Source organism: Nocardioides sp. CFH 31398 (assembly GCF_022436705.1).
Taxonomy (GTDB): domain Bacteria; phylum Actinomycetota; class Actinomycetes; order Propionibacteriales; family Nocardioidaceae; genus Nocardioides.
Genome location: NZ_JAKUHT010000020.1, coordinates 1 through 111,466, shown reverse-complemented (window position 1 = coordinate 111,466; position 111,466 = coordinate 1). Strand labels below are relative to the sequence as shown.

The following is a 111,466-nucleotide window of genomic DNA, read 5'->3' as shown; positions in this document are numbered from 1 at the left end:
CCCTCGACGAGTCCGAGCGGACCCTGTTCGAGCGGCACCTGGCGGCCTGCCCGGACTGCCAGGCCGAGGTCGCCACCCTCCAGGAGGCGGCGGGCGTGCTCGCCTCGACCTCCCTGACCACGCCCCCGCCGGGCCTGCGCCGCGACGTGCTGGCGCAGATCGGCACCATCCGCCCGCTGCCGCCGCTGCCCGTGCAGCCGACCCTCGCCGAGCGGCGCGACGAGCTCGCCGCGCGCCGCGGCCGTCGCCGCCGCTGGACCTCGACGGTCGCCGGCGTCGCCGCGGCCGCCGTCCTCGCCGTCGGCCTGGGCGTCACCCAGCCGTGGGTCGACCAGCCCGACGAGCTCAGCCCGGCGCAGCAGGTGCTGCAGGCCGACGACGCCCGCTCGACCTCGGTCGAGCTCGGCAAGGACGTCCGCGCCACCGTCGTCCACTCCGACACGGCGAACTCCTCGGTCATCCGGACCGAGAACATGCCGCCGCCGCCCACGGACCGCGTCTACCAGCTCTGGTACGAGCGCGACGGGGTCTTCGAGCCGGCGGGGCTGATGCCGGTCGCCGAGGACCAGACGGTCCAGCTGAACGGCGAGGCGCGCGGCGCCGACGGCGTCGGCATCACCGTCGAGCCGGAGGGGGGCTCGGAGGAGCCGACCTCGGAGCCGATCGCCGAGTTCGACTTCGGACCGGCCGCGTGAGCGCTGGGGGTCATGGGGAGCAGCACACGGACCGTCGTCGGGTCGCCGTCGTCGGGAGCGGTGTCGCCGGCCTGACCGCGGCCTACGTCCTCTCGCGGACCTGCCACGTCACCCTGCTGGAGGCCGACAGCCGCCTCGGCGGCCACGCCGACACCCACCCCGTCGACGTCCGACGCCCCGACGGCACCACCGTGACGGTCCCGGTCGACACCGGGTTCATCGTCCACAACGAGCGCACCTACCCCCACCTGCTGCGGCTGTTCGGCGAGCTCGGCGTCACGACGCGGCTCTCCGAGATGTCGATGTCGATCCGCGACGAGCAGCGGCGGGTCGAGTGGGCCGGCGCGCTCGGCCTCACCGGGGTGTTCGCCACCTGGCGCAACGCCGTCGACCCCGCGTTCCTGCGGATGCTCGTCCAGGTCCCCCGCTTCCACCGCCGCGCCCGCGCGCTGCTGCGCTCGACGTCCGACGCCGACGCCGACCTGCGCACCCTCGCCGAGTTCCTCGACGACGGCGGCTTCGACCAGCACTTCCGTGCCCTGTTCATGGAGCCCCTCGTCGCCGCGGTGTGGTCCACGGACGACGCCCGTGCGCTGGAGTACCCCGCGCGCTACCTGTTCCGCTTCCTGTCCCACCACGGGATGCTGCAGGTCTTCGGCTCCCCGCCGTGGCGGACGGTCGTCGGCGGGTCCGCGACGTACGTCGCCGCCGTGGCCGAGCACCTCGACGAGGTCCGCACCGGCGTCAAGGTCACCGGCCTGCTCGAGACCGCCGACGGCGTGCAGCTCACCGACGGCAACGGCGAGCGGACGACGTTCGACGCGGTGGTCGTCGCCACCCACCCGCACCAGGCGCTGGCGATGCTGGACGCGCCGACCGACGCGCAGCGCGAGGTCCTCGGCGCCATCACGTACTCCACCAACACCGCGCAGCTGCACACGGACACCTCGCTGCTGCCGCGCCTGCCGCGCGCCCGCGCGTCGTGGAACTACCTGCGCCGGCCCGCCCACCACCACGGCGACACCGGGGCCGTCACGGTCACCTACGACCTCACCCGGCTGATGCGCCTCGACGAGGCGTACGGCGTCACCGACCGCCGCTTCCTCGTCACCCTCGGCGGAGCCGACCTCGTCGACGAGGCCACGGTGATCGACACGATGGAGTACGAGCACCCGCTCTACACCCCCGAGTCCGTCGCCGCGCAGGGCCGGCTCGACGAGTGCGACTCCGACCGGCTCGCCTTCGCCGGCGCCTACCACGGCTGGGGCTTCCACGAGGACGGCGCGCGCTCGGGCGTCGAGGCCGCGGCCCGGTTGGGTGTGGACTGGGAGCGCACCGCGCCGGGCCGCCGCCCGGCCACGGCGTCCACCTCGCCCCGCACCTACGCGACCACGATCAGCCACACCCGCCGCACGCCGCTGCGGCGGACGTTCTCGCACCGCTCGCACACCCAGGTCGTCGACCTCGACCACCTGCCGCGACCCGGCGTCCTCGGCCCCGTGCTCGGGACCTTCGAGGCCCGGGACCACGTCAACGACCCGGCCCACCCGGAGCGCAGCCTCCGCGAGAACGTCGAGGCCTTCTGCGCCCAGCAGGGCGTCGACGTGTCGGGTGGCCGCATCCTCATGGCCGCCAACCCCCGCGCCTTCGGCTACTGCTTCAACCCGATCTCGGTGTTCTGGTGCTTCGGGCCGGACGGCGAGCAGCGCTGCGTGGTCGTCGAGGTCCACAACACCTACGGCGAGCGGCACGCCTACCTCGTCCACCCGGACGCCCAGGGCCGCGCCAGCACCGACAAGGCGCTGTACGTCTCCCCGTTCCACGGGACGGGCGGCCGATACGAGATCGCCGTCCCCACCCCGACCGAGACCGACCTGCACGTCGCCGTGTCCCTGACCTCCGACGAGGGCGAGGACTTCTCGGCCTCGCTGCGCGGCACCGCGACCGCCCGCCACGCCCCGTGGCGCGCCGCGCCGGTCGCCTTGCGACACTCCGTGCTGATCAGGCTCCACGGCATCACGCTCTGGCTGCGCCGCCTGCCGGTCCGCCCCCGACCCGACCACCCCCGCCAGGAGGGCGTCTCGTGACCACCGAGATGACACCGCACGAAGACCTGGGCGCCACCGCGTACGCGGTACCCCGTCCCGACCCGCACACGTGGCCGGGTCTGGACCGCGTCCCCTCCGGCCCCCGCACCCGGGTGTCCGCGCTGGTCGCGAAGCGGCTCTTCGCCGCCGCGATCTCGCGGCTGCCGGTCACCGTCCACGGTGCCGACGGGCCCGGCTCGACGCTCGGGCTCGGCGGCCCGGAGATGACGATCCACCGTCCCGACGAGTTCTTCGCCCGGTTCGGCCGCGACGCCCTCATCGGCTTCGGCGAGGCCTACCTGACCGGCGCCTGGGACGAGGGGCCCTCCGGTGACCTGGGCGGCTTCCTCGCCGTGCTGTCCGCGGAGATGCCGCGCCTGGTGCCCGAGCCGCTGCAGAAGCTGCGCGCCGCCGTCGTCCGCCGACCGCCGGCGCTGCACCGCAACACCGAGAAGCAGACCCGCGGCAACATCGCGCACCACTACGACCTCTCGAACGACCTGTTCGCCACGTTCCTCGACCCGACGCTGAGCTACTCCTCCGCACTGTTCGAGGCGCGGCTCGACGCCGTCCGCGACACGGTCGGCCCGTTCCTGCAGGCCGCGCCGCCGGTGCCCGGGGCCGACCTCGAGGCGGCCCAGGCCCGCAAGATCGAGCGGCTGCTCGACCAGACCGGCGTGGGCCGGGGCACCCGGGTGCTCGAGATCGGCACCGGCTGGGGCGAGCTCGCGATCCGCGCCGCCGCCCGCGGGGCGACGGTCCACTCCGTGACCCTGTCCAGCGAGCAGCAGGCGCTGGCGCAGCGACGGATCGACGAGGCCGGTCACACCGAGGCCGTCACCGTCGAGCTGTGCGACTACCGCGCCGTGCAGGGCACCTACGACGCCGTCGTCTCCGTCGAGATGATCGAGGCCGTCGGCCACGAGTACTGGTCGACGTACTTCCGCACCATCGACCGGGTGCTGGCGCCCGGTGGTCGGGTCGGCATCCAGGCGATCACGATGCCGCACGACCGGATGCTCGCCACGAGGCGGACCTACACCTGGATCAACAAGTACATCTTCCCCGGCGGCTTCCTGCCGTCGGTGCAGGTCCTGGACGAGATCACCCGGGCCGACACCGCGCTCCGGATGACCGGGCGGCTCTCGATGGGCCAGCACTACGCCGAGACCCTGCGGCAGTGGGACGTCACGGCGACCGCCGCCGCCGCACGGATCGGCGCGCTCGGCTTCGACGAGACGTTCCGCCGGATGTGGCACTTCTACCTCGAGTACTCCCGGGCGGGCTTCGCCTCGGCGTACCTCGACGTCAACCAGCTGCTCTTCACCCGGGAGGACGCCCGATGACCGTCGCCGACCGTCTCGCCGAGGCGCTCGCCCCGTTCGTGGGCGGCGAGCTGCCCGTGCGGCTGCGTGCCTGGGACGGCAGCGAGACCGGCCCCGTCGGCGCACCGCTGGTGGAGATCCGCACGCCGGACGCCCTCCGTCGGCTGCTCTGGCACCCGGGGGAGCTGGGCGCGGCGCAGGCCTACGTCACCGGCGAGATCGAGGTGCACCACGACCTGGACGACGCCCTGACCCACGTGTGGTCGGTCGCCGCGGAGCGGGGCCTGTCGGGGGTACGCCCGACACCGTCGACGCTGCTGCAGGCCGCGCGGACGGCCCGCGACCTCGGCGTCCTCGGCCGCCCGCCCGTCGCCCCGGCCTCGCAGGCGCGGATCACGGGCCGGCTGCACTCCCGGCTCCGCGACCGCCGAGCGATCAGCCACCACTACGACCTGTCGAACGAGTTCTACTCGTTGATCCTCGAGCCGCAGATGGCGTACTCGTCGGCGTACTTCACCAAGCCGCTCGACGACCCGTCGTACACGCTCACCGACGCGCAGCGCGACAAGCTGGACCTCGTCTGCCGCAAGATCGGCCTCGAGCCGGGCATGCGGTTCCTGGACGTCGGGTGCGGCTGGGGCTCGCTGTCGCTGCACGCCGCGGAGCACTACGGCGCGCAGGTGACCGGCGTGACGATCGCGGCGGAGCAGAAGAAGTTCATCGACGCCCGCATCGCCGAGCGCGGCCTGGGCGACCGCGTCGAGATCCGCTTGCAGGACTACCGCGAGATCCCGGAGGTCCAGGGGGGCGCCGGCCACTTCGACGCCGCCGCGAGCATCGAGATGGGTGAGCACGTCGGGCAGGGCAACTACCCGACGTACGCCCGGGTGCTGCGCGACGCGGTCAAGCCCGGCGGCCGCGTGCTCGTGCAGCAGATGTCGCGGGCCGGCGGCCGCAAGGGCCACCCCGGTGGCGGCCCCTTCATCGAGTCGTTCATCGCTCCCGACATGCACATGCGCCCGGTCGGCGAGACCGTCGCGCTGCTGGAGGAAGGCGGCCTCGAGGTCCGCGACGTCCACGCGATGCGTGAGCACTACGTGTGGACCGTCGACGGGTGGCTCGAGACGTTCGAGAAGAACGCGGCCCGGCTCACCGAGCTCGTCGGCGAGGAGGTCGTCCGCGTGTGGCGGCTCTACCTGGTGGGCGGCCGGATGGCCTTCCGCGACGGTCGCATGGGCGTGGACCAGATCCTCATGGTCCGCCCCGGCGCCGACCACACCCTGCCGCGGGTGCGGGACTTCTGAGCCATCCGGCCGCCGCGTCTCAGCGGCTGCTCACCGGAGCGTGGTGAGCGCCAGGCGGGTGAGGCGCTGCGACGCGCCCTGGTCGGGCAGCGAGCCCCGCTTCGAGGTCACGACGTGCACCAGGGTGTCGCCGCGCAGCACCAGGTAGTGCAGGTCGAACACCTTCCCGCCGCCCGAGTACGTCGTCCGCAGGCTCCATCCGAGCCGGTCCTGGCCGTACAGCGGGACCGAACGCTGGAACCACGAGTAGGTCTCCGTCCTCGTCCGCGCCGTCTGCCCGCGACACTCCCGCACCGCGGCCCGCAGCACGCCGAGTGCCGCCCGTGCCGCCTCCGGCGAGGCGAAGGTGCGCTCCTGGACGACCGGCGTCACCGGCCGCGCCTCGGCCTCCGGGCCGGGACGGTAGAGAGCCGCGCGACCGGACTCGCCACGGGCTCGGACCTCCTCGCCGAGACAGGGCTCGTCGTACACGGTCGCGGTGCCGCTGTTCGGACCTCGGATGCCGGTACCGGGCTGCGCCGCCCGGGTGCCGCCCGCGGCGTCCGGGAGGACCTGCGCGACCTCGCGCTGGTAGGGCAGGCGGCTCGTGGCCGCCGGGTCGGTGGGTTCGTCGGCGGAGGCCGGGGCGGCGAGAGTCGCCGCTCCGGTCATGGTCAGGCCGGCGACGAGGCCGGCGAGCAGACGTCTGGTCATGGTGGACCCCCGTGGTGACGGTGCCGAGGTCTGGTGACCCCGGTCACACTCACCCCTTCCGTCCCGGTCACCCCACCAAACCCGTCCGGCACAGGTTTCCCTCGGCGACAGCGGCGACAGCGGCGACAGCGGCGGCAGGGGGGCGCCGGGCGACGACCCGAGGACGCCTCGGGGACGGCCTCGGCCGACCCGTGACAACGGGGCTCGTCGGGAGCATGCTCGGCGGCGACAACCGGGCGTCTCGGGCGCGTCCGTCCCCCGCGAGGAGACCGCCCGTGGCCACTCCGCCCCACCGCCTGCCCGCCGCCGTGGCCTGCGCCGCCGCGCTCGTCGTCCCGCTCGTCGTCGCCGGCCCCGCCGCGGCCGACGTCGAGGTGAGGCGCGACCCGCGCGGTGACGTGTCCGAGATCCAGGGGCGGCAGCAGGAACCCCGCCCCTCCGCGGGCGTGCTGCAGCTGACCAGCCGGCACGCCGACGGCCGGGTGTCGATGCAGGTCGTCGTCGCGGACCTCGACACCACGTCGGCCGTCGGTGCGAACTTCGCCGTGGGCACCTCCGACGAGCGTCTCCTGGTCGCCGTCGTGCAGCGCACGGCGGACGGCGAGAAGGTCGTCGGTCTGTACGACACCGACCTCGGCCAGGAGGTCGACTGCCCGGGCCTTCAGGGGAACCTCCTGCCGGCCGCGGACCGCGTCACCGCCTCCGTCCCGCGCTCGTGCCTCGGACGGCCCCGGTGGGTGCGCACCGGCGCCGCGGCGTTCGCCGTGTACGAGGAGTTCGTCCTGTCCTACGCCGACGACGCCCTACGGGACAGCCGGACCCGGTCGCCGGTGCCGTTCGTCGGCACGAGGCGGCTCCTCCTGGACTGAGGTCCCGGCCGCCGGCTCTGCGAGACTCGGCGCATGAGCACCGCCACCGAGGAGCTGCCCGGCCGCGTCGCGGTGTATGTCGACTTCGAGAACCTGGTCATCAGCCTGTACGACGCCACCCATGGGGAGGGGGCCTGGCGCAAGGACGACGCCCGCAAGCGCGCGACCCCCGCGATCGCCGACAAGCTGGAGTCGGCCCGCCTCGACCTCGACGCGATCATCGACTACGCCGCGTCCCTCGGCATCGTGACGATCTGCCGTGCGTACTGCGACTGGACCGTGCCCGCCTTCGCGGCGTACGGCCGGGCCCTGACCCGCCGGTCGGTCGACCTGGTGCAGATGTTCCCGATGTCGGGGTCGAAGAACGGCGCGGACATCCGCCTCGCCGTCGACGCGCTCGAGGACCTCGAGCGGTTCCCGTACCTGACCCACCTGCTCGTCGCCGCCGGTGACTCCGACTACGTGCCGCTCGCCCAGAAGGCCCGCCGCCTGGACCGCCGCATCATCGGGGTCGGCGTGGCCGGTTCCGTCGGGCGCTACTGGGAGCTCGCGTGCGACGAGTTCCGCCAGTACGACGCCCTCGTGACGCTGGATGACGACGACGAGGACGACGAGGTCGCCGCCGAGACCGAGCCGGCTGCCGAGACCGAGCCGGCCGCCGAGCAGCCGGAGGAGCCCGCGAAGCCGGAGGTGACGCGGCGACGCCGCGGGGCGAAGAAGGCCGCTGCCGTCGAGGAGCCGGCCACCGAGGACGCCCCCGCCCAGGGCTCCGCCCGCGGCCGCCGCGCCGACGACCCCGCTCGGACGGCGCGCAAGCTGCTGCTCCGCGCTCTCAAGCTCGGCCACGAGCAGCGCACCGACGACTGGGTGCCGCTGTCGATGGTCAAGACCCTGATGCTGCGCCTCGCGCCCGACTTCAGCGAGCGGGCCATCGGGTTCAGCACCTTCAGCGCGTTCGTCGAGTCGCACCGCGAGATCGTCATGTACGACACGGAGCACAACGCCGCGCGACTCGCGTCGATGGGCAAGCCGGGGAAGGGGTAGACCCGTGGCCGCCCACCCGACCGCGACCTCCCGCGCCCGCGGCACGATCCGCGGCTGCCTGACCTGGGGCGTCGTCCTGGTGGTCGTCGGGTACGCCCTGCAGACGTTCCTGCAGACCCAGCTGGTGGACCTCCTGCCCATCGGTGCGGAGATCGCGGTCGCCGCCGTCCTCGGACTGATCAGGGTGGCCGGGCCGATCGTGCTCGCCGTCGGGGTCGTGGGCATCGGCGTGCAGCTTGGGCTCGCGGCGTACGGCGTCCGGCCGACGCTGCCGGGCGACGAGCGCCACGACCGGCTCCGCGACTGAGGCAACCGATCCGGCGCCCGGTCCGTCCTAGGGACGTGCGCGCCCGACCCGTCACCCGCGCCCGCGAGGGCCTCGGCCACGAGGTTCCGGAGGGCACCTACCGCGGCTTCTCCTCCGCCGACAGCGTGGTCGAGCCGGCCGGCTGACCGCAGTCCCACCCCGAGAGGACCCCGACCATGGCGACGACGATCATGCCCGACGAGGCGACCCGCTGGATCCGGTGGTGCCTCGTCGGGGGGTGCGGCGGCGTCGTGCTGCTCTGGGTCGTCCTCGCCGTCGCCGACGGTCCGATGGTCGTCGTCGCCTCGCTCCTCATGCTGCCCGCGACCGCGGCGGCCCTCGTGGGGCTCGTCGCGGTCGGCGTCCGGCTCGGCCTCGCCGCCTACGGAGAGCGGTAGTCGACCCGGGTCCGACGTGCGCGCCCGCCTCACATGACGACTCCGGCAGGCCCGGGAGTGCCCGGGCGGGACCGCGCTCAGTACGACTTCGGCAGCCCCAGCGAGTGCATGGCGACGTAGTTGAGGACCATCTCGCGGGTGACCGGGGCGATCCGGGAGGCGCGGGTGGCGACGAGCAGGCCCGCGATGCCGTGCTCGGAGGAGATGCCGGCGCCGCCGTGGGTCTGCACGGCGCGGTCGACGGCGCGGCAGGCGGCCTCGGCGGCGCAGTACTTCGCGATGTTGGCGGCCTCCCCGGCCTTCTCGTCCTGGCCCGCGTCGCACAGCGCGGCCGCCTTCTGGTTCATCAGCCGGGCGGACTCGATCTCCATGTACGACTCGGCGAGCGGGTGAGCGATGGCCTGGTGGGTGCCGATCGGGACGCCGAACACCGAGCGGTCCCTCGCGTAGGCCACCGCGCGGTCGAGGGCGTGGCGGGCGAGGCCGAGGGAGTACGCCGCCGCCATGATCCGCTCCGGGTTGAGGCCGGCGAAGAGCTGGAGCAGGCCGCCGTCCTCGCTGCCGACGACGGCGTCGGGGCCGAGGCGGACGTCGTCCAGGAAGACGCTGAACTGCTTCTCGGGGCTGACGATCTCCATCGGGATGACCTGCGCCTCGAAGCCGGGCGCGTCGGTGGGGACGACGAACAGCACCGGCTTGAGGCGGCCGGTGGCGGAGTCCTTCATGCGGGCGACGACGAGCACGTTCTCGGCCTCGTCGACGCCGGAGATCCAGACCTTGCGGCCGTTCAGGACGTAGTCGTCCCCGTCCTTCGTGGCCGAGGTGGTGATGGCGTGGGTGTTGGTGCCGGCGTCGGGCTCGGTGATCGCGAACGCCATCGTGCCGGTGCCGTCGGCGATGCCGGGCAGCCAGCGCTGCTTCTGCTCCGAGGTGCCGAACCGCTCGATGACCGTGCCGCAGATCGCGGGCGAGACCACCATCAGCAGCAGCGGGCAGCCCGCCGCGGCGAGCTCCTCGCAGACGGCGGCGATGTCGCCGATCCCGCCGCCGCCCCCGCCGTACTCCTCCCCGACGTTGACGCCGAGGTAGCCGTGCTTGGCGACGTCCAGCCACAGGTCGGTGGTCTTCTCGCCGCTGCGGGCCTTCGCGGTGAACCAGTCGCGTCCGTAGCGCGACGCCAGCCCCGCGACGGCCTTGCGCAGCTCGCGACGCTCCTCGGACTCCTCGAACAGCATTCCCTCGACCGTGCTCATGCCTGCTCCTCAGCTCCTGCGACAGTTCCCACGACCGCCAGGACCTCCCCGGCGGCGACCTGCTGACCGGCCGCGACCGCGACCTCGGTGACGACGCCGTCGGCCGGCGCGGTCACGGTGTGCTGCATCTTCATGGCCTCGAGCACGAGGATCGTCTCCCCCGCCGACACCGACGCCCCCTGCTCGGCCACCAGCCTCACCACGGTGCCGGGCATCGGCGCCGTCAGCGACCCGGCCGCCTGCGCGAGCGCGGGGTCGCTGAACCGCGGCGTCCGCACGAGGTGCACGTGCCCGGAGGCCGGCCCCGACCAGTCGACGTCCACCGTCTCGGCGCCGGGCAGGCCCCGCACCGCCGTCGCGTACGTCGTCCGCACGCCCGCCGACTCGAGGGTGACCGAGGCCGGCGAGCACGTCACGACGTCGACGTCGTCGAGGACCGGTCCGTCGCGGGTTCCCCACCAAGAGACGGGCTCGTGGTCATCGAACGCCACCGTCTGCGGGCCGCTCGTCACGCTGCGCCAGCCGGCGGGTACGCCGACCTGCACGGTGGCCCGCTCCCGCGCGGCGGCGACGACCGCGACCGCGGCGGCGAGGACGGCGTGCCGGGCGTCCGCCGACGTGACCGGCGGGTGCTCGCCCAGGAACGACGTGCTGACGCCACCGGCGAGGAAGTCGGGATCGCGCAGCAGCCCGACGAGCCGGTCGCGGTTGGTGACGAGCCCGTGGACCCGCGCCCGCGCGAGCGCGCCGGCCAGCTTGCGCGCGGCCTGCTCGCGGGTCGCGGCGTGGGCGACGACCTTGGCGAGCATGCCGTCGTAGTACGGCGTGACCTCGTCGCCCGCGGCGTACGTGCTCTCGAGGCGGACGCCGTCCGGTACCGCGAAGGCCGTCAACGTCCCGGCCGTGGGGCGGTGCTGGTCGTCCTCGGCGTACAGCCGCACCTCGATGGCGTGGCCGCGCTCGCCGACGCGGATCTCGAGGGGCCCGTCCTGCTCGCAGGCGTCGAGCTGGAGGCCGACGAGGTCGAGGCCGGTGACCTCCTCGGTGACCGGGTGCTCGACCTGGAGGCGGGTGTTCATCTCGAGGAACCAGAACCGCTGGGTGGTGGCGTCCATCAGCAGCTCGACGGTGCCGGCGCCGCGGTAGCCGAGCGGCTCGACCAACGCGCGGGCGGCGGCGTGCATCGCCTCCCGGGTCTCGGGGAGCAGGCCGGGCGCGGGCGCCTCCTCGACGACCTTCTGGTGGCGGCGCTGCAACGAGCAGTCGCGGTCGCCCAGGACCGACACGCCGCCCTGCGCGTCGGCCCACACCTGGACCTCGACGTGGCGCCCGTGCTCGACGTACGGCTCGACGAAGACGGTCCCGTCGCCGAACGCGGACGCCGCCTCCTCGCGCGCCGCGGCGACCTCGGCGTCGAGGGCGGCGAGGTCGCGGACGACCCGCATCCCGCGCCCGCCGCCGCCGGCGCTGGCCTTGACCAGCAGCGGGAGGTCGTCCTCGGTCGGCTCGTCGACGCTCAGCACGGGGACGCCGACCGCGACCGCGTGCTCCTTGGCCGCGACCTTGGAGCCCATGAGCTCGATCGCCCCCGGCGGCGGGCCGACCCACGTGAGCCCGGCGGCCTCGACGGCGCGGGCGAAGCCGGCGTTCTCGGCGAGGAAGCCGTAACCGGGGTGGACGGCGTCAGCGCCGGTGCTCAGGGCCGCGTCGACCAGCGCCTCCGCACGCAGGTACGTCTCGGCCGGGGTCGTCCCCGGCAGGCGGACGGCGGCGTCGGCCTCCGCGACGTACGGCAGCGAGGCGTCGGCGTCGGAGAACACCGCGACCGTGCCGATGCCGCGCTCGCGGCAGGTGCGGAAGACCCGCGAGGCGATCTCCCCGCGGTTGGCGACGAGCAGACGGGTGATCACGGGTCGAGTCACGGCCGGAACACCCCGTAGGTCGTGGCGCCGGTCCAGGCGCGGTTCTCGACGACGGACAGCGCGATGCCGAGCACCGTGCGGGTGTCGCGCGGGTCGATCACCCCGTCGTCGTACAGCAGGCCGCTCAGCACGAACGGCAGCGACTGCTCCTCCACCATCTGCTCCACCATCGCGCGCATCCCGGCGTCGCCCTCCTCGTCGTACGGCGCGCCCTTGGCCTCCGCGGCGGCGCGGGACACGATCGACAGCACCCCCGCGAGCTGCTTCGGGCCCATCACCGCGGACTTGGCGTTGGGCCACGCGAACAGGAAGCGCGGGTCGTAGGCGCGGCCGTTCATGGCGTAGTTGCCCGCGCCGTACGACGCGCCCATGAGGACGGTGAAGTGCGGCACGGTCGAGTTGGAGATGGCGTTGATCATCATCGCGCCGTGCTTGACGATGCCGCCCTGCTCGTAGTCGGTGCCGACCATGAAGCCGGTGGTGTGGTGCCAGAAAATCAGCGGCGTGCCGGACGCGTTGGCGAGCTGCACGAACTGCGTCGCCTTCTGCGCCTCCTCACTGAACAGCACGCCCTGGGCGTTGGCGAGGATGCCGACCGGCCGGCCGTGCAGCCGCGCCCACCCGCAGACGAGCGAGGCGCCGTACAGCGGCTTGAACTCGTCGAAGGCCAGCGGGTTCTCGGCGCTGACGCCGTCGCAGACGCGGGCGACGACGTCGCGGGGGTCGAACGGCTCGGTGAGGTCGGTGGGCGCGAGGTCGAGCAGCTCCTCGGGGTCCGCGTCCGGCTCCGCCCAGGCGTACGACGGGGGCGCGACGGGCTTGCGGCGTCCCCAGCGGGCGACGATCCGTCGGGCGATCCGCAGCGCGTCGTGCTCGTCGGCGGCGAGGTGGTCGGCGAGCCCGGAGGTCCGGGCGTGCATCTCGGCGCCGCCGAGCGACTCCTCCTCGGCCTCCTCGCCGGTGGCCATCCTCACCAGTGGCGGGCCGCCGAGGAACACCTGCGCGGCGCCTTTCACCATCACCGTGTGGTCGCTCATGCCGGGCACGTAGGCGCCGCCGGCGGTGGCGTTGCCGAACACCACGGCGACGGTCGGCTCACGGCGGGCGCTGGCGCGGGTGAGGTCGCGGAAGATCTGGCCGCCGGGCACGAAGATGTCCTTCTGCGTGGGGAGGTCGGCCCCGGCGGACTCCACGAGCGAGATGGTCGGCAGCCCGTTGCGCTCGGCGACCTGGTGGGCGCGCAGGAGCTTCTTCAGGGTGAACGGGTTGGTGGCGCCGCCCTTGACCGTCGGGTCGTTGGCGACGACCAGCACCTCGGTGCCCTCGACGACCCCGACGCCGGTGACGACGCTGGCGCCGACCGTGTAGTCGCTCCCCCAGCCGGCCAGCGGGGACAGCTCGAGGAACGCCGAGCCCTCGTCGACGAGCAGCTCGATGCGCTCGCGGGCGGTGAGCTTGCCGCGGGCGCGGTGGCGGGCGACGTACTTCTCCCCGCCGCCGGCGACCGCCTTCGCGTGCTCGGCGGCGAGGGCCTCGAGCTGGTCGGCCATGGTCGTGCTCGTGGTCATCGCGCTCCTCCGTAGCCGAGCAGGGCCGCCGCGAGGTCGGTGAGGACCTCGGTGGACCCGCCGCCGATCCCGAGCAGACGGGCGTCGCGGTAGTGCCGCTCCACCTCGCCCCGGACGTAGCCGGCACCGCCGTGCAGCTGGACGGCGGCGTCGGTCACGTACGCCGCGCACTCGACCGCCGTCTGCTTCGCCAGGCAGGCCTCGGCGACGACGTCCTGGCCGGCCAGGTGGCGGTCGACGACGTGGTGGACGTACGTGCGGGCGACCTCGACCTGCCGGTGCATCTCGACGAGCCGGTGGCGGACGACCTGGCGGCCGCTCAGCGGGCGCCCGAACGTCTCGCGGTCGCGGCACCAGGCCGCGGTCAGGGCGAGCGCGCGGGCGGCGAGGCCGTAGCCGTGGACGGCGAGCACGATCCGCTCGGTCACGAACTGCTCCGCGATCTGGCCGAAGCCGCTGCCCTCCGCCCCGACGAGGTGGTCGACGGGCACCCTCACGCCCTCGAAGGCGATCTCGCCGGTGTCCGAGCAGTGCCACCCCAGCTTGGGCAGCGGGCCGGTCACCGTGACGCCGGGGCGGTCGGTCTCGACGACCAGCAGCGACACCCCGGCGGCCCCGGGGCCGTCGGTGCGGACGGCGACGGTGAGGAAGTCCGCGCGGACGGCGCTGGTGATGTAGGTCTTCGCCCCGTCGACGACGTAGTGGTCGCCGTCTCGGACCGCCCGGGTGCGGAGGTGCGCGACGTCGGAGCCGCCGTCCGGCTCGGTGATCGCCAGGGACCCGATCACCTCGCCGGCGAGGGTGGGCCGGACGAAGCGGTCCACGAGGTCCGGGGAGCCGTGCGCCGCGAGGTGCGGCAGCGCGATGCCGCCGGTGAACAGCGCCGCGAGGAGGCCGCTGGAGGCGCCCTCGGCGAGCATCCCCTCGGTCGCCGCGACGACGTCGGCGAGGTCGCCGCCCTGACCGCCCACCTCCTCGGCGAACGAGATGCCGAGCAGGCCCTGCTTCGCCGCGGCGGCGTGCAGCTCGCGCGGGACGAGGCCGGCGGCTTCCCAGTCGTCGAGGTGGGGCGCCACCTCGCGCCGGGTGAACTCCGCGGCCATCGCGTGCAGGTCTGTGCTCACAGGAGTCCCTCCGGGATCTCGACGGTGCGGCCGCGGGCGTACTCGCCCAGGCCCTTCGCCTGCGGGTCGAACCGGGCCGACGCGGCGACGCCGTCCCCGAGCAGGCCACCCAGCAGCACGTTGACCCCGCCCAGGTTCGGCAGCGGGTGGACGACGACGTCCAGACCCTCGGCCTCGGGCACGAGCATGGCGACCCACGCCGGGGTGACGGTGTCGAGCAGCCAGGCCACGCGGTCGTCGTACGCCGGGTGGTCGTCGTGACGCACCCACAGGCCGAGGTTCGCGTCGCCACCCTTGTCGCCGGAGCGGGCGTGCACGAACGTCCCCAGGGGTGCCCGCACCGTGGACCCACCCCCAGGTGGTCGAGCAGCACGCGAGCGCTCGCGAGCGCTGGTCGAGGCCCCCGCGAGTGCGGCGCCGACGTCAGCCACCACCTCGGAGCGCCCGTCGGAGAAGGTCACCACCGCCTCGACCTCACCCCGGCCGACGTACGCCGCCCGGTGCACGCCGTACGGCGTGGCGGGCGCGGGCGGGGCGACGGGGGCGAAGCCGGGGTAGGAGCCGAGCGCCAGGTCGACCACCGCAGCGCTGAACGCCCGGTCGACGGGGGCCTTGTCGGCGTCCCGCACGGTGCAGCGCAGGACCATCGAGGCGCCCTGCTCGGTGTCCGCGTCGGGGTCGGGGGCCGCGGACCGGGTCCAGGTCACCGAGGCGGCGGTCAGCCGCGGCTCGAGCTGGGCGCGCACCCAGGCCTCCTTCTCGGCCAGGTCGAGGCCGGTGAGCACGAGGTCGACGTGGTTGCGCATCCCGCCGAGCAGGTTCACCGACACCTTGAGCCGCTCCGGCGGTGCCTCGCCGACGGTGCCGGACACACGGACCCGGTCCGGGCCGTCGGCGGCCACCTCGACGGTGTCCAGGCGGACGGTGACGTCGGGGGTGACGTAGCGCTCCGACTGCACCTCGTAGAGCAGCTGGGCCGTGACGGTGTCGACGGTGACCGCGCCACCGGTGCCGGCCTGCTTCGTGACCACCGCCGAGCCGTCGGCGTGGACCTCGGCGAGCGGGAAGCCGAGCAGCGCCGCGTCGCGGGGCAGGTCGAGGAACCCCGAGAAGTTGCCGCCCGTGGCGTGGGTGCCGCACTCGAGGACGTGCCCGGCGACGGTCGCGCCGGCGAGCGCGTCGAGGGCCGTCGGGTCGTCGTACGCCCAGCCGTGGTGCCACGCGGCCGGGCCGACCACGAGCGAGGCGTCGGTGCAGCGGCCGGTGACGACGACCTGGGCACCTCCCGCGAGGGCGGCGGTGATCGGGGCGGCGCCGAGGTAGGCGTTCGCCGTGAGGGCGTTCTCGGGCCAGGGGTGCCCGGAGATGCCGAGCTGCCGGACGTCGTCGCCGGTCACGTGGGCGACCGTGACGTCGAGCCCCAGGCCCCGCGCGGCCTCGGAGACCCTCGCCGCGAGGCCGGCGGGGTTGAGCCCGCCGGCGTTGGCGACGAGCCGGGCGCCCCCCTCCAGGAGCAGGCCGAGGCAGTCCTCGGCCTGGCGCAGGAACGTGCGGGCGTAGCCGAGACCGGCGTCGCGCAGCTGGTCGCGGCCGAGGATCAGCATGGTCAGCTCGGCGAGGTAGTCGCCGGTGACGACGGCCGGGACGGGGTCGCCGGTGAGGACCTCCCGCATCGCGCCGAGGCGGTCGCCGTAGAAGCCGGAGCAGTTGGCGACGAGCAGGGGCCCGCTCATCGACGGGCCTCGCTGCCGGGGCCGGGAGGGCCGGCGAAGCACTGGGCGACGTCCAGCCAGGCCTCGGCGTCGGGGCCCTCCGCGACGAGCGCGAGCGCGGACCGGGGGCGGCGCTGGGTGACCCGCAGGCAGAAGTCGTACGCCGGGCCGGTGACCCGCTGCGCGGCGTCCTCGGGCCCCCAGGTCCAGACCTCGCCGGACGGGGCGACGAGCTCGACGCGGACCTCGGCCTCCGGCGCCTCGAGACCGTGGGCGGCGTAGGAGAACCGGCGGGTGCGGACGCCGAGGTGGGCAACGTGACGGATCCGGTCGGTGGGCTCGGGGGTCTCCCCGAGGCCCTCGAGGACGTCGTGGGCGTGGGTCCAGGTCTCCATGAACCGCGCGGTCGCCATCGAGGTCGGGGCCATCGGCGGGCCGAACCACGGCATCCGGGTGCCGTCGGGCAGCGCCCGCAGCGCCGTCGCGAGGCGCTCGCGGGCCGTGAGCCAGCGCGACCGGAGCTCGGCGGCGGGCACCGCGGCGCCGTCCGCGGCGGCGGCGTCGACGAACCCCTCGGGGTCGCCCATCGCACCCAGCACGACGTCGTCCCAGGGCTGCTTCTCGCCCGTCGCGGCCCGCGCGGCGAGGGTGGCGACCTCGTCGGTCCAGGCGAGGTGGGCCACCTGGTGGGCGACGCTCCACCCGGCGGCGGGGGTCGGACGCCGCCAGCCGGCGTCGTCGTCGGGTCGCCCCCGCAGCACGGCGTCGAGCGCGTCGGACTCGGCGGCCAGGTCGGCCAGGACGTCGTCCAGGGGCGTCGCGGGGCTGCTCACGGGGTCCTCCCGGCTCGGGCGAGCTCGTCGTCGAGCACGCGGGCCCAGCGGTCGAGCACCCGCTCGCGCCGCGCGCGGTCGTCGGTGATCGTGGTCGCGAGGCCGAGGCCCCGGGCGAGGTCGAGGGTGGCCTGGACGAGCTCGCGCTGGGCCGGGTCGGTGTCGTCGGTGCCGAGCAGCTCGACCGTCGTCCGGTGCAGCTGGCGTCCCATCCGCTGCTCCAGGGGGGCCACGGCGTCCAGGAGGGTCGGGTCGGTCCGGGCCGCCACCCACAGCTCGAGCGCGGCGGTGAACACCGGCCCGGTCACGTGGTCGGCGAGCATGGCCAGCACGGCCCGCGTGCGGTCCGGGCCGTCCGGCATGGACGCCGCGGCCTCGGCGAGCTCGGCGCCCCTCAGGCTCGCGACGTGCTCGACGGCCGCGGTGACCAGGGCACCCTTCGACGGGAAGTGGTGCAGCTGGGCGCCCCGGCTCACCCCGGCGCGCTGCGAGACCAGGGTCGTCGAGGTGCCGGACCAGCCCCGCTCGACCAGGCACTCCACGGTCGCCTCCAGCAGGCGCAGCCGCATCGCGCGGGTGCGCTCGGCCTGGGGGGTGCGGCTGGCGGTCGTCACGCGGTCATCCTGCGTGCGCGCGAACAAACAGTCAACCCTGTCTTTAAGTGGTGGCCGGGGGTGGGTTTGGACCGCGCGGCACCGGGGAGAAGGCGGTCCGGGGCTGACAGACTCGGCCCGCCCCGACCCCCACCCCGACAACGAGGTCCGATGTCTCAGTACGGCGCCCCTCCCCCGTCCGGCGAGCCCGGCGACGACCGCACCCGGGTGCCGGGCGGCGGCTCGCGCGGCGCCGGCCAGACCCCCGCGTGGGAGCGGCCCACGCGCGGACCGTCCGAGCCCGACCCCTGGGACGCCCCGGTCACGCCGCCCGGCGCCACACCCACCCAGCAGACCCAGCAGATGCCCCCCGCGGCCCCGTCGGCCCCGTCGGCCCCGTCGGCCCCGTCGCCGGCGTACCCGCAGGGCCCGCAGCAGGGTTACGCCCAGCACCCGCCGCAGCAGGGCTACGCCCAGCCGGGCCAGCCGTCGTACGACGCGGGCCAGCAGGCCGGCCCGTGGAGCACGGGCTCGGGCCCCGGCGCGGCCCCGGGCGGCGGGTCGACGAGTGCCGCGGCCGCCGAGGCGAAGGGGCTCGTGGGCGCGCTCTTCGACTTCTCGTTCTCGACGTTCGTCACCGGCCGGATCGTCAAGGTCGTCTACGTGCTGGCCCTCGTCGTCCTCGGTCTCGCGACGCTGGCCTGGATCGTGACCGCGTTCTCGACCGGCTCCGTGGCGTTCGGCCTGTTCGCGCTGGTGCTGGGACCGCTCGGGTTCCTCGTCTACCTGTGCTTCATCCGCATGACCCTCGAAGTGTTCCTCGCGATCACCCGCCTCAGCGACGACGTGCACAAGAGGATGCCCGACCCGAACGATCGCCCCTAGTCTTCGTCCACCGCACCACCTCCCGAGAGGACCCACCGCATGTCGCAGTACGGCAACGAGCCCCAGGACCCCTACGCCAAGCCCGGTGACTCCGGCCAGTCGGGCCAGTACGGCCAGCAGCCCGGCTACGGCCAGCAGCCGGGCCAGTACGGCCAGCAGCCGGGGTACGGCCAGCAGCCCGGCCAGTACGGCCAGCAGGGCGGGTACGGCGGCCAGCAGCCCGACCCGTACGGCGGCTACGGCCAGCAGGGCTACGGCCAGCAGGGCTACGGCCAGCAGCAGTACGGCCAGCAGCAGTACGGCGGCTACGGCCAGGGGTACGGCGCGCCGCAGGGGCAGTACGCCCACTGGGGCAAGCGCGTCGGCGCCTACCTGATCGACGCCCTCCTCGGCGCCGCGGCGAGCATCCCGTTCCAGATCATCGGCGGCATCTTCAACGCGACGTCCGACACCGGCGTCAGCGCGCTCGGCACGATCTTCAGCCTGCTCGGCTCCGTCGCCGCGATCGCCGTGTTCGTCTGGAACACCTGCCTCAAGGGCGGCGGCACCGGCTGGTCGATCGGCAAGGGCGTCATGGGCATCCGTCTGCTCTCCGAGCAGACCGGTCAGCCCATCGGCGGCGGCATGGCGTTCGTCCGCGCGCTGGCGCACATCCTCGACGCGCTGCCCTGCTACATCGGCTTCCTCTGGCCGCTGTGGGACGCGAAGCGTCAGACCTTCGCCGACAAGATCCTCAGCACCGTCGTGGTGGAGCAGCCCAAGCCCTGACCCGGTGGGGGTGCTGACACCCTGGGCCCCGTGCCCACCACCCTGATCACCGGCGCCAGCTCCGGGCTCGGCGCCGAGACCGCCCGACAGCTGGCCGCACGCGGCCACGACCTGGCGCTGTGCGCACGGCGACTCGACCGGCTCGAGGCGCTGCGCGAGGAGATCCTCGCGCGGCACCCCGACCGGCGGGTCGCCGTTCGTGCGTTGGACGTCACCGACGACGAGCAGGTCTTCGCCGTCGTCCGGGACCTCCGCGACGAGCTCGGGACCCTCGACCGCGTCGTCGTCAACGCCGGCCTCGGCAAGGGCGCCCCGCTCGGCACGGGCCGGTACGACGCCAACCGCGAGACCGCCGTCACCAACTTCGTCGCCGGGCTCGCGCAGGTCGAGGCCGCGATGGAGGTCTTCCGCGACCAGGACGCCGGCCACCTCGTCGTGATCTCGTCGATGTCGGCGCTGCGGGGCCTGCCGCGCACGATGACGACGTACGCCGCCACCAAGGCCGGCATCGCGCACCTCGCCGAGGGTCTCCGCCTCGAGCTGCTCGACTCCCCCATCGACGTGACCGTCCTCTACCCCGGCTACATCGCCTCGGAGATGAACGACCGCGCCCACGGGCGGGGCAAGGGCCCGATGATGGCCTCCACCCGCCGCGGCGTCGCCTCGATGGTCAGGGCGATGGAGGCGCGTCGCGCGTCGGCGTACGTGCCCGGCCTGCCGTGGGCCCCGCTCTCCGTCGTGATGCGCCGCGCACCCCTGCGCCTGCTGCGCCGCATGGTCTGACCGCCGAGTGCTCAGGTGGGGGCGGTCAGCGACGTCCGCTCGAGGTGCGAGTGGTCGTTGAAGGACACCAGGCTGAGGCCGCGGGGGGCGAGGGCGACCTTGGTGACGGAGGAGTCGACGACGACGGCGCTCAGCCGGCTCCACGAGGCGGCGAGCGGGGTGCAGAGCTGCTCGGGTCCCCAGCCGGCCCAGAGGGCGGTGGCGATCCAGGCGATGGGTCCGCCGCTGGTGACGACGACGGCGCTGGCGTCGGGCCCCATGCGGGCGACGAGGCCCAGCTTGGCCCGGGCGACCCGCCGGGTGAAGTCACGGAACGGCTCGTCGTAGTCGCTGTCGTGCTCGCCGGAGGCCCAGCGCAGGAACGCCTGCTCCGTCCAGGCCTGGAACTCCTCGCGCGTGGGCTCGGCGTCCCCGAAGGACGGCTCGAGACGGGACAGCACGTGGAGGGTGTCGACGCCGTTCCAGCCCTCGTCCTCGAGGGTGTCGACGGCGCCGGCGGTCATGGCGTCGACGGTCTCGCGGTGTCGCGGGAGCGTGCCGGTCGCGACGATGTCGGGGTCGACGCCGTTGGCCGACATCGCACCGCCCAGTCGTCGTGCCTGCTGGCGTCCGAGGGCGGTCAGACCGCCCTCGGCGTGCCCCTCGTGCGACGCCTGGGCGTGCTTCACGAGGAGGATCACGCCCATGGCCGCCATCATCGGCGGCCGGGGTACCCCACCGTCGGGGAACGGGTGATTCTTTGCCTCCACCCCACGCCCGGAGGGCCTCCGCCTTCTGGGACCCTGTCAGCCACCCGCCACGAGCCCCGCCCCCGAGGCTCGTCGTAGCCCCCAGGAGCGTGCCGTGACCCCCTCCGTCAGGCGTCGTGCCGCCCCCGCGGTCGCCGTGGTCCTCGCCTGCCTGCTGCTGGCCGGCTGCGGCCTGGACGAGCAGGAGCAGCAGGTCGCCGACGGCGTCACGACGGCGCTCTCGGACGGCGACGACGCCACCGACGCGCAGGACCTCGCCCAGTGCACGGCGGAGCGCTGGGTCGGCGAGGCCGGCCTCGAGCCGCTGCGCCAGGACGGCCTCGTCTCGGGCGAGGACGCGGACGCCGACGCCGTGCGCGCCGCCGCGGACGGCCAGCGGCCGGTGTCCGAGCCGGTGGCCCGGGCCTACGCGAGGGCGCTGGTGTCGTGCCTCGACTACGACGCCGCGTCGTCCGACGTCCGCGACGCGCTCCCGGACGCCTCCAGCGAGGTCCGCGACGACTACGCCGACTGCCTGCGGGAGATCTCCGACGACCTGCGGGAGGACGCCGTCACCCGGCGCCTGCAGGGGCAGGGCGGCGCCGAGCCGGTCGCGCGGCTGCGCGAGCAGGAGGACCGCTGCCTGCAGCGCGCCCGGCGCTGACGCCGGCGGGCCTCACGCCGAGACCGTCGTGACGACGACCGCGCGGCGCGCCGGGTCGACCCACACGTCGCGGGCACGGAGCAGCCGCACCGCGGACCAGGCCAGGAACAGCGCGGCCACCAGCAGCGGCAGCCGCCAGTCGGGGGCGTGGGCGGTGATCGCGAGCACCAGCCCGGTCAGCGTCGTCGTCAGCGCCAGCTTCGTCGAGTAGACGACCATGACCGCCGGCGGCGCCGGGGTGGCCCGGGCGCTGCGCAGGTCCACCGCGTACGGCGCGCGCGCCGACCACGTCATCGACGCGGCGACGGCCTGGGCGACGACCACGACCCACGCGGCGAGGACGGCGGCCAGCTCCGACGGCGTCGGCGCACCTGCGCGCAGCGCGGCCATGACCAGGGTCCCGCCGGAGGCGAGCAGGAGCGCCTCGGCCAGCACCAGGGCCCGGGACCCGAAGACCAGCCCCGGCCGGACCGGCAGCGACTCGCGCCACAGCCCGCCGCGCCCGTCGAGGCACCAGGCGTTGACGCCGAACAGCAGCGCGCCGCCCGACGCGACGAGCCCCGGCAGGATGATCGCGCTCTCCCACGGCAGCGCGCCGAGGACGGCGACGAGGCCCGGCATGACGGCGAGGACGACGAGCCCCCGGCGCATGGGCACCGCCCGCCACACCGACGCCCGGTCGAGACGCAGGAGCGCGCCGAGGTCGCCGCGGGGCGCACGGCGGGGCGTCCGGACGCCGGTCTCCGCGCGGACCTCCTCCCGCGGGGGCCGCCGGGACGCGACACCCGCGGCCCACGCACCCGCGACCACGGCGAGCGCCGTCGCGGCGAGCAGCCCGGCGACGGTGGCCGCCCAGACCCCGCCGAACCCGGTGTCGCCGAGGATCCCCGCGCGGACCAGCACGTCGGTCGGCAGCCCGTCGAGGGCGTCCTCGGTGCGCCCGGTCGCCTGCAGCGCGGCGACGGCGCCGACGAGGGCCAGCCCCAGGCCCCGCAGCACCCACACCCCGTGGGGGCGGCGCCGCAGGGCCTCGATCAGCCAGGCCAGGACCTGCACGACAGCCGTCGCGGCGAGGAGCCACAGCACCACGACGGTCTGCGCGGCGGCCAGGCGCGCCGGGCCGACGGCGTACGACGTGCCGCCCAGCAGCAGCCACGCCTGGAGGATCCACGCGATGTTCAGCGGCGCCAGCAGCAGGGCGCCGAGGTGGTCGGTCGCCGCGCTGACGGGGTACGGCGTCGCCTGGTCGCGCGGCAGCAGCTCGCGGCCGCCGCCCGAGGCCACCGCCGACGCGAGGGCGAGACCGGCGAACGCGGCGTACCCGCTGGGCAGCAGGAGCAGCACCTCGAGGGCCCTGCCCTCGCCGAGGCCGGGGCCGACGAGGGCGGGCACGACGGCCACGGCGAGGGTGACGACCACCAGCACCGGCCCGAGCCGGCGCGCCGCCCGCCCCCGTGCGACGCCGCCGCGCATCGCGAGCAGCAGGCCCACGTCGACGACGTGGGAGCCGCCGGGCAGCCGGTCGAGCCGCCTAGGTGTCGAGGAGACCGCGGTAGACACGGGCGCCCTCCTCGCCGGACATCGCGGCGGCGTCCATCCGCGCGACCTGCGAGCCGCCCCGCAGGACGACGGCCTCGGCGCACGCCTGCACGGCGAGCTCGCGCAGGTGGGTCGACAGCAGGACGGCGGCCCCGCGGGCCCGCGCGTCGGCGACGACGTCCATCGTCGCCTCGACCCCGACCGGGTCGACACCGTCGAAGGGCTCGTCGAGCAGCAGCACCTCGGGGTCGTGGAAGGCCGCCAGCAGCACCGACAACCGTCGGCTCATGCCGTGCGAGAAGCCGGCGGTGACGCGGTGGGCCTCCGCGCCGAGCTCGAACCGCTCGAGCAGCTCCCGCGCGCGGGGCTCCCAGTCGCGCAGCCGGCGGAGCCGGGCGGCGAGCTGCAGGTGCTCCCAGGGCGTCGCCCGCGGCACCAGTCCGCCGACGTCGGGGCAGTAGCCGATCGCGCGCTTGACGGCGAGCGGGTCGGCGACGACGTCGATCCCGGCGACGCGCACGCTCCCGGAGGTCGGCGGGACCACCCCGGCCAGCACCCGCATCGTCGTCGACTTGCCGGCCCCGTTGCGCCCCAGCAGGGCCGTCGAGGCCCCGGCGCCGGCGACGAGGTGGACCCCGTCGACGGCGAGCACGGGCCCGAAGCGGACGACGAGGTCGTGGACGTCCACGGCGGGTGGGGAGGCAGACGGGGCGCTCACCGGACCAGTAGACCGGTCCGGGGAGCGCCCCGTCCTGCGAACGCGTCAGGCCCGTGCCCGGGCCCGGCTCAGCGCGGGAAGCCCTCCCCCGACGCCGCCATCTCGCGCAGGCGGTCGGTGGGGCGGAACCTCTCGCCGTACGCGTCGGCCAGCTCGTCGGCCCGCGCGACGAACGCCGCGAGGCCCCGCTCGCCGGACGCCGACTCGTAGCCCGTCATGAACTGCGCGGCGCCGCCGGTGTTGGCGGGGAAGCCGATGCCCATGATCGAGCCGATGTTGGCGGCCGCCGCGGAGGTGATGACGCCCTCCTCGAAGCACTTCGCGGTCTCGATCGCCTCGGCGAAGAGCATCCGCTCCTTGACGTCGGCGAACGGCACGGCGTCCAGCCTCGAGCCGAACGCGTCGGCCAGGCCGGGCCAGAGGTTGGTCCGCCTGCCGTCGGCGTACTCGTAGAAACCGGCGCCCTTGAGCCGCGACGGCCGGTCGAGCTCGAGCATGCGGTCGACGACCGCGTCGCCCGCGTGGGCGGCGTACGGCGTCCCGTCGCGCTCGGCCGCGGCGGCGGTGGCCGCGCGGATCTTCTTCATCAGCTCCATGTTGAGCTCGTCGGAGAGCTGCAGCGGCCCGACCGGGTAGCCCGCCTGGGTCGCCGCACGCTCGACCGACATCGGCATGACGCCCTCGGCGAGCATCGCGAGGCCCTCGTTGACCATCGTCCCGATCACGCGGCTGGTGTAGAAGCCGCGGGAGTCGTTGACCACGATCGGGGTCTTCTTGATGGCCTGGACGACGTCGTACGCGGCGGCGAGGGCGGCGTCCGACGTCTCCTTGCCGCGGATGATCTCGACCAGCGGCATCTTGTCGACGGGTGAGAAGAAGTGCAGGCCGATGAAGTCCGCCGGACGCGAGACGCCGGTCGCGAGCTCGGTGATCGGCAGCGTCGAGGTGTTGGAGCAGAGCACCGCGCCGTCGGCGAGGTGCGGCTCGACCTCGGCGAAGACCTTCGCCTTGAGCGCCGGGTCCTCGAAGACGGCCTCGATGACGAGGTCGCAGCCGGCGAGGTCGGAGGCGTCCGCGGTGGGGGTGATGAGGTCGAGCAGCGCCGACTTCTTCTCCTCCGTCGAGCGGCCGCGCGCGATGGCCTTGTCGAGGATCCCCTCGGAGTAGGCCTTGCCGCGCTCCGCGTTGGCCTGCTCGACGTCCTTGAGGACGACGGGCATGCCGGCCTTCGCGCAGACGTAGGCGATGCCGGCGCCCATCATCCCGGCGCCCAGCACGCCCACCTTGGTCGGGCGGAACCGCTCGTGGCCGTCGGGGCGCAGCGAGCCGGCGTTGATGGCCTGCAGGTCGAAGAAGAACGCCTGGATCATGTTCTTCGACTGCTGACCCGTGATCAGCGAGGTGAGGTAGCGCGACTCGATCCGGCTCGCGGTGTCGACGTCGACCTGCGCGCCCTCGACCGCGGCGGACAGGATCGCCCGCTGCGCGCGGTAGACCGCGCCCTTGGTCTGCTGGCGCAGCAGCGCCGGGAAGGCGGGGAGGAACTGCGCGAGCTTCGGCGTGGACGGCGTCCCGCCGGGCATCCGGTAGCCGCTGCGGTCCCAGGGCTTGCTCGACGCCTCCGGGTCGTCGCGGTGGTCCAGCACCCAGGCCCTGGCGGCGGTGAGCAGGTCGGCCTTGTCGGCGACGAGCTCGTCGACGAGGCCCTTCTCCTGCGCCTGGGCCGGACGGAAGCGGGTGCCGGGCATCAGCACGTCCATCAGCGCGGACTGCAGGCCGAGCATCCGCACCACACGGGTGACGCCGCCGCCACCCGGCAGCAGGCCGAGGGTGGCCTCCGGCAGGCCGAGCTGGACGCTCGGGTCGTCCCACGCGATGCGGTGGTGCGCGGCCAGCGCGATCTCCAGGCCGCCGCCCAGGGCCGCGCCGTTGATGGCGGCGACGACCGGCTTGCCGAGGGTCTCCAGGCCGCGGAGCGCGGCCTTGGTCTCCTCGACGGCCGCGAAGAGCTGCGGCGCGTCCTCGGGGGTCGTCGCCTGCATCATGCCGAGGTTGCCGCCGGCGAAGAAGGTCTTCTTGGCGCTCGCGATCACCACCCCGGTGATGTCGTCCTTCTCGGCCTGCAGCCGCTGCACCGCGGCCGTCATCGAGCTGCGGTACAGGTCGTTCATCGTGTTCGCGCTAGCGTGCGGGTCGTCCAGCGTGAGGGTCACGACGCCCTCGGAGTCCCGGTCGTAGCGGACCGCGGTCTCCTGCTCGGTCTGGGTGGTCATGGCTTCTCCTCGTACGGCGTCACGGGGTACGGCGCCCACCGGTGGTCGACCTTGTCGAGACCGTGGTCACCGTGCTGCTTCCTCTTGCTTCTCGTCTCACCGGGTCTCGACACGCTCATCGCGGCTTCGTTCCTCAGCCGCGGTCGCTGCTCGACCACCGATGACAGAGCCTGATCTCGTCCCTCGGTCAGACTCTTTCGACGACGGTGGCGATGCCCATCCCGCCGCCCACGCAGAGCGTGGCGAGGCCGCGCCGCAGGTCGCGGCGCTCGAGCTCGTCGACGAGGGTGCCGAGGATCATCGCGCCGGTGGCGCCGAGCGGGTGGCCCATGGCGATGGCGCCGCCGTTGACGTTGGTGATCTCGTGGCTGATGCCCATGTCGGCCATGAAGCGCATGGCGACGGCGGCGAACGCCTCGTTGATCTCCCACAGGTCGATGTCGCTCGCCTCGAGGCCCGCGCGGGACAGCGCCTTGCGGGCCGCCGGGGCGGGGCCGGTGAGCATGATCGTCGGGTCCGCGCCGGACACCGCGGTGGCGAGCACCCGGGCGCGCGGGGTGAGGCCGGCCTGCTGGCCGGCGTACTCGGAGCCGATGAGCATCAGCGCGGCGCCGTCCACGATGCCGGAGGAGTTGCCGGCGTGGTGGACGTGGTCGATGCGCTCGACCCAGTGGTACTTCTCGAGCGCGACGTCGTCGAAGCCCGCCTCGGCACCGATCTTGGCGAAGCTCGGGCGCAGGCCGGCCAGCGTCTCCGGGGTGGTGTCGGGGCGGACGAGCTCGTCGTGGTCGAGCACGACCAGGCCGTTGCGGTCGGTGACGGGGACGACGGAGCGCGCAAAGCGGCCGTCGGCCCACGCCTTCGCGGCGCGGGAGTGGGACTCGGTGGCGTAGGCGTCGACGTCCGCCCGGGTCCAGCCGCCGAGGGTGGCGATGAGGTCGGCGCCGATGCCCTGCGGCACGAAACCGGTCGTCAGCGCGGTGGCGGGGTCCATCGCCCAGGCGCCGCCGTCCGAGGCCATCGGCACGCGGCTCATGGACTCGACGCCGCCGGCGACGATGAGGTCCTCGAAGCCGCTGCGGATCCGCTGCGCGGCCTGGTTGACGGCCTCCAGGCCGGAGGCGCAGAAGCGGTTGAGCTGGACGCCGGCGACGGTCTCGGGCCAGCCCGCGGCGAGCGCGGCGGTCTTGGCGATGTCCGCGCCCTGGTCGCCGACCGGGGTGACGACCCCGAGGACGACGTCGTCCACGAGGGCCGGGTCGAGGCCGGGGTTGCGGCTGCGGGTCTCGTCGAGCAGGCCGACGACGAGGTCGATCGGCTTCACCTCGTGCAGCGCGCCGGAGGCCTTGCCCTTGCCGCGCGGCGTGCGGAGGTGGTCGTAGACGAAGGCGTCGGGCACGCCCGAGCCGGGAGTGGGACGGGTCATGTCGCGATCATGACACCAGTGCTGTCACGATTGAAAGGTGACCAGCACCACGCCGCTCGACCACGGGGCGGCCCTCCTGACCCTCGCCGACCTCACGAGCCGGGTCGGCCTGAGCGTGCGCACCGTCCGGTTCTGGACGACGCGCGGGCTCGTGCCGCCGCCGGTGCGCCGAGGCCGCTCGGGCTTCTACACCCCGGAGCACGTCGCCCGGCTGGGCCTGATCGCCGACCTCCAGGAGTACGGCTTCACGCTCGCCGCCATCGAGGACTACCTCGCCCGCGTGCCCGACGACGCCTCCGTCGAGGAGCTCGCCCTCCAGCGGACGATGCTGGCTCCCTGGGTCTCCCCCGGGCCCGGCGTCCTGACCCGGTCGGAGATCGCCGAGCGGGCCGGACGGGAGCTGTCCGACGAGGACGTCGAGGTGCTCGTGTCGCTGGGCATCCTGGACCCGGTCGCCCCCTCCGGCGAGACCGACGAACACGACGTCCCGGGCGGCTACCGCGTCGCGCTGCCCCAGCTCGCGATCGGCGTCGACCTGCTGGAGCTCGGCTTCCCGCCCGAGGCCGCCCGCGCCGCCGCCGACGTGTACGCCGCGCACGGCCGTGCGATCGCCGCGGAGCTGCACGAGGTGTTCCGGCGACAGGTGTGGCCGGCGTACCGGCACTCGGGCGCGCCGCCGGAGACCCTGCGGCGGGTCGTGGAGCGGCTGCGGCCGCTGTCGGTGGCGGCCCTCGGCCAGGCCTACCAGGTGGCGATGGACGACCAGCAGCGCGGATCCGTCGAGCGCCGCGCCGCTGGGTACCGCCCGGACATGGCTGAGAAGAAGGCGTCGAAGGAGAACCGCGACAACCCGTCGCTCAAGGACCCGGAGCTCTACGAGGAGCTCCGCGAGGCGGGCAACAGCAAGGAGAAGGCCGCCCGCATCTCCAACGCGAAGGCCCGCTCGGACGCCGGCGACGGCCCCGACCCGAGCGAGCGCGGCGGCAAGCACCCGTCGTACGAGGAGTGGACGGTCGACGAGCTCCGCGAGCGCGCCGCCGAGCTCGACATCGAGGGCCGCTCGTCGATGAACAAGGACGACCTCGTGGACGCGCTGCGCAACCACTGACAGCCTGGGGGCCGTGAAGGTCCTGCTGCTGTTCTGGACGGAGCCCGTGCCCGAGGGCGAGCGGTACGCCGAGGGCCGGGGCACCGAGGCCGACTACCAGGCCTGGGTCGACTTCGAGACCCGGCTGAAGGGCGACGGCACGTACGTCGACTCCGGCGACCTCGAGCCGGGACCGAGCGACCGGTTCGTCCGGCCCGACCTCGCCGCCGGGCGCGACGTCCCGGCGCCGCCCTCGGGCGGGGCGGTCGTCAGCGGCTACTACGTCGTCGACGTCGCGGACCTCGCCGCGGCCCGGGCGGTCGCCGCCGCCGCGCCGCTCCACGGCTCCGTCGAGGTGCGCCCGGTCGTCGACCACACCGCCTGGTCCTGACCCCGGCGGGAGGCGGGCCTCCCCCTGCGGGCACAGCGCAGGTTCTCCCTCCAGGGGGAGGCGCCGGTGCCGGGTCCCGGGCGAGGCTGGAGCCATGACCTCCCACCCACCGCTCGACGGCACCGGCACCGGCGGTGCTGCCGCCGTGACCGTGCGCGGCCTCCGCAAGTCCTACGGCGGCCGCGTGGTCGTCGACGACCTCGACCTCGACGTCCCCGCGGGCGGCGTCGTCGGGCTCATCGGCGCCAACGGCGCCGGCAAGACCACGACGGTGGAGTGCCTCCAGGGCCTCCGCCGCCCCGACGCGGGCGAGATCCGTGTGCTGGGGCTCGACCCCCGGCGCGACGCCCAGCGGCTCCGGCGCCTGGTCGGCAGCCAGCTGCAGTCGTCAGCCCTGCCCGACCGGCTCCGCGTCGGGGAGGCGGTGCGGCTCTTCGCCGAGCCGGGCGCGCGCAGCGCCGACGAGCTGCTCGAGCGCTTCGGCCTGGCCGGCAAGCGGCGCTCGCCGTTCGCCGGGATGAGCGGCGGCGAGCAGCAGCGGCTGTTCCTCGTGCTCGCCCTGCTGAACCGGCCCCGGCTGGTGATCCTGGACGAGCTCACCCAGGGCCTCGACCCCGCCGCCCGCCGCGAGGTCTGGGCGTCGGTCGCCCAGCTGCGCGACGAGGGCACCACCGTCCTGCTCGTGACCCACGAGCTGGCCGAGGCCGAGGCCCTCTGCGACCACGTCGTCGCGATGCGCGACGGCCGGGTGCTGGACGCCGGCTCGCCCGCCGAGCTCGTCGCCCGCCACGCCGCCCGCGCCACGACCACCTTCTCCGGGCCGGCGAGCGCCGTCGACGACCTCGGGGGCCTGCCCGGCGTCCGGCGGGCCACCGCGGAGCGCGGCCTGCTCCGGGTCGAGGGCGACCGCGCCAGCATCGCCCACGTCGGCGCCTGGCTGGTCGCCCGCGCGCCCGAGCTGGGCGGCGTCCCCGCCGACCTCGCCGTCGACGTCCCCGACCTCGAGGCGGCGCTCCTGCGCCTGCTCGACTCGCCCGCCCCCGACCGCGCCGCCGACGACCGGCCCGCCCTGATCGGAGCCCCCTGATGGCCACCACCGCGCCCGCCACGGGCACCCGCGCCCCGCGCACCCGCGTCCCGTCGGTCACCCGGCGGCTGATCAGCACCGAGCTCCGCCTGCTGCTGCGGGAGCCGATGACGCTGACCTTCGTCTTCGTCTTCCCCGTCGTGACGATGCTCATCATCGGCGGCGCCTTCGGCACCGAGCCCGACGAGGCGTTCCCGGTGAACCCGAGCCACTGGTACGTCGCGGCCTACCTCGCGACCGTCATCGGCAGCACCGGCCTGGTGATGGTGCCCGTGCACCTCGCGGCCTACCGCGAGCGCGGCGTCCTGCGCCGCTTCGCCGCCGCCGGCTTCCCCCGCTGGTCCTTCGCGCTGTCGCAGCTGGTCGTCGGCGCCGTCACCACGCTGCTGGGGATCACCACGCTGCTGCTCGTCGCCGAGCCCGTGTACGGCGTCCCCACCGTCGAGGACCTCCCGCGCACGCTCGCCGGGATCGCCGCGGGGATGCTGCTGTTCCTCGCCCTGGGCACCCTGCTGGGCTCGCTGCTGCCCTCCGCCCGGGCGGCGCAGGCGGTCGGCCTCATGCTCTTCGTGCCGTCGTTCCTGCTGGGTGGTGGCGGTCCTCCGCCGGCCGCGATGACCGACGTCCTGTCGAGCATCGCGGAGTGGACGCCGCTGTCGCTGGTCACCGACTCGATCCGCGACCCCTGGCTCGGCCTCGGGGACGGCACCTCCGACCTCCTCACGGTGTGCGCGATGGCCGTGGTCGCCCTGGCGCTCTCGGCCCGCCGCACGTCGCTGTGAGCCGTGCCGTGACCACCCTCGGTCGCGACGAGCGCCGCCTGCGCGGCCTCGTCGCGGCCGTCGTCCTCGTCCTCGTCGCCGGGGCCGCCGCCTTCAGCGACCGGCCCCTGCCGGTGGTGCTGGTGTGCGTGGCGGTGGCCGTCGTCGCCGTCCTCGCCCTGTGGACGGCGTCGGGCACCCGGTTGGCCGTCGGGCTGCCCGTGGTGTCCGCCGCCCTGGTGGTGCTCTGTGCCGGCGGCGCCACCACCGCGGGGTGGTTCACCTCCTGCCTGCTCGTCGTCGTGGCGTTCACCGGCCTGGGGGCGCGGCCGGGGCTGCTGGCCGCCGGCGGGTGGGTCGTCGTGTTCGCCGTGCAGGCGGTGGTGCACCCCGACCCGGGGTGGATCGCCTGGACGGGTGGCATCGTGCTGACCGTGGTGGCCTGCGTCGCGATCGAGCGTCAGCGGAGCCTCGTCCTCCGGCTGGAGGAGGCCCAGGCCGGGCTCGCGGCCCGGTCGGCGGCCGAGGAGCGCACCCGGATCGCCCGCGAGATGCACGACGTCATGGGTCACGCGCTCACCGTCTCGCTGCTGCACATCACCTCCGCCCGGCTCGCGCTGGACGAGGACCCCCGGGCCGCCGCGGAGGCGCTCGCCGAGGCGGAGCGGCTGTCGCGGCGCAGCCTGGAGGAGGTGCGCGCCGCGGTCGGCGTCCTGCGGGACGGGTCGCAGCCGTCCGCCCCCCTCCCGGGCGCGTCGTCGCTGCCGGACCTCGTCACCTCCGTCCGCCGCACCGGCACCGACGTCGACCTCCGGGTCACCGGTGACCTCTCCGCGCTGTCCGAGGTCGCCGGCCTCGCGGTCTACCGGGTCGTGCAGGAGGCGCTGACGAACGTCGTCCGCCACGCGCCGGACGCCCGGACCCGGGTGAGCGTGGTAGTGACCGACGCGGTGCGCGTCCGGGTCGACTCCGCCGCTCCCCCGCGCGCCGGCGCGCGCCACGGAGCCGGGACCGCCGGGATGGCCGAGCGGGTCTCGGCGCTGGGCGGGACCCTGACCGCGGGCCCGGGAGGTCCCGGCTGGAGGGTCGAGGCGACCTGGCCGCTGGCCGCGTCGGAGGTCGGCGCGTGAGCACGCGGGTGCTGCTGGTGGACGACCAGGAGCTCGTCCGGACCGGCCTGCGCGGTATCCTGCGGCCACGGTTCGGCTTCGAGATCGTCGGCGAGCTCGAGTCGGGCGCGGGCGTCGTCGACGCCGTCGCGTCGCTGGTCCCGGACGTCGTCGTCATGGACGTGCGGATGCCCGGTGTCGACGGGGTGCAGGCGACCACGGCGCTGGTCGCCTCCGGCTCGACGGTGCCGGTGCTCGTCCTCACCACCTTCGAGGACGACGAGGTGCTCGCCGGCGCCCTGCGCGCCGGCGCGGCCGGCTTCCTGCTGAAGGGGGTGCCCGCCGAGGACCTGCAGCGGGCGGTGCACGCCGTCGCCGGCGGTGGCTCCTGGCTGGACCCCGCGGTCACCGGCCGGGTGCTCGCGACCTACCGCTCCGGTGACGCGCCGACGCTGTCGTCGTCCGGTCTCGACGTGCTGACGGGACGGGAGCGGCAGGTGCTCGGCCTGATGGGCGAGGGCCTGTCGAACGCCGAGATCGCGGCCCGCCTCGTCGTGGGCGAGGGCACCGTCAAGACCCACGTCGGCAACGTGTTCGCCAAACTCGGCCTCCGCGACCGCGCCGCGGCCGTCGTCTGCGCCTTCGACCACGGCCTCGTCCGCCCCGGCCCCCGGTAGGTCCGCGCGCTACGCCGGACACCGGTTCCGCGACGTCTGCCGCGGGGCTGTGGTGCTTCAGACCCCCGCCGGGGCCGTGTGATCAAGCCACAACACCGCGTTACATGGGCCGGGGACCCGCCGCGGGGGCGGGTCAGCGGCGACCGGAGGAGAACGACGCGGCGCTGTGGCCGCCCGACGAGGTCGTGTAGACGCTCGCGCTGCCGGACCCGCCGGCCCGGCGGCGCGAACCACCGGAGCGCGAACGCCCGCCGCCCTGCCCACCCGAGGTCGAGCCGGAGCCCGAGCCCTGGCGGGCCTGCCCGCCGGACTTCTGGCCGCCCCCCGAGCCGGAGCCCGAGCCGGAGCCGCGGCGACGGTTGCGACCGCCGCCGGAGCGACCGCCACCACCGGAGCCGGAGCCGCGCTGCGGCTGGGCCGGGGCCTCGACGACGAGCCCGCCCTCGACCAGGGTGCGCTCGCCGGGGGCGAGCTCGGCGAGGACGGGGTGGTCGGTCCCGGAGACCTTGGTGGTCACCGGCGAGATGCCCGCGGCGCGGGTGAGCGCCCGGACGTCGCGGACCTGCTCGTCGAGCATCAGCGTGACGACGGTCCCGGCGGCGCCGGCGCGCGCCGTACGACCGGAGCGGTGCAGGTACGCCTTGTGCTCGACCGGCGGGTCGGCGTGGACGACGAGCGCGACGTCGTCCACGTGGATGCCGCGGGCGGCGATGTCGGTGGCGACGAGGGTCTGGGCGCGGCCGGAGTGGAACGCGTCGAGGTTGCGCGTGCGGGCGCCCTGGGAGAGGTTGCCGTGCAGCTCGACCGCCGGGACGCCGCGCCGGTTGAGCTGCTTGGCCAGCCCCTTCGCGCCGTGCTTGGTGCGCGTGAAGACCACGGTGCGGCCGGGGGCGGCGGCGAGGTCGGCCAGCACGGGCACGCGCTGCTCGCGGCTCGTGAGGTGCAGGACGTGGTGGCTCATCGCCGTGACCGGCGCCTGGACCGAGTCCGCCTCGTGGGTGACCGGCTTGCGCAGGAACTTCTGCACGAGCACGTCGATCGCGTTGTCGAGCGTCGCGGAGAACAGCAGCCGCTGGCCGTCCTTCGCCGTCGCGGTGAGGATCCGCCGGACGCCGGGCAGGAACCCGAGGTCGGCCATGTGGTCGGCCTCGTCGAGCACGGTGATGGACACGTCGCCGAGGGAGACGTGGCCCTGGCCCATGAGGTCCTCGAGACGACCGGGGCAGGCGAGGACGACGTCCGCGCCGCGCTTCAGGCCGGTGACCTGCGGGCCCTGGCCGACGCCGCCGAAGACGGTCTGCACGGTGAGTCCGGCGGTCGCGGCCAGCGGCTTGAGGGACTCGTGGATCTGGCCGACGAGCTCGCGGGTCGGGGCCAGCACGAGCGCGCGGGGGCGACCCGGCCGGGTGCGACGCCCCTCGGCGACGAGGCGCGCGACGAGCGGGAGGAGGAACGCGTAGGTCTTGCCGGAGCCGGTGCGGCCGCGGCCGAGGACGTCGCGTCCGGCCAGCGAGTCCGGCAGCGTCGCGGCCTGGATCGGGGTGGGGGTGGTGATGCCGCGCTCGGAGAGCACGGCGGCCAGCGACTCGGGCACGCCGAGCGCAGGGAAGGACAGGGGTGAGTCAGAGGACACGGGTTTCGCTTCCGTCGGGGGTGTGCCCGCGTCGGGGACCAGGGCTCGACGGACCGGCAGGGTGCCTCGTGGTGTCCGGAGCCCGGGGGCGGGCCGTGCTCCCAGCCTACGGTCCCGCCGGTGGCGCACCGCAATCGACACGGCCCCGGTACGGCGCCGCCGCCGGGCCCCTGGCCTGCTGAAACTCGGTGGACCGCGCGGCGGCGGGGCGTCAGCGTGGTCGTCATGACCAGGCTCACGTTCACCGGCGTCCGGCTGTTCGACGGCGTCCGACGGCACCCGGGCCTCGACGGGCGCGTCGACGTGCACGTCGACGGCGACCGGGTGCTCGACGTGACCGTCCCGGGCGCGCGTCCGGTGGCGGGCGAGGTCGTCTCCGGCGAGGGACGCACGCTCCTCCCCGGGCTCGTCGACTGCCACGTCCACCTGGTTCCGGGGTCGCTGCACATGACCGCGGCGTACGGCGTGACGACGGTGCTGGACATGTTCAGCCGACCGAGCGACCTCGCCGGCGCCGACACCGGGCCCGGCCGGGCGGCGCTGCGGACCTCGTCCGTCGGCGCCACCGCCCCGGGCGGGCACCCGACGCTGGCCTACGGGCCCTTCCCCACCGTCACGGGTCCGGGTGACGCCGAGGCGTTCGTCGACGCGCGGGTCGCCGAGGGTGCCCACCACCTCAAGGTGCTGCTCGAGGGGCGCCACGGCCTGCCCACGCTCGACGACGCGACCGTGCACGCACTCTGCGCGGTCGCGCACGACCGCGGGCTGCTGGTCGCGGCGCACGTGTCGTCGGCGGCGGACGCCGTGCGGGCGGCGCGCGGTGGGGCCGACGTGCTCGCGCACGCGCCGTACGACGCGCTGAGCGGCGAGCAGGTCTCCGAGCTGGCCGGGCGGCTGAGGGGCGTGGTCGCCACGCTCACGCTGTTCGACGCCTGGCCGACCCCGGCCGGGGTGCTGCCGCTGGCGGCGGACCCCGTCCTGGGTCCGCGGCTGACACCGGCGTGGCGGGCGCTGCTCGAGGCGCAGGCGACGCGCTGGATGCCGCCGGGCCCTCCGGACGACACCGTCCGCACCGGCAACGTGCTGGCGCTGCACCGCGCCGGCCTCCCGGTGCTGGCGGGCACCGACAGCCCGAACCCCGGGCTCGTGCCGGGCCTCAGCCTGCACCGCGAGCTCGCCCGGCTGGTGGACGCCGGGCTCACGCCGTCGGCGGCCCTGGCGGGGTCGACCTCGGCCGCCGCCGACGCCTTCGGGCTGAGCGACCGCGGCCGGGTCGCGGCGGGGCTCCGCGCCGACCTGGTGCTCGTCGAGGGCGACCCCACCGTCGACGTCGCCGACTCGGGTCGCGTCGTGGCGACGTGGGTGGCCGGCGAGCGTGTCGACGCGGCCGGGCTCGCGGGCTCCGAGGAGGAGACCCGGGGGCTCGACTGGCTCGCAGTCATGACGACCCGCGTCGTGGCCGGCCTGCGGGCGCGGGGCGAGGTGGTGGACCCGGGCGAGGCGCCCGGACCCCGCGACGTCGTCCGCGACGAGGACGGCGAGCTGCTCGGCCGCGTCGTGCCGACGCCCCAGGGGTGGGTCCCGCAGACGGTGTTCGGCGCCGCCCTGGCGGGGCCCGGCGACGACGAGGCGGCGGAGGCCGTCGTCCGCGAGCGCGGCATGTCGGTGCTGGCGGACCCGTGGCTGCTGACCCGGGACGGCGCCGACGAGCCGGAGGACGTCGTCCTGCTGGAGGTCCACCCCGACCGGGTGCGCCTGCGGCCGGTGTGGCCGAGCGAGGACGGTGCCGCCGGCGACCCGGCCGGGGAGTGGGTCGACGTCGACCGGGTGCGGCTCAGGCCAGCACGGCGGTGACCTTGAGCTCCACGAGCATCTCGGGGGTGAAGAGGCTGGCGACGCCGATCAGCGTGGCCGGCGGGGTGTGGGTGGTGCCCACCCTCGCCGCGCCGCGCGCCATGCCCTCCATCAGGGCCGGGACCTTGTCCGCCGACCAGTCCACGACGTACGCCGTGAGGTCGACGACGTCGTCGATCGAGCCGCCGGCCCCGGCGAGCGCGGTGGCCACGTTGGCGTAGCACTGCTCGATCTGCGCCGCCAGGTCACCGAGGCCGACGGGGGTGCCGTCGGCGTCCTGGGAGACCTGGCCCGCCAGCGAGACGAGGCGGGAGCCGGTCGCGACCGACACCTGGTGGTAGAGGCCCGTGGAGACGAGGCCGGGGACGTCGAACGTACTTATTTCACTCATGAAGTGAACGCTAGCGGCAATCTGTTCATCTGTGAAGTAACCTGGCCGCATGAGCGACGAGCCGTGGCTGAGCGAGGCCCAGAAGGACGGGTGGTCGGCCCTCGGGTCGCTCGCGATGCTCCTGCCGCCGCGGGTCGAGGCGGCCCAGCGGGGGAGCGGGTTGTCGCTGTTCGAGTACCTCGTGCTCAGCGCGATCTCGGAGGCGCCCGACGCCACGCTGCGGATGGGCGAGCTCGCCCACCTCTCGGGGGGTGCGCCGTCCCGGTTGTCCAACGCGGCCAAGCGCTTCGAGGAGCGCGGCTGGCTGACGCGGCGCCCCGACCCCGCCGACGGGCGCGCCACCCTCGCGACGCTCACCGACGCGGGACTGGACGTCGTGAGGGCGGCGGCGCCGCTGCACGCCCGCGCCGTCCGCGAGGTCGTCGTCGACCGACTGGACGACGACGACCTCGCGGCGCTCGTGCGCATCGCGGGCCGGCTCGGCACCTGGACCCCCGCCGCCCGCGAGCGGCCGGGCGGTCAGCAGGCGGGCTGACGCGCCGAGGCGTGGGCGTCAGGGCAGACGCACGAGCGCCTGGACGGGGGTGTGGTCGCTGGGCCAGCGGTCGTCGCCGGCGCCGGTGTCGTACGTCGTGGCGTTGATCGCCGCGCTCAGCACCCGGACGTCCGGGGTCGCGAGGACCCAGTCGATGCGGCGTTCGCCCTCGACCGGGGGGGCGTAGTTCGGGAACGTGCCCCAGGCCGGGGTGAGCCGCCGGCGCGCCGTGTCCCAGGTGTCCACGGTCGTGCCGTCGCCGGTCAGGGTGGTCCACGGCGTGCTCGAGCCCGCGGGCGCGTTGAAGTCACCGGTCAGCAGGGCGGGCACGTCGAGGCCCGCGACCTGGTCGCGCAGCACCGCCGCCGAGCGGGCACGCGCGTTCTCCGACTGGTGGTCGAAGTGGGTGTTGAGGTGGACCAGCTCGCGTCCGGTCCGGCGGTCGGCGAAGCGGGCCCACGTGACGATCCGGGTGACGGTGTTGCCCCAGGTGGCGGAGCCGATGACGTCCGGGGTGTCGGAGAGCCAGTACTGGTCCCACTCCAGCGCGACGAAGCGCTCCGCGTCGTAGAAGATCGCCGAGTACTCCCCGGCGCTGCCGCCCGACCGGCCGAAGCCGAGCATCCGGTGCGTGCGCCCCACGCCGCGCTCGACCTCGTCGAGCTGGCCGTACGTCGCCTCCTGCACCCCGAGCAGGGTGGGCCGCTCCGAGGCGAGCAGCCGGGTCACGAGCGGGGCGCGGTCGCCCCAGTGGTCGGGCTGGCCGGGCTGGGTCGCCGTCCCCCGGTCCAGCCGGATGTTGAACGTCATCACGTGCACGTCGTCGCCGCGGGCCGGGCCGACCAGGGGCCTGTCCTTCGGTCGCCGGGCGGGCGCCGCGGCGGCGTGGCCCGCCGGTCCCGTCCCGGCGGCCGCCCCGAGGGCGGCCGCGACGCCGAGTGAGGTCCCGAGTGTCCTGCGCCGAGTCAGCATGCGAGCAGTCCAGCGGACGCCGGTGACGCGCCCGTGAACGGAGGGCGGCCGCCGGGCGCCGGGTGCTGGACCCGACGCCCGGCCTCCCCCCAGGAGACCCCCCGGCTGATCGGCTCGCGCCGGCCCCATGGCGGCGCGGCCGGCGATTCGGCGCAGCACGACTGTACCGAATTCGACGACCCGCGCACCACAGTCGGCGCTGACCGTGGCCGCCGGGCCGGGCCGCGGGCCTCAGGGGCGCAGCGCCGGGATCGTCCGCCGCAGCCAGGCGCGGTACTGCTCGTCGGTGTAGCCGTGGTCGTGGACCAGCTGCACGTAGGTCTCCGCGCCCATGGCGACGGCGACCAGGCTCGCGAACCGGTCGAGCTGCTCGTCGTCCACCGCGGCGGCCGGGACGACGCCGCAGCGCAGCAGCCACTCCGCGGTCTCGCGGAAGGTCACGGTCTTGAGCCTCAGGTGCTCGGCGTACGCCGCGTCGAGCTGCGGGTCGAAGCGGGCCGTGGCCCGCAGCGTGAACCACAGGTCGGCGGAGCGGGCGTGGGCGGTGGCCAGCCAGTCGACGGCCACGGCGAGCGCCTCCCGGGGGTCGGTGATCTCGAGGAGGGCCGCCGTCTCGGGGTCGTCGGTGATGGCGGCCCAGCCGCCGCGGCCGACGTAGCGGACCCTGAAGGCCTCGAGCAGCAGGAACGCCTTGGTGCCCGTGTCGTGGACCGTCTTCGTCGACACCCCCGCCTCGCGGGCGATCGCGGTCATCGTCGTCCCCGCCCAGCCGTGCTCGACGAAGCAGCGGGCCGCGGCCTCCAGGACCCGCCCGCGGGTCTCGGCGGCCCGCTGCTCGCGGACGGCGGACCGGTAGGGCCGCGAGTCGTCGGCCACGGCCGGTCCTCAGCAGGGCCGGATGGTCGGGATGGCGGCGCGCACCCACGCAAGGTACTGCTCGTGCGTGAAGCCCGAGTCCCAGACCAGCTGCACGTAGGTCTCGGCCGACATCACGAGGTTGAGCAGGGCGACGAAGCGGTCCATCAGGTGCTCGGGGACCTCCTCGGCCGGGACGACCCCGAGGTCGAGCAGCTTCCGGGCGAGCAGGCCGTACGACTCCTGCTTGTAGCGCATCAGGTCGTCCTGCTGCCTGCGCACCGTCGGCTCCACCAGGGCGGTGGTGCGCAGCACGTACCAGAGCCGACCCGACGCCCGGTGGGCGTTCCCGATCCAGGCGGTCATCGTGGCCACGGCCTCGACCGGGTCGGTCACCGCGAGCAGCGCGGCGCCCTCGCTCTCCTCCGTGATGGACACCCACCCGCCCCCGCCGACGTAGCGGACGCGGAACGCCTCCACGAGCAGGTCCGCCTTGGAGCCGACGGCGTGCACGGTCTTCACCGACACCCCCGCCGTCCTCGCGATCCCGGACATGGTGGTGCCGGACCAGCCGACCTCCTCGAAGCAGCGGCCCGCCGCGTCGACCACCTCCTCACGCGTCTCCGCGGCGCGCTGCTCGCGCACCACGGACCGGTACGGCCGTCGGGCGGTGCTCACGGCGCCCCCGGCGGACGCTCGGGCAGGACGCGGCGCAGGAACCGGCGCGTCGCCTCCTCCTGCGGGTCACCGAGCACCTGGGCGGGGGGCCCGACCTCGTGGACCCGGCCCGCGTGCAGGTAGGCGACCCGGGAGGCGACCTCCCGGGCGAACGCCATCTCGTGCGTGGCGATCAGCATCGTCATGCCGGCCTCGGCCTCGGCGCGCACGAGCTCCAGCACGTCACCGACCAGCTCGGGGTCCAGCGCCGCGGTGATCTCGTCGAGCAGCAGCAGGCGCGGCTGGGTGCACAGCGCCCGGACGAGCGCCACCCGCTGCTGCTGACCGCCGGACAGGCGGTCGGGGTGGACGTCGGCCTGCGCGCCCAGCCCGAAGCGCTCCAGCAGGCCCCGGGCGCGCTCGACAGCCTCGGCCCGAGGGACGCCGTGGACCCGCACGGGGGCCAGTGTGCAGTTGTCCAGCGCCGTGAGGTGGGGAAACAGGTTGTAGGCCTGGAAGACGACGCCGACGTCCCTGCGGACCTCCCGGGGGTCGACCTCGGGGTCGGTGACCTCGCGGCCGTCGAGCAGGACCTCCCCGTCGTCCACGGACTCCAGCAGGTTCACGCAGCGCAGCAGCGTCGACTTGCCCGACCCGGACGCCCCGATCAGGCAGACGACCTCGTGGGCGTCGAGGGCGAGGTCGAGGCCGTCGAGGACCACCCGGTCGCCGTACGTCTTGCGCAGGCCCCGCACCTCGAGGAGGGGAGCGCTCACCGTCCGCCACGCTCCCGCTCGGCGACCCGCCGGCCGAGCCAGTCGGTCAGGCGCGCCAGCGGGATGGTCAGCGCCACGAAGAACAACCCCGCCACGAGCAGCGGGGTGTAGTTGAAGTTGTAGTTGCCGTAGTCCTGCGCGGCGAACAGCGCCTCGAACACGCCGACGGAGGCGACCAGGGCGGTGTCCTTCTGCAGGGAGACGAAGTCGTTCATCAGCGGCGGCACGACGCGGCGGCCCGCCTGCGGCAGGACGACGAACCGCATGACCTGCGACTGGCTGAGCGCCAGCGAGCGGGCGCTGGCGACCTGGGAGGGGTGCACCGAGTCGATGCCCGCGCGGATCACCTCGGCGACGTACGCGCCGTAGCAGAGCACCAGGGCGGCGGTCGCGAGCCAGAACAGGCTGGTCGTCACGCCCTGCAGCTGCAGCGCGGGGATGCCGAAGGCGAAGAGGAAGACGACCAGCAGCGTCGGCAGGCCGCGTAACAGGTCGACGTACGCCACCGCGAGCAGGCGGAGAGGGGTCAGCCACGGCGAGGTCGTCCCGCGGACGACGGCGACCGCCGTCCCGAGCAGGAGGATCAGCGGCTCCGCGACCATGAACATGGCCACGTTGAGCAGGAAGCCCTCGGCGATCGCGGGCAGCGCCTGCCGTGCGTGGTACGGCGACAGGAAGGTCTCCTGCACGCGCGGCCAGCCCGGGGAGAGCACGACGACCGTCACGAGCAGGCCGAGGCCGACGACCGTGGCGACGCCGGCGACGAGCGTGCCGCGGCGCCGCAGGCGTCGGCGGACGGCCCGGCGCTCGACCTCGTGCGCCGACGGCGTCCAGCCCCTCGCGGCCGGGGTCACCGGGGAGGTCACTGCAGCACGGGCACGTCGACCGACTCGGAGAGCCACTCCTGCTCGAGGTCGCCGAGGGTCCCGTCCTCACGGAGGGTGGCCACGGCCTCGTCGACGCACGGCGTCAGCGGGCTGTCCTTCTCCAGCAGCAGGCCGAACTCCTCCGGCTCGCCGCCGGAGTACTCGAACTGGCCGGCCACCGCGCCGCCGTCCAGCTGGGCCGCGGTGATGAAGAGCGCCGTGGGCAGGTCCGCCACGATCGCCTCCACCTGGCCGTTCTGCAGCGCCTGCGTCGCCGCGTTGGTGTTGCGGAACACCAGCGGGTCGGCGTCGGGCTGGATGGCCTCGCGGATCGCGGTCAGGCTGGTCGTGCCGGACTGGGCCCCCAGCTCGAGGCCCTTCAGGTCGTCGAGCGACGCGATCTCCGGGGCGTCGTCCTCCAGCACGACGACGGCCTGGTTCGCGGTGTAGTAGCCCTCCGAGAAGTCGACGGCACGCTCGCGCTCGGGCGTGATCGAGATCTGGTTGATGTCGAAGTCGAAGCGCTTCGGACCCGGCGCGTAGGAGTTGTCGAACGGGACCTCGACCCAGGTGACGTCGTCCGGGGCGTAGCCGAGCTGCTCGGCGACGGCGTACGCGACGGCCGACTCGAAGCCGTCCCCGTTGGTCGGGTCGTCGTCGACGAAGTACGGCGGGTAGGCGGGCGTGTCCGTCGCGATCGTGAGGGTGCCGGCCTCCAGCGTGGGCAGGTCGCCGGGCTCGCAGGAGGCCGCCTCGCCGCCGCCGTCGGAGCCGGCGCCGGTCGACTCGTCGACCGGGGCGCAGCCCGCGAGGGCGGCGGTGACGACGAGACCGGCGAGGGTGCCCGCGAGCGCGGCGGGACGGGGCGTGCGCATGGCGGGATCGTAGGCCAGGCGGGCGATGTGGTCTGCGTCTCCTCCGGCTCAGACGAGCCGGACGAGCGCCTGGACGGGGGTGTGGTCGCTGGGCCAGCGCTCGCCGGTGGCCGCGGAGTAGCGGGTGGCGTTGATCGCCGACCTCGCGACGGTGACCTCCTCGGTCGCGAGGAGCCAGTCGATGCGCCGCTCGCCGCGGACCGGTGGCCCGTAGCTCGGGAAGGTGCCCCACGCGGGGGTGATCCGGGTGTCGGCCGACGTCCAGGTGTCGCGGAGCACGCCGTCCCCGGTGAGCACGGCGTACGGCAGGCTCGCGCCGGCGGCGGCGTTGAAGTCGCCGAGCACCAGCGTCGGGCAGTCGAGGTCGTCGACCCGGTCGCGGACGAGCCGGGCGCCCAGGACCCGGGCGAGCTCCGACTCGTGGTCGAGGTGGGTGACGACGAGGCCGAGCACGCGGCCGGTCGTCGTGTCGCGCGCCCGCGCCCAGACCAGGCTCCGGGCGAAGCGGTTGCCCCAGCCGCGGGAGTCCACCGCCGTCGGCGTCGCCGACAGCGTCGAGCGACCCCAGGTGAGCACCTCGAGCCGGTCGGCGTCGTACGACAGCACGGGGTAGCCGGCGAGGGTCTCCTCGCCGTACCCGAAGCCGAGCAGGCGGTGCGACGGCAGCGCCTCCGCGAGGGCGTCCAGGTGCGCCCCCGTCACCTCCTGCAGCGCCAGCACGGTCGGCTGCTCCTCGGCGAGCAGCCGGACGACGTACGGCGCGCGGTCGCCCCAGTGGTCCGACTCACCCGGCCGGGTGCCCGGTTGCGGCACCCGGACGTTCCAGGTCATGAGGTGGAGGTCCTCGCCGAGGGCGGGCCCGAGGAGCGGGCCGGGGTCGCGGGCACCGGCGCGCCCCGCGCCGAGACCGGTCCCGCCGAGGACGCCGAGGAGGGCCGCGGCCCCCGTGAGGGTGGTCCGTCGCGTGATCACGGCCCCCAGGCCATCGCGCCCCGGTGACGCGGCGCCGAACACGACACCACGCGGCGACGGCGACGTGTTCACGTCTGCGTGACGACCCCGCGGTCGAGCAGCCCGTCCAGGTCGTCGACGCCCCAGGCGGCGAGGGTGTCGCGGGTGCCGCTGCCCGGCGAGGTGGGTCCGGTGGTGAGGGTGGGCTCGGTGCGCGAGAACCTCGGCGCCGGCCCGGGCTGCAGGACGCCGTCCCGCTCGACGAGGGTGCCCCGGGCGACGTTGTGGGGGTGCTCGGCGGCCTCGGCCATCGTGAGCACCGGCGCGACGCAGGCGTCGGTGTGCTCGAAGACGGCGGTCCAGTCGGCCATCGTCCGCTGGGCGAAGCGGCCCGCGATCAGCCGGCGGAGCTCGTCGGCCCGCTGGGGGTCCCACCGGTCCGGCGCCACGTCGGCGATCCCCAGCAGCCGGCAGAACTCGTCGTAGAACTTCGGCTCCAGCGGTCCGACGCTCATGTGGCGCCCGTCGGCGGTAGCGTAGAGGTCGTAGTAGGGCTGCCCGCCGTCCAGGAAGTTCGACGCCCGCCGCTCGACGTGCCCGCCGCCGGCGAGGAACCCCAGGGTCATCGCGTTGAGGTGCGCGGTGCCGTCGGTGATGGCCGCGTCGACGACCTGGCCCCGGCCGGACACCTTCGCCTCGAGCAGCGCGGCGAGCACGCCGATGACGAGGTAGGTCGACCCGCCGCCGAAGTCGCCGAGCAGGTTCATGGGGAAGTGCGGACGGTCGGGGTCCTGCCCGAGGCCGTGGAGCGCACCGCTGAGGGCGACGTAGTTCATGTCGTGGCCGGCGTACGGCGCGAGCGGACCGTCCTGGCCCCAGCCGGTCATGCGGCCGTAGACCAGGGCCGGGTTGCGCGCCCAGCAGTCCTCGGGGCCGAGGCCGAGCCGCTCGGTGGTGCCGGGCCGCATGCCCTCGACGAGGACGTCGGCGTGCTCGACGAGGTCGAGGACGAGCCCGACGGCCTCCGGGTGCTTGAGGTCGATGCCGACGCTCGGGCGGCCGCGGGTGAGCAGGTCGGTCGGTCCGGAGCTCACCGCACCGCCCCCCGGACGCTCCAGCCGGACGACGTCCGCACCGAGGTCGGCGAGGATCGTGCAGGCGTGGGGACCGGGTCCGATCCCCGCGATCTCGACCACCCGCACGCCGCGCAACGGTCCGGTACCACTGGGTTGGGGGGCCTTGACCATAGGCGGATCTTGCCAGTACAGGCATACTGCCCGAATGGACGAGGTGTCGTACCTCCACGAGCTGGCGCGGGAGCTCCCGCGGCGGCTCCGTGCGCTGCACGACCGCGACCTGCCCTACGCGGCCGCCGAGGTCTTCGTGACCCGCCTCGCCACCGACGTCGCGGCCGACGGGATCGACGAGCTCCTCGTCGCCTGCCGCGGCACCGACGTCGACGGCACGTGCTGGGAGGCGGAGGCCCGCGTCCGCTTCGACCGGGAGTGGCGCGAGGCGCGCGTCCCGTACGTCGACTGGCTGGCCCGCATGCTCTTCACCGGCGCCGCCTTCGCGGCCGCCGACCTGAGCGACCCGGTGCACAGCGAGAACGTCACCGCGCCGCTCCCCGACCCGCAGGAGGCCTGGAACGCCATGGTGGCCCGCGTCGGCGCCCGCGTCCTCGGACCCGGCCTCGCCGAGTCCGGCGGCGTCACCATCGCGATCACGCCGGAGGACTGGATCAGCTTCGTCGCCACCGCCGGCGAGTCGGCGGAGACGGACCTCGTCCACGCCGTCACCTCCCAGCAGCTGGGCGACCGCCACTTCGTCGTCTTCTTCGAGGGCTCCCTGCACCGCTCCACCCGCCCGGACCCACCCCCCGCCTGACCGTCGCCCGCACCGCCCTCGCTGCTGTCGAGCCACGAGCGCTCCGCCGCTGGTTGAGGTGCGAACGAAGTGAGCCTCGAAACCCGGCGGGGCACGGTCGGACGTCAGGCCTCGCCGGCTTCACGCGCCTGGACCGCTCTGCGCCGACTCAACGCCGGCAGACCGGCGAAGTCGCCCCGGATCAGCGCCTCCCTCTTCGCACGGCTCCAGCCCTGGACCCGCTTCTCGAACGCGTAGGCCTCCGCGATCGACTCGTACTCCGCCGCCCACACCAGGACCACCGGGCGTCGTCGGCGGGTGTAGGCGGCACCCAGCTCGTCGTCGTGGTTGTGCTCCCACAGGCGGCGCTCCAGGTCGATGGTGCTCCCGACGTAGTAGCTGCCGTCGGCGCAGCGCAGGACGTAGGTGTGGGGCATGCCCGCAGTCTGGGGTCACCGTCGCGCGAGCGACCGGGTCCTCCACAGCCCGTGGTGACGACGAGGCCTGTGGACGTCACCGGGTTTCGAGGCTCACTCCGTTCGCACCTCAACCAGCGGCGTCGACGCCGTTCGCACCTCAAACAGCGGTCGATGCCGTTCGCACCTCAACCAGCGGTGTCTCCGCCGTTCGCACCTCAACCAGCGGTGTCGACGCCGTTCGCACCTCGACCGGCGGTGGCGAGCGTCAGACCGCGTCGGGCTCCGCGTCGGGGTCGCGGCGGACGAGGGGGCGGGGGGCGCGGGGGAGCCAGTCGCGGACGACGTGGTCGACCACGTGGACGCCGGGCGGGGCGACGACGCGGGTGAGTCCGAAGACCGACTCCGGGCGGCCCTCGCGGATCGCGCGGTCGACCTGCCACTCGCGGCGCTTGCGCGGGATGCGCACCTCGCTGAAGGCCGTGCTGCTCCAGTGGGCGAACTCGTCGGCGTCCAGCCACTTCAGCTCCACGCACATGCCGGGCGGCAGGTGGATGCGCTCGGTGTCCTCCGGGAAGACCCGGAGCTCCCACTCGAACGCCTTCTTGTGCACGTACTCCGGGCCCATCGGGTAGATCCACGGCTCGCGGAAGTCGACGCCGAGGTCGATCCAGGCCTCGGACTCCGACACCACCGTCATCGAGTGCCGCGGCACCAGCGCGACCGCGCCGGAGCCCTCCAGCTGCCAGGCGAGGTCGGCGAGCGTGCGCACGCCCTCCTCGGTGAGCACCATGTCGCCGTCCCACTTCATCGAGTACGACGTCCGCACGTGCGAGAACGACCAGTTGTAGAAGTGCGTGAGGCTGTGGACCGACGTCGCGGGGGTCGCGAGGTTCTCGGTGCCCGCCCGGCTGACGGCGAAGGGGTACTCCAGCAGCGTGACCCGGTCGGTCGCACCCTGCTCGGCGGCCACGCGCGCGGCGACGTCCAGCGTGCCGTCGCTCGAGCCGTTGTCGACGAGGACGACGGCCTGCACCGCCCGGAGGATCCCGGGCAGCACCCACGGCAGGTTGCGGGCCTCGTCCTTGACCCGGAACACGCAGGTCAGCCCCGTCTCGAGCGGGCCGTCCGACCACGCCCAGCGGACGTCGTACCCCTCGTGGCCCTCGAGGTTCGCGATGTCGACGGCACCGGGGGGCCTGACGGCGCTCACGACGCGGCCCGCCCCCCGCGCGGGCGGTCCTGGGCGGTCAGCCGGCGCAGCGACGGGTCGACGAGCGGACGCTCCGCGGCCGGCAGCCACACGTCGGTGACGTGGTCCACGACGTGGGCGTCGGAGCCCGCCGGCACCTCGATGCGGTGCAGCCCGCTCGCGGCGTGCGACTCCCAGCGACCCTCGACGAGATCCGTGAACAGCTGGTGCTCGCGGCGCTTGCGCCGCGTGCGCTGGCTGGTGGCGAACGCGTCGACGTCGGTCCAGTGGGCGAACTCGTCGGAGTCGAGGTACTTCAGCTCCAGGCAGGTGCCCTCGGGCAGCTTCACGTGGTCCACGCCCTCGGGGTGGATCCGCAGCTCCCACTCGAACGCCTTCACGTGCGGGTACGACGGCCCCATCGGGTAGCCGAACGGCTCGGCGTTGAACAGCCCCAGGTCGAGGTAGGCGACGCGGTCGGACTCGACGTACAGGCTGTGGCGCGGCACGTAGAGGACGGCGTCGCGGCCGGGCAGGCGCCACGCGAGCTCGCGCAGGAGCTCCTCGCCCTCCTGCGTGAGCACCATGTCGCCGTCCCACTTCACCGAGTACGTCGTCGACAGGTGCGCGAACGACCACGAGTAGAACCAGACGAGGGAGTGCACGGAGTCGGCCGGCGTGTGGAGGTGCTCGGGGCCGCAGCGGCTGACGCGGAACGGGTACGACGTCACCGTCAGACGGTCCGAGAGCCCGGCCTCCTCGGCGACACGGCGGGCGACGTCGGGCGTGCCGTCGGACGACTCGTTGTCGACGAGCACGACCTCGGTTGCGGTGCGCAGCAGCGGGGGCAGCACCCACGGCATGGAGCGGGCCTCGTCCTTGACCCGCAGCACGATGCCCGTGCCGGCGCGCTGCGGGCGCGACCAGGGCCAGACGATGTCGAAGTCGGCGTCGCCCTCCCGGTTGGCCGCGGAGTCGCCGGCCGTGCCGAGGACGGCGGTCATCGCTGGCGGTTCAGCGCCGCGCGGACGCGGCGGCGCGCCCCCGCCGGGACCATCGCGCGGACGGAGTGCGGCACCTTGTCGGCGAGACGTCCGCCCTCGGCGGGTGCGCCGGGGGCCGGGGCGCCCTGCCCGCCGCCGAGACGCTCGCGCTCGGTGGCCGCGCCGGCGCGCTGCGCCGCGATGGCCGTCGACTGCGACATCGCCTCGGCCTCCTCGTAGGCCTCGGTGAACCGCTGGCGCAGCTCGTCGAGCTCCGCGTGCCGCTCGGGGGTGTCGCCGCCCGGGGTGGCGAGCGCGTCCAGCGCGTTCCAGGTGCCGTCCGCGAGCTCGCGCAGGCGCGGCGGCACGGGGACGTCGTCCCAGGTCAGCTGCACGCGGCGCAGGGTCGGGTCGATGAACTGGTGGACCTTGCGGATGTCCTTCGCGGTGGCCGAGCGGACCGCGTGGAGGTCGAAGCGCTCGCCGATGTCGTGGACGGGCACGGTCCAGTCGTCGAGCATGTCGGCGTACCGGACGAACGCGCGCAGCGAGCCGCGGGTGGAGCGCTCGGTGTGCAGCATCATGTTCACCCACGCCGCGACGCGGTTCACCTCGCCGAAGCGCTTGGCGTAGTACTTCTGCTTGCTGCCGACCACCTCGGTGACCGGGCGCAGCATCGTCACGTGCGAGCAGGTCGCGCCGGCGCGGAGCGCGGCGGAGCGCCACAGGCCGAGGTACCAGGCCAGGCGCGGGTCCTTGATGACGAGCTCGTCGCCGCCCTCGGCGAACTGCTGCTCGAGCCACTCGTGGATCCGGGCGCGCAGGGCCTCGTTGGTCGACTGCTTGCCGGTCTCGAACCAGGCGGACGGGCGGGCGTCGGAGACCTGCACGTTGACCCGCGCGAGCAGGTCGTTGTGGAGGTCGACGACCCAGCGGGGCTCGCCGAACCCGCGCGGGTTGGTCTCGTCGGCGGCGACCTCGGGCTGCGGGACGTGCATCCCGAGCGTCTGCAGGGTGCCGGAGAAGGTGGAGGTGCCGCTGCGGCCGGACCCGACCACGAACACCACGCGGCGCTTGCCGCCGGGGGCCGGCTCGGGGAGGGGGGTGGAGCCGTCCTGCGCGGAGGTGGTGCCCGGCGCGGACGTCTCGGGGGTGCTGCTGGACATGGTGGACAGGGTAGACGCGACGATGGCCCGGTGACGCTTCCGCCCGCCGGCCCCGACGCCCGTGACGTCCGGCGCGGCGACGACCGTCCGTCCGAGGAGCACTCCCCGGGTGCGTGGGCCACCCACTCGTTCTCGTTCGGCGCGTACTACGACCCCGCCAACCTGGGGTTCGGGCCGATGGTCTGCCACGACGACCACCGGCTCGCGCCGGGGGCGGGGTACGCCGACCACCCCCACTCCGACCTCGAGGTCGTCACCTGGGTCCTCGACGGGGCGCTCGTGCACCGCTCCCCCTCCCTGGACGGCGCCGGGGCGCTCGGCGTCCTCGGCCCCGGCCAGGCGCAGGTGCTGTCGGCCGGGTCGGGGGTCGTGCACAGCGAGACCGGGGACGCCGGCGCCGGGCCGACCCGGTTCGTGCAGACGTGGCTGCGGCCGGACGAGGCGGGGGCGCGGCCGTCGTACGCGCGGGTGGAGGGCGCGACCGCCCCGGCGTCGTCCGGGCTCGTGCCCGTCGCGGGGGCGGGCGGACCCGCCGGCGTCGGGGTGGCGGGGGCGACCCTGTGGGTGGCCGGGTGCGGGACCGAGCCCGCCGTCGACCTCGTCCTGCCCGAGGCGCCGCTGCTGCACGTGTACGTCGCCCGCGGGGCGGCGGGCCTCGAGGACGGTGTCGGCCTCGACGAGGGGGACGCCGTCCGGCTCCACGAGGCGGGTGGCGTCCGTGTCCGGTTGACGCGGGGCGCGGAGCTGCTGGTGTGGTCGTTCGCCGGGCGGTGAGCGGGGCGCCCGGGAGATCGCCCGGGACATCGCTGGGGAGATTCGTGACCGATCTGCGATGAGTTCGGGCATCGACCCCGGTCGGTTGGTGTGGGCAGACTGACGACCACCCAGGAACCGGAGCTGACAGGTGACCCAGACCATGACCAGCGAGCTCGACGACTTCGACACCCTCACGCAGCGCTACTCGCGCGAGCTGCACGCGCACTGCTACCGGATGAGCGGCTCGACCCACGAGGCCGAGGACCTGGTGCAGGAGACCCTGATGCGCGCCTGGAAGTCGCAGGGCACCTTCAGCGGCCGCAGCTCGGTGCGGACCTGGCTCTACCGGATCGCGACGAACGTGTGCCTGACGAACCTCGAGGGGCGCCCCAAGCGGCCGCTGCCGACCGGGCTCGGGACGGCGGACTCGCTGGCCTCCGACGAGCTCGTGTCCGACGAGGAGGTGCCGTGGCTGCAGCCCGTGCCGGACACCGCCGTGGTCGTCGGCGAGCGTGACTCGATCCGCCTCGCGTTCGTCGCCGCCCTGCAGCACCTCCCCGCGCGCCAGCGCGCCGTCCTGATCCTGCGCGACGTGCTGCGCTGGAGCGCGGCCGAGGTCGCCGACGCCCTGGAGACGACGGTGGCCGCCGTGAACTCCGCCCTCCAGCGCGCCCACGCGCAGATGAAGGAGCGAGCGCTCACCGAGGACACCGTCGGCGACGAGCTCACCGCCGACCAGCGGCGGATGCTCGACGCCTACGTCGAGGCGTTCTGGAAGAAGGACGTCGACGCGATCGTCGGGCTGCTGAAGGCGGACGCGGTCTGGGAGATGCCGCCGTTCGTGGGCTGGTACGTCGGCGCGCAGACCATCGGCGAGCTCATCGCGACCGCCTGCCCGGGCGGCGTCCACGACATGGTCATGCTGCCGATCAGCGCCAACGGCCAGCCGGCGTTCGCGCTGTACATGCGCACCCCCGACGGCGACTTCACGCCGTTCCACCTCCAGGTCCTCGACCTGGACGGCGACCGGGTGCGCCACGTCGGGGCGTTCTTCGAGACCGAGCTGTTCGCCACCTTCGGCCTGCCCGAGCGGCTGCCCGCCGACTGGCGCGGCGACGACGGCGGCCCTCGCGCCGCGCTGGCCCCGGAGGGCGCCGAGCGGATCGCCGCCGTCCACGGGTCGTGACCGCCGACCCGCGCCTGTCGCGGGCGGTCGAGCTGCTGGAGCGGTCGCTCGGGCACACCCGCACGGCGCTGGCCGCCGTCCGGCCGGCGCACCTGCACCGGCCGACGCCGTGCGCCCGGTGGGACCTCGACGACCTGCTGTGGCACATGGACGACGCCCTCGACGCCTTCACGGAGGCGTCGGCGGGGCTGGTCGCGACGACGCCGGTCCGCACCCCGGGCTCCGTCGCCGAGCCGGGCGTGGAGGCCCGGCTCGGGCGGCTGCAGCGCAAGGCGTGCCACCTGCTCGGGCTGTGGGCCGCGCTGCCCCGGACCACCCCGGTGCTGGTCGGGGACCTGCCGATGGACGCCCCGCTGCTCGTGGGCACCGCCGCGCTGGAGATCACGGTCCACGGCTGGGACGTCGGCCAGGCCACCGGCGAGGGCGGGGCCGTGCCCGCCGACCTGGCGGCGGCGCTGCTGCCGGTCGCCGCCCTCACCGTGCGGCCCACCGACCGGGGCCGGCGGTTCGCCGCTCCCCTGCTGCTGCCCGGGGGCGTCCCGGCCGACCTCCGTCTGCTCGCCCTGCTCGGCCGCACCCCCCGCTCGCTCACGGACGCGGCCTGAGCCTGCCTGTCTAGGCTCCAGCGGTGCAGGTCCACGCCGACGTCGCGGAGCAGTACGCCGACTTCGCGGCGTACGCCGACGGTGACTCCCCGTGCTTCGCCGCCTGGGCCCGCGGGGCCGCGGAGGACCGCGAGGTCCTCGCCTGGCTCGCCGACCTCCCGGTGCCGAAGCGGCAGCCGAACCTCGTGTTCGCCGCGGCGCGCTGGCACGGACTGGCCGCGCCCGCGCCGTACGCCGCCCTGCGCGACGCGCTGCTGGGCGACGACGGCACCGTCGCCGAGACGGTCCGCGCCCGCTCGACGCAGACGAACGAGGTGGGCCGGGTGGCGACGCTGCTCCCGGCGCTCGGCCTCGTCGCGGCCGCGACGCCCGGGCCGCTGGCGCTCGTCGAGGTCGGCGCCAGCGCCGGGCTCTGCCTCTACCCCGACCGGGTGCGGGTGCGCTGGCAGCCGACCGCCGACGGCGTGGACGTCGGCGAGCCCGTCGAGCTCGGCGCCGAGGGCCCGCGGCTGGACTGCCGCGTCGCCGGGACGCCGCCGTACCCGGCCTCGGCGCCGAGGCTCGCCTGGCGCGGGGGCATCGACCTCAACCCGCTCGACGTGACCGACGACGACGCGATGGCCTGGCTCGCGACCCTGGTGTGGCCCGAGCAGGAGGACCGCCGGGTCCGCCTCGCCGAGGCGGTCGCCGTCGCGCGCGCCGACCCGCCCGTGCTGGTCCGCGGCGACCTGCTCGCCGAGCTGCCGGCGCTCGTGGCGATGGCCCGCGCCCACGGCCGGGTCGTCGTCCAGCACAGCGCGGTCGCGGCCTACCTCACCGCCGAGGAGCGGGAGGCGTTCGTCTCGATGATGACCGACCTCGTCGCCGACGGCGCCTGCCACTGGCTGAGCAACGAGGGCAAGGACGTGCTGCCGACCCTGACCGCCACCGGTCCCGCCGTCCCCGCCGACCTCGCGACGTTCGTCCTCGCGCTCGACGGCCGAGCCGTGGCCTGGACCCACGGCCACGGCCGGTCGATGACCTGGTTGTAGAGCCGCACGTCGTCCCGGGGTCGCGGCCTGGGACGGGCGGGGCCGGCAGCGCCCGCCCCGACCTCAGTCCTGGTCGGCCTTCTTCTTCTCCCGCCACTTGCGCTCGAACGGCAGGCGCCAGGCGCGGGGGGCGACGAGCTGGTGGATCTGGTTCGGACCCCAGGAGCCGGGCTCGTAGGGACGCACGGGCGGGGGGTCCTCCACGAGGGCCTCGGAGATCTCCCACAGCCGCTCGACACCCTCGGCGGAGTTGAAGAGCGTCCGATTGCCCTTCGAGGCGTCGAGGATGAGGCGCTCGTAGGCCTCGAGCACCGAGCCCTGCCACGAGGTCTCGTCCATGCTGAACTGCATCGAGACCTTGTCGAGGCGGAAGCCGGGGCCCGGGCGCTTGCCGTAGAACGACAGGCTCATCCGGGGGCGGTCCGACAGGTCGAAGGTCAGGTGGTCGGGGCCGTGCTGCCCGACGCCGGAGCCGTCGGGGAACATCGACTGCGGGGGCTCCTTGAACGCCACCGAGATGATCCGCTGGCCCTCGGCGAGCTTCTTGCCGGTGCGCAGGTAGAACGGGACGCCGGCCCAGCGCCAGTTGTCCACGTAGCACTTCAGCGCGATGAAGGTCTCCGTCTCCGACTCGGGGTCGACGCCCTCCTCGTCGCGGTAGCCGGCGTACTGGCCGCGGACGACGTCCTCGGCCTGGATCGGCAGCATCGACCGGAAGACCTTGTACTTCTCCTCGGTGATCGACTGCGGGTCGAGGGCGGTCGGGGCCTCCATCGCCGTGAACGCGAGCACCTGGAACAGGTGGGTGACGACCATGTCCCGGTAGGCGCCGGTCGCCTCGTAGAACGACGCCCGCTGCTCCAGCCCGAGCGTCTCGGGGACGTCGATCTGGATGTGGTCGATCATCGTGCGGTTCCAGATCGGCTCGAACAGACCGTTGGCGAAGCGGAAGGCGAGGATGTTGAGCGCCGCCTCCTTGCCGAGGAAGTGGTCGATGCGGAAGACCCGCTCCTCGTCGAAGACCTCGTGGACGGCGGAGTTCAGCAGCTTGGCCGACTCGAGGTTCGTCCCGAACGGCTTCTCCATCACGACCCGTCCACGCTCGGTGAGCCCGGCGTCGCGCAGGCGGTGCAGGACGGCGAGCGCCGCGTTCGGCGGCACCGACAGGTAGTGCAGGCGCTGCTGCGGCTCGCTGCAGTCGGCCTCGGCCTCCGCCACCGCGTCGCGCAGGGCGTCGGTCGTCGCGCCCGGCGCCCAGTAGAGGCGCTTGGCGAAGTCGGCCCACTGGTCCTCGGTCACGCCCGGCTCGAACTCCTCGATCGCCTCCCGGGCGAAGGCGATGAACGAGTCACGGGTGAAGTCGTCCAGGGAGGTCCCGACGATCTGCACGTTCGGCATCAGGCCCGACGAGATCAGGTGGAGCAGGCCGGGCAGGAGCTTGCGGCGCGACAGGTCGCCGGTCGCGCCGAACAGCACGACGGTGGTCGGCGGGGCGGGGCGACCGCGCTCGCGGTCGGTGGCGTTGACCATGCGCCCACGATCCCACGCCTTCGTGACGGCGGCGTGAATCGCTGCTGCGCCCGGGACAGCCCGTCCACAGGTTTGGGACGGCGACGACTACGGTAGGAACCCGTCGCCGCAGCCGACGGAGGACGGGGGTCCGCCAGCCATGACGACGTTCCTGGTCATCGGCGCGTGCGGTCTCGTCGTGCTCCTGCTCTCGCTGCTCGTGGGCGAGCTGCTCGAGGGCGTCCTCGACGGCGTGGCCGGCGACTGGTTCTCCACCGAGGTCGTCGGCGCGTTCGTCGCCGCCCTCGGCTTCGGCGGCGCGATCGCCGAGGCCCAGGGCCTCGCCACCCCGGTCGCGACCGCCGCCGGCGTCGGAGCCGGCGTCGTCTTCGGAGCCTTCGCCGCCTGGCTGACGCGCCTCGTGCGGTCCGGCGGCACCGAGGACACCCCCTCGACCGAGGACGTCCTGGGCTGGGACGCCCGGGTCGTCTCCCCCATCCCCGCCGACGGCCTCGGGGTCGTCACCGTCCGCCGGGGCGGTCATCTGCTCCGGTTCAACGCCCGCGCCGAGCAGGCGCTGCCCACCGGGGCGGAGGTCCACGTCACCGGCGTCCTGTCGCCGACCGCCGTCACCGTCGCCCCACTGTGGCCCGACACCCTCGAGCAGCAGCTCGGGACACCTGAGGAGACCTGATGCTCTCACCCACCCTGATCGCGATCCTGGGCTTCGTCGCCCTGGTGGTGCTGGTCGTCCTGCTGGTCACCAGCCGCTACAAGGTCGCGGGGCCCAACCAGGCGTTCATCGTCACCGGTCGCAAGGGCAAGGCCGTGCTGAACCCGGAGACGGGCCAGCTGTCGACCGACCTGTCGGGCCAGAAGGTGGTGCTCGGGGGCGGGGTGTTCGTCATCCCGTTCGTGCAGAAGCTCGCCACCATGGACCTCTCGAGCCGCAGGATCTCGGTGCAGATCCGTGGCGCCGTGTCCGGTCAGGGCATCAAGCTGAACGTCGAGGGCGTCGCCATCGTGAAGGTCGGCGGCAACGCCGACCAGATCCGCCTGGCAGCCCAGCGCTTCCTCTCGCAGCAGCAGGACGTCGAGCCGTTCACCCAGGAGGTCCTCGCGGGTGCGCTGCGCTCCATCGTCGGCGGCCTCACCGTCGAGCAGATCATCCGCGACCGCGCCGCGTTCGCCCAGCGTGTGGCCGACGAGTCCGAGAACTCGCTGACCGGCCAGGGGCTCATCCTCGACACCTTCCAGATCCAGGACGTCACCGACGACGGCTCCTACCTCGCCGACCTCGGTCGTCCCGAGGCCGCCCGCATCGGGCAGGCGGCGTCCATCGCCGAGGCGAACGCCCGCCAGGCCGCCGAGCAGGCGCGCATCAAGGCGGAGGAGGAGATCGCCGTCTCGCAGCGCGCGCTCGCGCTGAAGCAGGCCGAGATCAAGGCCGAGACGGACGCCGCCTCCGCGCGCGCCGCGGCCTCCGGTCCGCTGGCGCAGGCCGACCGCGACCAGGCGATCCTCACCGAGCAGGAGAAGGTCGCCGTGCGGCAGGCGTCGCTGACGGAGCGCAACCTGGAGACCGAGGTCCGCAAGCCCGCGGACGCCCAGCGCTACCGGGTGGAGCAGGAGGCGGAGGCGAAGCGCACCGCCGAGATCGCCGCGGCCGAGGCGCGCAAGGCGTCGTCCATCGCCGCCGCCCAGGCGAAGGCCGAGGAGGCCCGCCTGACCGGTGAGTCCGAGAAGGCCCGGCGCTCGGCGCTGGCCGAGGCGGAGGCGATCGAGGGCGAGCGCCGCGGTGCCGCCGAGAAGGCGCGCAGGACGGCCGAGGCCGAGGCGCTCCGGGCCGAGGGCGAGGCGCAGGCCGCGGCGACCCTGGCCGTCGGCTCGGCGGAGGCCGAGGCGATGGACAAGCGGGCCGAGGCGTTCGCGTCGTACAACGACGCCGCCGTCCTGCAGATGCTCATCGAGGTGCTGCCGCAGATCGCGAAGGAGGTCGCGGCCCCGATCGGCGCCATCGACAAGCTCACCGTCGTCTCGACCGACGGCGCCGGCGCCCTGCCCAAGCAGGTGAACGAGAACGTCGTGCAGACGCTGGAGATGCTGCGCAACTCCACCGGGCTCGACCTCGGCGAGCTCATCGGTCGCTCGGTGAAGGGCGCCACCGCAGGTCTCGAGCGCGACCGCCCCGACGGGGCGACGCCGGCGGGTCAGTCGACGGGGATCACCACGTAGGTGGTCTCGAGGTACTCCTCGATCCCCTCGAAGCCGCCCTCCCGGCCGTAGCCGCTCTCCTTCAGACCACCGAACGGTGCGGCCGGGTTGGAGACCAGGCCCGCGTTGGCGCCGAGCATCCCGTACTCCAGGCGCTCGGCGAGTCGGATCGTCCGGGCGACGTCGTTGGTGAACGCGTACGACGACAGCCCGTACTCGGTGTCGTTGGCGCGCTCGACGGCCTCGTCCTCGGTCTCGAAGGTGGTGATCGCCGCGACCGGGCCGAAGACCTCCTCGCGGGTGATGCGCGCCTCGACGGGGACGCCCCGCAGCACGGTCGGCGGGTAGAAGTAGCCGGGGCCGTCGGGCCGGTCGCCACCGACGAGCACCTCGGCGCCCGCCGAGACCGCGTCGGCGACGAGGTCGGCGACCTTGTCGACGGCGGCGCGGTTCACCAGCGGACCGATGTCGACGCCGTCGTCCTGGCCCCGGCCCACCGTCAGGGCGCCCATCCTCTCGGCCACCCTGCGCGAGAACTCCTCGGCGATCGAGGAGTGCACCATGATGCGGTTGGCCGCGGTGCACGCCTGGCCCATGTTGCGCATCTTGGCGGCCATCAGGCCGTCGACGGCGGCGTCGAGGTCCGCGTCCTCGAAGACGAGGAACGGCGCGTTGCCGCCGAGCTCCATCGAGACCCGCTGCAGGTGGTCGGCGGACTGCCGGACGAGGGTGCGTCCCACCGCGGTGGAGCCGGTGAAGGAGACCTTCCGCAGGCGCGGGTCGTCCTGCAGCCGGACGCTCATGTCCTTGTCGGACGTCGTCGGGACGACGTTGAGCACGCCGGGCGGCAGGCCGCACTCTCCGAGGACCTCGGCCAGGGCGAGCATCGTCAGCGGCGTCGCGGGCGCCGGCTTGACGACCATGGTGCAGCCGGCGGCGATCGCGGGCCCGATCTTGCGGGTCCCCATCGCGAGGGGGAAGTTCCACGGCGTGATGAGCAGGCAGGGCCCCACGGGCTTGGGGACCGTGAGCAGCCGGGTGCCGCCGGCGGGGGCCGTCATCCAACGGCCGCTGATGCGCACCGCCTCCTCCGCGAACCAGCGGACGAACTCCATGCCGTAGGCGACCTCGCCGCGCGCCTCGCCGAGCGGCTTGCCCATCTCCAGGCTCATCAGCTCCGCGAACCGGTCGGTCTGCGCGGTGACCGCGTCGAAGGTCGCGCGGAGGATCTCGCTGCGCTCGCGCGGAGGCGTGCGGGCCCAGTCGGCCTGGGCGGCGACGGCGGCGTCGAGGGCGGCGACGCTGTCGTCGACGGTCGCGTCGGCGACCGTCGCGAGCAACGACTCGTCGGCCGGGTCGAGGACCTCGAAGGTCCCGCCGCCGCTCGCGTCGCGCCACTCACCCCCGACCAGCAGACGGCGGTGGTCTCCGGACAGCAGCGCGTCGTCGAGCATGCGCTCACTGTGACACGCGACTCCATGACCGAGCGGGGGCGTCCGTGACCGACCGGTTGTCCGGGCCACCTAAAGATGCATTTGTCAAATGTTTGGGGACCCCTGCTGACAACACCTGGTGTGGAGGGGGTAATGTCTTCCCTACCGGACCCCTTGCCGACCCCATGCGGCGAGGGGTCCGGCTTTTTCCGGGTCCGAACCGGGTGCACGGTTCCCCGTCCGTCCAGGCGTTCGGGGCCGATCGGCGTCCGGACCGGTCGGCAGGGTGTCCGGGAACGTCCGGGAAGCGGCCGCGGCGCCGCACCCGCCGTCCCGCGGGACGGGTCAGACGTGCTCGCGCAGCAGCGCCGCCAGCTCGGTGCGCGACCGCACGCCGAGCTTGCGGTACACCCGGGTCAGGGCGGCCTCGACGGTCTTCACGCTGAGCCACAGCCGCTCGGCGGTCTCCCGGTTCGTCGCCCCGGAGGCGACGGCGAGGGCCACCCCCCGCTCGGCGTCGGTGAGGGCGGACAGCGCGCCGTCCCCGCCCGGCGCGGGGCCGGCTCCGGCCGAGCCCTGCTGCTCCGCCTCGATCTGCGCGACCCACGGACGGGCCCGGAGACCGGTGAAGTGGGCGTGGGCCGCCACCAGCGCCTCCCGCGAGGCCGCGGCGCGACGGCGACGACGCTCGAGGTGGGCGCGCGTCAGCATCGCGCGGCCGATGTCGATGCCGAGCCCGAGGTCGCGGCACACCTTCTCGGAGCGGTCGAGCAGCACGGAGGCCTCCTGGGTCTCGCCGCGGGCCGTCAGGACCTCCGCCTCGACCCGGTCGAGCTGGGCGGCCACGCCGTCGGTCCCCCGCCGGCCGTCCAGGGCCCGACGGGCCCGCAGGAGGACGCCGGCCGCACCCTCGGCGTCCCCGAGGGCGACCAGCGCCGAGACCAGGTCCGCCTGCCAGCGGTTCACCGTGGGGTCGCTGATGCGGTGTCCCTCCTCGATCGCCTCGACACGACGCAGCGCCTCCGCCGCCGGACCGGACTCGCCCCGGCGCAACCGCGCGTGCCCGATGAGGATCAGGTGCCGCTGCAGGTAGCGGTTGTCGCGCTCGGTCTCGGCGACCTCGGCTCCGCGGACGGCGAGCGCGAGGCCCCGGTCGAGCCCCCCGCCGGCGAGCTCGGCCAGGGCCGAGACGAACCAGACCGAGTGCGGGGGGACGTCGTGCTGCTCGGCGAGCGCGGCGGCCCGCCCGGCGTGGTGCAGCGCGGTCTCGCAGTCCCCGCGTCGCACCGCGACCTCGACGAGGCTGCGCAGCAGGTGCATCCGGTCGGCCGCCGGCCCGCGTTCGGCGCGGGCGAGCAGTGCACGGAACTGCGTCAGGGAGTCGTCGAGCCGGTCGTCGTACAGCGCGAAGCGGGCCGCCATGTACGCCGGGGAGGTGTGCACGCGGCCGGTCTCGGGCTCCACCCCGAGCGCGAGGGCCTCCTCCAGGGGCGCGTCGACCTCACCGCGGCCCGTCCACCGCCGCGCGACCGCCAGCACGGGCAGGGCCGCGGCCAGCGCGGCGGCGTCGCCCGCCCGGCGCAGCAGGCGGACGCCCTCCTCGGCGGCCAGCCCGGCCTCGACCGGCCTCGAGTCGCCCATCGACCACCGCGCCCGCTGGAGCAGGACGTCGGCCAGGAGCCGCTCGTCGGTCCCGGCGTCGGCGCGCGCCGCGGTGAGGGCCTCCTCCATCGTCGTGGAGCCGGCGCCGGCCAGCTCCAGCAGCGACAGCCGGACCCGCACCCGCTGCTCCGGGGTGGGCGCCGCGTCCCAGAAGTCCTCGAGGGCGTCGTAGACGGCCTGGGTGGCGTCACCCACGGCCCCGTGCTCCACCGTCAGCGCCAACCACTCGGCGCGCTCCGCGGCCAGCCCGGCGGTGGCGTGCCGGGCGGCCAGGAGGCAGAGGTCGGCCGCCAGGCCCCGCTCGCCGCGTGCGGCCGCCTCGTGGGCGTGCCGGGCCAGGCCCCGGGCCAGGTCCGCGTCGGGGCGCGGGTCGGCGAGGGCGACGTGGCGGGCCCGCTCGGCCTCCGACGTGGCGACCTCGGCGAGCCGGCGGTGCCACGCGGCGCGGACGTCGGCACCCGCGCGCTCCGCCAGCAGCCGACCGAGCACGGGGGGCACCAGCCGGACCGTCGGGTCGTCGCGCCGCACGAGGCCGACGCGGGAGGCGCGCCGCAGCTCCTCCTCGGCGTCGGCGCGGCCGGCGCGCTCCAGCTGGCGAACGGTCGGTCGCAGCAGCAGCGCGACGCAGACGAGCGTGCCGACCACCTCGTCGGGCAGGGCGGCGATGCGGGCGCCGAGCGCCCGCTCGAGCTCGGCGGGCACCCCGGTGGGGCGCCCGAGCAGCAGGGGACGGTCGCCGACGGCGCCGCCGAGGGCGAGCGCCAGGGCGGGCACCCCGCCGGACTCCACGTGCAGCCGCTGCGCGGCCCGCGGGCCCACGCCGTACGGCGCGAGCAGCCCGATCGTCGCGGCGCTGTCGAGCGGCGGCACCTCGACCTCCCGCAGACCTGGCAGGTCGAGCTGCTCCGGCACCGGGTGGGCCGCGTCGAGGGCGACCAGGGTCGCCACGCCGGACCTCAGCCTGCGGCACGCGTAGGCGAGGACCCCCAGCGAGGCGGTGTCGACGAGGTGCCCGTCGTCGACGAGGATCAGCACCCGCGTGCGGCCGGCGAGCGCCTGCAGCAGCTCCAGGGCGAGGCGCTGCGGGTCCTCGACCCGGTCCGGGTCGACGGGCGCCCGCAGGTCGTCGGGCAGCTGGGCGAACAGGTCGCGGACCGCGCCGTGCGCCAGGCCCTGCTCGGCGGCGACACCCCCGACGCGCAGCACCCACCCGCCGCCGGCGGCGTGGTGGGAGCCGAGCTCGTCGAGCAGCGCGCTCGTGCCGATCCCCCGCCGTCCCACGAGGGCGACGGGGGTGCCGGCACCCAGCAGCCCGCGGAGCCGCTCCAGCAGCTCCGCGCGGCCGACGAGTGCCGGCGCCACGTGACTAGCGACCGTCGGTCGGCGCGTTCTTCTCCAGGTTCGTCGGGCCCGCGCCGCCGGCGGTCCCGTCGGAGTCCTCGGAGGACGACGAGGAGCTGGAGCCCTCGGGGGTGGCGAGGCCGCTCTCCTCGCGGGCGTTGCCCTGCTTCGCCATCTCGCGACCCTTCGGGCTGGCGAGCGAGGCGATGACCGTGACGAGGAGGACGCCGCAGATCACGCTGAGCGAGAGGCCCGTGCTGACCTCCCAGTCGAGGACCGGGTCGCCGCCGTTGATCCAGGAGATGTCGTTCTCGTGCAGCGCGTGGATGAAGAGCTTCACGCCGATGAAGGCGAGGATGATCGCCAGGCCGTAGGACAGGTAGATCAGGCGGTCGAGCAGCCCGTCGATGAGGAAGAACAGCTGGCGCAGGCCCATCAGCGAGAACGCCGTGGCCGTGAAGACGATGTAGCTCTCCTGCGTGAGGCCGAAGATCGCCGGGATCGAGTCGAGCGCGAACAGCAGGTCGGTGCCGCCGATCGCGATCATCACGAGCAGCATCGGCGTCATCATCCGCTTGCCGTTCTCGTACGTGAACAGCTTGTCACCGTCGTAGTAGTCGGTGGTGTTCAGCCGCTTCGTCGCGAACCGGATGACGAAGTTGTCCGCGGCGTCGTCCTCGCTGTCGTCCTTCAGCAGCGTGAGCGCGGTGTAGAAGAGGATCAGGCCGAAGATGTAGAAGACCCACACGAACTGCGCGACCAGCGCGGCGCCGACGGCGATGAAGGCCGATCGCGCGATGAGGGCGAACACGATGCCGAACAGCAGCACCTTCTGCTGGTCGGCGCGCGGCACCTTGAAGCTGGCCATGATGACCAGGAACACGAAGAGGTTGTCGACGCTGAGCGCCTTCTCCGTGATGTAGCCGGCGAAGTACTCGCCGCCGAAGGTGCTGCCGTAGCCCTGTCCGGCCGTGATCCACCAGAAGACGGCGCCGAAGAGGACGGCGAGGCCGACGTAGATGGCGGACCAGACTGCTGCCTCGCGGAGGGTCGGCTCGTGGGCCTTGCGGACGTGGAAGATGAAGTCGAAGGCCAGCAGGCCCACGATCACGGCTACCGTGATGCCCCACACGAGGGGGGACACGGCGAGATTGGGGTCGTCCACAGGGCTTCCGATCCTCGAGGGTCTGGAGGTCCTGACTGCCCCGCAGGTGGTTCTCTACCGCTGGGTGCGCCAGGCGCGTTCTTGCTCCCAAGAGTAGCGGCGGTCCGCACGGCGCACCGATTTCGGGTCGGACAGGTCCACCCCCGCCGCACGGGCCGCTCGGCGCACGGCGGGCGAGGTCAGGTCGGGTGCCGTGAACGGCTTCGGCTCGATGCGTGCGTCCTGCTCGGCGTGGCGCCGTTGCTGCGCCGCCAGCGCGTCCTCCGACGCCCGGGCGGCGGCGACGTCGGCGCTGGTCGGCGTCACGCCGCCGACGAGCGGGGCGTAGCCGTCGCGGTGGCCGGCGACGTTCGGGTGGTAGCTCTCCGAGACCGGGTTCGAGAGACCGTTCAGCCACTCGACGTCGTCGCAGACCGCGTGCCCGGTGAACGCCGACGTCGGGTCCGCGAACGCGAAGCCGCGGGCCGAGGCGGCGGCCGAGAGCCGGTCGTTGAGCTCCTCGGCGGTCCGGTTGAGACGGGTCTGCTCGGCGGGCGAGAAGAACGTGCCGGCGTCGCAGTCCTCCCCCATGAAGACCCGCGGGTAGCCGACCACGGTCACCCGCGCGTCCGGGGCCGCGGCGCGGATGCGGCCGTAGAGGGTCGACAGCGCGCCGGGCAGCGTGCCCGCCACGTAGGCCTGGGCGCCGTCGACGGCGGCGTCGCAGTCGCTGGCCCACGCCGGCAGCGCGCACTCGGTGAGGACGTCGGCGAACCCGGCGTCGTTGCCCCCGACCGAGACGGTCACCCGGTCGGTGGCGGCACCGAGGGCGGACAGCTGGGTCGAGGTGACGTCGCCGATCGTGGCACCGGAGCAGGCCCGGAGGTTCAACGACCAGCCGCGGGCCGCGGCGAGCAGGCTCGGGTAGGCGCGGGCCGAGCGCTGGCAGTCGGTGCCGTCGGCGAGGTAGTCGCGGGTGCCGGTGCCCGACGAGTAGGAGTCGCCCAGGGCGACGTACGAGGTGGCGAGGGCGCCCGGGTCGTCCGCGGCGGCCGGGACCTGCCCCGCGCCGGCGCTGGCCAGCAGCGGGGCGGCGAGGAGGACCGCGAGCGGGAGGCGCAGGCGCATGGCGGCGACGCTAGGCAGCGCGCCGCCGTCGTCGCGACGGGGAAACCCCTCGCTCCCCCACCCGGCGCGTCAGCCGCCCAGGCGCTCGGCCAGGTCGGCGGCGCTGGCGCCGTACGCCTCGAGCAGCACGACCGTCTGCCGCTCGTGGTCGATGGCGAAGACCCCGAGGTCGGTGAAGACGCGGTCGACGCACCCGAGCCCGGTCGCCGGGTAGGTGAGGCTCGGGACGATCTTCGGGGTGCCGTCCTTCGTGAGCAGCGACATCATCACGAAGACCTGCTTCGCGCCGATGGCGAGATCCATCGCCCCCCCGACCGCGGGGATCGCGTCGGGGGCACCCGTGTGCCAGTTGGCGAGGTCGCCGGCGGCGCTGACCTGGAAGGCGCCGAGCACGCAGACGTCGAGGTGGCCGCCGCGCATCATGGCGAACGAGTCCGCGTGGTGGAAGTACGACGCCCCCGGCGGCTCCACGACGGGCACCTTGCCGGCGTTGATGAGGTCGGGGTCGACCTCGTCCTCCCGGGCGGCCCGGCCCATGCCGAGCATCCCGTTCTCGGTGTGCAGGACGACGCCGGCCCGGGGGTCGAGGTGGTCGGCGACCGTCGTGGGCTGGCCGATGCCGAGGTTGACGTAGGCGTGGTCCGGGACGTCGCGGGCGACCCGCGCGGCGAGAGCGGCACGGTCGAGGGGCTCGGGGTGCTCGACCGCCCCGGTGACGTCCAGGCGGAGCGCGCTCACGCGGTCACCACCCGGTCGACGTAGATGCCCGGCGTGACGACGGCCTCGGGGTCCATCGCGCCGAGCTCCACGGTCTCGCGGACCTCGACCACGGTGGTCGCCGCGGCGGTGGCCATGACCGGTCCGAAGTTGCGGGCGGTCTTGCGGTAGACGAGGTTGCCCATGGGGTCCGCCGCCTGTGCGGCGACCAGGGCCCAGTCGCCGCGGATCGGCATCTCGAGCACGTAGTCCCTCCCGTCGATGGTGCGCTGCTCCTTGCCCTCGGCGAGCAGCGTGCCGACCCCGGTCGGCGAGTAGAAGGCGCCGATGCCGGCGCCGGCGGCGCGCATGCGCTCCGCGAGGTTGCCCTGGGGCACGACCTCCAGCTCGATCTCGCCGGCGCGGTAGAGGCCGTCGAAGACGTAGGAGTCGGCCTGGCGGGGGAAGGAGCAGATCACCTTGGCCACCCGCCGCGCCTTGAGCAGCGCCGCGAGGCCGGTCTCGCCGTTGCCGGCGTTGTTGGACACGATCGTCAGGTCGGTGGCGCCGGTCTCGATGAGCGCGTCGACGAGGCGGACGGGCATGCCCGCCATGCCGAAGCCGCCGACGAGGACGGTGTCGCCGTCCGCGACGCCCGCCAGCGCCTCGACCGGGTCGGTGTGGAACGTGGTGCGGCCCATGTCAGGCCCCTCCCTTCCCGTGCTCCGCGAGAGCGGAGCGGACCAGCTTCAGGGCGTGGTTGGCGTCGGGGACGCCGAGGTAGATCGCGCACTGCAGCACGAGCTCGCCGATCTCGGCCTCGCTGAGCCCGTTGGTGCGGGCCGCGCGGACGTGCATCGCGAACTCCTCGTCGTGCCCACGGGCCATCAGGGCGGTGAGCGTGATGAAGGAGCGGGTGCGGCGGTCGAGGCCGGGCCGGGTCCAGATGCCACCCCAGGCGTAGGCGGTGATGAAGCGCTGGAACTCCTCGCTCGTGCCCCCGGCCTCGGCGGCCGCGGCGCTCGCGCGGTCGACGTGGGCGGCACCGAGGACGGCGCGGCGCACGGCCATCCCGGCGTCCTGGACCTCGGCGGTGGTCGCGCCCCGGGTCAGGGCGGTCACGGCGTCGCGGTCGAGGAACGTCAGCAGGGCCTCGACGACGGCGTCGGGCGCCTCCGCGGGCGGCAGGTGCGCGACGCGCTGCAGGACGACGCGGCGGCTGTCGGCGACCGCCCCGCCGTCCCCGGCGATCGGGGCCGGCCCGTCGGGCGGGCAGACGGGGTCGTCGGCGCCGAGGAGCTCGAGGACGGGCACCGTGACCTCGCCGAGGCGGTCGCGGACGTCGAAGGACCCCAGGGCCTCGCACGTCTGCGCGTAGCCCTCGGCGTCCAGGCGGGCCAGCGACTGCAGCAGGGGGACGGCGACCTCGGGGTGGGCGTCGGCGAAGCCGGGGGCGAACCAGCGCTGCCGGGAGCCGTCGACGACGGCGGCGGTGCCCTCGGCACGCACCAGGGCGGCCCGCTCGGCCCAGGCGTCCGGCCGGCCGAGGCGCGGCGCGGTGGCGACGGCGGCCAGCGCGGTGAGGCGCTCGGGCGCGTCCAGTGCCAGCTGCTGCCCGGTTGCGCCACCGACCGAGACCCCGGCGTGGGCGAACGACGCGCCGGGCGCGTGCGCGTCGACGGCCGCGAGGACGGCGGCGGCGAGGTCGGCGATCGTGAAGGGGTCCCCCACCTCGCGGTTGCCGCCGTGGCCGGGCAGGTCCCAGGCGAGCACGCGGAACCGGGCGCGCAGGCGCGGCAGGGTGGCGCTCCACAACGGGACGCAGCCCGTGCCGAGCGACGGGCCGAGCACGAGCAGCGGGGCGTCGTCCGCCTCGACGGTGGTGCCGAGGTCGGTGAGGTGGACGGGCGGGGCACTCATGCGGGCTCTCCCCTGTCATCGGGTGCGGGGTCGGGGGTCTCGTGGTGGGGCTCGAGGAAGGCGTCGACCTCGGCCAGGGCGGCCTCGACGAGGGCCCCGGCGGCACCGAGGTAGGCCCCCTCCGGCGCGTGGCCGGCGAGGCGGGCCATGGACTCCTGCTCGGAGCGGACGCCGTCCGCGGCGGCGAGCGTGGCGGCCATGCGGTCGGCGTCCACGCGGAGCCCGGCGAGCAGGTCCGTGGCCTGGCGCGCGGCGACGACGGTGCGGCGCGCGAGCAGCAGCAGCGTCTCCCACTCGGCGTGCCAGGCGCCGTCCGAGCGCTCGTCCACGGCGGTCGCGGAGGCGAGGTGCAGCGTCGAGCCCAGCGCCGGTGCCGCGAGGGCGGCGCGGCGCAGCAGGACGGCGAGGACGGGGTTCTGCTTGTGGGGCATCGTCGAGGAGCCTCCCGCGCCCGCCTCGCTGACCTCGCGCACCTCGGAGCGGGTCAGCACGAGGACGTCGGCGGCGAGGTGGCCCCAGGCGTCGGTGGCGGTGACGAGGGCGTCCCCGACCGCCGCGACGGGGGCCCGGGTGGTGTGCCAGGGCCGCGCGGCGACCAGGCCGAGGCGCCCGGCGACGTCGACGAGCAGGTCGAGCGCGGCGGACGGCGACCCGGTGAGCTCGACGGCGGCCGCCATCGTGCCGCCCGCGCCCCCGAGCTGGGCGGGCAGCGAGGTGCCGACGGCGGCGACGCCCGTCGCGGCGCCGAGGACGCCGGAGGCCCAGCCGGCGACCTTGAGCCCGAAGGTGGTGGGCACGGCGTGCTGCGTCAGGGTCCGGGCGACGGCCGGGGTGTCGCGGTGGGTGCGGGCCAGGTCGCGCAGCAGCGTGAGCTGGTCGCGCTGCGCGAGGACGACCTCGCCGAGCGCGTCGCGGACGGCGAGGAGCAGGCCGGTGTCGACGACGTCCTGGCTGGTCAGCCCGCGGTGCAGCCAGTCGGCGGTGACGCCGCCGGTGCGCTCGCGCAGCAGCGCCACCAGCCCGAGCACCGGGGTGCCGCCCGACTCGGCGCCGGCGGCGAGCGCCGGGAGGTCCTCGGGCGTGACGAGGCCGCGCAGGTCGGCCGCCGCCTCCGCGGGGGCCACCCCGTGGGCGACCAGGGCGGCGAGCCAGGCGTCCTCGACGGCGACCATGCCCCGCAGGACGGCGGCGTCGTCCGCGAGACCGTCGGCCCGGTGGTCGCCGGGCCAGAGCAGGCCGCTCACGCGTGCGTCAGGAAGACGGTCTCGTCCTCGCCCTGCAGCCGGACGTCGAACCGGAAGCCGGTGGCGTCGGGGGTGGCGACGAGCGTGCGGGCACGCTCGGGCGGCAGCGAGGCGAGCAACGGGTCGCTGCTCAGCAGCGACCCGGCCTCCGCGGCGTCCGACGGCAGGTAGGCGCGGGTGAGCAACCGGTCCAGGAGGCCGCGGGCGAACACGGTGACGGCGACGTACGGGGCCTGGTCCTCGCCGCTCGCGCCGCGCCGGCGACCGGGCAGCACGGTGGAGAACGAGAAGCTGCCGTCGTCGAGGGTGGCGCAGCGGCCCCAGCCGGTGAAGGTCCAGCCGTCGCGGCGCAGCGACCCCGGGCGGGCGGGCACGGATCCGTCGGCGTCCGCCTGCCAGATCTCGAGCAGGGCGTCGGGGACCGGGGCGCCGGCGCCGTCGGTGACGACGCCGTGGAGGCGGATCGCGTCGGCCCGGCCGGCCGGGACGAGCGCGGAGTCGCCGTCGTACGGCAGCGCGTAGCCGTAGAACGGGCCGACGGTCTGGCCGGGCGTGGGGGCCAGGTCGCCCTCGGTGCGGACGCCGCTCATGCGCCCTCCTCCTCGGTCGGGGTGCGGTGGCTGCCGGTGAGCACGATGTCCCACCGGTAGCCCGTGGCCCACTCGTGGGTGGTCACGTCGTGGTCGTAGTCGGCGACGAGCCGCTCGCGGGCGGCGGGGTCGGTGACCGACTGGATGATCGGGTCGAGGTCGACGAGCTGGTCACCGGGGAAGTACATCTGCGTGATGGTGCGCTGGGTGAACTCGGTGCCGAAGAGCGAGAAGTGGATGTGCGCCGGTCGCCACGCGTTGCGGTGGTTCTTCCACGGGTAGGGCCCGGGCTTGATGGTGGTGAAGCGGTACCAGCCGTCGTCGTCGGTGAGGCAGCGGCCCGTCCCGGTGAAGTGGGGGTCCAGCGCGGCCGGGTGCTGGTCGCGCTGGTGGACGTAGCGCCCGCCGGCGTTGGCCTGCCACACCTCGACGAGCTGGCGTCGCACGGGGCGGCCGTCGCCGTCCAGCACGCGACCCGTCACGACCATCCGCTCCCCGACGGGCTCGCCGCCGTGCTGGATGGTCAGGTCCGCCTCGAGGGCGTGCACGTCGCGCTGGCCGAAGCAGGGGGCCCAGAGCTCGATGCCCTCCGGGTCGACCTGGTGCGGCGCCTTGGTGGGGTGACGCAGCAGCGAGGAGCGGTACGGCGCGTAGTCGAGGCGCGGTCCCGGACGCGGGGCCTCGGCGCCGTCCTCGGCGGCGAGCGCGGCGATCTCGTCGCTGATCTCGGCCTGGCTGTGGGCGGGGAGTCCCGGTCCGCTCGGCGTGCCGGCTGGGCTGGCGTGAGTGGTGCTGGTCACGTCGGCGACGGTAGCGGTGGCCCCCGGCGACGGGATGCGCCATGCTTCCGCTGAGCGGAAGCAGCCGGGGGACGAGCCCCTGTGACCGGCGCCACGGTGGAGCCTGCCCGTCCGATGGAGGTCCCGATGTCGTCCCACCCGTCCGCCCCCGCACGCCCGAGCGCGAGCGCCTGGCCGGTGGTCCTCTGCTGGGTCGCCGTCGCCCTCGACGGGTTCGACCTGGTCGTGCTCGGCGCGGTCATCCCCACCCTGCTGTCGACCGGCGCTCTGGGGTTCACCGAGTCGTCGGTGACCCTGGCGGCCACGCTCGGCCTCGTCGGGGTCGGCCTCGGCGCGGTCGCCGTCGGGCCGCTCACCGACCGCTTCGGACGCCGCCGCGCCCTCATCGCCTGCATCGCGTGGTTCTCCGTGACGACGCTGCTCATCGCGGTGGCGCCGAACCCCACCGTCTTCACCACCCTGCGCTTCCTCGCCGGGCTCGGCCTCGGCGCGTGCCTGCCCACCGCGCTCGCCTACATGTCGGAGCACGCCAGGGCGGGCCGCGGCGGGTCCGCGGTGACGCGGATGATGACCGGCTACCACGTGGGCGCCGTCCTCACCGCGCTGCTGGCGCTGCTGCTGGTCGGTCGTCTCGGGTGGGAGTCGATGTTCGTGGTCGGCGGCGTCGCCGGCCTCGCCGTGGTGCCGCTGATGTGGGCGAAGCTCCCGGAGTCCGAGGCCTTCCTCGCCGCGCGCGCCGCGAGGGACGCCGGGGAGGCCGCCGCGAAGCCCGAGCCGACGAGCGCCGTCGTCAAGGGCGGCTACCTGCGGATCTCCCTCGGGCTGTGGGTCGCGTCGTTCATGGGCCTGCTGCTCGTCTACGGCCTCAACACCTGGCTGCCCACGATCATGGAGGCCGCCGACTACTCCATCTCCGCCGGTGTCGGCCTGCTCCTCGCGCTCAACGTCGGCGCGGTCCTCGGCCTGGTCGTCGCGGGCTCCGTCGCCGACGCGCGCGGGACCAAGCCCGTCGTCCTCGCCTGGTTCGGCATCGCCGCCGTCTTCCTCGCGCTGCTGTCGATCCGGATGGACTCGACCGTCCTCGTGTACGCCGCCGTCACCCTCGCCGGGGTGTTCGTCTTCAGCGCGCAGGTGCTCGTCTACGCCTTCGTCGGACACCTCTACCCGCCGGAGATCCGCGGCACCGCGCTCGGGCTCGCGGCCGGAGTGGGTCGGGTCGGCGCCATCGTCGGGCCGTCGCTGGGCGGGGCCCTGGTGGCTGCGGGCCTGGCCTACCCCTGGGGCTTCTACATCTTCGCCCTCGCCGCCGTCCTGGCCGTCGTCGCGCTCGCCGTCGTCCCCGCGCACGGCCCGGCGGCCCGGACGGGACGGCCCGCGGCGGCACGTCGGTAGGTCCGGCGGTCGTGGCGGGCGGGTCCTCGTCGGCGGACTCGGTCACGAGCCGCGCGTTCGCGCTGCTCGGCGCCTTCGACGAGGAGCACCGGCGCCTCACCCTCACCGAGCTCGCCGAGCGGGCGGGCCTGCCCCGCTCCACGGCGCACCGGCTGCTCGGGGAGCTCGTCGAGTGGGGCGCCCTGGCCCGCGCCGCCGACGGCGCGTACGTCGTCGGGCGCCGGCTGTGGGACATCGGCCTGCTCGCGCCGGTCCAGGCCGGCCTCGTCGAGCAGGCCTCGCCGTTCCTCCACGACCTGTACGGCGCGACCCGCGCCACCGTGCACCTCGCCGTCCGCGAGGGCACGGAGTGCCTCTACCTCGACCGGCTGCGCGGGCACTCGTCGGTGCCGGTGGTGAGCACCGTCGGCTCCCGCCTGCCGCTCTACCCGACCGGCGTCGGCAAGGTGCTGCTCGCCCACGCGCCGCGCGAGGTGCAGCTCGCCGTCCTGTCCGACCTGCGCCCGCTCACGCCGTACACGGTCACCCAGCCGGGGACCCTGCGGCGCCAGCTCGAGGCCGTCCGCCGCGACGACGTCGCCACGACCGCCGAGGAGATGAGCCTCGGCGCCTGCTCGATCGCCGTGCCCGTGCGCCGCGGCGAGGCCGTTGTCGCCGCGCTCGGCGTGGTCGTCGCCGACCTCCGCCGCGACCGCACCCGCCTGCTCGCCGGCCTCCAGGTCGCCGCCCGCGGGATCGGGCGGTCGTTGGGGCGTTGACCGGGCTCGTCCGCCCGGCGCGGTGGGCGACGGGACGGGGCTCGCTCGGCTGCCCACGCGACGACGCCCCGGACCTCCGTCGGGGTCCGGGGCGTCGCCCGCGCTCGGAGCGGTCAGGCCGCCACGGGCTTGCGGAGCTCCGGGCGCAGCCCGAGCTCGGAGGTCGGGACCGCGCGGGTCTCGCGGGCGGTCAGCGCCGAGACGGTGGCGATGAGGCAGATGACGCCGGTGAAGCCCGAGATGACGACCCAGCCTCCCTCCTGGACGCCGCCGAGCGCGGTGACGATGGTCGGGGCGAAGCCGGCCATGAGGAAGCCGAGCTGGGTGCCGATGGCCATGCCGGAGAAGCGCACGCGCTGGGAGAACATCTCCCCGTAGAACGACGGCCAGGTGGCGTTCGCGGCGGCGTAGCCGAAGGAGAAGGTCGCGATGCCGAGGGCGAAGACCAGGAGCTCGGAGTCGCCGGACATCGAGCGCATGTAGAAGGGCATCAGCACCGCGCTGGAGACCGCGCCCCAGACGAAGACGGGCTTGCGGCCGATGCGGTCGGACAGGCGGCCGAAGAACGGCTGGGTGACCAGGGCGACGACGTTCGCGACGACGACCAGCCACAGCGTGACGTCGTCGGCGAGGCCGACCTCGGCGCCGTAGGCGAGGGCCAGGTTGCCGAAGACCGTCGAGACCGCGGCGATGAAGGCGCAGGCCACGACGCGGGCGACGTCCCAGCCGTGGTCGCGCATCAGGTCGACGAACGGCAGCCTGGAGACGGCGCCGGCGGCCTTGGCCTCGGCGAACTCCGGGGGCTCGGTCAGGGTGCGGCGGATGAAGTAGGCGACGACCACGACGAGGGCGGAGAGCCAGAACGGCACGCGCCAGCCCCAGCTGTAGAGGATGTCGTCGGGCAGTGCCACGACGGGGATGAAGATCAGTGCGGCGAGGATCTGGCCGCCCTGGGTGCCGGTCAGGGTCCAGGACGTGAAGAAGGAGCGCCGGTCGTCGGGCGCGTGCTCCAGGGTGAGGGACGACGCCCCGGCCTGCTCGCCCGCGGCCGAGAGGCCCTGCAGCAGGCGGCAGAGGACGAGCAGCGCGGGCGCGGCCCAGCCGATCGTGTCGTAGCCGGGCAGGCAGCCGATGATGAACGTCGAGATGCCCATCAGCACCAGCGTGAACATCAGGACCTTCTGGCGGCCGACGCGGTCGCCGAAGTGGCCGAGGATGACGGCGCCGACCGGTCGGGCGACGTACGCGAAGCCGAAGGTCGCGAAGCTCATGACCAGGGCGGCGTTGTTGTCGGACGGGAAGAACACCGTCGGGAAGATCAGCGCGGCGGCCGAGCCGAAGATGAAGAAGTCGTAGTACTCGACGGCGCTGCCCATGAAGCTGGCCGCGGCGGCCTTCCTGGGCGTCTTGACCGCGACGGCCGGGTCGTCGGGGGCGCCGGCGACCGGGGTGGGTGCTGTGGTGGACATCGGTTCTCTCCTGGCGGTGCTGTACGGCGGGCTGGTGCGGGTGGGTCAGGCGCCCCGGGCGACGAGGTCGCGCAGGTGGGCGGACATGCGGTCGGCGTCCGGCTCGAGGCCGGTGATGAGGCGGAAGGCGTCGACGGCCTGGGCCACGGCCATGTGGCCGCCGTCGAGGGTGCGGCACCCGGCGGCGCGCGCCGCGGTCAGCAGCGCGGTCACCAGCGGGCGGTAGACGATGTCGGCGACCCAGAGCCCGGGGTGGAGGAGCGTCGGGTCGAGCGGGAGGCCGGGGTGGTCGGCCATGCCGGTGGGCGTGCAGTGGACGAGGCCGGTCGCGGCCGGCAGGAGCGCGGACAGCTTGTCCGGGTCCGCCGCCTCGACGCGCAGGCCCGCGTGGGTCGCGGCGACGTCGGCGGCGAGCGCCGTGGCGCGGTCGACGTCGACGTCGACGACGACGAGGTGCTCCGTGCCGAGCCGGGCGAGCGCGGCGGCCACGGCGGCCCCCGCTCCCCCGGCGCCGAGCATCACGACCTCGGCGAGGTCGGCGCCCGGGAGCCCGGTGGCGACCGCCGTCTCGAAGCCGGTGGTGTCGGTGTTGTGGCCGATCGTGGTGCCGTCGGCGCGGAGCAGGACGGTGTTGACCGCCCCGAGCGCCGCGGCGGCCGGCGACAGCTCGTCGAGGTGCTCGAGGACGAGCTGCTTGCACGGGTGGGTGACGTTGAGGGCGTCGAACCCGAACACCCGGGCCTGGGCCAGCAGGTCGCCGACCGCGGTGGCGGGCAGGGCGTGCTCCACGAGGTCCACGGGCCGGTAGACGTAGGTCAGGCCGAGCGCCCGCGCCTCCGCCATGTGCAGCGGCGGGGTGAGCGACGGGCGGACGCCCGCGCCGATCAGCCCGACGAGGTAGGGGTGGTCCATGAGCTCTCCCGCTTATGTACTAACTGGTACGTACGCTGTGTCGTGAGCGTCACACGGGACGCGGCCGTGTGTCAACGGTCACGGCACGACCGGTTCGCGGGCGGCCCTACGCTGGCGCCGTGAGCGAGCCGGTGAAGCAGCGGGACGCCGAGCGCACGCGCGCGGAGCTGCTGACGGTGGCCACCGAGGTCTTCGCCGAGTCGGGCTACTCGGGGGCCCGCGTCGACGTCATCGCGGAGCGCACGCGCACCACCAAGCGGATGATCTACTACTACTTCGGCGGCAAGGAGGGTCTCTACCTCGCCGTCCTGGAGGAGGCCTACCGCGGCATCCGCGCCGCCGAGCGAGACCTCGAGGTGGGCGAGCTGGAGCCCGCGGAGGCCATGCGGCTCCTCGCGGAGACGACGTACGACCACCACGTCGCGCACCAGGACTTCATCCGACTCGTCGCGATCGAGAACATCCACCGCGGCGAGCACATCCGCCGGCTGGACTCCCTGCGCGACCTCGGGCAGCCGGCGATGTCGCTGGTCGACGAGGTCCTCGCCCGCGGCCGGGAGGCGGGGCTGTTCCGGGCGGACGTCGACGCGTTCGACGTCCACCTCGTCATCAGCGCCTACTGCGTCTTCCAGGTCGCCAACCGGTGGACCTTCGGGCACCTCTTCGAGCGCGACCTCGGCGCGCCGGAGGAGCGGGACCACCTGCGCAGCCTCATCGGCGACGTCGTCGTGAGCTGGCTCGCCGCCTGAGCGACGTCCGGCAGACCTTCCGACGCAATGTACTAACCGGTACATTGCCGTGATGCGCACCTCCATCGCCACCGTCTGCCTGTCCGGTGGGCTCGTCGAGAAGCTCCACGCCTGCGCCGAGGCGGGCTTCGACGGCGTCGAGGTGATGGACGCCGACCTGGTCGCGGCGTACGAGTCGCCGGAGGAGGTCCGGGCCCTCGCCGACCGGCTGGGGCTGACGCTGGAGATGTACCAGCCGTTCCGCGACGTCGAGGGCGTCGACGAGGCGACCTTCGCCGACACCCTGCGCCGCGCGGAGGCCACCTTCGCGCTCATGCAGCGCCTCGGCACCGACCTCGTGCTGGTCTGCAGCAACGCCGGCACCGCCACCGTGGACGACGACGCGGTGGCCGCCGACCAGCTCGGCCGGCTGGCCGACCTCGCCGCGACGTACGGCGTGCGCGTGGCCTACGAGGCCCTGGCCTGGGGACGGTTCGTCCACGACTACCGCCACGCGTGGCGGCTGGTGCAGGCCGCCGACCGGCCGAACCTCGGGACCTGCCTCGACAGCTTCCACATCCTGTCCCGCGGTCACGACCCGGCGGCGATCCGCCAGATCCCCGCCGAGAGGATCTACTTCCTCCAGCTCGCCGACGCGCCCGCGCTGCAGATGGACCTGCTGTCGTGGAGCCGCCACCACCGGCTCTTCCCCGGCGAGGGCAGCTTCGACCTCGTCGGCTTCCTCGGCCACGTGCTCGCCGCCGGGTACGACGGGCCGCTGTCGCTGGAGGTCTTCAACGACACCTTCCGGCAGACCGACGTCGTCCGGACCGCCGCGCACGCCCGCCGCTCCCTCGCGTGGCTCGCCGACCGCGCCGGCTCCGACCGCCTCACCGCTCCCCCGCCGCCGTCCGCGGTGGACTTCGTGGAGGTCGCGGGCGACGACCTGACCGAGGTCGAGGACGTCCTCGAGGCCCTCGGCTTCACGTTCCGCGGCCGGCACCGCAGCAAGCGGGTGCGGCTGTGGTCGGCGGGCGACGCGCACGTCGTCCTCGACGAGCAGACGCGCACCCCCGAGCCCCGCCTGGCGGGCCTCGGGGTCCGCGTCGCCGACCCCGCGGCCGCCGGGGCGCGGGCGGCGGCCCTCGGGGCGCCCGGCCTGTCGCGCCGTACCTACGCCGGGGAGCAGCCGCTCCACGGCGTCGCCGCGCCCGACGGCACCCGCGTCTGGTTCGGCGCCGCCCACCCCACCTGGCCCGCCGAGTTCGAGGGCGGCGCGGAGCCGGGCCCCGACGCCCTCGCCGGGGTGGTCGACCACGTCAACCTCGCCCAGCCGTGGCAGGACTTCGACGAGGCCGTCCTCTTCTACACCAGCGTCCTGGGCCTCGCCTCCGGCGCGAGCACCGACGTGCCCGGCCCCGCCGGTCTCGTGCGCAGCCAGGTCATGCGCACCGCGGACGGCGTCCTGCGGATCCCCCTCAACATGGCCCCGCCGACCGCGCCGGTGCCCGCCCAGCACGTCGCCGTGGCCTGCGACGACGTCGTCGGCGCCGCCCGCCGGGCCCGCGAGCGCGGGCTGCGGTTCCTTCGCGTGCCCGCGAACTACTACGACCACCTCGCCGCCCGCTTCGACCTGGACGCCGCGTTCCTCGACGAGCTCCGCGAGCTCGACCTGCTCTACGACCGCGAGGTCCACCCGGACGGCACGACCGGGGAGTTCCTGCACTTCTACACGCCCACGGTCGGCGGGGTCTTCCTCGAGCTCGTCGAGCGCCGCGGCGGCTACGACGGGTACGGCGCCCCGAACGCGGCGGTGCGGCTCGCCGCCCAGCGCGCGGCCGGGTGAGGGCGCAGCCGGGTGAGGGGGCAGCACGGCTGAGCAGATGAGTACGACGACCCATGCGCGGCGGGTGCTGCCCGCCGCACGCTGGTCGCATGACCAGCACGCAGGCCCCACCCCCTGACGCGGCCCTCGCCGAGCTGCGGGACATCGACCGCCAGCTCGACCGCCTGTTCGCGCGCCGCGCGTTCCTCGTCAGCACGCTGCCGCCCCTCCCGCAGGCGCCGCCGCTCACCGGCGCCCCCGCCCCGGCGGCTCACGGCGCCCCGGGCGCGTCGGTGCAGCAGCTGCTGCTGACCACCGGTGCGGTGCTCCTCGGTCTCGCCGGCTTGTTCTTCGCCGCCGTCGCCTGGGCGCTGGTGGGCCCGGTCGGCCGCACCGGCATCCTCGTCGTGCTCGGCGTCGTCCTCGGCGTGGCCGCCGTCGGGCTCCGTCACCGGCTGGCGGGCGCGGCGGGGGCGCTGGCGTCGGTGTCGGCCGCGCTCGTCGCGATCGCGGCGTACGGCGGGCCGGTGCTGTGGCAGGTCGACTGGTCGGGCGTCGGTCTGGGCGTGTGGACCACCGCGGTGTCCGTCGTGCTCCTGCTGGTCTGGACCGGCCTGGCCGTGGGCTCCGCGATGCGCTCGTGGACGGTGTCCGCCACCCTCGCCGCGGTCGTCGGCACCGTGGCCGCGGGCCTCACGGTCGCCGACCTCGCCGACGACGTCCTCGGCCTCACCGCCACCACCGCGGTGGTCGTGCTCGTCGTCGTGGCCCTGCGCCGCGTCGTCCGGGAGCCCGCCGCCTGGTGGGTGGTGCTGGCGGTCGCCGCGTCCACGTCCCTGCTCTCGCTGCTGGGGTGGGTGGTCGAGCCCGAGCGGACGGTGCCGTACGCGGTGGCCGGGCTCGCCTGGGCCGGTCTCGCCCTGCTCGCGCCGCGTCTGGCGCCGGACGCCGTCGGGCCCGTGGTCGCCCACGCGGCGGCCGCCGCCCTGACCGCAGGGTCGGTCGCGCTGCTCGTCGGCTCCCGCGGCTGGGGCCTGCCCTGGGGCGGGCCGAGCCTCCCGGTGGTCGCGCTGGGCGCGGCGCTGGTGGTGCTCGTCGCCCTCGTCCGGGTCGTCCCCGCGCTGCCGACCGCCGTCGCGGCGGGCACGCTGGGCCTCGGGGCCGTCGCGGTGCCGACGGTCGCCGGGCTGAGGTGGACGGCCGACGGCTGGGTCGTCGCCCTCGTGGTCGTGACGCTCGCCCTCGCGGTGGCCGGCGCCGCGCCGCGGCTCGGTCGCGACGCCACCGGGCGGGGCGCCCTGTGGGCCGCCGCGGGTGTCGCCGCCTGCCTCGCCCGGGGCGTCCACCTCGTCGAGGCGGGCACCCTCGAGCCCGTCGAGCGGGTCGCGCTGGGCCTCGGCCTCCTGCTCGTCGTCGCGGGCACCGGCTGGGCCCTGAGCGTCCGCCGGTACGCCGGGACCTGGCTGACGACCGCGGCGTGGCTGCTGCCCGGGCTGCTCGTCGGGCTCGTGCCCGGGGCGCTGGTGGCCCTCGCCGTCACCTGGGACGACGGGTGGTCGGCGCCGCTGGTCCGCTCGCTGGCCTACACCGTCGTCGGTGCCCTGCTGCTGGCCGCGGGCGCCCGCACCAGGACGTCGGCGCTGGTCGTGGCCGGCGAGGTGCTGCTCGTCGTGTGCGCCCTCGCGCACCTCGGCGCCGCCGCACGGGAGGTCCCGCAGTGGGTCGTCCTCGCCGCCGCCGGTGCGCTGCTCCTGGCCGTCGGCGCCCGCTGGGAGCAGCTGCGCGGACGCGGCTCCGCAGCAGTCGGCTGGGTGGGCTCCCTGCGCTGAGCGGACCGAGAGGGCCAGCCGCCCGACGTCCGACCGGGGTATGTTCTCGGCCGGTCGGACGATGGGGGGTGTGGCCGGTGCAGCCAGCGCTGTGGACCTTCCTGATCGGCTTCGCCAGCGCCCTCGTGGTGGTCGTCAACATCGAGGCCTACCTCGCGGTCGCCGCCCAGCAGCTGCCCCTGCCGGTCCTCCTGGCCTGCGTCGCCGCGCTCGGCCAGATGTGCGGCAAGTCGATCTGGTACCTCGCCGGCGCCCACCCCGACCGGATCCCGCTGGTATCCCGGAAGGTCGCGAAGGAGAAGAACCAGGTCCGGCTCAAGAAGTGGCAGATCAAGGCGGAGGGCCGGCCGGTCGCGACCGCCGGGATCCTGCTGCTCTCCGCCTTCACCGGGCTCCCGCCGTTCGCGGTGATGTCGGTCGTCGCCGGCGTCGTCCGGGTGCCGTGGGCCGTGTTCTGGGCCACCGGGTTCGTGGGCCGCGCCGCGCGGTTCTGGTGCATCCTCGCGGCGTCGTCGCAGGTGCTCGACTGGCTCAGCATCGGGCACTGAGCCGTCCGGCGGCCCCGACGGCCGCTCAGCCCTTGCGGTGCTTCTTCGGCGCCCCGGAGTCCTCGCGCAGCTCGATGAGCTTGCCGGAGATGCGGGTGCCCTTCAGCTTCTCCCACGCACCCGGCGGCAGCTGCTGCGGCAGCTCGACCAGCGAGTGGTCGGTGCGGATGTCGATGTGGCCGAAGTCCCCGCGACCCAGGCCGCCCTCGTTGGCGATGGCGCCGACGATCTGGCGCGGCTGCACCTTGTGGCGCTTGCCGACCGCGATCCGGTACGTCGCCATCGGGCCGCTGGCGTTGCGCGGGCGGTCCTTGCGGGGTCCCCTGCCGGGCCGGTCGTCGCCCCCACCGGGGCCGGCACCGGGGCCACCGTCGCGGTCGCGCTCCTTCCAGGGGCGCGCGGGCGGCTCCGGCTCGGGCTCGAGCAGGAGCGGCTGGTCGCCCTGCATGACCACCGCGAGCGCCGCGGCGACGTCCATCTCGGGGACGTCGTGGTGGCGGACGTAGTGCGCGACCGTCTCGCGGAAGAAGTCGAGGCGGTCCGAGCTGAGGGCCTCGGTGATCTGGTCGTCGAAGCGGGCCAGGCGGGTGGTGTTGACGTCGTCCACGCTCGGGAGGTCCATCGGCGTGATCTTCTGCCGGGTGGAGCGCTCGATGTGGCGCAGCAGGCCCTTCTCGCGCGGCGTCACGAACGAGATCGCGTCGCCCGACCGGCCGGCGCGGCCGGTGCGGCCGATCCGGTGGACGTAGGCCTCCGGGTCGGTGGGGATGTCGTAGTTGACGACGTGGCTGATGCGCTCGACGTCGAGGCCGCGGGCGGCGACGTCGGTGGCGACGAGGATGTCGAGCTTGCCGTCGCGCAGCTGGTTCACCGTGCGCTCGCGCTGCACCTGGGCGATGTCGCCGTTGATGGCGGTGGCGGAGAAGCCGCGGGCCCGCAGCTTCTCGGCGAGCGTCTCGGTCTCGTTCTTCGTGCGGACGAACACGATCATCCCCTCGAAGTTCTCGACCTCGAGGATGCGCGTGAGCGCGTCGACCTTGCGCGGGTACGACACGGTCAGCCAGCGCTGGGTGATGTTGTCGGCGGTGCGCGACTGGTTCTCGACGCGGATCTCGACCGGGTCGTCGAGGTGCTTCTCGGCGATGCGACGGATCTGCGGCGGCATGGTGGCCGAGAAGAGCGCGACCTGCTTGGTCGGCGGGGTGCTCGCGAGGATCGTGTCGACGTCCTCGGCGAAGCCCATCTTCAGCATCTCGTCGGCCTCGTCGAGCACGAGGAAGCGCAGCGCGGAGAGGTCCAGCGTGCCCTTCTCGAGGTGGTCCATGATGCGGCCGGGCGTGCCGACCACGACGTGGACGCCGCGGCGCAGCGCGGAGAGCTGGATGCCGTAGCCCTGGCCGCCGTACACCGGCAGCACCTGGACGTTCTTCAGCCGGGCGGCGTACCGGCCGAACGCCTCGGAGACCTGGAGCGCGAGCTCACGGGTGGGGGCGAGCACGAGCACCTGCGGCGCCTTCTTGTCGGCGACGTCGAGGTTCGACAGGACCGGCAGCGCGAACGCCGCGGTCTTGCCGGTGCCGGTCTGGGCGAGCCCCATCACGTCGCGGCCCGCGAGCATGGGCGGGATCGTGGCGGCCTGGATGGGGCTGGGCGACTCGTAACCCACGTCGCGGAGGGCCTTCAGGACGGGCTCGGAGAGGCCGAGGTCGTCGAAGGAGGTGGAGGTCTCGGGGGTGGTGCTGTCCTGGGGTGCTGCGTCGTTCACTTGTCAAGGGTAGTGCCGCGGCGGCACTCCGGCCGATTCAGCGCGACGCCGCCCCTCGCGGCCGTCGGCGGTCCGGACCGCGGGCCGTGCCGCGGCGGTCGTCGGAGACGGGGGTCCTCCGGGTTAGGTTTCCCGCGTGGCCCGGCCGCCGTCCCCCTCAGAGGTCGCCTGGTTCGCGCGCTGGCTCGGCGTCCCCGGGTCCCGTGCGAGCCTCCCGACCGGGTTCGACGCTGCCGTCGCGCTGCTGCACCCGGGCACGCGGGCGGTCGTCACCGCGAACGGCGACGGGCCCGCGTCCGGCCCGACGTACGTCGGCCCGCTGCGCGGCGACCTCGCGCCGGAGCAGAAGCGTCTGCTGAGCCGGCTGCTGATCGCCCTCGCCGACCCCCGCGCCTCGGCGACGCTGGCCTCCTGGGACCGCACGCCCCACCTGCACCCGCAGGCCCCGCTCGACCTCGCCACCCGCGTGGAGGCGGACCTCGACTACCTGCTCGTCGGCGGCCGGGTGTCGTCGCTGGTCTGGACGACCTGGGAGCCGCGCTTCACCGACCCGCAGCCGGTCACGGCCCTGTGGCCCGAGGACCACGCCTGGTGCGTCTGGACCGACCCCCGCCGTCCGTTCACCGTCCTCGCCGGCTCCGAGGAGCTGTGCGACCGCGTCCGCGAGGCGCCCGTCCTCGCCGCCGCTCCGCTGCCGACGGGCTAGGCCCGGCCGGGCGTCTCACTGTCCATCCACGTGACTCCTGGGACGCCTGTGACGGACGGCGCGTGCGCGCTCAGCCTGACAACAGTGAACACGTCGGCTATGGTTGGTGAACAGAAGGTGAACGAAAGGTAGACGACCATGGACCAGCACATGGATTCCCGCCCGGTGATGCAGTGGATCGAAGTTCCGGACGCCCGCGGTGGCACCCGGCTCGAGGCCCGCTGGGTCGTTCCCGCCGACGTCGCCGCGACCCCGCAGGTCGCCGCGGCCTGAGCGGGCCCGCACCCGCAGGCAGGAGGCTCCGGCTGCCGCCCCGGCCACCCCGGTCAGGGCCGCAACCGGAGCCTCTTCTGCGTCAGGGTCGCCATCTTGCGCTCGCCCAGAGCGTTCGGGTGGACGACGACCGGGTTCGTGCCGGCGACCACCGGCTCGACCCAGCGGGTGCCGACCGCCTGGCAGGCGTCGTGGCCCTCCGAGGCGCGCGGGACCGCGACGTACGTCGCGCCGCTGGCCGCGGCGGCCTGGCGGACGGCCTCGTTGAGCTCCGACTGCAGGTTCCGCAGGTAGGGCACGTCGCCGCGGGCGACCGGCATCTGCGGGTAGCAACCCTCCCGCGGCGGCAGCAGCCACGGGTAGCCGAGGATCGCCACCTCGGCGTTCGGAGCCCGTCGGACGACGGCCCGCAGCGCCCGCACCAGGGCCGGCGCGGTGTCGTTCCGCACGGTCCGCACGAACCGGTTGCCGTTCTCCTCCTCGCAGGGGTTGCCGCGGCCCAGCGTGGTGAGCCCGGCGCGGCCGCAGGCGAGGATCGCGTCGATGAAGACGCCGCCGTCGTTGCCCCCGATGGTCATCGTGACCAGGTCGGTGCCGCGGCCCAGGGCGTCGAGCTGCGGCGGGACGCCGGGGTACTGGGAGGAGAAGTAGTCCGGGCTCGCCGCGCCGCCGCACGTGACGTCGGTCAGGTCGGCGCCGATGCGCTCGGCGATCACGTGGGGGTAGTTCAGGGAGCTCCGCAGGCACTGGGGCGGCGAGGTCGGGTCGGGCGGCAGGACGCCCGAGGCGGCGCTGAACGAGTCGCCGAGGGCGACGTAGCGCAGCGGGGCCTCGCCCGCCCCCGCCGCGACGGGTGCGGCGGCCGTGGCGCCGACAGGCGCGACGAGCGCGGTGGCGGCGGCCAGCGCGACGACACCGGCCACGAGGGCCGACAGGGTGGACGGTACGGACGGGCGACGACGCACGGTGGCCTCCTGTGGTGCCGGTCACTCGCCGGCCCGGCCAGGCTAACCCCGCGGGCTACACCTGTGCACCGGTCTCCTCGGTGCCCTCGTCGACGGTGGTGACCACGGCGGTGACCGACGGGGTGCGCGGCGAAGAGGAGAAGCCGAAGCGGCAGGGCGGGTCGACGTCCGCGAGCGTGCCGAGATCGACGCCGTCGAGGTCGCCCTGCAGCGAGACGACGCGGCGCAGGTCCGTGGCGCCGTAGTACTCGCGGCGCCCCTCGCGCGCGGTGCCCGCGGTGCGGACGCCGTCCATGACCACCCGGGCGACCGGGTCCGTGACCCGGCACCAGGCCGGGCTGGTGGCGAGCCGCCGGGGCACGGCGCGCAGGAGGACGCCGAGGGCGGGTCGCCGTCCGACGGTGAGGTCGAGGCGCAGCGAGGGGGACCGCACCTGCCAGGTGGAGCCCGGACCGCGCTCGGAGGCGGTGACGGAGACCGGCTCCACACGCTCCTCGTCGAATGTGTACGTCGCGGCGACGAAGCGGCGCACCTGCTCCGTCGGCGCCAGCAGCACCCGGTGGCCCTCCGCGGTCTCGACCATCACGTCGGCGAACCGGCCCCACGGGCCGTCGTCCCAGCGGCCGACGACGACACGCACCCCGCTGGTGCTGCCGACGCCGGCGATGGCGCCCGAGAACCGCGACCGGCTCACCCGACGATCACCCCGTGCCCACTCGCGGTCACCGCCGCCGCGGGCCGTGGTGACGGGGCGTCGAGCACTTCCCCGGGCCCGCGAGGAAGAACCAGACGATCGCGCCGGCCACGAGGAACGGGAAGGCGCTGGAGACCACCGCGACGGTGAGGATCACCAGCAGCACGATCGCCCACGCCGGCAGCCCGGAGACGCGCTGCCTCACCGAGCCGAGGGTCGAGCGGGGCGGCTGGAACGCGCCGGGGCCGGCGGCCCAGTGCGTCGCACCCGACGGCGGCTGCGTCAGCCGCAGCTCCGGCGGGGTGCCGCCGGGGAGGTCGTCGAACAGCGGCGGGAGCTCGCCGCGCGTCTTCGACAGCCACACCCGGCCGACGCGCTCGTCGTACTCCTCGGAGTCGAGGCGGCCGGTGGCGAAGTGCTCGGCCAGCGCCTCGGCGGCCCGCTGCCGGTCGGCGTCGCCGATGCGCAGCGACGACTCGGGGACACCGCCGCCGGGGGGCACGGGCCCGCCCGCCCACGGAGCGCTCATCGCAGCTCCCCCTTGTCGTACGTCGTCGGGTCGTCGTCGGTCTCGGCCGCCTCGCCGTCGGCGAGGAGCTGGTACAGACGACGCCGGGCGTCGGCCATGATCGCCACCGCCTGGCGGCGTTGCTCGTCGGTTCCCGAGGAGACGACCTGCCATACCGCGTTCAGCGTCTGACCGACCTCGGGCATGAAGCCGGAGTCCCCACCCGGCTTGGACGGCGTCTCGACGAAGGGCTCCCAGACGGCGGCGAGCTCCTCGGGGTGGTCGGCGACGTAGTCCTGACCCTGCTCGGTGAGCCGCAGCGTCCGGCGGCCCGAGGCCTGGTCGCCCTCGACGAGGCCCTCGTCCTCCAGCTGCTGCACCGTGGGGTACACCGACCCGGGGCTCGGCCGCCACTGCCCGCCGCTGCGCTCCGCGATCTGCTGGATCAGCTGGTAGCCGTTCATCGGCTCCGCCGCGAGGACGTCGAGGATCGCGGCCCGGACGTCGCCCTTGCGGGCGCGGGGGGCGCGCGGCGGCTCGGGCCGGGTCATGCCCAGCATCTCGGCGAGCCACGGCGGCGGGCCGCCGCGACCCTTCGACCCGCCCGGTCCCCCGAACCCGCCGAAGCCCCCGAACCCGGGACCGCCCCAGCCGCCCTGCCACCCGTTGCTGCGACCCGTGGGGCCGTGATGATGTCCGTGCACGACAGCCTCCCGACTGTTCCTGAGTGTCGGCGACACTCTGCGATATATCGGAACCGTACGCCGAAGGTCGTGACGGGGCAAGCACCTCTCGACACCGTCGGCAGGATGGGCGCATGAGTGACACCGACCTCGTCGCGGCGTGGGACGCCCGGGTGGCCGCGGCCCCCGACCGACCCGCCCTGGCCTACTTCGACACCGTCCTCACCGCGGCGGAGGTCGACCGGCTCAGCGACGAGGTCGCCGCGGCGTACGCCACGCTCGGCGTCGAGGCGGGGTCTCACGTGGGCGTGCACCTGCAGAACGTGCCGTGGTTCCCGCTGTCGATGCTCGCGCTGTGGAAGCTCGGTGCCGCCGCGGTGCTGCTCAACCCGATGTACCGCGGCGAGGAGCTCCGCGCGCTCGTGGAGGACGCCGGCGCCGTCGGCGTCGTCACCGACCTCGCCGAGGTCGGCCGCACCCGGGAGGCGCTGGCGGGGCCCGACGCGCCCTGGGTGGTGGGCGCCTCGTCGCGCGACCTCCAGACCCGCGACGACCCCCGCGTCCTCGGCGACGACCCGGCCCCCGAGCGCGACCCCTCCGGTGCCGACGACCTCGCCGCGCTGGTCCGCGCGCAGGCCGGGGCGCCGGTCGACCACGCGGTCCCGGGCGGGGACGCCGTCGCCATGCTCTGCTTCACCTCCGGCACGACCGGACGCGCGAAGGGCGCCATGAACACCCACGCCGGCGTCCTCGCCGTGTGCCGCAGCTACGCCGCGTGGACCGGCCTGGGGCCCGGCGGCGTCTGCTTCGCCACCGCGCCGCTGTTCCACATCACCGGCGCAGTCATCAACGCGACGATCGCGCTCGTGCACGACGCCACCCTCGTGCTCGCCCACCGGTTCGCCCCCGCGGTGGCCCTCGACGCGTTCGCCGAGCACGGCGTCACGACGACCATCGGCTCCATCACCGCGTTCAGCGCGATGCTCGAGGTGCCCGACCCGCCGGCCGGGGCCTTCGCGTCGATGACGGCGCTCTACTCCGGCGGCGCCCCGATCCCGCCGTCGGTGGTGGAGCGCTTCGAGGACCGCTTCGGCGTCTACGTGCACAACGCCTACGGCATGACCGAGACCTGCTCGGGCGTCATCGCCGTCCCGCTCGGCGAGCGGGCCCCCGTCGACCCCGCCAGCGGCACGCTCTCGGTCGGCAAGCCGCTGCCGGGCATGACGCTGCGCGTGCTGGGCGCCGACGGCGAGCCCGTCGCCCCCGGCGAGCAGGGCGAGCTCGAGATGAGCGGCCCGCAGGTGGTCCCGGGCTACTGGCGGAGGCCCGACGCGACCGAGGAGACGATGCCCGGCGGCCGGCTGCGCTCCGGCGACGTCGCGGTGGTGGACGACGAGGGCTGGGTCTACCTCGTCGACCGGCTGAAGGACCAGATCAACGTCTCCGGCTACAAGGTGTGGCCCCGCGAGGTCGAGGACGCCCTCCACACCCACCCCGCGGTCCGCGAGGCCGCCGTGGTCGGCCGGCCCGACGACTACCAGGGCGAGTCGGTCGTCGCGTACGTCGCGCTCGTCGGCGGCGGGGAGGCGACGCCCGAGGAGCTGCGGGAAACCGTCCGCGGCCGGCTCGCGGCGTACAAGGTGCCGAAGGAGGTCCACGTGGTCGAGGACCTGCCCAAGACCCAGACCGGCAAGATCCGCCGCGCGGCGCTGCGGGACTGACGGGCGCCCGAGGTCGACCCACCGCCGGTCGGGTCAGCCGTCGGCGAGGGCCTTGCGGATGGACTCCTCGACGCCGAGGAAGCGGTGGCCGGGCTCGGCGACGAGCTCGCGGACGTCGTCCTCGGTGCAGACCATGTCGTGGCGCAGGCTCTCGATGAGGGCGGTGACCTCGTCGCTGTCCATGCCCGCCAGCGCGGCGACGACCGGGCCCACCACCATCCGCGGGGCGATCGGCGGGCTGAGCTGGAGGCGGCTGATGCCGTCGATGCGGGCGAACAGCCTGAGCAGCTCGGGGTAGGTGACGACCTCGTCGCCCCCGACGTCGTAGGCGCGGCCGGTCGCGTCCGTCGTCAGGGACCGCACGAGCAGGTGCAGGACGTCGTCGATGGCCACCGGCTGCATCCGGCTGTGCATCCACCGCGGCACCGGCGTGATCGGCACGCGGCGGCTGATGCGCCGCAGCAACTCGAACGAGGTCGACCCCGCGCCGACGACCATCGCGGCGCGCAGCACCACCGTCGGCACCGACGACTGCAGGAAGAGCTCCTCGACCTCGAGGCGCGAGCGCAGGTGCTCCGACAGGACGCCCTCGGGCACCAGCCCGGACAGGTAGACCAACCGCTTCACGCCGGCGTCCTCGCAGGCGGTGGCGAACAGCAGCGCCGCCTCGCGGTCCCGCTGGGCGAAGTCGACGGACTCCATCGAGTGGACCATGTAGTAGGCGGCGTCCTGGCCCTCGAGCGCAGCGCGCACCGAGTCCGGCTGCGAGACGTCGAAGTGCACGCCCCGGACCCCCTCGGGCCAGTGGTCGTCGTCGACCTTCGAGCGGCTGGCGGCGCTCACCTCGTGGCCGAGGTCGGCGAGGACCGGGACCAGCAGCGAGCCGACGTACCCGGTGGCCCCGGTGACGAGCACCTTCATGGGTCCTGTGTACCCCGGTGGACCCGGGGACCGGTCAGCGGGCGAGCTCCCGCTCGACGTCGCCGGCGATCTTCTCCGGCTTCGTGGTCGAGCCGTAGCGCTTGACCACCTTGCCGTCCTTGCCGACGAGGAACTTGGTGAAGTTCCACTTGATCTTGTCGCCGAGCACGCCGCCCTTCTCGCCCTTGAGCCACTGGTAGAGCGGGTGGGCCTCGGGGCCGTTCACGTCGATCTTCGAGAACATCGGGAAGCTGACGCCGTAGTTCTTCTGGCAGAACGAGCCGATCTCGTCGTCGCTGCCGGGCTCCTGGCCGCCGAACTGGTTGCTGGGGAAGCCCAGGACGACGAAGCCCTGCTCGCCGTAGGCCTGGTACAGCTTCTCGAGGCCCTCGTACTGCGGGGTGAAGCCGCACTGGGAGGCGGTGTTGACGACGAGGACGACCTGGCCGTGGTACGCCGAGAGGTCGCGCTCCTCGCCGGTCAGGGTGCGGGCGCTGAAGTCGGTCAGGGTGGTCACTGTCGGCTCCTCCGGGTCGTGGTCGGGTCGCGTCGGGCGCGAGTGGTTCGCTACCGGCGCCAACCCGGATGCCTCGGGCCGCATTCCGCGGGGTCCTCGTCGACCGTGCGGGGCCGGGCCAAGGCAGGTTAGGCTGTCCTAATGACGTCGGCGACCGTGGTGACCCCACCGGTCGCCAAGCCCCCACGCGGGCGACGGGGCCCGCGGCAGGGCTCCGTGCGCGGCCTCGTCGGGCTGCTCGTCGTCCTCGGGATCGCGGCGCTGCTGAGCCTGGCCGTGGGGTCGCGCCCGATCGGCCCGGACACGGTCCTGCGGGTCCTCACCGGGGACGACGGCAGCGAGGCCGCCACGATCATCCGGGAGCTGCGGGTGCCGCGGACCGTCGTCGCGATCGCGGCCGGCACGTGCCTCGGCCTCGCCGGCACGCTGATGCAGGGCTACACCCGCAACCCGCTCGCCGACCCCGGGCTGCTCGGGCTGACCGCCGGCGCCGCGTTCGCCGTCGTCCTGGGCATCTTCCTGCTCGGCGTCACCAGCCCGGCCGGCTACGCCTGGTTCGCGCTCCTCGGCGCCGGTCTCGCCGGAGCCGCCGTGTTCGGCATCGGCACCACGCGGCGGGGCCCCGACCCCGTCACGCTCGTGCTGGCCGGCACGGCCGTCACCGCGCTGCTGCAGGCGGTCACCAACACGATCCTGGTCCGCGACACCCTCACCCTCGACGACTACCGCTTCTGGATCGTCGGGTCGGTCGCCGGGCGGGACCTGTCCGTCCTCGCCCAGGTGGCCCCGTTCATGGCGGTCGGGGTCCTGCTCGCCGCCCTGTGCGTCCCCGGCCTCAACCTGCTCCAGCTCGGGGACGACGCCGCCTCGTCGCTCGGCCTCAACCCCACGCTGCACAAGGCGCTCGGCCTCGCCGCGGTCATGCTGCTGTGCGGCGCCGCCACCGCGGCGTGCGGGCCGATCGTGTTCCTCGGCCTGACCGTGCCCCACGTCGCGCGGCACCTCGCGGGCGTCGACCACCGCTGGCTGGTGCCGTACTCCGCCGTGCTCGGCGCGATCGTCCTCGTCCTCGCCGACGTCCTCGGCCGCGTGCTCGTCGTCCCCGCCGAGCTGCAGGTCGGCATCGTCATGGCGCTGGTCGGCGGCCCGGCCTTCATCCTGCTCGTCCGGCGTGCCCGGATGGTGCGGCTGTGAGCACCCTGCTGAGGCCCGCGAAGGCCCCCGAGCAGCGGGGCACCCCGACGTCCCGCCCCGCGCACACCCCGGTGCGCGTCGGCCCGCTCTCGGGGCGGGTCCCGCTGCGGACGCTCTGGGTGACCCTCGGCTCGCTGGTGCTGCTCGCCGCCGTGCTGGCGGTCAACCTCTCCCTCGGTGACGTGGCCGTCCCCCTGCGCGACGTCGTCGCCGTCCTGCGGGGGGAGGACGTGCCGGGCGCGACGTTCATCGTCCTCGAGCTGCGGCTGCCCCAGGCGGGCGTCGCGCTGCTCGTCGGCGCCTCGCTCGGCCTCGCCGGCGCGCTGTGCCAGACCTTCGCCCGCAACCCGCTGGCCAGCCCCGACATCCTCGGCGTCACCGACGGCGCGGCCGTCGGCGCCGTCGGCTACCTGCTGCTCGTCGGCTCGTCGTCCGCCGGGGTGGCGGGCCTGCTGGCCCAGCTCGGCCTGGCCGGCTCGGCCCTCGCCGGCGGGTTCGGGGCCGCGGTCCTGCTCTACCTGCTGTCGTGGCGCCGCGGCGTCGACGGCCAGCGGTTCGTGCTGGTGGGGATCGGGATGTCGTTCGCCCTCGCCGCGCTCGTGTCGTGGCTGCTCGTCTCCGCCCGCCTGCAGGACGTCGCCAGCGCCCAGGTCTGGCTCACCGGCTCGCTGAACGCCCGCACCTGGGACCAGGGCCTGCCGGTCGCCGTCGGGCTCGCCGTCGCGGTGCCCGTGGCGCTGCTGCTGGTGCGGCACCTCAACGCCCTCCAGCTCGGCGACGACAGCGCCCGCGGGCTCGGCGTCCGCCTGCAGACCACGCAGCTCGGCATGCTCGTCGTCGCGGTGACCGTGACCGCTCTCGCCGTCTCCGCCGCGGGCCCGCTGGAGTTCGTGGCCCTCGCCGTCCCGCAGATCGCGCTGCGCCTCGTGGGCGGCTCCCGGCCGCCGCTGGTCGCCTCGATGGTCCTCGGCGGCGTGCTCGTCGTCGCCGCCGACGTCATCGGGCGCGTCCTGCTCCCGTTCAGCGTCCCCGCCGGCGTCGTGACCGCCGTGCTCGGGGCGCCGTACCTGATCTGGCTGCTCGTCCGCGTCAACCGGAAGGTCTCCGCATGACCACGTACGCCGACTCCTCCCCCGCCACCGCCCGCACGGCTCCCGTCGGCGGGGCCCGCCTGCGCGCCGAGGGGGTGACCGTGGGGTACGGCGGCGCCCCGGTCGTGAAGGACCTGTCCCTGGAGGTCGTCGACGGCCAGGTCACGACCATCGTGGGCCCCAACGGCTGCGGGAAGTCGACGCTGCTGCGGACGATGGCCCGGCTGCTCGCGCCCACGAGCGGCACCGTGCTGCTCGATGGCGAGCCGATCGGCGCGACCTCGACGAAGGAGGTCGCCCGGCGCCTCGCGCTGCTGCCGCAGAGCCCGGTCGCCCCCGAGGGCCTCGTGGTGGGCGACCTCGTCGCGCGGGGGCGGCACCCGCACCAGCGGTGGTTCCAGCAGTGGAGCCGCGAGGACGAGGGGGTGGTCGAGGAGGCCCTCGCCGCCACCGACACCCTCGACCTGCGCGACCGCGCGCTCGACCAGCTCTCCGGCGGCCAGCGGCAGCGGGCCTGGATCGCCATGACCCTGGCGCAGGACACCGACCTGCTCCTGCTCGACGAGCCGACGACGTTCCTCGACCTCGCCCACCAGGTCGAGGTCCTCGAGCTGGTCTGCCGGCTCAACCGTGAGCGCGGCCGCACCGTGGCGATGGTCCTGCACGACCTCAACCTCGCCGCGCGCTACTCCGACCGGATCGTCGTCATGGCGGGCGGCGAGGTCGTCGCGCAGGGCGACCCGGGCTCGGTGCTCACCGAGGAGCTGCTGGCCGACGTCTTCGGTCTGGTCGCCGACGTCCTGCCGTGCCCGCGCACCGGCCTGCCGATCGTCGTCCCCCGCTCCAGCCACCTGGAGTGAGGGACGACGCGCGTCGTCGCGTGGCGGCGGGCGTCAGGCCTGCGGCGCCGGCGGCTCGGTGCCCGGGTCGCCGTCGAGCACGGCCTGCAGCTGCGGCACGTAGCGCTCGAGGACGTAGGGGATCGACAGCGGCGTGACCATCGAGTGGCCCACGTAGTACGCACCGTCGGCGTCGCTGATGTCGACGAAGGCGTTCTCCTCGGCGGGGGTGGTCGACTCCCACAGCCGCGTCATGCCGGCGTCGGCCGCGCCCAGGTCGAGCCACACGACGCCGTCCAGCTGGTCGAGGTCGGTGGTGCGCTCGGCGCTGACCGACCAGCCGAACTCGCCCTCGGGGCGGCCCTCGAGCAGGACGTCGGGGAACGTCATGCCGAGCTGGTCGAGCATGCGGGCGCGCGGGTCCTCGGGACCGTAGACGAACAGGCCCTCGTACGGCGTCACCACGGCGATGCTCTTGCCCTCGAAGACGTCGGCGTTGTCGGCCGCGGCGGTCTCGATCTGCTCGGTGACCGACGCGACGAGCTGCTCGCCCTCGTCCTCCTTGCCGACGGCGCGGGCGATGGTGCGGGTCATCTCGTCCCAGGGCATCCCGTAGTCGCCGAACTCGGCGGACTGCGCGACGACGGGCGCGATGCCGGAGAGCTGCTCGTACTCCTGCTTCGTCATCCCCGAGTAGAGGCCGATGATGAGGTCGGGGGCGAGGCCGGCGACCTCCTCGACGGGGATGCCGTCGGGGTTCTCGAGCACGGTCGGCAGGTCGGCGCCGGTGGCGTCGAACGCCTCCTGGGCCCACGGGAAGATGCGCCCCTCCGCCTCGCCGAACCAGAAGGTGGTCGCGACGGGGGCGATGCCGAGGGCGAGCAGGGCGTCCTGCTCCATGAGGCCGACGACGGCGACCTTCGTCGGCTGCTGCTCGATGGTCGTGGTGCCGTACTTGTGCTCGATCTCGACCGGCGTGAACTCCTCCGCGGCGCCGGACTCCTCGCCGGAGGCACCGGACGAGCCGTCGGAGGTGGATCCGTCGACCCCGCACGCGGCGAGGACCGGCACGGCGACGGCGAGGGACGAGAGGCCGGTGAGGAACCGACGGCGCGAGGTGGTCATGCGTGCTCCAGCTCAAGGAGGGCGGGTGAGGTTAGGCTCACCTTAGCGGCTGGGGCGGGCCTTCGTCGGTCGGGTCCTCAGGAGCCACGCGAGGCCGAGGAACGGCAGCACCAGCGGCAGGAAGCCGTAGCCCCGCCCGTAGCCCGACCACACGGTGTCGTCGGGGAACAGCACCGGGTCGGCGAGGCTCAGCGTCCCGACGACGAGGACGCCGACGAGCTCCACCCCGACCGCCGTCCACGCCAGCCGGCGCGACCACGGCCGGTCGACGGCGAGGCCGACCGTGGCGGCGACGTACACGAGGGCGGCGAGCGCGCTCAGCGCGTACGGGAACGGCGCCTCGGACGCCTGCAACGACAGCTGGACGACGGAGCGGCCGGTCGCGGCGACCGCGAACACGCCGTACAGCGCGACGAGGACCCGGCCCGGGCCCGTGCCCGTGCCGCGCCGGCTCACAGGATCCACGCCGGGTCCCAGACCTGCTGCATGCGCAGCACGAGGAACGGCACGGTCACCCCGAGCACGACGAGGACGGCCGTGCCGGAGCGGCTCGGCTCGCCGCGGGCCCACCACGCCGCCACGGGCGGCAGCAGCAGGCACCCGACGAGGTAGCCGACGAAGGTGGCCACGGAGATGTCCGGGGACTCCGTGACCAGCAGCGCGATCCCCACCACGAGCTGGACGACGAGGACGACCTCGAGCAGCCAGGTCAGCCCGAGCAGCCAGCGGTCGGGCCGACGGTCGGGCACGAGGTAGACGCCGGCGAGGACGGCGACGGCCAGGGACAGGGCGACGACCGTGAGCTGGAGCCAGACGACCACGGCCCCAGTGTGACGCGGAAGTCGGCATTCTCCTGCGGTGGGTGTCGCCCCGGTCCTACGGTCCGAGCACGGAACGACCCGGAGGTGACCATGTCGCAGCAGCAGCTCCCCCGCACCCGCCCGTCCTCGGCGGGTCCCGAGGTGCGCCCGGTCCCCGAGGAGGGTGCCGCGACCCGGCTCGAGGTGGTCGCCCGGGTGGTCGCCGCCGCTCGCTCGGAGCTGTGCCAGCGCCACCAGCTGTCGCTGCGCGCGGTCGCCCGCCGCGCCGGGGTCGGGATCCGCGAGGTCGCGCAGCACGTCGGCACCGGCGACGAGCTGATCGGGCGCATCTTCTTCGAGATGGCGGTCGACGCCCACGAGGTCATGGCCGGCGTCAGCCAGGCGTCCGCCGACAGCAGCACCCGGGACCGCCTGCTGGCCTACGCCCGCGGCTACCGCCACTGGGCGCTGACCCGCCCCGTCGAGTTCTCGCTGCTGCTCGGACCGACCGCGAGGGCGCTGATGGACGAGTCGGTCGCGGCGCAGGGCGTCACCTGGTTCAACGGGCCCCTGATCGACATCCTGCGCGACGGGGCCGAGCGCGGCCAGGTCGACCTCGACTCCGGCGCGGCCGCCGGGCGATCCCTCCCCGCCGTGCGACCCGGCCTCCTGGCCGCGGCGCAGGACCTCGACCCCCGCACCGCGCTCGCCTTCGTCACGGTGTCCGCCGGCCTGCACGGCCACCTGGTGCTCGAGGGCTCCGGCCAGCTCGCCGCCGTCTTCGTCGACCTCGACCGCGCCTTCGACGCGCACATGCGCGCGGTGCTCGACGCCGCCGGGATCGCCTGAACCCCGGGCTGCCTACGCTGGCCGGATGACCCCGGCCGACCTGCTGACCGACGCCTTCGGGCGCCTGCCCGACCTCGCCCACGGCGCCGCCGACGGGCTGGACGACGACCGGCTCGTGCTGCGGCCCTCCCTGCCGGACGGCGCGGGGCGGGGCAACCCCGTGGCCTGGCTGCTGTGGCACTCCGCCCGGGTCTGGGACGACCACGTCGCGGGCGTCGCCGGCGTCCTCGACCCGTCCTCGGTCGCCGCCGAGCAGGTGCACACCGCCGAGGGGTACGCCGAGCGCCTGGACCTCCCGCTGCCCGTCACCGACATCGGCTACGGCCACGACGACGAGCACGTCGCCGCCGTCCGCGCGCCGTCCGGGCTGCTGCTGGAGTACCTCGACGCCGTGGCCGCCCGCAGCGCCGCCTGGCTCCCCACGCTCACCGCCGACGCCCTCGACACGGTCGTCGACGAGGACTGGGAGCCGCCCGTCACCGTCGGCACCCGGCTCGTCAGCGTCCTCGGCGACGTGACGCAGCACCTCGGGCAGGCGGCGTACGTGCGGGGCCTGCTGCTGGGCTGACCCGTCGGTCGCCGGAGGTCTCGACGCGCTCGCTCGCCAGGGCTCGCTCCCCGCTCGACCACCTCTCGTGCCGCTGGTCGGGCCACCGGGGCCTCAGCCGCAGAGGCCGAACTCCTCCGGCGACGGGCCGGTGTCGCCGCCTCCGTCGCCGCCACCACCGCCGCCGCCACCGCCACCCCCGTTGCCGCCGCCGTTGCCGCCGCCACCGGTGTCGCCCGAGCCGCCGGGCACCGGAGCCTCGGCGCTGATGGCGTCGTCGGCGTACTCCGCGCCGAGCGGCTGGTCGCGGCGGATCTCCCGCCACAACCCGTCGGCCGTGGGGCCCCACTGCAGCAGGTTGTCGTCGAGCGGGTAGGTCTCGATCGGCACCGTCGTGAACCGGATGTCCGACAGGCCGGTGCCGTCCAGCTGCAACCCGAGGCCGACGAGCTTGCGGGTGCTCGCGAGGCCCGGGTCGGTGGTCAGCGAGCTGGTCGCCGCGTCGAGGAACGAGAAGAGCCGGTCGGGCCGGGCGAGCACCCCGCGCGAGGAGACCTTGTTGACCAGCGACGCGACGAAGGCCTGCTGACGCTTCATCCGGCCGATGTCGGAGTTCGGCGAGAGCACGTAGCGCTCGCGCACGTAGTCGAGGGCCTGGTCGCGGTCGAGCGTCTGGGTGCCGGCGTCGAGGAAGATCTGCTTGTCCGGGTCGGAGACCTCGACCGGCACGCAGACCTCGACGCCGTCGACGGCGTCGACCATGTCGCCGAAGCCGTTGAAGTCCACGACGACGTAGTGGTCGACGAAGATCCCGGTGAGCTGCTCCACCGTCTGCTGGACGCAGCCCGCCCCGGCCACCGCGTACGCCGTGTTGAACAGCACCGCGCTCTCCCCGGGGACGTCGTTGCCGTCGTCGTCCACGCAGTCGGGCCGGTCGACCACGGCGTCGCGGGGCAGGCTGACGCCGTACACGTCCTCGCGGTCCTCCGAGATGTGCAGCAGGATCGTGGTGTCGGCGCGGGCCCCGCCGCCGGTGAGGCCGTCGATGTCGTTGCCCTGGCCGTCGCGGGCGTCCGAGCCGAGCACGAGGATGTTCAGCGGCCCGTCGGGCCCCTCGTAGCCGCGCTCGGGCCGGTTCGACAGCTGGTCGGTGACGTCGTTGGTGGTGATGTTGGAGTCCAGCTGCCGCAGCAGCAGGAACGCCCCGGTGCCGACGACCAGCGCGAGCACCAGCGTCGTGATGCCGACGGCCTTCAGCACCCGTCGTCGGCGCGACCGCGGGGTGCGCGGAGCCTCCGGGGCGGGTTCCCCGGGGGTGTCCCGGTCGTCCGCGCCCTCGTCCTGACCCGTCATGGGTGGTCCTCCGCTCCCTGGTAGCGAGAACCTACCGCCGGAGGTCTAGCGGGAAACCGTTATCCGTAGGTATTGCGGGGGGCCTCGACCGCCTCGACGTCGCTCGCGGCCATCGTGGACGTCGGCTCGCCGCCGTCCAGCGGGTCCCACTCGCCGGTCACGCGCACCCAGGAGTTCCGCTCCGGCGCCTCGGCGCCGGTGACCATGATCCGGTTCGCGGCGGCGTCCGCGGCGCAGCAGTTCATGTCCATCCGCGTGACGTACCAGTTGCCCTCGTCGTCGCCGCTGACGAAGCCGACCACGGACACCTCGCGACCCATCAGGGAGCGGGCCTCGTCGAACTGCACCCGCACCACGAAGTCGACCACGTCGATCTCCAGGGGTCCCTCGGACGGCGGGAGCGGAAGCTCCGCCCCCTCCGCGGCGGACGCCGGGAGCTCGTTCGCGGACCGCTCCGCGCTGTAGGCGCCGAGCGCCGGGGGGCTGATCGTGAACACGACCAGCACCGGGGCGAGCAGCAGCCAGGCGGAGCGGGACACGTGCCCCGCGTGCTCGTCGTCCTCGTGGCCCCCGCCGCCCTCGTGGGGCTCGTGGGGCTCGTGACCCCCGTGCTGCGGGTGGTCCGCGTCGGCCGCGGCGGGCTGCCGCAGGACGACGACCAGCGCGACGGCCACGAGCAGCACGCCGCTCGCCAGCAGCGGCCAGCGCATCCAGGCGTTGACGTAGCGCAGGTAGGCGTCGGTCAGCGTCAGCCGGACCAGGGTCGCCCCGACCAGGGTGAGCACGAGCGCCTGGGTCGTCCGGGTCATCGTCACAGCAGCCACCCCCCGACCAGGACGGCGCTGCCCGTGGCGACCACGACCACCAGCGGCACGAAGACCAGGGCGAAGCCCCGGCCGAAGGTGCCGGCCTGCATGGAGGCGAGCTTGATGTCCATCGCGGGGCCCACGACCATGAAGACGAGCTTCGCGGTGTCGGAGAACGCCGTCAGGCTCGCCGCCACGAAGGCGTCGGCCTCCGAGCACATGGCGACCACGAACGCGAAGAGCGCCATCGCGACGATCCCGGCGACCGCCTGCCCCGCGACCGAGTCGAGCACCTCCCGCGAGACGAACGTGTTGACGACGGCGGCGAGGGCCGCGCCGAGGACGAGGAACCCGGCCGCGTGCAGGAAGTCGTGCTGCACCGAGCCGAGGAAGCTCCCCCCGTGCTCGCCGCCGCCGCGGGGCAGCCGCATCGGGACGCGTCCCCCGCGCCACAGCCAGAGCCAGCCGATGAGGACGGCGGTCAGCAGCGAGGCGAGGAAGCGGGCGAGGACGAGGAGCGGCTGGTCGGGGAAGGCCACCGCCGTCGCCACGATCACGACGGGGTTCACGGCGGGTGCGGCCAGCATGAAGGTCAGCGCGACGGCCGGGACGACGCCCCGGCGGATCAGGCTGGCCGACACCGGCACCGACGCGCACTCGCACCCCGGCAGCGCTACCCCGGCGAGACCGGCGGCGGGGACGCCCAGCGCCGCCCGGTCGGGCACGACCCGCTCGAGCGCCCGGTCGGTCACGAGGTGGGAGATGACGGCCGCGAGCAGCACGCCGAAGACGAGGAACGGCACCGCCTGGACGACGATCGCGACGAACATCGTTGCCCAGGTCCCGAGGGCCTCGTCGTCGAGCGCCGGGACGAGCCACCGTTGCGACACGAGCGCCAGCAGCACCACACCGAGCACGAGCTCCGTCTGGCCGAGCCGCAGCCGGTCGCGCCGGGGTGCCTCGGTCGTGGTCACGCTCGCCTCCTCCAGTCACCGGGTCCGTCGGCTTGAGAACGAGTCTCGGCGCACAAGGTAACGCCGCCGGGGCGGGGAGGGCCTCAGACCCGCCAGGTCCGGAGGACCAGGCCGTGCTCGACGCACCGCTCGGCCAGCAGGGCGGCGTGCTCGGGGTCGGTGAGCAGGAGCAGGCCGCGACCCGGTCCGGCGCCCAGCGCGGCCGCGAGGTCGGCGGGATGGACCAGGTGGCAGCCCGGAGGCGCGCCCCGCGCGGTCAGCTCGGCGTAGGAGTCGGCCACGGCGACGGCGCCCGTCTCGCGGTCCAGGCCCCAGAGGACGACGAAGTGGCCGACGTCCCAGCCGGTGCCGGTCAGCGGGCCGGTGGTGACGTTGGCGACGACGCCGACCGGGTAGGGCACGGCGGCGAGGGTGCCGAGCAGCCCGGTGACGATGCCGACCGGCCAGGCGCCCGCGTCGTCGCGACGGACCGGCACCACCCCCACGGCACCCCGGGTGGCACGGACGATGCCGGTCGCGAGGCCGGCGGCGTCCGTGCCGGCGTCCTGCGCGTCGACGGCGACCGGCAGGTCGCCCCCCTGCTCGTCGGTCCGCCAGGGCTGCTGCGGCACGCCGGGGGGCCGGGACGCCGGGTCGTCGTCGCCCCACAGGTGGGTCCCCGCCGCGAGGGCCAGGGTCCGCAGGTCCGGGACCTGCTCCGCGGGCAGCACCGCGTGGAGGGCGGCGCGGGCCGCGAAGGGGCCGCAGAGCTGGTCGGGCTGCGGCAGGCCGGCGGCCTGCACCGCGAGGACCTCCTCGGACCCCGTGCAGCGCTCGAGGCGCTCCCAGACCGAGTCGTCGGGGGCGCCGTCGGCGTCGTCCCGGACGCCGGTCAGTACTGCCACCTCAGGGACGCGACCACGTCGTCGACCTGCCGGGGCGCGGCCCAGGCGGCGTCGGCGTCGCGGCAGGCCACGAAGGCGCCCAGCAGGTCGTCGCCGAGCACGTCGCGGACGAGCGCGCTGCCCAGGAGGTCCTCGCGGGCCTGCTGCGCCGTGCTGGCGAGCGGGGCGATCCCCGCGGCCTCCCGCTGCTCGGCGGTCCAGGTGCCGACGTCCTCGCCGATGGGGTCGGGCGGGGTCGCGCCGGCCTCGACCCCGGCGAGGCCGGCGGCGAGCACGACCGCGAGGGAGAGGTAGGGGTTGGCGGAGGCGTCGCTGGCCTTGAGCTCCACGTTGGTGGCGCCCGGTCCGAGCAGCGCGCTGGCGGGCACGAGCCGCAGCGCCGCCTCGCGGTTCTCGATGCCCCAGAACCCGTAGGCGCTGGCCCAGAACCCGGGACGGCGGCGCAGCAGCGAGCCGGTGCTGGGTGCCGTGACCGCGGTGACGCCCGGCAGCTCGTCCAGCAGTCCGGCGACGTAGCCCAGCCCGACCTCCGACAGGCCGTGCGGGCCGTCGCCGGTCAGCGCGTTGCTGCCGTCGGCGGCCGTGAGCGAGGTGTGCAGGTGCCAGCCGTTGCCGGCCCCCGCCATCAGCGTGACCGGCGCGAAGCTCAGGCGCAGGCCGTGCTGCCGGGCGGCGGCGTGGGCGGTCTGGCGGGCGAGGACCTGCGCGTCGGCGGCCCCGACCCCGGGCAGCGGCGCGAGCGCCATCTCGACCTGCGAGCCGCCGTACTCGGCGTGGAGCTGACCGACCCGGACGCCGTCGTGGGCGAGGTCGGCGAGCAGGGTGCGGCAGAACTCGCCGACGTCGCGTATCGCGTTCGCCGAGTACGCCGGGCCGCGGTGCGCGGGACGCACCTCGCCGTCGGGGTCCAGCGGGTCGTCCTCGTGGGAGACGACCATCTCCATCTCGAAGCCCGCCACCAGCCCGAAGCCCGCGTCGGCGGCGCGGTCCAGCTGCCGCTCGAGGACGGCGCGCTGGTCGTAGGCCCACGGCTCGCCGTCGCCGGTGAGCTGGCGGCCCGCGACGAACGCGAAGCCGGGCTGCCCGGCCATCGCGGTGACGCCCAGCGGGCCGTCGACCACGGGGACCAGACGGACGTCGCCCGACGGCGTCGCCAGGCCCTCGTGGGCGAAGGTGATGCCGTCGTGGGAGTCGAACACCGCGAAGGCGGTGGTGTTGCCGACGCCGCGGCGGGTGGCGGCGGGCAGCTCCGCGGTCGGCACGGTGCGGGTGCGGACGATGCCGTTGTTGTCGACCCACCCGATGGTCACGCCGACCACGTCGCGGGAGGCGAGCTTGCGCGTGAGCTCCTCGGCGTCCACGGCCAGGTCGGGGTGCACACCGGAGGCGGTCATGCGGCGACGCTACCGGACCTCGCACCCCGCGCGGGCGGCCTCGTGGTCGACGTCCAGGGACACCGTGGCCCACGGCAGGAGCCACTGGGTGAGCGGGCCGATGGCGAGGGCGTAGAGCACCGTGCCGAGCCCGACGACCCCGCCGAGGACGAACCCGACGGCGACGACGGACACCTCGAGCCCGGTGCGGACGAGGCCCACCGGCAGCCCGGTGCGGCGGTGCAGGCCGGTCATCAGGCCGTCCCGCGGCCCGGGCCCGAACCGGGCGCCGATGTAGAGGGCGGTCGCGACGGCGTTGAGCAGCACCCCGCCCACGAGCAGCAGCACGCGCAGGGTCGTGCCGTCCGGTGCCGGCAGGAGGAACAGCGTCAGGTCGGCCGCCGGACCGATGACCACCGTGTTCGCGACGGTGCCCAGGCCGGGGACCTCCCGCAGCGGCACCCAGGCCAGCAGCACGAGCAGGCTGACGGCGACGACCGCGGTGCCGATCGACATCGGGAGGTGCCGCGCGAGCCCCTGGTGCAGCACGTCCCAGGAGGCGTTGCCGAGGGTCGCGCGGATGACCATGGCCAGGCTGGCGCCGTACAGGACGAGGCCGACGCCGAGCTGGCCGAGGCGGCGTCCGAGCCGTCCGGCCCGGAGCTGCTGCACCGGCCCGAGCCGGGCGGGGGCGACACGCGGGGAGGTCATGTCGTCCAGGGTGGCCTCCCCCGTGGGTGGCGGTGAAGGGCCAATCGTGGTGAAGTGGCCTGCATGGCCCGCACCGTCCACGCCGCCCGCCTGGCGTCCCTGCTCGGCGACTTCGGCCGGGACCCGGCGTACGCCGGACTGGCCGACGGCGTCCGGGCGCTCGTCGACGAGGGACGGGTCCCGACCGGGACCCGCCTGCCGAGCGAGCGCGACCTCGTCGCCGCCCTGGGCGTCAGCCGCACCACCGTCGCCCGCGCGTACGCCGCGCTGCGCGACAGCGGGTACCTCGTGTCGCGCCAGGGGTCCGGCAGCGTCGCGCAGCTCCCGCCGGGCCGCGGGCACCGCGGCGACCACCTGCTGTCGCCCGGGGTGGACCCCGACGGGCCCGAGGGGACCGGCACCGGCGACGTCGTCGACCTGACCTGCGCCGCCCCCGCGCCCCCGCCCGAGGTGCACGAGGCGTACCGCCGTGGGGTGGAGGCCCTGCCCGCCCACCTGGGCGGCACCGGCTACTACCCCTCGGGCATGGCGGTGCTCCGTCAGGCGGTGGCCGAGGGCTACGCGCGGCGCGGGCTGCCGACCGACCCCGGACAGGTCGTCGTGGTCGCCGGCGCCCAGGCCGGGGTGGCGCTCACGGCCCGCTCGCTCCTGGGGCCCGGGGACCGGGTCGTCGTCGAGAGCCCGACCTACCCCAACGCCATCGCCACCCTCGCCCGCGCGGGCGGGCGGGTGCTGGGCAGCGACGTCCTGGACGACGGCAGCGACACCGACGGGCTCGCGACCACGCTGCGCCAGGTGCTGCCGCGCGTGGCCTACCTGATCCCCGACTTCCACAACCCCACCGGTGTGCTGCGCGACGACGCGGCCCGCGAGCGGGTGGCGGCGACCCTGCGCCGCACGGGCACCACGGCCATCGTCGACGAGTCCATGGTCGCGCTGCCGCTGGAGGGCCAGGCGATGCCGCTGCCGTTCGCGGCGCACGCGCCCGACACGATCAGCGTGGGCAGCATCAGCAAGCCCTACTGGGGCGGCCTGCGGGTGGGCTGGCTGCGGCTGCCCGAGAGCCGTCTCGCCGGCGTCCTCGCGGAGCGCCTCGCCCTCGACCTCGGCGCACCGGTGCTGGAGCAGCTCGTCTCCGCCGACCTGCTCGCCGCCGGCGACGGCCTGCTGGGGGCCCGGCGCGAGGGCCTGCGCGCGGCCCGCGACGCCGCGCTGGCGGCGATCGCGACGCACCTGCCCGACTGGACCCTCACGCCGCCGGGCGGCGGCCTCTGCCTGTGGTGCCGGCTGCCCGCCCCGCTGTCGACCGCGCTCACCGTGCGCGCCCGCGAGCACGGCGTCCTGCTGGCCCCCGGGCCGGCCTTCGCCCCGGAGGGTGGCCTCGACCGCTACGTCCGCCTGCCCTTCACCCAGACCCCCGCGGTGATGACGGACGCCGTCGAGCGCCTCGCCACCGCCTGGGCCGAGACCCTCGCCGACCCCGCGCCCGGCGCCGGCGTCGGCCGCGCGCCGTCCCCGGTGCTGGTGGCCTGACGCGGCCGAGGCGACCCACGGCCCCGTCGTACCCGTCGGTAACGGGGCGCGGGGCTGGCGTGCGCCACTACGGTGGGGCGATGTCGTTGGTCATCCCCGGTCCGCAGGCGGTCGTGTCGTTCGCGGAGCGGGTGAGGAACGCGGTGTTCGAGGTCCTCGACGCGGTCCCCCGGCTGACCCGGCTGCTGGACGCCGTCGAGCTGATGCTGCGCGACGTCAGCGCCTTGCTGGAGCGCATCGAGGCCACCCGGGTGGCGGCGGACGGGGTGGTGGCGCGGGTCGACGAGACCCGCCGCAACGCGGACCTGCTGCTCGGGGGGACCGGCCCGACCCTGGAGCGGCTGCAGGAGCTGCTCGACGTCTTCCAGCCGTCGCTCGACAAGCTGCAGCCGGTGATCGAGCGGCTGGCCGACACCACGTCCCCCGAGGAGGTCACGGCCCTGGTGACGCTGGTCGACCGGCTGCCGGTGCTGGTGAAGGAGCTCGACGAGCAGGTGATCCCGATGCTGAACAGCATGGGGACGGTCGCCCCCGACATCCACGACCTGCTCGGCGTGAGCAAGGAGCTGAACGAGATGCTCGCCCGCCTGCCCGGCATGAAGCGGGTCAAGAAGCGGGTGGACGACGAGCAGGCCCTCCGCGGGATCCAGTGACCCCGCGGAGGACCCGCCCCGCGACAGCGCTCAGCGGCGACGCTTGCGCATGAGCCCGCCGAGGACGCTCTTCGCCCCGCGGGCGATCTCGGCGTCGGGGCTGGCGGTGCCGCCGACGGGACGGCGGGTGCCCGCCGTCGGTGCGGGCCTGCCGGCGGCCGGTCGACGAGCCGCTCCGGTGACCCGTCCGAGGATGTTGCGCAACATGGTGACCCTCCCTCTCCCGCACACGGTGTGCAGGTGGTGACGATCCCGGTCTCCACCCTGCGGATTTCTATACGGAGGACGCCGGCGGGCGCGGCGTCACCCGGTAGCGGACGAAGGCGGGCACCAGCAGGGCCGCGGCCACCGTGCCCACGATGACGAGCAGCCCCCCGCCGGCCGCGGCGACCGCCGTGCCCACCACCGCCGCGCTCGCGCCGTGCGCGACGTCCGCCACCCGGGGTCCGCCGGCGACGACCACGATGAACACCCCCTGCAGGCGACCGCGGACGGCGTCGTCCGCGGCGGTCAGCAGCATCGTGTTGCGGAAGACCGAGGAGACCATGTCGGCGGCGCCGCCGACCACCAGGGCCGCGACGGCGAAGGGCAGCATCGGCAGCGCGGACCCTCCGGCGAGGCCGACGGACAGCCCGAACGCCGCCATCGCCGCCCCCCACACGCAGATCGCGACCACCACCGCGAGGCCCTGGCGCGCCACCCGCGAGACCCACCCCGAGAAGACCCCGCCCAGGACCGCGCCGGCGGGGATGGCCGCGAACAGCAGCGCGAACGCGAGGCCGCCCTCCCCCGGCCCGCCGAACGAGGTGTCGGCGATCTCGGGGAACAGCGCGCGGGGCATCCCGAAGACCATGGCGATGATGTCGACGACGAAGCTCATCAGCAGCACCGGCTGGGTCCGCAGGTAGGCGAAGCCCTCGACGACCGACCGGATCCCCGGCACCGAGGTGGCGCCCGTCGGCGGCAGCGCCGGCAGGGAGACCACGGCCGCCAGGGTCGCGAGGAGGGTGAGGGTGTCGACCAGGTAGAGCCACGAGAACCCGAGCAGCGGGATCAGCGCCCCACCGACCAGCGGGCCGGCGATCGCCCCGCCCTGCATGACCGTGGTGTTCAGCGAGCTCGCGGCCGGGATCAGGTGGTCGGGCAGCAGCTTGGGGATGATCGCGCTGCGCGCCGGCTGGTTGACCGCGAAGAACGCCTGCTGCAGCGAGAAGAGCCCGAGCAGCAGCCACACCTGCTCGAGGCCCAGGACCGCCTGGAGCCAGAACAGCGCCGAGGTGGCGATCAGCCCGGTGGTGGTGATCACGAGCAGGGTGCGGCGGTCCATCCAGTCCGCGAGCGCGCCGCCCCACAGCCCGAACACCACGAGCGGGACGAGGCCGAACACGCCGGTCAGCCCGACGTACGCCGAGGAGCCGGTCATCGCGTAGATCTGCGCGGGCACCGCGACGACGGTCAGCTGGGCGCCGACGACCGTGACGATGTTCGCGACCCACAGCCGGCGGAAGGCCGGCACCGACAGCGGCCGGGTGTCGGCGAGGACGGAGCGCAGCGGCACTGATCCGACGCTACGCCGGGGTGTCGCCCTCCCCGGCACCCGGGCGGCGGTCGCTGCGGACCCGCCAGACGAAGGCCCCCACCGCGGCGGCCAGGAGGACCGCGCCGCCGCCCGCGAGGACGGGGGTCGGGATGCCGCCGGCGTCGGCCGCCTCGGGGGCGGCCAGGTCGGCGCCCTCGCAGGCGGCCCCGTCGGCGGGCTCGCCGCCGTCGGAGACCTCGAAGGCGTAGCGGCTCTGGACGAGGTGGCCGTCGACGGACATCACCCGCCAGTCGAGGGTGTGCTCGCCGGGCTCCAGCGCGTCGGTGGCGACGCAGACGCCCATCCCGTCGTCGACGACGGACACCGCGCCGACCGCGACGGCGTCGCCGTCCGGGCCCTCGAGGGTCACCTGGTTCGCCTCGTCGTCGTCCTCGACGCCCTCGCCGAACAGCAGGTGGACCGTGGTGCTCCCGGTGGCGACGTCGTCCCCGGGGCCGGGCGAGGCGTCCTCGAGGTCGGAGTGCGCGGACGCCGGGGCCGCGACGGCGAGGGTCAGCACCCCCGCCGCCGCGAACCCGGCGGCCGACCTCAGAAGTCCGCGCACACGAGGCGGTTGTCGGGCAGGTCGGTCGGGTGGACGACGATCGACCTCGCGCCGTCCCCGACCTCCTGGTCGTTGGTGGCCGTCGCCGTGGCGACGCCCTCGTCGTCGGCCTCGAGCGCGAGGTGGACCTCGTTCGGCGGGGTCTCCGCGCCGCCCTCCTCGAACTGGAAGTGCGGGCCGCCCTCGTCGGTGCCGCACGGCTCGGCGTGCAGGTGGGCCATGTACGTCGACCCGGCCTCCAGGCCGTCGAGCTCGACGCTGACGGTGGTGCCGCCCTGCTCGCCGCCCTGGGCGAGCCAGGCCTGCCCGGTGACGCCCTCGGAGCCGGGCGGGGCGGAGTCGAGGACCTGGAAGTCGCCCTCGACGGCGTCGGGCAGGTCGTACGCCGGCGTGGCGTCCGGGTCGTTGACGGAGCTCATGTCCATCGAGCCCATGTCGGACGAGTCCGTCGAGCTCTCGCCCGCGGGGTTGTCGTCGGGGTTGAGGTCGCTGGCGTTCTCCTCCTGCCCGCACCCGGCGAGCAGCAGGGTCGCGGTCAGCAGTCCGGCCACAGCGGTCGCGGCACGGCGGGTCATCGGCTCTCCTCGAGGGTCTGGACGGGGGCGTCCTCCACGGTAGCCGGGCGGGCGGAGCGCAGCCCGAGCACGACGTCCAGCAGGAGGAACGCGAGCAGGCTGACCCCGAGCAGCGGGACGAACCACCCGACCGCGACGGCGACCACGGCGACGCCGACCAGCGCCGCCGGCGAGGCCGCGCGCCAGGCGCCGCGGCGCGGTGCGCGACCCATCGACCGGCCCGCGGCGCGGGTGGGTCGGCGCTGCCACCACAGGCGGTAGCCGGTCACCGTCATGGCCACGATCGCCGCCGCCAGGAGCAGGAGCGCCACCTGGCTGACGAGGCCGAACAGCACCCCCATGTGGAGGTCGATGCCCCAGCTCGCGAGCTTGGCCATGAGCGGCCAGTCGGCGAAGCGGACGACGTCGGTGACCGCGCCGTCGGCGGGGTCGACCGCCACCACGTCGGAGCGGGTGGGCCACACGTCGTCGATCTCGGAGACGACGTACGTGCCGGCCGCCCCGACCGGCTGGGTGACCTGGAGCGGGCCGGACAACCCCGCGCCCGCGGCGGCCTCGACCGCCCCGTCGAACCCGACCCCCGGGCCGTCCGCGAGCGTCTCCGGCTCCGCGGCGGCGTCGTGGCCGCCGTGCCCGGAGTGGTCGGCGCCGCCGCCGTCGCCGTCGGCGGCGAGGTCGCTGGTGACGGCCGGGGTGCCCCAGCCGAGGCCGAGGCGCAGGTCGGTGACGTTCGCGCCGGCGTACGTCGACCAGGTCAGGCCGGTCACGGACAGCATGAGCATGCCGAGCAGCGCCCAGGTGCCGAGGGAGCCGTGCCAGGACAGGGTCCGGCGGCGGGCGGAGCGGGTCTCGGAGCGACGCAGCGGGGTGAGGCGGCGGGTGCGGCGGGGGCCGGTCCACCACAGCAGCAGCCCGGCGAGCGCCACCACACCGAGCCAGGACGCGGCCAGCTCGCTGTAGAGCCGGCCGGGCTCGCCGAGGTGGAGGTTGCGGTGCAGCTCGCTCAGCCAGGTGCGGACCGGCAGCGACCCCGACCCGCCGTACGAGGTCAGGCGGCCGGTGACGTCGCCGGAGGCGGGGTCGACGAACACGGCGAGCGTGCGGGAGGCGTCGGTGCGGCCGTCGTCGAACATCACGCGGGTGGTCTCGCCGACGCCGCCCTCGTCGGGAGCGGCGGGTCGGACCGAGACGAGCGGCAGGTCGTCGCCCACCTCGGCGCGGGCGGCGGCCACCTGCTGCTCGATCGGCAGCGCGGGGCCGGAGGACGTGGCGGTCAGCTCGTCGGCGTGCACGACGCGCTCGAGCGGGGTGGCGACGGCGTACAGGCCGCCGGTGACGGCGGCGACGAGCACGAACGGCGCCACGAGCAGGGCGGCGTAGAAGTGCAGGCGCAGCAGCAGCGGGCGCAGGGTGGAGGCCCGCCGGGTCGGGGGCCTCCCGGTGGTGGGGTCCTCGGAGCTCGTGCTCTGGGGGGTGGACAGGGCCATGCGGGGTTCCTTCCGGGAGCGCGGGCCCGCCGGTGGGCGGAGCGCGCGCGGACGACGGCCGGCGGCCGGTCGTCAGGAGGGACGTCGGCCGCTCAGGCGCAGAGGGGGGCGGTGGTCGCGGCGGGGCCGCGCCGCACCGGTGGACCCCGGGGCCCGACGACCTCGGGGGCGTCCACCGAGGTCGGGACGGCGCACGCGGGCTCCGTGACGCCCGGCAGCCTGCCGACGACGGGCAGGGCGACGGGCTGCGCCGGGAGGTGCGGGAGCAGGCGCAGCAGGCCCGCGCGGACGATCGCCCACCACGAGGCCTCGAGGCCGCCCGCGACCGTCGCCACCAGCACCGCCACGACGACGTGGGCGAGGACCATCGACGCCTCCCCGCCCACCGGGGTGGCCATCGACCCGCCGTGCATGGCGTGCCCACCGGCCGGCGCAGGACCGAACGCGTGGTGGAAGACGAGCTGGGCGGCCCCGGCCAGGCCGAGGAGCGCCACCGGTCCGAGACGGCGGGCGGACGCCAGCCCCGCCCCCGCGAGCGCGGCGGCGGTGACGAGCAGCAGCGCGGTCGCGGTGGGCGGCGTCCCCCCGGCGAGCACGTGCGCCGCCGCGCCCCCGGGCCCGCACAGCAGGCCCGCGCTCAGGGCGCGCTCGACCCGCAGCGGTGCGGAGGCGTGGCCCGGGCTCACCCGCGCGATCGTAGGCGCCGCCCCCGCCCCGCGCGAGGCCCGCCTCGTCGCCCGCCGCGCGCTCCGGCCCTGCCGGGGTCGCAGGGGCACCGCCTGCCTCAGGTTTCACCAGCCGGCTGGCGAAACCCCGACCTGGCTGACGAAGCTCCGGGGGCCAGGTCGGCACGTCACGGGTCGGCTGGTGAAACCCCCGAGCACCAACGTCGCCGGGCCCGGAACCGTCCACAACCGCGGGCCGGTGTCGCCCCTGCACAGCCGCGGCGACGGAGCCTGCGGGGACCGTCCGTGCCGCTGCAGGGTCCTCGTCATGGGCATCCTCGAACACCTGCTGGCCGAGCGTGGGTTCTTCTCGCGCGCCGAGGCGCTGGACGCCGGCACGTCCGACGCCACGCTGACGGCGGGCGTCCGTGCCCGGGTGTGGGTGCGGTTCTGCCACGGCTACTACACGGACGCAGCCCGCTGGAGCGCGCTGGGCGCGGAAGGTCGGCACCTCCTGCGGGCTGACGCCGCACTCCACCAGCTCCGGGACGCCGTCGCGCTCAGCCACGTCACCGGATCGCTGAACCACGGGCTCGGGGTCTGGGGTCTCGACCTCAGCAGCGCCCATGTCACCCGCCTCGACGGTGCGACCGGCCGCCGCAACAACCACCTCGTGCACCACCGCGGCGCGGTCGGACCCGAGGAGGTCACCGTCGTGCGCGGCCGGCCGGTGCTGTCGCCGGTGCGGTGCGCCGTCGAGACCGCCACGTTGGGCTCCGGTGAGAGCGGGCTGGTGGTCCTGGACTCCCTGCTCCACCAGGGGTTGTGCTCGCCGGCCGACCTGCGCGCCGAGATCGCCGCCAAGCGGCACTGGCCGGACACGCTCCCTCTGCAGCTGCTCGCGCGGATGGCGAGCCCCGGCGGGGAGTCCGTCGGCGAGTCCCGCCTGCGTTGGCTCCTCAAGTGCGCGGGACTCCCGGACCCCGTCCTGCAGTACGAGGTCCGCGCCGGTGACACGCTGATCGGGCGGTGCGACATGGCCTGGCCCGAGCTCGGCGTCATCCTGGAGTTCGACGGGCGCTTCAAGTACCAGCGCCACGTCGCACCCGGACTGACGCCGGGCGACGTCGTCTTCGCCGAGAAGCAGCGGGAGGACCGGATCCGCGAGCTCACCGGCTTCCTCGTCGTCCGCGTCGTCTGGTCCGACCTCGACCGTCCGAACCTGCTCGTCCAGCGCATCCGCGAGGCGTTCGCCCGTCAGGCCCTTCTCCGCGCCGGCTGAGCGGCCGGGACAAGCCCCCGTCGGGCGGGCGTGGCGCACGATGGCGTGCCTGGCCCCCCGAAGTTCCGGGGGCCAGGTCGGGGTTTCACCAGCCGGCTGGTGAAACCCCCACGCCCCCAGGCCCGCCACGACCCAGCCACACCACGGAGAACGCCTCAGAGCAGCGTGCGCCAGTAGTCCCAGAACTGGACGAGCGCGACGGTGACGAAGGCGGCGTACCAGACCATGACGAGGAGGTAGCGCCAGAACCAGGCGGTCTCCCCGAGGCGGCCGAGGGTGCCGTCGCGGCCGGCGGCCCAGGAGGACGTCGTCCACACGAACAGCGGGATGACGGCGGCCCACACGACCATGCACCAGGGGCAGAGGGCGCCGATGCGGAAGGCGGACTGGAACGCCAGCCAGTGGATGAACACCAGGCCGAGGCCGGTCCCGACCACGAGCCCGCCGTGGACCCAGCGGGGCAGGGCGACGGCGAACGACAGCACCCCGATCGTGACCAGCGCCGAGAAGGACACGACGCCGATGAGGGGGTTGGGGAAGCCGAGGAGCTCGGCCTGCCACGTGTCCATCACCGAGCCGCACGACAGGATCGGGTTCAGGTCGCAGGAGAGCGGGGCGGAGGGGTCCTCCAGCAGCCGGTACTTCTCCACCGCGAGGGTGAACGCCCCCGCGAGGCCGACGAGGCCGAGGACGACGAGCGCGACCGACAGGCCGCGCGGCCAGCCGAGGCGTGCGCCCTCGTCGAGGACGTCGGGCCCGTCGGCCCCGTCGGTCCCGTCGCGGGCCTGGTCGTGCACGGTCGCGCTCATCGGCTCCCCCGGCCCTCAGCCCTGCGCCAGGGCCGCGTCGATCGCGGCGGTCGCCGCGGCCGGGCTGGCGTCGGGGACGCGCTCGCCGTCCACGAAGATCGTGGGGGTGGCGCTGTAGTCGCCGGCGGCCTGGTCGTCGACCGCGTCGGCCCAGTCGAGCCAGCGGCCCTCGTCGATGCACTCGGTCACGTCGGCCTCGTCGGCGCCCGCGGCGGTGGCGAGCCCGATCAGTTGGGTGTCGGACAGCCCGTCCTCGCCCTCCGGCGGCTGGCCGGCGTACACGGACGCCTTGAAGTCGTTCCACACCTGCGGGTCCTCCTGCTCCAGCACGCACCCGGAGGCCGCGATGGAGCGGCGGGAGAACTCGTTCGGCGAGGTGCGGTCGATCGCGGAGACCAACCGGTAGCGCAGCCGGACCTGGTCCTGCTCGACGTACGTCGAGAGCGCCTGCGCGGTGGCCGACTCGAAGTTGGCGCAGGCGGGGCACCCGAAGTCGGAGATGACCTCGACCTCCACGGGTGCGTCGTCGGAGCCGGTCACGATCGCGCCCTCGTCGTCGGTGCCCGGAGGACCCTCCGCGGTGATGTCGGACGACGACTCACGCAGCGTGAAGAAGGCGACCAGGCCGCCGACGAGGACGAGGATGCCGACGGCGGTGCCGACCTGCACCAGCACGCGGCGGCGCCGACGGGCGCGCTCGCGCTCCGCCTTCTGCTCGGCGAGGCGCTGGCGCTCGGCCTGCCGCGCCTCGCGGCGGGCGGCCTGCTGCTCCTTGCTCCGCTGCTTACCGCGACCCGGCTTCTGCTTCGCCATGCCGCGATCCTAGAAGGGCACCCGAGGGGGCCCTGAGGGTCGTCGGCGGCGCGGGGGCCGCAACCACGACGGGCGGCGGCGCGAGGAGGTCGTCGAGGCGGTGCGCGGCCTCGATGCCGACCTCCAGCAGGTCGCGCAGGCGCGCGTCGGCGGCGTTCGAGGCGTGGGCGACCGTGCCGTCGACCGCGCAGGAGACCATGGACGGCGCCGCGTGGCGGGTGAACGCCTTGTGCGTGATCCGCCGGTCGACGCTGAAGGCCCGGGCCCACGACTCGGCGCGGGGGACCCCGGCGAGGATCTCGCGCAGGTCCTCGATCCCCGGGACCGGCTCCGACAGGGTCGCCGCGAGCTGCTCGCAGCGGATCAGCCCGGTGGCGACCGCGCGCTGCATGACCTCGGGGATCTCGCGGAGCGTGTGGCCGGCCACGGCCACCACGAACCCGACGGCCCAGCGGACCTCGGTCTCGCTCCCGCCGCGCAACCCGCCGCCGACGCCCACCACCGACGGGATCATCGGCGCCAGGGCGGAGCGTTCGGCGTCCGAGGTGTGGTCGTTGACCATCCGCGCCAGCTGCGCGAGCAACGGGTGCGTGCACGCCGGGTGGTCGGACCACTTCTCCCCGGCCAGGTAGGACGCCATCTCCATGAAGCAGGCGCCCTTGCGCGGGGAGCGGTGCCGGCCGCGGGACAGGACCGGGACACCGTCGAACGTGAGCTCACGACTCATGCGATCACCTCTCGGCCAGTCTGTGCCCCAGATCACCTCCCGACAAGCACCCATTTCGGGGATGTCAGTGGTCGACGCAGCAGCGGATCTGCTCGCGGACCTCGAACGGGCGGGGCCCGGCCGGCCCGGCCTGCACGAGCAGCTCGCACCGGCCCGCCCGCCAGGTGGGGCGGACGAAGTCGCCGAGGTCGAGCTCGGTCTCGTCGGTGACCGGCGTGCCCGCGAGACCGACCACGGCCTCGACCTCGCTGCGCGCCACCACCTGCGCCGCCGTGGGCCGGCCCGTGACGGCGTCGGAGCCGCGGAAGACCACCAGCCGGCCGGACGTGCGCGCCGCGTGGGCCCGGGCCACGTCCGGGGCGTCGACCACGACCGCCTCCGGCACCCGGCCCAGGTGCCGGCCGACGTCGGCGTCCGTGGCCAGCAGGACCCTCCGCCCAGCCTCCGTCGCCACCACGTGGGTGGCGACGGTGGCGGGCACGCCGTCGGTCAGGACGAGCGCGGCGTGGTCGGCGGAGGCGAGGTCGGCCCACCCGCCGTCCAGCACCAGGACCGTCATGCGGGTCGCACCGGCCCGGTCACCGAGCCGGTCACCGGCCCGGTCACCGGGTCGGGACCACGAACACCGGGTTCGTGTAGAACCACAGGTCCGTCCACGGGTCGGCGTCGCCCGCCGGGTCCAGACGCGGGCCCTCGGCGTCGACGTCGGCGCCGAGGTAGCCCACCTGGGAGACGTTGCCGTCGGTGCCGCGCAGACGCACGTAGAACGGGTCCTCCACGCGGCCCAGGTCACGGGTCAGCTCGAACCGCTGGCGGCGGCCCGAAGTGTCCCACCGCTGGACGACGCGGGTGTCGGGGGCGGTGAACAGGTCGCGGTCCGCGCGCGCCGGACGCGGGTCGACCGCACCGCGGACCAGGTCGACCCGGTTGAGGCTCGGCGTGAACTGGGCCCAGTTCGGGCGCTGCGCGGGGGTGATCCGGACGACGACCTCGACCGGCGTCCCCCGCTTCACCTGCAGGGTGCCGCCGAGGGTGACGCCCTGCCCGCGGCGACCCTTCGGCCGCACGAGGACCTCGACCTGCTCGACGAGCTGGCCGTGGTCGACCCACACCTGGCCCGCGCGGATGCCCTGCATCACCGCGGCGTACCCGCGCTTCGCGGCGCCCACGTGGGTGCGGGAGTAGAACCCGGGCCAGAAGTCGCCGGCGGACAGGTTGACCTGCCCGGCGTACACGGGGTCGCCGTACCGGCCGTCGCGGTTGAACTGCTCGGTGCTCGAGCCGTCGGGGCGCCGCGAGGTGTCGCTCCAGTTCACGTGGGAGTCGGAGTTGGCGCTGATGGTCCAGGGCTTGCCCTCGGACAGCAGGCTGTCCCACAGCCCCCCGACGGTGGCGGTCATCCAGTCGAAGCCGCCCCAGGTGCGGTACGACTCCGCCGGGTAGTCGGGGAAGGAGTTCGGGTTCGGGCTGTTGCCGTAGTAGCCGCGGTTGGACGCCGGACCGTAGCCCTCGGGCAGGCCGGCGGCCTGGTGGCCGGGGGCGCCCTCGAAGCCGACGGCGACGCGCGGGTCGGCGTCGCGCCAGGCGCGGATCTCGTGCGGCGAGTCGATGCCGTTGCGCGCCGGGTGGTTGGCCAGGAACAGCGCCTCCTGGACGCGCTTGCGGTCCATCTGCTGACCGAGCCACTGGACGCCGGCCACCGCCAGCCGCTCGTTGGCGGGGCTGGACGACGAGGCGTTGTTGACGCTGCCGTCGTAGTCGTTCTCGAACTGCTTGAGGACGGCGACCTCGTTGCGGCCCGGCGTGACGAACACGGTGCCGTGCTCGGCCGAGGGGATGTTCCACTCGAGCCCCTGGAAGATCAGGGTGCCGGGCAGCTTCGCTCGGGCGTCGCGGATGTCCGGGTTGACGAGGTCGACGCCGATCCGGGCGTGGGTCGCGCCGCCGTGGTCGGTGATCACCAGCCAGTCGAGGCCGTACGCCGCGCCGTGCTGCGCCTGGTCGAGGACCGTGTACCGAGCGTCGGAGCTGTACTGCGTGTGGATGTGGTGGTCGCCCGCCAGCCAGCCCGCGGCGCCGGGCCTCTGCGGCGGCGCGTCGGCCGGCCGCCCGCCCCCGGGCTCGGCCATCGCCGGGGTCACCCCGAGC

Annotated in this window: 112 protein-coding genes (1 of these 112 cut by a window edge); 44 read left to right on the top strand and 68 right to left on the bottom strand. The window is 74.9% G+C overall.

From position 1 onward, the window contains the following. The 4 genes in view from MJ876_RS15690 to MJ876_RS15675 are tightly spaced (each overlapping or abutting the next) and all read left to right on the top strand, a layout consistent with a single transcriptional unit that may run on beyond the window. Positions 1–695: the 3' portion of an anti-sigma factor domain-containing protein gene (locus MJ876_RS15690; protein ID WP_240237699.1), read on the top strand. The gene continues 85 nt to the left of window position 1, outside the view; only the last 695 of its 780 coding nucleotides appear in the window; the start codon falls outside the window, past its left edge; the stop codon is at positions 693–695. Then, entirely contained in the window at positions 692–2,782 is a 2,091-nt protein-coding gene (locus MJ876_RS22310; RefSeq protein ID WP_240237698.1) for an FAD-dependent oxidoreductase, read from the top strand. The genes MJ876_RS15690 and MJ876_RS22310 overlap by 4 nt, the downstream gene beginning before the upstream one ends. After that, on the top strand, positions 2,779–4,128 hold the full coding sequence (locus MJ876_RS15680) for a cyclopropane-fatty-acyl-phospholipid synthase family protein (protein ID WP_240237697.1): 1,350 nt from the start codon (positions 2,779–2,781) through the stop codon (positions 4,126–4,128). The genes MJ876_RS22310 and MJ876_RS15680 overlap by 4 nt, the downstream gene beginning before the upstream one ends. Further along, positions 4,125–5,411, top strand: coding sequence for a cyclopropane-fatty-acyl-phospholipid synthase family protein (locus tag MJ876_RS15675; protein WP_240237696.1), 1,287 nt, complete (start codon positions 4,125–4,127; stop codon positions 5,409–5,411). Before MJ876_RS15680 ends, MJ876_RS15675 begins: the two co-directional genes overlap by 4 nt. 30 nt (positions 5,412–5,441) lie before the next feature. Here MJ876_RS15675 and MJ876_RS15670 read toward each other — a convergent pair whose 3' ends face one another. Further along, the gene (locus MJ876_RS15670; protein ID WP_240237694.1) at positions 5,442–6,104 is read right to left on the bottom strand and encodes a hypothetical protein; all 663 of its coding nucleotides are present in this window, start codon (positions 6,102–6,104) and stop codon (positions 5,442–5,444) included. Positions 6,105–6,379: 275 nt separating this feature from the next. Between MJ876_RS15670 and MJ876_RS15665 the strand changes: the two genes are divergently transcribed. The 4 genes from MJ876_RS15665 to MJ876_RS15650 all read left to right on the top strand — a co-directional run bounded on the left by MJ876_RS15665 (position 6,380) and on the right by MJ876_RS15650 (position 8,722). Further along, positions 6,380–6,973, top strand: a complete 594-nt coding sequence (locus tag MJ876_RS15665) for a hypothetical protein (RefSeq protein WP_240237692.1) — start codon at positions 6,380–6,382, stop codon at positions 6,971–6,973. A 33-nt stretch (positions 6,974–7,006) separates the two neighbouring features. After that, on the top strand, positions 7,007–8,017 hold the full coding sequence (locus tag MJ876_RS15660) for an NYN domain-containing protein (protein ID WP_240237690.1): 1,011 nt from the start codon (positions 7,007–7,009) through the stop codon (positions 8,015–8,017). A gap of 4 nt (positions 8,018–8,021) precedes the next feature. Then, positions 8,022–8,324: a hypothetical protein gene (locus MJ876_RS15655; protein WP_240237688.1), complete on the top strand. Its 303-nt coding sequence runs from the start codon at positions 8,022–8,024 to the stop codon at positions 8,322–8,324. Between the two features lie 176 nt (positions 8,325–8,500). Then, on the top strand, positions 8,501–8,722 hold the full coding sequence (locus tag MJ876_RS15650) for a hypothetical protein (protein WP_240237686.1): 222 nt from the start codon (positions 8,501–8,503) through the stop codon (positions 8,720–8,722). A 77-nt stretch (positions 8,723–8,799) separates the two neighbouring features. On the opposite strand, the gene MJ876_RS15645 is transcribed toward MJ876_RS15650, so the two are convergent. Genes MJ876_RS15645 through MJ876_RS15615 form a run of 7 tightly spaced genes read right to left on the bottom strand, consistent with a single transcriptional unit; the run spans position 8,800 to position 17,748 of the window. Further along, a complete protein-coding gene (locus tag MJ876_RS15645; protein WP_240237684.1) occupies positions 8,800–9,975 on the bottom strand; it encodes an acyl-CoA dehydrogenase family protein in 1,176 nt (391 codons plus the stop codon). Further along, positions 9,972–11,885 (bottom strand): biotin carboxylase N-terminal domain-containing protein, encoded by a 1,914-nt coding sequence (locus MJ876_RS15640; protein ID WP_240237682.1) that lies wholly within the window; start codon positions 11,883–11,885, stop codon positions 9,972–9,974. Before MJ876_RS15640 ends, MJ876_RS15645 begins: the two co-directional genes overlap by 4 nt. An 8-nt stretch (positions 11,886–11,893) precedes the next feature. Continuing rightward, positions 11,894–13,465 carry an acyl-CoA carboxylase subunit beta gene (locus MJ876_RS15635; RefSeq protein ID WP_240237679.1) on the bottom strand — a complete coding sequence of 524 codons (1,572 nt, stop codon included), beginning with the start codon at positions 13,463–13,465 and terminating at the stop codon, positions 11,894–11,896. After that, positions 13,462–14,589 (bottom strand): acyl-CoA dehydrogenase family protein, encoded by a 1,128-nt coding sequence (locus MJ876_RS15630; protein WP_240237676.1) that lies wholly within the window; start codon positions 14,587–14,589, stop codon positions 13,462–13,464. Before MJ876_RS15630 ends, MJ876_RS15635 begins: the two co-directional genes overlap by 4 nt. Next, complete coding sequence (locus MJ876_RS15625; protein ID WP_240237674.1) at positions 14,586–16,322, bottom strand: acyclic terpene utilization AtuA family protein; 1,737 nt, start codon at positions 16,320–16,322, stop codon at positions 14,586–14,588. Before MJ876_RS15625 ends, MJ876_RS15630 begins: the two co-directional genes overlap by 4 nt. Then, the gene (locus MJ876_RS15620; RefSeq protein ID WP_240237672.1) at positions 16,319–17,134 is read right to left on the bottom strand and encodes a TIGR03084 family metal-binding protein; all 816 of its coding nucleotides are present in this window, start codon (positions 17,132–17,134) and stop codon (positions 16,319–16,321) included. Before MJ876_RS15620 ends, MJ876_RS15625 begins: the two co-directional genes overlap by 4 nt. Beyond that, entirely contained in the window at positions 17,131–17,748 is a 618-nt protein-coding gene (locus tag MJ876_RS15615) for a TetR/AcrR family transcriptional regulator (RefSeq protein ID WP_240237671.1), read from the bottom strand. The genes MJ876_RS15620 and MJ876_RS15615 overlap by 4 nt, the downstream gene beginning before the upstream one ends. Before the next feature lie 150 nt (positions 17,749–17,898). Here MJ876_RS15615 and MJ876_RS15610 point away from each other — a divergent pair, with 150 nt between their 5' ends. Genes MJ876_RS15610 through MJ876_RS15600 form a run of 3 tightly spaced genes read left to right on the top strand, consistent with a single transcriptional unit; the run spans position 17,899 to position 20,163 of the window. Next, positions 17,899–18,612, top strand: coding sequence for a DUF4282 domain-containing protein (locus tag MJ876_RS15610; protein ID WP_240237670.1), 714 nt, complete (start codon positions 17,899–17,901; stop codon positions 18,610–18,612). Positions 18,613–18,651: 39 nt separating this feature from the next. After that, on the top strand, positions 18,652–19,380 hold the full coding sequence (locus MJ876_RS15605; protein ID WP_240237669.1) for an RDD family protein: 729 nt from the start codon (positions 18,652–18,654) through the stop codon (positions 19,378–19,380). Between the two features lie 30 nt (positions 19,381–19,410). Beyond that, on the top strand, positions 19,411–20,163 hold the full coding sequence (locus MJ876_RS15600; RefSeq protein WP_240237668.1) for an SDR family oxidoreductase: 753 nt from the start codon (positions 19,411–19,413) through the stop codon (positions 20,161–20,163). An 11-nt stretch (positions 20,164–20,174) separates the two neighbouring features. On the opposite strand, the gene MJ876_RS15595 is transcribed toward MJ876_RS15600, so the two are convergent. After that, complete coding sequence (locus MJ876_RS15595; protein WP_240237667.1) at positions 20,175–20,849, bottom strand: histidine phosphatase family protein; 675 nt, start codon at positions 20,847–20,849, stop codon at positions 20,175–20,177. Positions 20,850–21,006: 157 nt separating this feature from the next. On the opposite strand from MJ876_RS15595, the gene MJ876_RS15590 reads away from it, so the two are divergent. Continuing rightward, positions 21,007–21,555, top strand: a complete 549-nt coding sequence (locus tag MJ876_RS15590) for a hypothetical protein (RefSeq protein ID WP_240237666.1) — start codon at positions 21,007–21,009, stop codon at positions 21,553–21,555. A 12-nt stretch (positions 21,556–21,567) separates the two neighbouring features. On the opposite strand, the gene MJ876_RS15585 is transcribed toward MJ876_RS15590, so the two are convergent. The 5 genes from MJ876_RS15585 to MJ876_RS15570 form a co-directional block, all read right to left on the bottom strand. Beyond that, positions 21,568–23,115: a hypothetical protein gene (locus MJ876_RS15585; protein ID WP_240237665.1), complete on the bottom strand. Its 1,548-nt coding sequence runs from the start codon at positions 23,113–23,115 to the stop codon at positions 21,568–21,570. Then, positions 23,087–23,812, bottom strand: coding sequence for an ABC transporter ATP-binding protein (locus MJ876_RS15580; RefSeq protein WP_240237664.1), 726 nt, complete (start codon positions 23,810–23,812; stop codon positions 23,087–23,089). The genes MJ876_RS15585 and MJ876_RS15580 overlap by 29 nt, the downstream gene beginning before the upstream one ends. A gap of 68 nt (positions 23,813–23,880) precedes the next feature. Next, complete coding sequence (locus MJ876_RS15575) at positions 23,881–26,085, bottom strand: 3-hydroxyacyl-CoA dehydrogenase NAD-binding domain-containing protein (protein WP_240237662.1); 2,205 nt, start codon at positions 26,083–26,085, stop codon at positions 23,881–23,883. Beyond that, positions 26,082–26,204 carry a hypothetical protein gene (locus tag MJ876_RS21865; protein ID WP_275695078.1) on the bottom strand — a complete coding sequence of 41 codons (123 nt, stop codon included), beginning with the start codon at positions 26,202–26,204 and terminating at the stop codon, positions 26,082–26,084. Before MJ876_RS21865 ends, MJ876_RS15575 begins: the two co-directional genes overlap by 4 nt. 68 nt (positions 26,205–26,272) lie before the next feature. Further along, on the bottom strand, positions 26,273–27,511 hold the full coding sequence (locus tag MJ876_RS15570; protein WP_240237660.1) for an acetyl-CoA C-acetyltransferase: 1,239 nt from the start codon (positions 27,509–27,511) through the stop codon (positions 26,273–26,275). 37 nt (positions 27,512–27,548) lie between these two features. Between MJ876_RS15570 and MJ876_RS15565 the strand changes: the two genes are divergently transcribed. From MJ876_RS15565 to MJ876_RS15535, 6 genes are all read left to right on the top strand, one after another. Beyond that, on the top strand, positions 27,549–28,619 hold the full coding sequence (locus MJ876_RS15565) for a MerR family transcriptional regulator (RefSeq protein WP_240237658.1): 1,071 nt from the start codon (positions 27,549–27,551) through the stop codon (positions 28,617–28,619). A gap of 13 nt (positions 28,620–28,632) precedes the next feature. After that, positions 28,633–28,989 (top strand): hypothetical protein, encoded by a 357-nt coding sequence (locus tag MJ876_RS15560; protein ID WP_240237656.1) that lies wholly within the window; start codon positions 28,633–28,635, stop codon positions 28,987–28,989. Positions 28,990–29,083: 94 nt separating this feature from the next. Further along, complete coding sequence (locus MJ876_RS21860) at positions 29,084–30,076, top strand: ABC transporter ATP-binding protein (protein ID WP_275695077.1); 993 nt, start codon at positions 29,084–29,086, stop codon at positions 30,074–30,076. Then, entirely contained in the window at positions 30,076–30,858 is a 783-nt protein-coding gene (locus MJ876_RS15545; RefSeq protein WP_240237760.1) for an ABC transporter permease, read from the top strand. Before MJ876_RS21860 ends, MJ876_RS15545 begins: the two co-directional genes overlap by 1 nt. A gap of 8 nt (positions 30,859–30,866) precedes the next feature. Continuing rightward, positions 30,867–31,967 carry a sensor histidine kinase gene (locus MJ876_RS15540; protein ID WP_240237654.1) on the top strand — a complete coding sequence of 367 codons (1,101 nt, stop codon included), beginning with the start codon at positions 30,867–30,869 and terminating at the stop codon, positions 31,965–31,967. After that, positions 31,964–32,623 (top strand): response regulator transcription factor, encoded by a 660-nt coding sequence (locus tag MJ876_RS15535; RefSeq protein ID WP_240237652.1) that lies wholly within the window; start codon positions 31,964–31,966, stop codon positions 32,621–32,623. The genes MJ876_RS15540 and MJ876_RS15535 overlap by 4 nt, the downstream gene beginning before the upstream one ends. 133 nt (positions 32,624–32,756) lie before the next feature. Here MJ876_RS15535 and MJ876_RS15530 read toward each other — a convergent pair whose 3' ends face one another. Beyond that, entirely contained in the window at positions 32,757–34,256 is a 1,500-nt protein-coding gene (locus MJ876_RS15530) for a DEAD/DEAH box helicase (protein ID WP_240237649.1), read from the bottom strand. Between the two features lie 225 nt (positions 34,257–34,481). On the opposite strand from MJ876_RS15530, the gene MJ876_RS15525 reads away from it, so the two are divergent. After that, a complete protein-coding gene (locus tag MJ876_RS15525; RefSeq protein ID WP_240237647.1) occupies positions 34,482–36,110 on the top strand; it encodes an amidohydrolase family protein in 1,629 nt (542 codons plus the stop codon). Here MJ876_RS15525 and MJ876_RS15520 read toward each other — a convergent pair. Continuing rightward, positions 36,091–36,501, bottom strand: a complete 411-nt coding sequence (locus MJ876_RS15520; RefSeq protein ID WP_240237645.1) for a RidA family protein — start codon at positions 36,499–36,501, stop codon at positions 36,091–36,093. The genes MJ876_RS15525 and MJ876_RS15520 overlap by 20 nt on opposite strands. A gap of 49 nt (positions 36,502–36,550) precedes the next feature. Between MJ876_RS15520 and MJ876_RS15515 the strand changes: the two genes are divergently transcribed. Further along, positions 36,551–37,036: a MarR family winged helix-turn-helix transcriptional regulator gene (locus MJ876_RS15515; RefSeq protein WP_240237643.1), complete on the top strand. Its 486-nt coding sequence runs from the start codon at positions 36,551–36,553 to the stop codon at positions 37,034–37,036. Between the two features lie 18 nt (positions 37,037–37,054). On the opposite strand, the gene MJ876_RS15510 is transcribed toward MJ876_RS15515, so the two are convergent. The 8 genes from MJ876_RS15510 to MJ876_RS15475 all read right to left on the bottom strand — a co-directional run bounded on the left by MJ876_RS15510 (position 37,055) and on the right by MJ876_RS15475 (position 44,190). After that, on the bottom strand, positions 37,055–38,008 hold the full coding sequence (locus MJ876_RS15510) for an endonuclease/exonuclease/phosphatase family protein (RefSeq protein WP_240237641.1): 954 nt from the start codon (positions 38,006–38,008) through the stop codon (positions 37,055–37,057). A gap of 231 nt (positions 38,009–38,239) precedes the next feature. Beyond that, positions 38,240–38,884 (bottom strand): TetR/AcrR family transcriptional regulator, encoded by a 645-nt coding sequence (locus MJ876_RS15505; RefSeq protein WP_240237638.1) that lies wholly within the window; start codon positions 38,882–38,884, stop codon positions 38,240–38,242. A 9-nt stretch (positions 38,885–38,893) separates the two neighbouring features. Further along, entirely contained in the window at positions 38,894–39,541 is a 648-nt protein-coding gene (locus MJ876_RS15500; RefSeq protein WP_240237636.1) for a TetR/AcrR family transcriptional regulator, read from the bottom strand. After that, positions 39,538–40,296 carry an amino acid ABC transporter ATP-binding protein gene (locus MJ876_RS15495; protein ID WP_240237634.1) on the bottom strand — a complete coding sequence of 253 codons (759 nt, stop codon included), beginning with the start codon at positions 40,294–40,296 and terminating at the stop codon, positions 39,538–39,540. The genes MJ876_RS15500 and MJ876_RS15495 overlap by 4 nt, the downstream gene beginning before the upstream one ends. Continuing rightward, positions 40,293–41,162, bottom strand: coding sequence for an amino acid ABC transporter permease (locus MJ876_RS15490; RefSeq protein WP_240237632.1), 870 nt, complete (start codon positions 41,160–41,162; stop codon positions 40,293–40,295). The genes MJ876_RS15495 and MJ876_RS15490 overlap by 4 nt, the downstream gene beginning before the upstream one ends. Then, entirely contained in the window at positions 41,159–42,037 is an 879-nt protein-coding gene (locus MJ876_RS15485) for an ABC transporter substrate-binding protein (RefSeq protein ID WP_240237630.1), read from the bottom strand. The genes MJ876_RS15490 and MJ876_RS15485 overlap by 4 nt, the downstream gene beginning before the upstream one ends. Positions 42,038–42,085: 48 nt before the next feature. After that, positions 42,086–43,009, bottom strand: coding sequence for an endonuclease/exonuclease/phosphatase family protein (locus MJ876_RS15480; protein ID WP_240237628.1), 924 nt, complete (start codon positions 43,007–43,009; stop codon positions 42,086–42,088). 68 nt (positions 43,010–43,077) lie between these two features. Further along, complete coding sequence (locus MJ876_RS15475) at positions 43,078–44,190, bottom strand: CaiB/BaiF CoA-transferase family protein (RefSeq protein WP_240237626.1); 1,113 nt, start codon at positions 44,188–44,190, stop codon at positions 43,078–43,080. Between the two features lie 79 nt (positions 44,191–44,269). On the opposite strand from MJ876_RS15475, the gene MJ876_RS15470 reads away from it, so the two are divergent. Then, entirely contained in the window at positions 44,270–44,875 is a 606-nt protein-coding gene (locus tag MJ876_RS15470) for a hypothetical protein (RefSeq protein ID WP_240237624.1), read from the top strand. Between the two features lie 104 nt (positions 44,876–44,979). On the opposite strand, the gene MJ876_RS15465 is transcribed toward MJ876_RS15470, so the two are convergent. The 4 genes from MJ876_RS15465 to MJ876_RS15450 form a co-directional block, all read right to left on the bottom strand. Continuing rightward, on the bottom strand, positions 44,980–45,291 hold the full coding sequence (locus tag MJ876_RS15465; protein WP_240237622.1) for a GIY-YIG nuclease family protein: 312 nt from the start codon (positions 45,289–45,291) through the stop codon (positions 44,980–44,982). 247 nt (positions 45,292–45,538) lie between these two features. Continuing rightward, the gene (locus MJ876_RS15460) at positions 45,539–46,483 is read right to left on the bottom strand and encodes a hypothetical protein (RefSeq protein WP_240237620.1); all 945 of its coding nucleotides are present in this window, start codon (positions 46,481–46,483) and stop codon (positions 45,539–45,541) included. Then, positions 46,480–47,466, bottom strand: a complete 987-nt coding sequence (locus tag MJ876_RS15455) for a hypothetical protein (RefSeq protein ID WP_240237618.1) — start codon at positions 47,464–47,466, stop codon at positions 46,480–46,482. Before MJ876_RS15455 ends, MJ876_RS15460 begins: the two co-directional genes overlap by 4 nt. Next, positions 47,463–48,611 (bottom strand): sulfotransferase family protein, encoded by a 1,149-nt coding sequence (locus MJ876_RS15450; RefSeq protein WP_240237616.1) that lies wholly within the window; start codon positions 48,609–48,611, stop codon positions 47,463–47,465. The genes MJ876_RS15455 and MJ876_RS15450 overlap by 4 nt, the downstream gene beginning before the upstream one ends. 30 nt (positions 48,612–48,641) lie before the next feature. On the opposite strand from MJ876_RS15450, the gene MJ876_RS15445 reads away from it, so the two are divergent. The 4 genes from MJ876_RS15445 to MJ876_RS15430 all read left to right on the top strand — a co-directional run bounded on the left by MJ876_RS15445 (position 48,642) and on the right by MJ876_RS15430 (position 52,189). Beyond that, the gene (locus MJ876_RS15445; protein ID WP_240237614.1) at positions 48,642–49,385 is read left to right on the top strand and encodes a pirin family protein; all 744 of its coding nucleotides are present in this window, start codon (positions 48,642–48,644) and stop codon (positions 49,383–49,385) included. A 130-nt stretch (positions 49,386–49,515) separates the two neighbouring features. Next, complete coding sequence (locus MJ876_RS15440) at positions 49,516–50,553, top strand: sigma-70 family RNA polymerase sigma factor (RefSeq protein ID WP_240237612.1); 1,038 nt, start codon at positions 49,516–49,518, stop codon at positions 50,551–50,553. Beyond that, complete coding sequence (locus tag MJ876_RS15435) at positions 50,550–51,158, top strand: TIGR03086 family metal-binding protein (RefSeq protein ID WP_240237610.1); 609 nt, start codon at positions 50,550–50,552, stop codon at positions 51,156–51,158. The genes MJ876_RS15440 and MJ876_RS15435 overlap by 4 nt, the downstream gene beginning before the upstream one ends. A 23-nt stretch (positions 51,159–51,181) precedes the next feature. Next, entirely contained in the window at positions 51,182–52,189 is a 1,008-nt protein-coding gene (locus tag MJ876_RS15430) for a DUF2332 domain-containing protein (protein WP_240237608.1), read from the top strand. A gap of 63 nt (positions 52,190–52,252) precedes the next feature. Here the strand turns inward: MJ876_RS15430 and zwf are convergent, their stop codons facing one another. Further along, positions 52,253–53,719: a glucose-6-phosphate dehydrogenase gene (gene zwf, locus MJ876_RS15425; RefSeq protein ID WP_240237607.1), complete on the bottom strand. Its 1,467-nt coding sequence runs from the start codon at positions 53,717–53,719 to the stop codon at positions 52,253–52,255. A gap of 139 nt (positions 53,720–53,858) precedes the next feature. Here zwf and MJ876_RS15420 point away from each other — a divergent pair, with 139 nt between their 5' ends. Together MJ876_RS15420 and MJ876_RS15415 are read left to right on the top strand one after the other, a co-directional pair. Then, positions 53,859–54,392, top strand: a complete 534-nt coding sequence (locus tag MJ876_RS15420; RefSeq protein WP_240237604.1) for a hypothetical protein — start codon at positions 53,859–53,861, stop codon at positions 54,390–54,392. Further along, entirely contained in the window at positions 54,392–55,933 is a 1,542-nt protein-coding gene (locus MJ876_RS15415) for a flotillin family protein (RefSeq protein ID WP_240237602.1), read from the top strand. Before MJ876_RS15420 ends, MJ876_RS15415 begins: the two co-directional genes overlap by 1 nt. Here MJ876_RS15415 and MJ876_RS15410 read toward each other — a convergent pair. The 10 genes from MJ876_RS15410 to pcaH all read right to left on the bottom strand — a co-directional run bounded on the left by MJ876_RS15410 (position 55,909) and on the right by pcaH (position 67,870). After that, positions 55,909–57,366 (bottom strand): NAD-dependent succinate-semialdehyde dehydrogenase, encoded by a 1,458-nt coding sequence (locus tag MJ876_RS15410; protein ID WP_240237600.1) that lies wholly within the window; start codon positions 57,364–57,366, stop codon positions 55,909–55,911. The genes MJ876_RS15415 and MJ876_RS15410 overlap by 25 nt on opposite strands. A gap of 324 nt (positions 57,367–57,690) precedes the next feature. After that, the gene (locus MJ876_RS22305) at positions 57,691–60,369 is read right to left on the bottom strand and encodes a LuxR family transcriptional regulator (protein ID WP_240237598.1); all 2,679 of its coding nucleotides are present in this window, start codon (positions 60,367–60,369) and stop codon (positions 57,691–57,693) included. 4 nt (positions 60,370–60,373) lie between these two features. Continuing rightward, a complete protein-coding gene (locus tag MJ876_RS15400; RefSeq protein WP_240237596.1) occupies positions 60,374–61,513 on the bottom strand; it encodes a TerC family protein in 1,140 nt (379 codons plus the stop codon). Between the two features lie 54 nt (positions 61,514–61,567). Then, positions 61,568–62,620 carry an SGNH/GDSL hydrolase family protein gene (locus MJ876_RS15395; RefSeq protein WP_240237594.1) on the bottom strand — a complete coding sequence of 351 codons (1,053 nt, stop codon included), beginning with the start codon at positions 62,618–62,620 and terminating at the stop codon, positions 61,568–61,570. A gap of 69 nt (positions 62,621–62,689) precedes the next feature. After that, entirely contained in the window at positions 62,690–63,343 is a 654-nt protein-coding gene (locus tag MJ876_RS15390; protein ID WP_240237759.1) for a 3-oxoacid CoA-transferase subunit B, read from the bottom strand. An 11-nt stretch (positions 63,344–63,354) separates the two neighbouring features. Beyond that, positions 63,355–64,017, bottom strand: a complete 663-nt coding sequence (locus MJ876_RS15385; RefSeq protein ID WP_240237592.1) for a 3-oxoacid CoA-transferase subunit A — start codon at positions 64,015–64,017, stop codon at positions 63,355–63,357. 1 nt (position 64,018) lies between these two features. Next, positions 64,019–65,236: an alpha/beta fold hydrolase gene (locus MJ876_RS15380; protein ID WP_240237590.1), complete on the bottom strand. Its 1,218-nt coding sequence runs from the start codon at positions 65,234–65,236 to the stop codon at positions 64,019–64,021. After that, the gene (locus MJ876_RS15375) at positions 65,233–66,480 is read right to left on the bottom strand and encodes a lyase family protein (protein WP_240237588.1); all 1,248 of its coding nucleotides are present in this window, start codon (positions 66,478–66,480) and stop codon (positions 65,233–65,235) included. Before MJ876_RS15375 ends, MJ876_RS15380 begins: the two co-directional genes overlap by 4 nt. Further along, positions 66,477–67,070: a protocatechuate 3,4-dioxygenase subunit alpha gene (gene pcaG, locus MJ876_RS15370; RefSeq protein ID WP_240237586.1), complete on the bottom strand. Its 594-nt coding sequence runs from the start codon at positions 67,068–67,070 to the stop codon at positions 66,477–66,479. Before pcaG ends, MJ876_RS15375 begins: the two co-directional genes overlap by 4 nt. Beyond that, on the bottom strand, positions 67,067–67,870 hold the full coding sequence (pcaH, locus tag MJ876_RS15365; protein ID WP_240237584.1) for a protocatechuate 3,4-dioxygenase subunit beta: 804 nt from the start codon (positions 67,868–67,870) through the stop codon (positions 67,067–67,069). Before pcaH ends, pcaG begins: the two co-directional genes overlap by 4 nt. 126 nt (positions 67,871–67,996) lie before the next feature. On the opposite strand from pcaH, the gene MJ876_RS15360 reads away from it, so the two are divergent. Beyond that, on the top strand, positions 67,997–69,262 hold the full coding sequence (locus MJ876_RS15360; protein WP_240237582.1) for an aromatic acid/H+ symport family MFS transporter: 1,266 nt from the start codon (positions 67,997–67,999) through the stop codon (positions 69,260–69,262). Positions 69,263–69,273: 11 nt separating this feature from the next. After that, the gene (locus MJ876_RS15355) at positions 69,274–70,020 is read left to right on the top strand and encodes an IclR family transcriptional regulator (RefSeq protein ID WP_240237580.1); all 747 of its coding nucleotides are present in this window, start codon (positions 69,274–69,276) and stop codon (positions 70,018–70,020) included. 113 nt (positions 70,021–70,133) lie between these two features. On the opposite strand, the gene MJ876_RS15350 is transcribed toward MJ876_RS15355, so the two are convergent. Next, on the bottom strand, positions 70,134–71,489 hold the full coding sequence (locus MJ876_RS15350; protein ID WP_240237578.1) for an MFS transporter: 1,356 nt from the start codon (positions 71,487–71,489) through the stop codon (positions 70,134–70,136). A gap of 45 nt (positions 71,490–71,534) precedes the next feature. Continuing rightward, positions 71,535–72,401: a shikimate dehydrogenase gene (locus MJ876_RS15345; RefSeq protein ID WP_240237576.1), complete on the bottom strand. Its 867-nt coding sequence runs from the start codon at positions 72,399–72,401 to the stop codon at positions 71,535–71,537. Between the two features lie 119 nt (positions 72,402–72,520). On the opposite strand from MJ876_RS15345, the gene MJ876_RS15340 reads away from it, so the two are divergent. From MJ876_RS15340 to MJ876_RS15325, 4 genes are all read left to right on the top strand, one after another. Next, positions 72,521–73,150, top strand: coding sequence for a TetR/AcrR family transcriptional regulator (locus tag MJ876_RS15340; RefSeq protein ID WP_240237574.1), 630 nt, complete (start codon positions 72,521–72,523; stop codon positions 73,148–73,150). Positions 73,151–73,202: 52 nt separating this feature from the next. Further along, positions 73,203–74,975 (top strand): sugar phosphate isomerase/epimerase and 4-hydroxyphenylpyruvate domain-containing protein, encoded by a 1,773-nt coding sequence (locus tag MJ876_RS15335; RefSeq protein WP_240237572.1) that lies wholly within the window; start codon positions 73,203–73,205, stop codon positions 74,973–74,975. A gap of 89 nt (positions 74,976–75,064) precedes the next feature. Beyond that, positions 75,065–76,783 carry an SCO7613 C-terminal domain-containing membrane protein gene (locus tag MJ876_RS15330; RefSeq protein WP_240237570.1) on the top strand — a complete coding sequence of 573 codons (1,719 nt, stop codon included), beginning with the start codon at positions 75,065–75,067 and terminating at the stop codon, positions 76,781–76,783. A gap of 77 nt (positions 76,784–76,860) precedes the next feature. Beyond that, a complete protein-coding gene (locus tag MJ876_RS15325) occupies positions 76,861–77,331 on the top strand; it encodes a VTT domain-containing protein (RefSeq protein WP_240237568.1) in 471 nt (156 codons plus the stop codon). A gap of 25 nt (positions 77,332–77,356) precedes the next feature. Here MJ876_RS15325 and MJ876_RS15320 read toward each other — a convergent pair whose 3' ends face one another. Further along, a complete protein-coding gene (locus tag MJ876_RS15320) occupies positions 77,357–79,096 on the bottom strand; it encodes a DEAD/DEAH box helicase (RefSeq protein WP_240237566.1) in 1,740 nt (579 codons plus the stop codon). A gap of 136 nt (positions 79,097–79,232) precedes the next feature. On the opposite strand from MJ876_RS15320, the gene MJ876_RS15315 reads away from it, so the two are divergent. Further along, positions 79,233–79,802: a hypothetical protein gene (locus MJ876_RS15315; protein ID WP_240237564.1), complete on the top strand. Its 570-nt coding sequence runs from the start codon at positions 79,233–79,235 to the stop codon at positions 79,800–79,802. A gap of 150 nt (positions 79,803–79,952) precedes the next feature. Next, positions 79,953–80,075 carry a hypothetical protein gene (locus MJ876_RS21845; RefSeq protein ID WP_275695075.1) on the top strand — a complete coding sequence of 41 codons (123 nt, stop codon included), beginning with the start codon at positions 79,953–79,955 and terminating at the stop codon, positions 80,073–80,075. Positions 80,076–80,128: 53 nt separating this feature from the next. Here the strand turns inward: MJ876_RS21845 and MJ876_RS15310 are convergent, their stop codons facing one another. From MJ876_RS15310 to MJ876_RS15295, 4 genes are read right to left on the bottom strand one after another with little or no spacing between them, the layout of a single operon-like run. Beyond that, on the bottom strand, positions 80,129–81,040 hold the full coding sequence (locus MJ876_RS15310) for an SGNH/GDSL hydrolase family protein (RefSeq protein WP_240237562.1): 912 nt from the start codon (positions 81,038–81,040) through the stop codon (positions 80,129–80,131). A gap of 55 nt (positions 81,041–81,095) precedes the next feature. Next, entirely contained in the window at positions 81,096–81,734 is a 639-nt protein-coding gene (locus MJ876_RS15305; protein ID WP_240237560.1) for a hypothetical protein, read from the bottom strand. A 28-nt stretch (positions 81,735–81,762) separates the two neighbouring features. Then, a complete protein-coding gene (locus MJ876_RS15300) occupies positions 81,763–82,263 on the bottom strand; it encodes a DUF1707 domain-containing protein (protein ID WP_240237558.1) in 501 nt (166 codons plus the stop codon). Continuing rightward, positions 82,260–82,946 (bottom strand): PadR family transcriptional regulator, encoded by a 687-nt coding sequence (locus MJ876_RS15295; RefSeq protein WP_240237556.1) that lies wholly within the window; start codon positions 82,944–82,946, stop codon positions 82,260–82,262. Before MJ876_RS15295 ends, MJ876_RS15300 begins: the two co-directional genes overlap by 4 nt. Positions 82,947–83,059: 113 nt before the next feature. Here MJ876_RS15295 and MJ876_RS15290 point away from each other — a divergent pair, with 113 nt between their 5' ends. Further along, a complete protein-coding gene (locus MJ876_RS15290; RefSeq protein WP_240237554.1) occupies positions 83,060–84,646 on the top strand; it encodes a class I adenylate-forming enzyme family protein in 1,587 nt (528 codons plus the stop codon). Between the two features lie 33 nt (positions 84,647–84,679). On the opposite strand, the gene MJ876_RS15285 is transcribed toward MJ876_RS15290, so the two are convergent. Beyond that, complete coding sequence (locus MJ876_RS15285; protein ID WP_240237552.1) at positions 84,680–85,567, bottom strand: NAD(P)H-binding protein; 888 nt, start codon at positions 85,565–85,567, stop codon at positions 84,680–84,682. Positions 85,568–85,601: 34 nt separating this feature from the next. Next, a complete protein-coding gene (locus MJ876_RS15280) occupies positions 85,602–86,084 on the bottom strand; it encodes a glutathione peroxidase (RefSeq protein ID WP_308192606.1) in 483 nt (160 codons plus the stop codon). Between the two features lie 141 nt (positions 86,085–86,225). Between MJ876_RS15280 and MJ876_RS15275 the strand changes: the two genes are divergently transcribed. From MJ876_RS15275 to MJ876_RS15265, 3 genes are read left to right on the top strand one after another with little or no spacing between them, the layout of a single operon-like run. After that, on the top strand, positions 86,226–87,278 hold the full coding sequence (locus MJ876_RS15275) for an iron ABC transporter permease (RefSeq protein ID WP_240237550.1): 1,053 nt from the start codon (positions 86,226–86,228) through the stop codon (positions 87,276–87,278). Further along, complete coding sequence (locus tag MJ876_RS15270; protein ID WP_240237548.1) at positions 87,275–88,390, top strand: iron chelate uptake ABC transporter family permease subunit; 1,116 nt, start codon at positions 87,275–87,277, stop codon at positions 88,388–88,390. The genes MJ876_RS15275 and MJ876_RS15270 overlap by 4 nt, the downstream gene beginning before the upstream one ends. Next, entirely contained in the window at positions 88,387–89,229 is an 843-nt protein-coding gene (locus tag MJ876_RS15265; protein WP_240237546.1) for an ABC transporter ATP-binding protein, read from the top strand. The genes MJ876_RS15270 and MJ876_RS15265 overlap by 4 nt, the downstream gene beginning before the upstream one ends. 33 nt (positions 89,230–89,262) lie before the next feature. Here MJ876_RS15265 and MJ876_RS15260 read toward each other — a convergent pair whose 3' ends face one another. The 3 genes from MJ876_RS15260 to MJ876_RS15250 are packed head-to-tail and all read right to left on the bottom strand — an operon-like array spanning position 89,263 to position 91,154. After that, positions 89,263–90,333 carry an ABC transporter substrate-binding protein gene (locus tag MJ876_RS15260; protein ID WP_240237544.1) on the bottom strand — a complete coding sequence of 357 codons (1,071 nt, stop codon included), beginning with the start codon at positions 90,331–90,333 and terminating at the stop codon, positions 89,263–89,265. 42 nt (positions 90,334–90,375) lie between these two features. Continuing rightward, a complete protein-coding gene (locus MJ876_RS15255) occupies positions 90,376–90,798 on the bottom strand; it encodes a hypothetical protein (RefSeq protein ID WP_240237543.1) in 423 nt (140 codons plus the stop codon). Then, positions 90,786–91,154: a hypothetical protein gene (locus MJ876_RS15250; RefSeq protein ID WP_240237542.1), complete on the bottom strand. Its 369-nt coding sequence runs from the start codon at positions 91,152–91,154 to the stop codon at positions 90,786–90,788. Before MJ876_RS15250 ends, MJ876_RS15255 begins: the two co-directional genes overlap by 13 nt. Positions 91,155–91,244: 90 nt before the next feature. On the opposite strand from MJ876_RS15250, the gene MJ876_RS15245 reads away from it, so the two are divergent. Beyond that, positions 91,245–91,982 (top strand): TetR-like C-terminal domain-containing protein, encoded by a 738-nt coding sequence (locus tag MJ876_RS15245; RefSeq protein ID WP_240237541.1) that lies wholly within the window; start codon positions 91,245–91,247, stop codon positions 91,980–91,982. 25 nt (positions 91,983–92,007) lie between these two features. Continuing rightward, on the top strand, positions 92,008–92,550 hold the full coding sequence (locus MJ876_RS15240; RefSeq protein WP_240237540.1) for a DUF664 domain-containing protein: 543 nt from the start codon (positions 92,008–92,010) through the stop codon (positions 92,548–92,550). Positions 92,551–92,643: 93 nt separating this feature from the next. Here MJ876_RS15240 and MJ876_RS15235 read toward each other — a convergent pair whose 3' ends face one another. From MJ876_RS15235 to MJ876_RS15210, 6 genes are all read right to left on the bottom strand, one after another. Continuing rightward, positions 92,644–93,882, bottom strand: coding sequence for an LCP family protein (locus MJ876_RS15235; RefSeq protein ID WP_240237539.1), 1,239 nt, complete (start codon positions 93,880–93,882; stop codon positions 92,644–92,646). Positions 93,883–93,941: 59 nt separating this feature from the next. Further along, positions 93,942–94,691, bottom strand: a complete 750-nt coding sequence (locus MJ876_RS15230) for a TIGR03943 family protein (protein ID WP_240237538.1) — start codon at positions 94,689–94,691, stop codon at positions 93,942–93,944. Between the two features lie 2 nt (positions 94,692–94,693). After that, positions 94,694–95,662, bottom strand: a complete 969-nt coding sequence (locus MJ876_RS15225; RefSeq protein WP_240237537.1) for a permease — start codon at positions 95,660–95,662, stop codon at positions 94,694–94,696. 83 nt (positions 95,663–95,745) lie between these two features. Continuing rightward, positions 95,746–96,546 (bottom strand): hypothetical protein, encoded by an 801-nt coding sequence (locus MJ876_RS15220; RefSeq protein WP_240237535.1) that lies wholly within the window; start codon positions 96,544–96,546, stop codon positions 95,746–95,748. Continuing rightward, positions 96,534–97,940 (bottom strand): glutamine synthetase family protein, encoded by a 1,407-nt coding sequence (locus tag MJ876_RS15215; protein WP_240237533.1) that lies wholly within the window; start codon positions 97,938–97,940, stop codon positions 96,534–96,536. The genes MJ876_RS15220 and MJ876_RS15215 overlap by 13 nt, the downstream gene beginning before the upstream one ends. Before the next feature lie 9 nt (positions 97,941–97,949). After that, positions 97,950–98,630: a YitT family protein gene (locus tag MJ876_RS15210; protein WP_240237531.1), complete on the bottom strand. Its 681-nt coding sequence runs from the start codon at positions 98,628–98,630 to the stop codon at positions 97,950–97,952. A 63-nt stretch (positions 98,631–98,693) separates the two neighbouring features. Here MJ876_RS15210 and MJ876_RS15205 point away from each other — a divergent pair, with 63 nt between their 5' ends. Both MJ876_RS15205 and MJ876_RS15200 read left to right on the top strand, forming a co-directional pair. Beyond that, positions 98,694–100,163: a PLP-dependent aminotransferase family protein gene (locus MJ876_RS15205; protein WP_240237529.1), complete on the top strand. Its 1,470-nt coding sequence runs from the start codon at positions 98,694–98,696 to the stop codon at positions 100,161–100,163. A gap of 80 nt (positions 100,164–100,243) precedes the next feature. Then, on the top strand, positions 100,244–100,816 hold the full coding sequence (locus MJ876_RS15200) for a hypothetical protein (RefSeq protein ID WP_240237526.1): 573 nt from the start codon (positions 100,244–100,246) through the stop codon (positions 100,814–100,816). Between the two features lie 30 nt (positions 100,817–100,846). On the opposite strand, the gene MJ876_RS15195 is transcribed toward MJ876_RS15200, so the two are convergent. The 6 genes from MJ876_RS15195 to MJ876_RS15170 all read right to left on the bottom strand — a co-directional run bounded on the left by MJ876_RS15195 (position 100,847) and on the right by MJ876_RS15170 (position 105,708). Continuing rightward, on the bottom strand, positions 100,847–101,023 hold the full coding sequence (locus tag MJ876_RS15195) for a hypothetical protein (RefSeq protein ID WP_240237524.1): 177 nt from the start codon (positions 101,021–101,023) through the stop codon (positions 100,847–100,849). A 67-nt stretch (positions 101,024–101,090) separates the two neighbouring features. Further along, positions 101,091–102,374, bottom strand: a complete 1,284-nt coding sequence (locus MJ876_RS15190; protein ID WP_240237522.1) for an MFS transporter — start codon at positions 102,372–102,374, stop codon at positions 101,091–101,093. Positions 102,375–102,384: 10 nt separating this feature from the next. Beyond that, positions 102,385–102,960 carry a copper resistance protein CopC gene (locus MJ876_RS15185; RefSeq protein ID WP_240237520.1) on the bottom strand — a complete coding sequence of 192 codons (576 nt, stop codon included), beginning with the start codon at positions 102,958–102,960 and terminating at the stop codon, positions 102,385–102,387. Further along, entirely contained in the window at positions 102,945–103,535 is a 591-nt protein-coding gene (locus MJ876_RS15180; RefSeq protein WP_240237518.1) for a superoxide dismutase family protein, read from the bottom strand. The genes MJ876_RS15185 and MJ876_RS15180 overlap by 16 nt, the downstream gene beginning before the upstream one ends. Next, the gene (locus tag MJ876_RS15175; RefSeq protein WP_240237516.1) at positions 103,532–105,022 is read right to left on the bottom strand and encodes a PepSY domain-containing protein; all 1,491 of its coding nucleotides are present in this window, start codon (positions 105,020–105,022) and stop codon (positions 103,532–103,534) included. Before MJ876_RS15175 ends, MJ876_RS15180 begins: the two co-directional genes overlap by 4 nt. Positions 105,023–105,114: 92 nt before the next feature. Next, positions 105,115–105,708 carry a hypothetical protein gene (locus tag MJ876_RS15170; RefSeq protein ID WP_240237514.1) on the bottom strand — a complete coding sequence of 198 codons (594 nt, stop codon included), beginning with the start codon at positions 105,706–105,708 and terminating at the stop codon, positions 105,115–105,117. A gap of 307 nt (positions 105,709–106,015) precedes the next feature. Here MJ876_RS15170 and MJ876_RS15165 point away from each other — a divergent pair, with 307 nt between their 5' ends. Continuing rightward, positions 106,016–106,969 (top strand): hypothetical protein, encoded by a 954-nt coding sequence (locus MJ876_RS15165; protein WP_240237512.1) that lies wholly within the window; start codon positions 106,016–106,018, stop codon positions 106,967–106,969. Between the two features lie 155 nt (positions 106,970–107,124). On the opposite strand, the gene MJ876_RS15160 is transcribed toward MJ876_RS15165, so the two are convergent. The 5 genes from MJ876_RS15160 to MJ876_RS15140 form a co-directional block, all read right to left on the bottom strand. Then, positions 107,125–107,778: a vitamin K epoxide reductase family protein gene (locus MJ876_RS15160; protein WP_240237510.1), complete on the bottom strand. Its 654-nt coding sequence runs from the start codon at positions 107,776–107,778 to the stop codon at positions 107,125–107,127. Positions 107,779–107,793: 15 nt separating this feature from the next. Further along, positions 107,794–108,591: a thioredoxin domain-containing protein gene (locus tag MJ876_RS15155; RefSeq protein WP_240237508.1), complete on the bottom strand. Its 798-nt coding sequence runs from the start codon at positions 108,589–108,591 to the stop codon at positions 107,794–107,796. Continuing rightward, positions 108,563–109,318, bottom strand: a complete 756-nt coding sequence (locus tag MJ876_RS15150) for a hypothetical protein (RefSeq protein WP_240237506.1) — start codon at positions 109,316–109,318, stop codon at positions 108,563–108,565. Before MJ876_RS15150 ends, MJ876_RS15155 begins: the two co-directional genes overlap by 29 nt. A gap of 64 nt (positions 109,319–109,382) precedes the next feature. Next, positions 109,383–109,877: a hypothetical protein gene (locus MJ876_RS15145; protein ID WP_240237504.1), complete on the bottom strand. Its 495-nt coding sequence runs from the start codon at positions 109,875–109,877 to the stop codon at positions 109,383–109,385. Positions 109,878–109,920: 43 nt separating this feature from the next. Next, positions 109,921–111,466: histidinol-phosphatase (locus MJ876_RS15140; protein WP_240237502.1), on the bottom strand; the 1,546-nt coding region annotated here is incomplete at its 5' end.

Excerpts from the sequence above, each read along its gene's own strand:
- MJ876_RS15675 (WP_240237696.1), top strand. The coding sequence starts at position 4,125 with ATGACCGTCGCCGACCGTCTCGCCGAGGCGCTCGCCCCGTTCGTGGGC.
- MJ876_RS15670 (WP_240237694.1), bottom strand. The coding sequence starts at position 6,104 with ATGACCAGACGTCTGCTCGCCGGCCTCGTCGCCGGCCTGACCATGACC.
- MJ876_RS15660 (WP_240237690.1), top strand. The coding sequence starts at position 7,007 with ATGAGCACCGCCACCGAGGAGCTGCCCGGCCGCGTCGCGGTGTATGTC.
- MJ876_RS15650 (WP_240237686.1), top strand. The coding sequence starts at position 8,501 with ATGGCGACGACGATCATGCCCGACGAGGCGACCCGCTGGATCCGGTGG.
- MJ876_RS15645 (WP_240237684.1), bottom strand. The coding sequence starts at position 9,975 with ATGAGCACGGTCGAGGGAATGCTGTTCGAGGAGTCCGAGGAGCGTCGC.
- MJ876_RS15635 (WP_240237679.1), bottom strand. The coding sequence starts at position 13,465 with ATGACCACGAGCACGACCATGGCCGACCAGCTCGAGGCCCTCGCCGCC.
- MJ876_RS15625 (WP_240237674.1), bottom strand. The coding sequence starts at position 16,322 with ATGAGCGGGCCCCTGCTCGTCGCCAACTGCTCCGGCTTCTACGGCGAC.
- MJ876_RS15610 (WP_240237670.1), top strand. The coding sequence starts at position 17,899 with ATGTCTCAGTACGGCGCCCCTCCCCCGTCCGGCGAGCCCGGCGACGAC.
- MJ876_RS15605 (WP_240237669.1), top strand. The coding sequence starts at position 18,652 with ATGTCGCAGTACGGCAACGAGCCCCAGGACCCCTACGCCAAGCCCGGT.
- MJ876_RS15595 (WP_240237667.1), bottom strand. The coding sequence starts at position 20,849 with ATGGGCGTGATCCTCCTCGTGAAGCACGCCCAGGCGTCGCACGAGGGG.
- MJ876_RS15575 (WP_240237662.1), bottom strand. The coding sequence starts at position 26,085 with ATGACCACCCAGACCGAGCAGGAGACCGCGGTCCGCTACGACCGGGAC.
- MJ876_RS21865 (WP_275695078.1), bottom strand. The coding sequence starts at position 26,204 with ATGAGCGTGTCGAGACCCGGTGAGACGAGAAGCAAGAGGAAGCAGCAC.
- MJ876_RS15570 (WP_240237660.1), bottom strand. The coding sequence starts at position 27,511 with ATGACCCGTCCCACTCCCGGCTCGGGCGTGCCCGACGCCTTCGTCTAC.
- MJ876_RS21860 (WP_275695077.1), top strand. The coding sequence starts at position 29,084 with ATGACCTCCCACCCACCGCTCGACGGCACCGGCACCGGCGGTGCTGCC.
- MJ876_RS15545 (WP_240237760.1), top strand. The coding sequence starts at position 30,076 with ATGGCCACCACCGCGCCCGCCACGGGCACCCGCGCCCCGCGCACCCGC.
- MJ876_RS15525 (WP_240237647.1), top strand. The coding sequence starts at position 34,482 with ATGACCAGGCTCACGTTCACCGGCGTCCGGCTGTTCGACGGCGTCCGA.
- MJ876_RS15520 (WP_240237645.1), bottom strand. The coding sequence starts at position 36,501 with ATGAGTGAAATAAGTACGTTCGACGTCCCCGGCCTCGTCTCCACGGGC.
- MJ876_RS15515 (WP_240237643.1), top strand. The coding sequence starts at position 36,551 with ATGAGCGACGAGCCGTGGCTGAGCGAGGCCCAGAAGGACGGGTGGTCG.
- MJ876_RS15510 (WP_240237641.1), bottom strand. The coding sequence starts at position 38,008 with ATGCTGACTCGGCGCAGGACACTCGGGACCTCACTCGGCGTCGCGGCC.
- MJ876_RS15485 (WP_240237630.1), bottom strand. The coding sequence starts at position 42,037 with ATGCGCACGCCCCGTCCCGCCGCGCTCGCGGGCACCCTCGCCGGTCTC.
- MJ876_RS15470 (WP_240237624.1), top strand. The coding sequence starts at position 44,270 with ATGGACGAGGTGTCGTACCTCCACGAGCTGGCGCGGGAGCTCCCGCGG.
- MJ876_RS15465 (WP_240237622.1), bottom strand. The coding sequence starts at position 45,291 with ATGCCCCACACCTACGTCCTGCGCTGCGCCGACGGCAGCTACTACGTC.
- MJ876_RS15455 (WP_240237618.1), bottom strand. The coding sequence starts at position 47,466 with ATGACCGCCGTCCTCGGCACGGCCGGCGACTCCGCGGCCAACCGGGAG.
- MJ876_RS15450 (WP_240237616.1), bottom strand. The coding sequence starts at position 48,611 with ATGTCCAGCAGCACCCCCGAGACGTCCGCGCCGGGCACCACCTCCGCG.
- zwf (WP_240237607.1), bottom strand. The coding sequence starts at position 53,719 with ATGGTCAACGCCACCGACCGCGAGCGCGGTCGCCCCGCCCCGCCGACC.
- MJ876_RS15420 (WP_240237604.1), top strand. The coding sequence starts at position 53,859 with ATGACGACGTTCCTGGTCATCGGCGCGTGCGGTCTCGTCGTGCTCCTG.
- MJ876_RS15415 (WP_240237602.1), top strand. The coding sequence starts at position 54,392 with ATGCTCTCACCCACCCTGATCGCGATCCTGGGCTTCGTCGCCCTGGTG.
- MJ876_RS15410 (WP_240237600.1), bottom strand. The coding sequence starts at position 57,366 with ATGCTCGACGACGCGCTGCTGTCCGGAGACCACCGCCGTCTGCTGGTC.
- MJ876_RS15395 (WP_240237594.1), bottom strand. The coding sequence starts at position 62,620 with ATGCGCCTGCGCCTCCCGCTCGCGGTCCTCCTCGCCGCCCCGCTGCTG.
- MJ876_RS15385 (WP_240237592.1), bottom strand. The coding sequence starts at position 64,017 with ATGGGCCGCACCACGTTCCACACCGACCCGGTCGAGGCGCTGGCGGGC.
- MJ876_RS15380 (WP_240237590.1), bottom strand. The coding sequence starts at position 65,236 with ATGAGTGCCCCGCCCGTCCACCTCACCGACCTCGGCACCACCGTCGAG.
- pcaG (WP_240237586.1), bottom strand. The coding sequence starts at position 67,070 with ATGAGCGGCGTCCGCACCGAGGGCGACCTGGCCCCCACGCCCGGCCAG.
- MJ876_RS15360 (WP_240237582.1), top strand. The coding sequence starts at position 67,997 with ATGTCGTCCCACCCGTCCGCCCCCGCACGCCCGAGCGCGAGCGCCTGG.
- MJ876_RS15350 (WP_240237578.1), bottom strand. The coding sequence starts at position 71,489 with ATGTCCACCACAGCACCCACCCCGGTCGCCGGCGCCCCCGACGACCCG.
- MJ876_RS15345 (WP_240237576.1), bottom strand. The coding sequence starts at position 72,401 with ATGGACCACCCCTACCTCGTCGGGCTGATCGGCGCGGGCGTCCGCCCG.
- MJ876_RS15335 (WP_240237572.1), top strand. The coding sequence starts at position 73,203 with ATGCGCACCTCCATCGCCACCGTCTGCCTGTCCGGTGGGCTCGTCGAG.
- MJ876_RS15330 (WP_240237570.1), top strand. The coding sequence starts at position 75,065 with ATGACCAGCACGCAGGCCCCACCCCCTGACGCGGCCCTCGCCGAGCTG.
- MJ876_RS21845 (WP_275695075.1), top strand. The coding sequence starts at position 79,953 with ATGGATTCCCGCCCGGTGATGCAGTGGATCGAAGTTCCGGACGCCCGC.
- MJ876_RS15300 (WP_240237558.1), bottom strand. The coding sequence starts at position 82,263 with ATGAGCGCTCCGTGGGCGGGCGGGCCCGTGCCCCCCGGCGGCGGTGTC.
- MJ876_RS15290 (WP_240237554.1), top strand. The coding sequence starts at position 83,060 with ATGAGTGACACCGACCTCGTCGCGGCGTGGGACGCCCGGGTGGCCGCG.
- MJ876_RS15285 (WP_240237552.1), bottom strand. The coding sequence starts at position 85,567 with ATGAAGGTGCTCGTCACCGGGGCCACCGGGTACGTCGGCTCGCTGCTG.
- MJ876_RS15275 (WP_240237550.1), top strand. The coding sequence starts at position 86,226 with ATGACGTCGGCGACCGTGGTGACCCCACCGGTCGCCAAGCCCCCACGC.
- MJ876_RS15265 (WP_240237546.1), top strand. The coding sequence starts at position 88,387 with ATGACCACGTACGCCGACTCCTCCCCCGCCACCGCCCGCACGGCTCCC.
- MJ876_RS15260 (WP_240237544.1), bottom strand. The coding sequence starts at position 90,333 with ATGACCACCTCGCGCCGTCGGTTCCTCACCGGCCTCTCGTCCCTCGCC.
- MJ876_RS15245 (WP_240237541.1), top strand. The coding sequence starts at position 91,245 with ATGTCGCAGCAGCAGCTCCCCCGCACCCGCCCGTCCTCGGCGGGTCCC.
- MJ876_RS15240 (WP_240237540.1), top strand. The coding sequence starts at position 92,008 with ATGACCCCGGCCGACCTGCTGACCGACGCCTTCGGGCGCCTGCCCGAC.
- MJ876_RS15235 (WP_240237539.1), bottom strand. The coding sequence starts at position 93,882 with ATGACGGGTCAGGACGAGGGCGCGGACGACCGGGACACCCCCGGGGAA.
- MJ876_RS15230 (WP_240237538.1), bottom strand. The coding sequence starts at position 94,691 with ATGACCCGGACGACCCAGGCGCTCGTGCTCACCCTGGTCGGGGCGACC.
- MJ876_RS15215 (WP_240237533.1), bottom strand. The coding sequence starts at position 97,940 with ATGACCGCCTCCGGTGTGCACCCCGACCTGGCCGTGGACGCCGAGGAG.
- MJ876_RS15210 (WP_240237531.1), bottom strand. The coding sequence starts at position 98,630 with ATGACCTCCCCGCGTGTCGCCCCCGCCCGGCTCGGGCCGGTGCAGCAG.
- MJ876_RS15205 (WP_240237529.1), top strand. The coding sequence starts at position 98,694 with ATGGCCCGCACCGTCCACGCCGCCCGCCTGGCGTCCCTGCTCGGCGAC.
- MJ876_RS15200 (WP_240237526.1), top strand. The coding sequence starts at position 100,244 with ATGTCGTTGGTCATCCCCGGTCCGCAGGCGGTCGTGTCGTTCGCGGAG.
- MJ876_RS15195 (WP_240237524.1), bottom strand. The coding sequence starts at position 101,023 with ATGTTGCGCAACATCCTCGGACGGGTCACCGGAGCGGCTCGTCGACCG.
- MJ876_RS15180 (WP_240237518.1), bottom strand. The coding sequence starts at position 103,535 with ATGACCCGCCGTGCCGCGACCGCTGTGGCCGGACTGCTGACCGCGACC.
- MJ876_RS15175 (WP_240237516.1), bottom strand. The coding sequence starts at position 105,022 with ATGGCCCTGTCCACCCCCCAGAGCACGAGCTCCGAGGACCCCACCACC.
- MJ876_RS15165 (WP_240237512.1), top strand. The coding sequence starts at position 106,016 with ATGGGCATCCTCGAACACCTGCTGGCCGAGCGTGGGTTCTTCTCGCGC.
- MJ876_RS15160 (WP_240237510.1), bottom strand. The coding sequence starts at position 107,778 with ATGAGCGCGACCGTGCACGACCAGGCCCGCGACGGGACCGACGGGGCC.
- MJ876_RS15155 (WP_240237508.1), bottom strand. The coding sequence starts at position 108,591 with ATGGCGAAGCAGAAGCCGGGTCGCGGTAAGCAGCGGAGCAAGGAGCAG.
- MJ876_RS15150 (WP_240237506.1), bottom strand. The coding sequence starts at position 109,318 with ATGAGTCGTGAGCTCACGTTCGACGGTGTCCCGGTCCTGTCCCGCGGC.
- MJ876_RS15145 (WP_240237504.1), bottom strand. The coding sequence starts at position 109,877 with ATGACGGTCCTGGTGCTGGACGGCGGGTGGGCCGACCTCGCCTCCGCC.